This is a genomic window from Myceligenerans salitolerans (genome assembly GCF_017349295.1).
GTDB classification, from domain to species: domain Bacteria; phylum Actinomycetota; class Actinomycetes; order Actinomycetales; family Cellulomonadaceae; genus Myceligenerans; species Myceligenerans salitolerans.
Map to the genome: position 1 here is coordinate 1 of NZ_JAFMPK010000043.1, position 115,343 is coordinate 115,343.

Here is a 115,343-nt window from a genome sequence, read left to right on the forward strand (position 1 = left end):
TAGGACCTGTTTCGGAAGTGGCTAGCGGTGGCTGATCCAGTCCAGGACGTGTGTGGTGATGGTGGTGTGGTCGGCCTCGGTGGTGGTGGCCTGTTCGCCGGTGGCGGCGTCGCGGTGTTCGATCTCGTAGCCGCCGAATGCTCCGGGGCGGGTGTGGACCGAGATCGACCAGTCGACATCCTCGTCCTCGGGATAGATCACGAAGAACGTGTTGTCGCCTGTGTTCAGGTCGGCGAGCATGTGCAGGATCTCGACGTGTCCGGGGTCCTCGACGTAGCCGCCGTCCTCGGTGTCGGCGTAGCAGGCCGGCCGGTTGGATAGCCAGGACGGGAGTGAGTCGTTCACACAGGTCAGGATGCCAGTGGTTGGCCTGCCCGGACTACGGCGTCGATCCAGTCGTCGATCGCGGCGACCTTCACGGTTGCCTCGTAGCGGACCTGGAGCTTGTCGAACCTCGTGGCCACTGCCCGGTGGCGTTTGAGGCGGTTGAACATGCACTCCACTGCGTGGCGCTTCTTGTAGTCGGCGTAGTCGACCTTCGGCGGACGCCCGCCGGCCGAGCCCTTCTTCAGCCGGTTGGCCTGGTGGTCCTTCTTCTCCGGGATCGTCGCGCGGATCCCACGACGACGCAGCAGCCGGCGGTTGCCCGCCGAGGCATACGCCTTGTCCCCACGCACCCGGTCCGGACGAGTCCGCGGACGACCGATCCCGCCGGGCCGGGCGACCCTGATCGTGTCCAGCACTGGCCCAAACTGCGGGCTGTCGCCCCGCTGCCCGCCGGTCACGATCATCCCCATGAGCTTCTGCCCCTGCTCACAGGCGGCATGCAGCTTCGTGGTCCACCCGCCCCGCGATCGGCCCAGCCCGTGATCGGCAGGCTCGGCCCCAGGCGACTCCTTCTGCGCTGCAGGGTCCCGCCGGGCACCGGCGGCGTGTTGATGCGCCCGGGCGATCGTGGAGTCGATCGACACCTCCCAGCAGACCTGCCCGCAGGCGTCGGCCAGCGTCCGTAACGCGTCCAGCACCCGGTCCCACACGCCCTCGCGCTGGTAGCGGCGAAACACTCGGTACAGGCTCGACCACGGCCCATACCGTTCGGGCACGTCCCGCCACGGACACCCCGCCCGGACCCGGTGCCGGATCCCGTCGACCTGCCGACGCAGGTTCCGCGCCGGTCGCCCGCACGACGCCACAGGCAGCAGCGGCTCAACCACCGCCCACGCCTCATCGCTCAGATCATGCCGCCCCGCCGCATCCACCACGGACCCGCAGCATGCCGAACCCGCAGGTCACACACCACTTCCGAAACAGGGCCTAGCTGCGACGCACAGTGCTTTCGGTGCAAGATGTCGCGGCTCCTAATCAGTCGTGCTGCTCTTCCTGCCGCGGTTGTTCCTGGCGTGTGTGCTGGATCGTCTCGGCGATCCGCTTGATCCGCTGGAGTCGCGCGTTCCACGTCGAGCCGACCGAGGCGAGCTGCGACACGGCGTGAGCGAGCTGGGCTTCGTCGACGTGGTAACGCTTCTCACGGCCCGAGGTCACCGAGCTGACCAGCCCTACATGGTCCAGGACACCCAGGTGTTTGGCCACGGCTTGGCGTGTCACGGGCAGTTGCTCGCCTAGCGAGGTCGCGGTTCCGCCTCCTTCGACGAGCAGCAGGTCGAGCAGCCGACGACGAGTCGGGTCGCCGATCGCCGACCAGAGCGCGTCGTCGATCTGCGTGCTTGGCCCGCGGCCCTGAGAGCTCACAGGCGCTTCTCCAGCGTGGCGATGTAGGGAGCGAGCCGCGGCAGGAAGTAGTCCCACCCCTTCATGTGCTCCCGGTACTGCTCCTCGAGGACCGCGGCTTCCCAGCCCATCTCGCGGAACCCAGTTTCGGTCATCCGTAGGGATGTGCCACCTTCGCGCGGCATCAGCTCGAACGTGACCAGCAGCGAGTTCCCTTCTGCCGCGGTCTCACCCGCTGGATGCGTCCACCGGAAGGAGAACACCCTCGGAGGGATCGCCTCCACTACGGTGAATGACGCCGAGTCGCCCTCTCCCTCGGGGTTGATGAAGATGATCTCTCCCGCCGACCCTGGAGTGGGCTCGTACCTGGCGTCGTCCGGCCACCACTCCTTGAGATGTTCTGGCTTGCTCACCACGTCGAAGACCACTTCCGGCGCGGCCTCGATGAGAAGTTCGCGCTGGATCGTTCCCAGCTCCTTGCTGTGCATGACTACCTCCCGCAACTATCGGTTGCATGTCACGCTACACCCACCCTCAGCTCTACGCAACCATTGGTTGCATCATCTATCGGCCCATGCGTCGGTGCGCGCCCGGGCGTTGCGGACGGCAGCGGTGCTCAGTAGCTCAGATCTTCGACCAGACGGGTGCGTGCCTCGCGGATCTCTATCGGCGGAGACTGGGACGTGGTTATTGCTTGGCCAGGCACATCGCGCCAAGCAGCGTCGCTGGAAAGGCGGAATTGTCCACGCCAGGTGGTCCTCAGGGTAATTACGGCAGTTCCCGGGGCGGTGTACGCATGCGCGATCGTGTGGTTCGGGTACGGCGCGCCGGGGTCAGCCCCCGTGCTCGACGTGCCGTCGCCCCAACTCCACGTGTATGTCTCCGGAACGGCCCGGATGCTGACCGGGATGCCGAACAGATCGGTGTCCAGGACCTGAGATTGGTTCTCGGCGTACGCGATCGTGTCGAGGTTGACGAGCGTCCAGCCGTCGGGCGGTTGAACCGCGAGCGCGCTGGGTTCGATGGTCATGTTTTGGAACGCGCGTGCTGCGGCAGCTGGAATGTCGACCTGCTGGCGTCGTCGTTCCGTTTGAACCTCGTCGTGCGATTGGCGGACGTCGTCGACGCATGACTCCTCCTCGACTATTCTCGGGGCGGTCCAGGCGTCGCCACTGCGTCGCTGTTCGAAGAGTGCACCTTGCGCCTGCTGACCCCCATGGCATTCGACGCCGCTGTGGGCGAGTCGCTGCCCATCGTGCTCGCACTCCGCACGGAAGGCCGGCAGCACGCCCGGCAGTTCCGAAAGCTGGCAAAGCTGAGGAGTTGCGCGCCACTGGCGAGTGTTGGGGTCAGAGAGGAGTCGGCCTGCGTGGGAGGTTCGCCTACTGGTGGTCTGCCCGTCTGTGGGCAATTCGCTGCCTGCATCCCTTGCAGCGTGGTCTGAGGAACTCCTGTGGGATGCCTCGATGCTGACGGACTGGCCCTGCATCGAGCTACCGAAGGTGGGTTGATCATACTCATCGGCTCCGACGAAGAGCGCAATTGCGGCACTGAGTGCAACGCTAATTGCTGACCGAGCGATCATGACTCTGGCCTGGGGGCGATCTCAACGACAACCCAGCCGCTGCCGCCCTCGGCGACCTCGACGCGGCTCTCGTTGACCTCGTGCCGCGCCGACGCGATTTCCGCGCCTGTTCGGTCGAGAGTTGATGACGCTGCTTGTTCCACGCGGACGTCGATTGGAATCAGGCTGGTGAGTGAGTCTTGTTGGTAGATGTCAAGTACTTCAACGGAGAGCGCACCGCCGAGGTAGGTATAGCCAGCCACTTTGTTCGCACGAGCCGAGGCGAGCGCATCATCGCAGAACCCGCAAGCCTCATGACTCATGGCCTCGAACTCCGCCGTATCCCCGGTCGCCATGATGTACGGATACAGCTCGATGAAGTACTCCGCCGCCGCCGCGGCGCCCTTGGCGTCTTCTCGATCCATCGCTGCGGGGCGCTGCGGCTTCTCTACCGGGGTGCGCGCCGACGCGGAGGCGGAGGACGACGCCTGAGGCTCACCGGCGACCGTCGTCGTCGGTGAGGGGCCTGCGTCGGTGTTGGCTGTACAGCCGGCAAGCCCGCCCAGCGCTGCGGCGAACGCCACACAGCGCCAAAGGCACGGTGCGTGCGTTTCGCGTCCCCGTTCGGACGCTGTCCGTATCCGCCTGTGCTCTGTTGCAGGCCGCATGGAACCCCCTGACGACGTCGCTCACCTGGACGGTTGCGGAAGCGCAACGGACATTGACGCTAGCCGTACCAAGGCGGAATCGCACGGGCGCCCTGTGGATAACTTCTGCTGCCGGACTCGGCGAGAGTAGGACACGGCCTGCAGGGCAGGGAGCTAGCCGTGACCGATCTGCCCGACTTCCCTTGACCTCGCGAGGGATGTCGAGATTGGGTGTCTCATGACAGCTCTGCCGATGGGGTGGGCGATAGAGCAGATGAGGGGGCCGCGATCGTTGCTGCGCACTCGGCGCATGCCGAAGGACGCTCGATTTCGGCGACTACGGCGTTGGCCCACGCGTACCGCTGCACCCGCGGTGACTTCGAAGGTTCGGCCGGGTGCGCGGACGACGACGCCGGGCTGCCACATCGATCCCGCGTGCCAGGTTGCGCGGGCGCACTTCTCGGTGCGTCTCGCCGTGGCACGGTCGGGAAGTGGGTCCCGAACATCTACTGTCCCATGGTCGGTCAGTGCGGTTTCGAACAGATGGTCGAGCAGACAGGGGGTTCGTTCGATGGTTGGTGCGAACGACATGGAAGAGCGCGACGACGATGCCACGGCATCATCGCGGGCGCAGGAGAACCTCGACCGGATCGCCGCCCGATTGGAGGCGTTGGTCGAGCAGCGCGACCCGGGCGCGAAGGGTGCGATGTCAGATCCGGCCGACGGCGCCACGGACGGGTTTCGCGCCAAGGAGCACCGATGGAACGCGGCTGCCGACGAGGTGCGCAGCATCATCCGGCTGATGCACCAGGCCCTGGATGAGCCCGACGCGCCTCAGAAAGGTGCTTTGAACAAGGCCAAGCCGACTGCGGACGGTATCGGCTGAATGTGGGTCGGCGTTCCCGCCAGGGTCAGGCCGGGGCGCATCTCGTCTCCGCCCTGAAGCGTCAGGCCGTGCCACGGCATGGTGTGCGCGTCGACACATGACCGGTTGCCTTTCTCAGGCGACGGAGTCATGGGGCGGCGACCGGTAGAGCGCTTGAACGCTCCAGTGGCCGGGTGGCCGGGTGGCGTTCTGGTTGAACGTACATGTCTTCGGGCCAGTGCTTCATGGCGCAGCTCTGGCGGGTCGACCGGTACGGGCTGCTGGACGACCAGCAGCGGTAATCGGCTTGCTCCCGCCGGTTCGCCCCCGGTTGGGTGGCCTCATGGCGACCACTCCCGAACGCTGGGTCCAAGGATCCAACCCCTACAACTGGGCTGACGACGCCCAAGACCCGCGTCGGGCGCTCGCCCGTCCTGTCGGGGAGAAGGAGACCCTGGCGAACTACCTCAAGCACTACCGCATCACGCTCGAGTTGAAATGCGAAGGGCTCGACGCCGCGCAGATGGCGCGGCGTTCAGTGCCGCCGTCGACGATGTCGCTGCTGGGGCTCGTGCGCCACATGGCGCAGGTGGAGAACCACTGGTTCGAGCGCGTGCTCAAGCAGCAGCCCGACGTCCGGCAGATCTATGACACGCCCGAGGACAACGACGGTGACTTCAACGGCGCCGTTGCCGACCCGGCCGTCGTGGACGAGGCGTGGTCGACGTGGCGGGACCGCGTGGCGTCGGCGGACGCCTGGCTCGACGCGCTTCCGGAGGAAGACCTGGGTACCACGGTTCCCCGCCGCGGGGAGCAGGTCGCCGTGCGGGACGTTCTGGTCCACATGATCGAGGAGTACGCCCGACACCTCGGGCACGCGGACCTGCTGCGGGAGTCGATCGACGGCCGAGTGGGGCAGTAGGGGCGTCTGGTTGGGTGTGTACGACGGCGGTCGTGGCCGGGTCGGCCTCGGTGCTCCGACACCGGCGGTGACAGAAACCCTGAAGGCTCGTGCGCACGTCGCCTACGTGCCCGGGTCCTGCTCAGTCCCCCCGCGGCCCATACATGATCACCGCCATCCCGCCCAGACAGATCAGTGCCCCCGCCACGTCCCACCGATCCGGCCGGTACCCGTCCGCCACCATCCCCCAGGCGATCGATCCCGCGACGAACACCCCGCCGTACGCCGCCAGGATCCGCCCGAAGTTCGCGTCCGGCTGCAGTGTTGCCACGACGCCGTACAGCCCGAGCGCGATCACCCCGAGCCCCACCCACAGCCAGCCGCGTTGCTCGCGCAGGCCCTGCCAGACGAGCCAGGCGCCACCGATCTCGAAGAGCGCGGCTACTACGAAAAGCAGGACGGAACGAGGGATCAGAGTCGGGTCCACGGGTTCACGGTACGACGGCGGTCGTCGGCTCGAGTCAGGCGGCGATCTGCCGGGACCACGTGGTGCCGTCGGACGTGAAGCCGACCCGCTCCAGATAGTCCGACTCCGCACGGCCGGCTTCCTGGCCGACCAGTACGGAGGTGCCGAAACGAGCACTCCGACCGCCGTGGGCTCCGGTGCCGTCGTCCCCCGCGCCGTCGTCCCCCGCGCCGTCGCTCCCCGCGCCGTCGCTCCCCGCCCCGTCGTCCCCCGCGCCGCCGGCGGCCGCACCCACGTTCCGCGCCCCCAGCACCGGCCGCACCACCTCCCGCAGTCCGGTCCCGGCCAGCGCCCTCGACTCCTCCCACACGAACTCCCCCGGCGTGAAGTCGCGGAATCGCAGGCTCACCCAGTCCAGCAGGACGGCCCCGACGCCGTCGCCCAGGTCGAGCACCTCGACCACACCTACCGTCTCGTCACCGCGTTGCACGAGGAAGGCGTAGCGCCGCTCGTCGTCGGCCGGCTCGGCGCGGAAGAGCGGCGCATGCCGGGCGATGTCGTCGGCGTGGACGCGGAGCACGTGGAGAAGGTATGCGTCGTCGGGTGCAACCTCGACGACGGCGTATGCCGCGGCCGAATGGCGTTCGCGGTTCAGCCGGATCAGCCAGTAGATGTTGATGAGGACGATCACGCCGTTCATCGCGGCGAACGGCCAGATTCCGAGGATCGTGTTGTACGCCGTCGCCAGCGCCGATCCCGTGAGGTTCAGCCAGCGGAAACGCAGTACGCGGGCCTGCGTGAGCGACCAGACGACGAGCACGGTCCCCGCCCAGCCGCCGATCTCGAGGAGGAGGTTCACGTCCCGAGGTTAGATCGCCGAGGCCGGTGCCGTCGCAGCCGTGAGCATGAGGTTCCTTACAGGGTCTGGAGGCTCGGCGGCGCACACTCGCCGTCCAGGAGTCTCACGACGGCAACCCCGGCCGCACCCGCAGCGGAGACAGGCTCGGCCCCGACGGGCGTGGGCCGCCCACGGCCGGCGTCGGCCGCGAGCCGTAGGCCACGACTTGAACTTGACGCAACGTCAACCTCTACAGTCGCAGTCATGAGCTGGTCCATCCAGGAGATCGCCCGGATCGCGGGCACCACGAGCCGCACCCTGCGGCACTACGAGCAGGTCGGGCTGCTGGAGCCCGCAGGCCGGGCGCCGGGCGGCGCACGGCGGTACGACCAGGACGCCCTGGTCCGGCTGCAGCGCATCCTGCTGCTCCGGGACCTGGGCATGGGGCTCGCCGACATCGGCGACGCCTTGCGCTCCGAACCGGACGTCGCCCGTGCGCTGGCCGCACATCGCGAGCAGTTGCGGGCGGAACGGGACCTGGTCGAGCGGCGGCTCGCGAGTCTGGATCGGACCATCGACGCACTGGAGAAAGGAGAGAGCATCATGGCCGAGGACATGTTCGACGGGTTCGACCACACCCAGCACAAGGAGGAGGTCGAACGCCGCTGGGGCAAGGAGGCGTATGCGCAGAGCGACGCCTGGTGGCGTGGCCTGGGCCCGGAGGGGCAGAAGGCGTGGAAGGCCGAACTGACCGCCCTGACCCAGAAGTGGATCGACGGCGCGTCGGCAGGCCTCGACCCCGCGGGCGACGAGGCGCAGGCCATCGCCGCCCAGCACGCCGACTGGCTCGCCGGGATCCCCGGCACTCCGGGCCACGGTACGCAGGCGCCCACCAAGGAGTACCTGGTGGGTCTCGCGGAGATGTACGTCGCCGACGACCGCTTCGCGGCGAACTACGGCGGCGGCGAGGGCGCGACCTTCGTCCGTGACGCGCTGACGGTGTACGCGGACCGTAACCTCTAGGTTCGACGGCCGGCGGTCCGACGGTCGTCGGGCCGACGGCGTACCGCTGGTCGGTCGCGAACGCGGCCGACCGAGGCGGCGATCGGTCCGATCCCCGAGCGAGTCGTGCGAACCACGGCCGTTCGAGGACGGACCGATCGCCGTCCACCGCATCGCCGTCCACCACCGGCCCGGCTCAGACCCGCGTCTCCACCTCCCGCGCCTCCCGCGCTCCCCGGAGCGCCATGAGCAGCGCCGCCACGACATACATCCCCGCCAGTACCCCGAACAGCCCCGGGGACCATCCCGTGTCCGGCACCACGGCGGCGGCCAGCGCCGCGGCTCCGACGAAAGCCGCGTTGTACAGCACATCGAAGAAGGCGAAGGCCCGGCCGCGGAACTCGTCGCCGGAGTCGCGCTGCACGATCGTATCGACGGCGATCTTCGCCCCCTGCGCGGCCATGCCCAGGAGTCCGGCCGCCGTCAGCATCAGGACCAGGCCTGGTTCGACGGGCACCAGGAGCAGCTGCGACGCCGCGGCGACGATCAGCATCGTCGCGATCCAGCTCTGCGGAGCCATTCGCCGGCCGAGCCAGGCCGTCACCACGATCGCGACACCGCCGCCCACGCCGGTGGCACCGATCACCTGGGCGAACACCGCCAGTCCGGAGGCGGAGTCCGCAGGGTCGGACAGCAGGTTCCGCGCCATCAGGATCGACGCGATGAACACGACGCCGTAGCAGAACCGGTGCGTCGCCATGGCGAGCAGCGCCTGCCCGGGCGTACGACGCGCGGCAAGGTACCGCGCACCGTCGGCCAGGCCGCGCGCGACCACCACGATCTCGCGCCCCACCCCGCCCGACGCCGGTACCACGGGCCCGAGCTCGTCCCGGCCGAGCCGAAGCGCCAACAGCGAGGCGCATCCCATGACGACCGCCGCACACGTCAACGCGGTCGCGTCCTGCACCCGGCCAGGCGATGCCACCTGTGCCACGAGGAAGGCGCCCAGCCCACCGAGGAAGGCGGCTCCCGCGCCGAGGGTCGGCGTCAGAGCGTTGGCGGTGAGCAGCAGCTTCTTGTCCTCGACGACGAGCGGCAACCCCGCCGACAGGCCCGCGAGGAGGAACCGGTTCACGCTCAGCGCCGCGAGCCCCAGGACGTAGATCCACACGGAAACGCCGTCGGCCACCATGAGGGCGGCCATGGCCGCCGTGATGACGACACGGACGGCGTTGCCGGCCACGAGTACCTGCCGGCGTTGCCAGCGGTCGAGAAAGACTCCGGCGAACGGTCCGACGATCGTGAACGGCGCGAGCATCACCGCGAACGCCCCCGCGATCGCCGGGGCGCTTCCCTGGGACTCCGGGGAGAAGAACAGCAGGTTCGCGAGACCGACCTGGAACATGCCGTCGCCGGCCTGGGAGACCAGCCGCACCGCGAACAGTTTCCGGAACCCCGAGCGGGCGAGCAGCACATGCAACTCGCGGAAGACGGACATGTCCCGAGCCTAGACGGTGCGCCAGGAGGGCCGCGGGTCGTCGCTCGAGTTCTCGGAGGGTGCCCGGGGACGCCGGGCGCACCCGTCAAGGGATCGGCCGCTGTTCCCGACGGAGTCCGTCCTACCGGTCTTGGCGACTTACCGTGCTGTAATGCGACTTTAGACCCTCGTGGCGCCGTCGTCGGGGTGCTAGCATTCCGCCGGTCCAGCCAAAGGAGGCTTGCACATGTTTGCGCTCGACAGCACTGGTCTGATCGCAATTGGTGTGATCGCGATCGTCATCGTCGGTCTGGCCGTCGGCATCACCGCGTTGATCACCGTCGTCTCGAAGCGCGTCCGGAAGGACTGACGCGGGCCAGGGCGGGGCGGCCCGCCGAAGAGTCGCCTCGCCGGGCCACGTGGATGCGACCCGCACGTGTGCGCATCGACCGGGGGAGTGACAGCGTTGACACGGCGGAGTCACCCCGGCTGCCGGACGCCACCTGGGTCCCGGGTATTCCGGCCGGATGCCGTACCGGCCCGCCTCAGTGCCCGACGATCCCCGCCTCACCCAGCAGCTCGCGGACGGTCATCTGGGACGACGTCATCTCCGTGACACCCGCTCCGAGCGCGGCGGCGCCGTGGTTCCGCACGGTCTCCGGGCTCCCGTAGATGACGAACGGGATCGCGGGGTCGAGTTCACGCACCTTCCGGAGGAGTGTCAGACCCGCGGTGGGAGCTTCGCTCCCGTTCTCCCGGCGGCCCATGTCCGAGATGATCGCCCCGTAGTCGCCGTACTTCAGCCGCTCGATCGCCTCGCCGGTGGAGCGTGCGAGGGTCACCATGACCCCGTCTCGCTGCAGGCCGTCGATCATGATGGCGTTGTTCTCGGGGTGGTCGTCGACCCAGAGGATCTCGCGGCTGGTGGGCCGGGCGGGCGGTGCAGGGTCCGGGGTCCGGCCGTCGGCGTCGGTGTCCGACGACGTGCCGGGCGTGCCGTGCCCGTCGAAGCCCGGTGTATCCCCGAGTTCCCCGTGATCGCCGACGTCGGATCGCGGCCTTCCGGGCACCACGACACCAGGTACGTCTACGCGCGGGGAGGCCCAGCCGGGCCGCGAGGTGCCGGCTGACAACGCCTCGACCTGCTCACGGAGCGACAGCACCTGGTTCTGCAGGTCCACGATCATCCGGTTCTGCTGATCGTTGAGCTGGGTGATGCTGATCCGCTGCCCGCCGAGCTCGAGTTCGAGGTCGGATCTCCGCAGCAGTGCTGCGAGCGGGCGCCAGAGCAGCAACAGCGCCGCGAGCACGAGCAACGGCCACAGCAGGGCGGCGAAGGAGGTGATCAGATCTGCGGCCATGGCCCGGAGCCTAGCCGGATTTGACCGTCTCGTACGCCAGCAAACGAGCTGTCCGGGGTGGACCCGCCTGAGTACGCTCGCGTCATGACGACACTGGGATGTGCTCTTCTCCCGACCTTCTCGCCACAGCAGTACCTGTCGATCGCCCGTGCCGCCGACGCGGCCGGCCTCGAGGAGCTCTGCCTCTGGGAGGACTGCTTCAAGGAGACCGGCATCGCCGCAGCGGGGGCGATCCTCGCGAGCACCAGCGGGCTCCGCGTACAGCTCGGTGTTCTCCCCGTCCCGCTGCGCAACGTCGCGCTGACCGCGATGGAGATCGCGACACTGGAGGGGATGTTCCCCGGCAGGCTGGAACCCGGCATCGGGCACGGCGTGCAGAGCTGGATGGAGCAGGTCGGCGCACGTGCCGCGTCGCCCCTCACCCTTCTGCGCGAGTACGCGACCGCACTGCGCGCCCTGCTCGCCGGCGAGCGGGTCACCGTCTCGGGCCGGTACGTGTCGCTCGCCGACGTCGCCCTCGACTGGCCGCCCACCACCGCTCCCCCGGTGATCAGCGCTGCCACAGGACCCAAGACCCTCCGACTGGTCGGGGAGGTCGCCGACGGCGTCGCGCTCGACGGCGGCAACGGCCTGACGAAGCTACGAGCCGCGACCGACACGGTCCGGAAGGCGTACGACGACGCCGGGCGCACCGACCCGTTCAAGATCGTGATCTCCGTGCCGGTGGCCACGGGCCCCGGCGCCGCGGAGCGCGTCCAGGCCTGGCTGCCCAGCTGGGATCTGCCCACCGACACGCCGGAGGAGTACTGCGTCTGGGGCGACTCGGCCGACGAGATCGCGGATGGCCTGCGCGCGTTCGCCGATCTGGGTGCCGACACCATCAACGTCCAGCCGCTCGAATCGGAGCCGGACCCGGAGGCGCTCGTCACGTTCCTGGGCCAGGAAGTACGTCCGCTGCTCCTGTGAGCGGAGGCGTCCCCTGAGCGGACGCACGCCAACCCGTCGCCCGGCCCGCTCCCGCGGGAAGCGACCGGTGGTGAGCGGTGCACCGAGCGGTGCGCGAGAAGCCGTACGGCTCCGCCGGGGATGTCCGACAGACCGACTACGTTGGCCGGCATGAGCGAAGCGGAAGCCGGCGGGCACGTCATCGACGAGGACTGGTACGCGCGTGACCTGTCGGGCGCCGAATGGCGGGACACCACCTTCGTGGACGTCGATCTCACGGAGGCGACCGGCGTGGGCGCGACCTTCGAGGAGTGCACCTTCCGGGGCGTGAAGTTCAACGCGGCGTCGTTCACCGAGTGTGCGTTCACCGCGTGCGTCTTCGACCGCTGCAACTTCTTCGACGTGACGTTCGAGCGCTGCAAGCTGATGGGCTCCGTGTTCAGCAACTCCACGCTGGATCTGGTCAAGGCCGGACGCGGGAACTGGTCGTTCGTCGACCTGTCGCGTGCGGACGTCGGCTCCGCACGGTTCGACGGCGTCCGCTTCCGCGAGGCGAACCTCCGCGAGCTCAAGGCCCGCGGAGCCGTACTGACCGGCTGCGACCTGTCCGGTGCGGACCTGGAACTCGCCAACCTGTCCGGCGCGACGCTCCTGGGCAGCGACCTGTCCGCGATCGACCCGCGCACGGCCACGCTCGAGGGGGCGATCATCACCCCCGACCAGGCGACGACGCTCGTCGAAGCCCTCGGCCTGGTGGTGCGCCCCGCCTGACCTCCAGGCTCCACCGGCCCTCGAGCATCGTCTCGCTCACCAGTGGTACCCCGGGCCGGTACGCCAGGTGCAGGTACGACGGCGCGTCGAGCACGGCGAGGTCGGCGCGCGATCCCACCCCCAGCCACCCGATGTCGGTGCGCCGCAGCGCCGCCGCACCTCCCGCCGTCGCCGCCCGCAGCGCCTCGGCAGGCGACATCCGCATTTCCCGCACCGCCAGGGCCAGTGCGAACGGCATCGACGAGGAGAATCCCGACCCCGGGTTGCAGTCGGTCGCGATCGCGACGGTGACGCCCGCGTCGAAGAACCTGCGGGCGTCGGGGTAGGGCTGCCGCGTCGAGAACTCGATCGACGGCAGCAGCGTCGCCACGACGCCCGAGTCGGCCAGGTTCCGCAGGTCGTCGTCCGAGGCGAAGGTGCAGTGATCGGCGGACGCCGCCCCGACCTCGCACGCCACCTCGATCCCCGGCCCGTGCCGGAGCTGGTTCGCGTGGACCCGGGGGGTGAGCCCGGCGGCGGCCCCGGCACGCAGGATCGTCCGGGCGGCGTCGCCGTCGAAGGCGCCGCGCTCGCAGAACACGTCGATCCAGCGCGAGTGCGGAGCGCACGCCTCGAGCATGTCGCCCGTCACCAGGTCGACGTACTGCGCCGGATCGGCGCCCGGCGGGACGACGTGCGCCCCGAGAAACGTCGTCTCGGGCGTGAGCTCGCGCGCGATCCGCAGCGCCCGAGCCTCGTCGTCGACGTCGAGCCCGTAGCCGGACTTGATCTCGACGGTGGTCGTGCCCTGCCGCCGCATCTCGGCGACGAGCCGGCGGGCGTTGGCGCGCAACTCGTCGTCCGACGCCGCACGCGTGGCGGCGACGGTGGTCCGGATCCCGCCGGCGGTGTAGGGCCGCCCCGTCATCCGCGCCTCGAACTCGGCGGCCCGGTCCCCGGCGAAGACCAGGTGTGCGTGCGAGTCGACGAACCCCGGGATCACCGCGCGCCCGTCGAGGTCGCGGGTCTCGTCCGCCGCCGGGGCGGCCGCCGCGGGCCCGGTCCACGCGACGCGGCCGTCATCGCCGACGACGACGGCCGCGTCGCGCACGATCCCGAGCAGGTTCCCGGCGCCGCTTGCCGAGGCAGTACCTCTCGCGGCTCCCGCGCTGTTTCGCGACCGAGACTCCGCCGAAGACGTGTCCTCCCCGGCCGGGGCAAGATCCGGGGCGCCGTGAGCCGGGTCGTTCGTGACCAGCTCGCCGATGTTGGTCAGGAGGAGGCTCATCGCGCCGCCTCCCCGAGCTGTGGTGCCGCCGGCGGGTCGGTGATCAGCTCCGCGAGGACGTTCGCCAGGGCGTCCACTCCCGCGAGCGCGTCGGCCGTGGTGATCGACTCCTCGGGCGAGTGGGACACGCCCGTCTCGTTCCGCACGAAGAGCATCGCGGTCGGGATACCGGCCTGCTGGAGGATTCCGGCGTCGTGGCCGGCACCGGTCGGGATGATCGGAACGCCGGCGTTGCCGCCGGTAGCCAGGGCGCCGGCAGCCAGAGCACGTGACCGACGCCGGTCCGCCGCCTCTCGGCCGACGGCGTCCCGTTCGGCCACGCCCCGTTCCGCGATGTCGCGGTCCGACGTCGCCCCGAGCGCCGCTGCCAGCCTGCTCGTGAGGCCGCGGTCGAAGATCACCTCGCCGGAGACCGACTCCGCGGTCACGTCGAGGGTGGTCCCGTCGGCCGCCGACCGGTCGCGGGCCGCGCGCTCCACCTCGGAGAGCAGGTCCGCGAGCTCCTCGTCCGTCGATGCCCGGGCGTCCAGCCACGCGCTGACCAGCGAGGGGATCGCGTTCGTGCCGCCCGGCCGCACGTCCAGGCGGCCGAACGTCGCCCGGCGGATCGTGTCGCCGACGCCGTCGCGTGCGCGGGCCGCGGCGTCTGCCGCGAGCGAGGTGGCCGCGTACGTCAGCATGGGGTCGCGGCGGTCGGCCATGCGGGTCGCGCCGGCGTGGTCGGCGTGGCCATGGAAGTCGAACCGGTAGCGGCCGTGCGGCCAGATGGCGCTCGCGAGGCCGACCGGGGCGTCGTCGCGCAGCGCCAGGCCCCGTCCCTGCTCGCAGTGCAGCTCGACGAAACAGGAGACGCCGTCCAGCAGGCTGCCGGGGGTCGCGCCGCCGGCGCCCCGGTCGCCCGGCACGGCGGCATCGGCCCGCGCCCTGGGACCCGAGCCGGGCCGGTCCGTGTGGTCGTCACCGGCGATCACGTCACCCAGCGCGACTCCGTCGCGGTCGCGCAGCTCACGGGCGTCGGACCAGCTGAGCTGTCCGGTCGCGAGGCGCGAGCCGAGGCAGGCCAGCCCGAACCGCGATCCCTCCTCCTCGACGAACACGCCGACCCCGAGCGGGACGCGGGGCGTGACGCCCCGGTCACGCAGCACATCGATCGCGGCGAGGGACGACACGACGCCGAGTGGTCCGTCGAAGGCGCCTCCGTCGAGCACGGAGTCCAGATGCGATCCGGTGAGGACGGCGCCGGCTCGCCGATCGTCGCCCACGGGATCCCACCAGGCGATCGTGTTGCCGAAGCCGTCGGACTCGACCCTGAGCCCCCGGGCCCGTGCCGCCTGCCCGAACCAGGCCGCCGCCTCGCGTTCCGCGGTCAGGAACGGCTGCCGGAAGTATCCGCCGGTCCGGGCGGACAGTCCGAGGGGCTCCAGGTCACGCCACATCTGCTCGAAGCTCACGGCCCCATTGGAACATCCGCGGGTCTGAGGGCCGCGCCGGCGGGGGTCGTGATCACCCGCCGACGCGGCGTCCGGGGACGCACCGAGGGGCACGACACCACGAGTGGCGCGGTGCCCCTCGGGACGTGGCCGGGGAGGCGGGGGGCTCAACCCGGCCCGTCTGGGGTGCTGGCCTCACGATCCGGTACCGGGCGGTCTCGCGCTGCCAACACCGGAGACTCAATCAGCCCTCGCCACCTGCGCAAATGGGGAGATCTACCCATGCCCCGCACGGACCCGTCCGCGCGAGGCCGGCCGGCCCGCGACCGCATCACCACACGACTCGTTCCGGGACACGTAACCTCACCCCATGGACGGAGCACGCACAGTCCGCGCAACCCGCGGCACCGAACTCACCGCCCGCAGCTGGCAGACCGAGGCCCCGCTGCGGATGCTCATGAACAACCTGGACCCCGAGGTCGCGGAACGGCCCGACGACCTCGTGGTCTACGGCGGCACCGGCCGCGCCGCCCGTTCCTGGCCGGCCTACGACGCCATCGTCGGCACCCTCACCGACCTGCGCCAGGACGAGACCCTTCTGGTCCAGTCCGGCAAGCCGGTCGGCGTGCTCACCACGCACGAGTGGGCGCCGCGAGTACTCATCGCGAACTCGAACCTGGTGGGGGACTGGGCGACGTGGCCCGAGTTCCGCCGCCTCGAACGGCTCGGCCTCACGATGTACGGGCAGATGACGGCCGGATCATGGATCTACATCGGCACCCAGGGCATCGTGCAGGGCACCTACGAGACCTTCGCCGCCGTCGCCGAGAAGACGTTCGGCGGCACACTCGCCGGAACGCTTACCCTGACCGCCGGCTGCGGCGGCATGGGCGGCGCGCAGCCGCTCGCCGTCACGCTCAACGGGGGCGTGTGCCTGATCGTCGACGTCGACCCGGCGCGCCTCGCGCGGCGCGTCGAGCACCGCTACCTCGACGAGGTCGCCGACTCCGTGGACGACGGCGTCGCACGGGCGCTCGCGGCGAAGGCCGAGGGACGCGCGTACTCGGTGGGTGTGGTCGGCAATGCTGCCGACGTGTTCCCGGACCTGCTGGCCCGAGGGGCGGACATCGACATCGTCACCGACCAGACCTCGGCGCACGACCCGCTGTCGTACCTGCCCGCCGGGGTGCCCCTGGAGGACTGGGCCGCGGAGGCGGAGAAGGACCCGGCAGGTTTCACCGACCGCGCCCGCGAGTCGATGGCCCGGCACGTCGAGGCGATGGTGGGCTTCCAGGACGCCGGCGCCGAGGTGTTCGACTACGGCAACTCCATCCGCGACGAGGCCCGGCAGGGCGGCTACTCCCGTGCGTTCGACTTCCCCGGCTTCGTCCCCGCGTACATCCGGCCGCTGTTCTGCGAGGGCAAGGGCCCGTTCCGCTGGGCGGCGCTGTCCGGCGACCCGCAGGACATCGCCGTGACCGACCGCGCCATCCTCGACCTCTTTCCCGACCACGACCGCCTGCACCGCTGGATCCGCGGCGCGCAGGAGAAGATCGCGTTCCAGGGCCTGCCCGCGCGGATCTGCTGGCTCGGCTACGGCGAGCGCGACAAGGCAGGACTCGCGTTCAACGAGCTGGTCGCGTCCGGCGAGATCAGCGCTCCGCTCGCGATCGGGCGTGACCACCTCGACGCCGGGTCCGTCGCGTCGCCCTACCGTGAGACCGAGGGCATGGCCGACGGCTCCGACGCCATCGCCGACTGGCCGCTCCTCAACGCGCTGACCGCCGCGTCGTCGGGCGCCACCTGGGTGTCCCTGCACCACGGCGGGGGCGTCGGGATGGGCCGGTCCATCCACGCGGGCCAGGTCTCCGTGGCCGACGGCACGGCGCTCGCGGCCCGGAAGCTGGAGCGGGTCCTCACCAACGACCCCGCCATGGGCGTGTTGCGGCACGTCGACGCGGGCTACGACCGCGCCGTCGACGTCGCGAAGGACCGCGGCGTCCGAGTTCCGCGATAACCACAACCGAGGTAGCGGATCTCTACTTCGTTGCTTCGGCCTTGCGACCTGGCAGCACGTGAGGCCGGCCCGCCGGATGTGGTGGGTGGGCCGTCGAGACAGCAGCGTGTCGGGGAGGAGATGGATGAGCACCTGGTTCTGTGACTACGCATGGGTTGTCGGCGGTGCCGCCGAGAACGTCGTGATCCGCACCGAAGGCGGCCGGGTCACCGAGGTGGCGGCCGACGTCGTCGACCCACCCGACGGGGCGACACGACTGCGCGGCCTCACCCTGCCCGCGTTCGCCAACGGTCACTCGCATGCCTTCCACCGCGCCCTGCGCGGCAGGACGCATTCGGTGCCCGACGGCGGTCGCGGGGCCGGTTCCGGGTCCTTCTGGACATGGCGCGAGCAGATGTACCGCGTCGCCGAACGCCTCGACCCGGACTCGTACCACCGCCTCGCCCGCGCGCTGTACGCGGAGATGGTGCTCGCGGGACACGGCGTCGTCGGCGAGTTCCACTACCTGCACCACGGCCCGGGCGGCCGCCCGTACGGCGATCCGAACGCCATGGGTGAGGCGCTGATCGCGGCTGCCGACGACGCCGGGATCCGTCTGACGCTCCTCGACACGTGTTATCTCACCGCGGGAACCGCCGGCGAACCGCTCGTCGGTGTCCAGCAGCGGTTCGGTGACGCGGACGCCGACGCCTGGGCGTCCCGGGCCGAAGCCCTGGTCGCGTCCGGGACGCGTGACACCGTCCGGGTCGGCGCCGCCGTGCACTCCGTGCGGGCCGTGCCGCCGAGGGGAATCTCCGTCGTCGCCGCGTGGGCGGAGCGCCACGGCGCGCCACTGCACGTGCACCTGTCCGAACAGCCGCGGGAGAACGCCGACTGCCTCGCGGTCCATGGGCGCACCCCGACGACGCTGCTCGCCGACCACGGCGCGCTCGGTGCGCGCACCACGGCTGTCCACGCCACGCATCTGACATCCGGCGACGTGGGACATCTGGCCCGTTCGTCCACACGCGTCTGCGTCACCCGCACCACCGAGCGTGATCTGGCAGACGGGGCGCCGGCACTGGGCGAGCTGGTGGGAGCGGGGATCGGGCTGACGATCGGATCGGACAGCAACGCGATCGTCGATCCGTTCGAGGAGGTGCGTGGGCTGGAGCTCGACGAGCGGGTCCGAACCCTCGGCCGGGGACATGTCCCGACGCCCGCGCTCCTTGCCGCGGGCACCCGTGACGGTTACGCCTCGCTCGGCTGGTCGTCCGGCACCCGGACCGCAGGAGACAGCGGGATCGCTTCCGGGGACCTCGCCGACTTCACGGTGGTGTCACTGGACTCGATCCGAATGGCCGGGTGGACGCACGAGACCCTCCTCGACCACACCGTGTTCGCAGCGACCGCCGCCGACGTCACGGACGTGATCGTCAACGACCGGCAGGTGGTCCGCGGCGGCGTCCACACGTCGATGCCGGATGTCGCGTCCGACCTCCACCGGCAGCTCGCTACTATCGGGTCCCTGGGTCGATCATGACTCGTGGCCGGGCCGAAGATCGGAGTCGAGTGGACAAGGTCCTCGGTGGCGTCTCGTTCACTCGGGGGTCACCGTCCGGTCACCCGGTGGCGGCCGGGCGGCCACCCGGTCCCACCAGCCTGATTTCGTGTCTACCCAGAAACCTCACAGCCGTCGCACCTCGGCCTTCATCGCCTCCGGTGCCACGCTCGCGCTCGGCCTGACGGCGCTGGTCCCCGCGTCCGCCGCCGCTCACGGCCCGGACCGTCCCTCCGCGGTGCACTCCTTCTCCCGCCCGGCCGCCAGCTACGGCAAGGCGTTCCACCGCCTCGCCACGTACCCGGTCTTCCGGAACGCGCCGGCCGGCGTCGACCCGGCCGACGAGACCGTCGCCGAGATCTCCGACGTCAGCGAGGACGGCCGCACGGTGGTCTACACCGACGCCGCCGGCCGCCGTATCGGCTTCCTCGACATCACCGACCCCGCGCACCCGCGTGGCCTCGGCTCGCTCGGCCTCGCCGAGCTCGGCGACGCCGAGGACGAGCCGACGTCGGTCGCCGTCGTGGGCGATCATGTCCTGGTCGTCGTGAACACCTCGGAGAGCTACACCAACCCGAGCGGGCGGCTCGACGTCGTCGACCTCGCGACACGCACCAAGGTCCGCTCGATCGACCTGGGCGGTCAGCCCGACTCGATCGCCGTCACGCCCGACGGCGCGCACGCCGTCGTCGCCATCGAGAACGAGCGGGACGAGGACGTCTCCGCCGACAACGCCCCGGGCGGCGACGAGGGCGACCTCCCGCAGGCCCCGGGCGGGTTCGTGCAGATCATCGACCTCCCGGGCTCCGACCCGGCCGGCTGGTCCGCCCGTCCCGTCCCGCTCACCGCGGGCGACGGCTCCGCGCTCGCAGCTCTCGCGGGAGCCGGGCTGGACACGCCCGAGGACCCCGAGCCGGAGTACGTCGCGATCAACCCGGACGGCACCACGGCCGCAGTCTCCCTCCAGGAGAACAACGGGATCGTGCTGATCGACGTCGTCTCGGGCGAGGTGACGTCCGTGTTCTCCGCGGGGGAGCAGGCGCTCACCGGCGTCGACACGATCGAGGACGGCGCGATCGACCTCACCGGATCGCTCGGCGCGGTTCCGCGCGAGCCCGACGCGATCGCCTGGATCGACGACATCCACCTCGCCACCGCGAACGAGGGCGACTGGAAGGGCGGGACCCGCGGCTGGTCCGTCTTCGACGCCACGACCGGTGAGATCGCGTGGGACGCCGGGAACACGATGGAGCACCTCGCGGCGCGCGTCGGCCTGCACAACGACGACCGCGCCGAGAACAAGGGGGTCGAGATCGAAGGCATCGCGGTCAGCGAGCTCGGCGGGACGCGGTACGCGTTCGTCGGGTCGGAGCGGTCGAACTTCGTGGCCGTCTACGACGTGTCCGACGCCGAACGGCCGCGGTTCGTCCAGGTGCTCGCCACGACGAACGGACCGGAGGGCCTGCTGCCCGTGCCGCAGCGGAACCTGCTGGTCGTGTCGTCGGAGGAGGATTCCGCCGAGGACGGCGTCCGCTCCGCGGTCACCGTCTTCGGCCAGGGCTCGAGGTACGCCCGTGCCGCCGGGAAGGCTCGCCCCGGCACCGCGGACCTGCGGGGCTCGCTCGCCCACTCCTCGTCCGTGCAGTTCCCGTCGATCGTGTCCGACGGCGCCGCGGGGGCGGACGGTGCGTACACCTCAGGTCCCGAAGGGAACCGGCAGGTCACGTCAGGCGCTCCGATCGGCTGGACCGCGCTCGGAGCGCTCTCGGCCGACCCGGAGGACCGGCGCGGCCTGTGGACGGCGTCGGACTCGGCGAAGGTCCCGACGTCGCTCTACTCGGTGCGGACCCCGCGCCGGGGCGCTCCTGCGGTGATCGACGGGGAGATCGTCGTGACCGACGGCGGCGAGCCGGCCGAACTCGACGTCGAGGGCCTGTGGGCCCGGCCCGGCCGCGTCGGCGGCGGATTCTGGCTCGGCTCCGAGGGTGCGACCGGCGCGGAGAACGCGCTCGTGCGCGTGTCGGAGTCCGGCGAGATCGAGGAGCGTGTCGCCCTCCCCGAGGAGATCGCCGCGGGCCTCGGCGCGTGGGGGATCGAGGGAGTCGCGGGCACGGTCGACCGCCGCGGCGAGCACCTGTTCGTCGCCCTGCAGCGCGGCCTCACGTCCGACGACGGCCTGGGTGGCTACGCCCGTATCGGCCGCTACGACGTGGCGACCGCCGAGTGGACCTGGTTCGGGTACGAGCTCGAGCGGCCGACGGCCGACGGCGACTGGGTCGGTCTCTCCGAGGTGACGGTCGTCGACCGCGACACGCTCGCGGTGATCGAACGCGACAAGCTCAACGGTCCGGACGCCGCGCTCAAGGCGGTGTACACGGTCGACCTGCCGCACCGGGACCCGCGCCCCGGCAAGGTCGCGATGCTGGACAAGCAACTCGCGATCGACGTCCTGCCGCACCTGCGGGCGACCAACGGCTGGACCCAGGAGAAGCTCGAGGGCCTCACGATCGGCGGCGACGGCCACGTCTACGCCGTGACGGACAACGACGCGCTCGACGACGCCACGGGCGAGACGGTCTTCCTGGACCTGGGCAAGGCCTCGCGCATCTTCCGCTGACCGGGTGCCGGAGCCTGCGCGGTCGAGACGCGCGGGTTCCGGCATATCGGCCGCCATCCCGTCCGACGCGTCGAGGACCACCGGCGCTTCACGATCGTGGGTAGGGCCGGGATCAGGGAAGAACCGGGGGACCACCCGATACCGCCGGATCGCACGTGGCCGTAGCGTGGGGGCATGACCACGAAGACACTTTCCCGTCCCCGCCAGGGCCGCATGATCGCCGGGGTGTGCGCAGGCATCGCCCGGCGCTTCGGGTGGAACGTCACCCTGCTGCGCGTGCTGGTCGTCGCCTCGATCCTGCTGCCCGGACCGCAGGTCCTGGCCTACATCATCTTCTGGATCCTCATGCCCAACGACGACTGAGCCGTCACCACCCGGCCGGCGTGAGGACCTTCCGGATGCGCTTCTCGCTGATCGGCCCGTCCGTGCCGAGCTGCTGGGCGAACAGGCTCACCCGGAACTCCTCCAGCATCCAGCGCACCTCGGCCAGCTCCGCGGCCCGCGCCGCGTCCGGGGTCCCGGACGCGTACGCCGCGCGGGCCTTCTCCCACGCCTGCGTCACGTCGCCGACACGCCAGGCGAGATCGGCGTCGCGCCCGGGGTTCTCGCTCGCCTTCGCCAGCCGGTGTGACGCCGCGCGCACGTAGCGCACCAGGTGCGGCAGCCTGCGCGGCGGGGTCTGCGACACGAAACCGTCGTGGACCAGGCCGGCGGCGTGCTCACGCAGATCCTGGAGCACCTGGAGGAGCGCCAGGCTGGACTGGCCCCTGATCTCACCCTCCAGCGCCCGGTAGGCGGACAGCGCCGCGACCACGTGCCCGACCACCCGGTGCACCTCGTCCTCCAGATGGCGCCGCACGTGCTCCCGCGCCGCCGTGAACTCGGCTTCGCTCCGGATCGTCGCGGCGTCCGGCCCGCCCGGAGGGGTGTCGTACCGTCGCTCGGTGTCCGGAACGGTCAGGCCGACGACGGCGGCAAGTTGCAGGTCCGTGACCAGCGCGTCCGTGGTCGGATAGGGGCTGGATGCCATGGTGAGGGACTGTGTGGCCGACCAGCGCGACGTGACGCGCGCCGTCGGCAGCGCGGTAGCCCGCAGCAGCAGACGTCGGACCCCGGCGGCGTGCGCCGCGTCCCGCGCCGACTCGTCGGCGAGGATCCGCAGCGCGACGGTGGTGGCCCGCGGCTTTCCCTTCACCTTCGGCCCGCGCTCCTCGACGAGCGCGGGATACCCGTGCACGACGACGCCTGCGCCGACATCGGTGGAGACGACATCCGGCAGCACCCCACCGTCCAGCCCGTCGGGCCATCCCGCGAGGTCCTCCCGCTCGACCACCAGCGCCCCGCCCGCCGCCGGCCCCCCGGCTCCGCCGGCCCGCGCGCCAGCGTCCGGGCCGGAGCCGGCACGCCGTCCCGACCCGGCCGGTGCGTCCGTGCCGTCCCCAGACCGCTGGGGCGGAACCCCGGTACCGGAACGTTCTGTCCCGGCGGAACCACCCTGCCGGGATGAGGTGGCTGTCGGAGCGCCTGGGTCGGTGCTCGCCCGGGCCTCCGCGAGTGCCTGTCCCACAGCTCCCCGGACCGCCGAGCGAACCGCGGACTCCGCGCGCTTCGCCAGCTTCCGCTGGAGCAGGAGCAGATCCTTCGACTCGTCGAGGACGACGACGTTGGCGCCGTCCCGCCCGTCGTCCGCCGACCTGCGGCCGTGGTCGCCCGCCCCACGGCCCGCACCACGCCCGCCGCGCGAGTCCCGGCTGTCGGCGGAGCCCCGTCCACGACCCGGTTTTCCGCGCCGGCCGCCACCACCTCCGCCGTCGTCCCCGGAGCCGCGCGGCTCGAAGACGCGGAAGGTCATGCGCAGGTGGTCCGGCAGGCGTTCCACCCGGTCGGGCGTCCAGACGTCGTCCGGGACGGCGATCCCGCGGACCGCTCGCACGGCGCGCGAGAAGGCGGCGGTGAACGGCTCGGCCATGTCCCCGGCACGGGCCATGTCCTCCCAGGCGGGACACTCGGCGCGCAGCCATGCCGCGATCTCGCGTGCGCAGTCGGGTGCGGGCACGAGGTCACGTCGTACAGGTTTCGGCAGCGACTTGATCGTGGCGACGCAGAGTTCCTCGAGGAGCCCGGGAACCATCCAGTCGAACCCGTCGGGCACCACGCGCGGCAGCACCGATACCGGGATGTGCACGGTGACGCCGTCGGCCCCGGAACCGGGCGCGAACTGGTAGGTGAGCGGCAGCGACAGGTCGCCCTGGGGCCAGGCCTCGGGGAACGCGTCCGTGTCCACGGAGGCGTCCCCGACGAGCAGGTCCATCGTGAACGTCAGCAGGTCGGGCTGCTCACGACGTGCCGTGTTCCACCACTTGTCGAAGTGCGCCGCCGACACCACGTGCTCGGGCACGCGCTCGTCGTAGAACGCGAACAGGTCGTCCTCGGACGCGACGATCCCGCGCTGCCGGGTCCGTGCCTCCAGCTCGCCGGCCTCGTCGAGAAGTCTGCGGTTCTCCGCGAAGAACGTGTGGTGCGTGGTCCATTCGCCCTCGACGAGGGCGTGCCGCAGGAACATCTCCCGCGCGGCCTCGGGGTCGACGCGCGAGTACAGGACCTTGCGGTCCGCGACGATCGGCACGCCGTACAGCAGGACCTTCTCCGTGCACATCGCGGCCCCGCGCTTGGTGGACCAGTGCGGCTCGGACCAGGTGCGGCGAGCGAGCGGTCCGGCCAGTTCCTCGGCCCATTCGGGCTGGATCCGCGCGACGTCGCGGGCCCACAGGCGCGAGGTCTCGACCAGTTCGCCCGCCATGATCCACACCGGCGGTTTCTTGCTCAGCGGCGACCCGGGGAAGATCGCGAACCGTGCCCCCCGCGCTCCGATGTACTCGTTCCGCGCCTGCTTCTTCGCCCGGCGCAGCGCCCGCTCCCGCGCCTCCCCGCGCAGGTGCGCGACCGCGGAGGCCTTCACCTCGCCGGTCTCCTGCATCCCGATGTGCGACAACAGCCCGGCGAGCAAGGCACGATGAATGGTGTCACCGTCCCACTGGTGGACGATCTCGTCGTGGTCCTTGCGCGCGGGCTTGTAGGCCATGTCGATCCCGAGCGGCTTCGACATCTCCCGCAGCTGTGCGACGACGTCCTGCCACTCGCGGACGCGCAGGAAGTTCAGGTACTCCGCCTTGCACAGCCTCCGGAACGCGGAGCCCGACAGCTCGTGCTGCCGCTCGCGCACGTACTCCCACAGGTTGAGGTAGGTGAGGAAGTCCGACGACGGGTCCCGGAACCGCGCGTGCTGCTGATCCGCCTGCTCGCGCTCCTCGGCGGGCCGCTCGCGCGGGTCCTGGATGGACAGCGCCGCGGCGATGACGGCGACCTCCCGTGCGACGTCCAGCCTGTCGCCCTCGACCACCATGCGCGCCAGGCGCGGGTCCATCGGGAGCTGGGCCAGCATCCTCCCCACCCGGGTCAGCCGTGTCCGGGGCGTGGCCTGGCGCTCGCGGTCCTCGGTCCCCGGTGCGGCGTCGGCTCGGCCGTGCGCGCTCGTCCCGGCCGGACCGCCGGTCGTCTCGAGCGCTCCCAGCTCCGTGAGGAGCTGGACACCGTCGCGCACCGCGCGTGTGTCCGGTGGCTCGACGAAGGGGAAGCGTGCGACGTCGCCGGGTGATTCGGCGACCCCGACGGACACCATCTGCAGCAGCACGCTCGCCAGCGACGTGCGCAGGATCTCCGGCTCGGTGAACTCGGGGCGGCTCTCGAAGTCGTCCTCGGAGTAGAGCCGGATCGCGATGCCGTCGGCGACACGGCCGCAGCGTCCGGCGCGCTGGTTCGCGCTGGCCTGCGACACGGGCTCGATCGGTAGCCGTTGCACCTTCGTCTGCTTGGACCAGCGGCTGATGCGCGCGGTCCCGGGATCGACGACGTACCGGATCCCCGGCACGGTCAGGGACGTCTCGGCCACGTTGGTGGACAGCACGATCCGCCGGTGCGAATGGGACTGGAAAACCCGGTGCTGCTCGGCGCTGCTCAGCCGCGCGTACAGCGGCAGGATCTCCGTGTACTGCGGATGCCGTGGGTCCGTGGCGCGGTCGCGCAGGTGTCCGGTGAGGCCGTCGGCGGTGTCGTGGATCTCGCGCTCGCCGGAGAGGAACACGAGGATGTCGCCCGGACCCTCGCGCATCAGCTCGTCACAGGCCTCGATGATGCCGGTGACGAGGTCCTTCTCCTCCTTGCGGCCGGCGCCACGCCCGCCTGCGTCCCGGTCCCTGGCGCCGCCGCGGTCGACCGGGCGCATCCCTCGCCTTGTCCCGCCGCGCACGTTCCCCGTGCCCGACGGCGGTCTCCGGTCGCCTGGGGCAGATTCGGCGCCCTGGGCGCGTGGTCCGTCGTGGCCGTCGTCGGCCGAGGCGGTGCGCCGGTCCTCCGGGACGAGCGGCCTGTATCGCACCTCGACCGGATACGTCCGGCCCGACACCTCGACCACGGGCGCCTGGTCGGGCAGGACGTCGACGACTGCGGCGGGCGCGCCCCCGCGTTCCGCGAGCGCGGCGGGGGAGAAGTGGCGGGCGAACCGCTCGGAGTCGATCGTCGCGGACGTGATGATCAGCTTCAGGCCCGGACGCCGTGGAAGCAGCCGTGCGAGGTAGCCGAGCAGGAAGTCGATGTTGAGGGAGCGTTCGTGGGCCTCGTCGACGACGATCGTGTCGTACGCGAGCAGCTGCGGGTCACGCTGGATCTGGGCGAGGAGGATGCCGTCGGTCATGACCTTGACGAGCGTCTCGTCGGTCGACCGGTCGGTGAACCGCACCTGGTAGCCCACGGTGTCACCGAGATCGGTGCCGAGCTCCTCCGCGATGCGCTCGGCGACGCTGCGGGCGGCGATACGCCGGGGCTGCGTGTGCCCGATCTGGCCCGCCCGGCCGCGTCCGAGGTCGAGCAGGATCTTGGGCAGCTGCGTCGTCTTGCCCGAACCCGTCTCGCCGGCGACCACCACGACCTGGTTCTCCGCGATGGCACGGGCGATGTCGTCGCGCCGCGCGGAGACGGGAAGCTGTTCGGGGTAGGTGATCGGCGGTACGGCGACCGCTGCCCGCTTCGTGGCCGCTCGGTCCAGCTCTGCCTGCGTGATCCGCTGGGGCCGCCCCTGACGAGAGTCGGCCCGGGGACGCCCTCGCCGCTTCCCCTGCCGCCCGACGGACCTTCGCCCGGAACGATCCTGGGGGGCTTCGTCCCTGGTGGGAGCAGAGGAGGCGTCCTCGCCCGGATGCGCCGAACCGGCGTCGGACACGGTGGTGGGGGACGACTCACTGCTCACGACCCACCATTCTCTCAGCCCTCGCAAGCTCATTACGTGCGCGCGACCTGAGGGTGGTGGCCGGGCAGGCGTTCCCACCCGGCCACCGGTCAGTACGAGCAGTAGTTGAGGTAGGTCTGCGCGGCCGACTTCTCGGCGGGATCCATCGACAGGTCCCAGCGGTACTTGGTGTGGATCACCATCTTCGCGAAGGCGCACCGTTTGCTGGACAGCGGCGGTACCCACTCGGCGATGTCCTTGTCGCTCTTCGACGAGTTGACCTCGGTGGTGACGGCGATGAGCTGGGGACCGGAGAGGTCGTTCGCGAAGGCCTGGCGGCGGCTCGTGGACCACGAGCTCGCCCCGGAGTCCCAGGCCTCGGCGAGAGCCACGACGTGGTCGACGGAGATCTGTGACGGGACGGTGCGGGTCTGGCCGTCGAACTCGCTGTACCAGCTTCCGGACGTCGGGTAGCAGTCCGTGCCGACCGTGACGTTCCTGCCGTCGCGCCGCAGCACGGCCTCACGGGTGTTGCAGTTCCCGCCCTGGCTGGTCCAGTGCGGGAACAGGGAGCGGCTGTACCCGGTACGCGGGCCCTCCGCCCGGACCGTGATGGCGTTCAGCTCCGACTGGACCTGTGACTTGGAGGGCATGTCCGGCGGGTAGGCGTGGGCCGTGCCGGGCACCGTGAGTGCCGCGAGCACGAGCAGCGCGGCCGAGGCCGCGACCAGTGCGGTCCGGAGCCGGCGCGGACCGGGCTGGGTCGTAGTGTCCGAGGACGACGTCGTGGCGGGTTGGGCCTGCATCATTGAGGGTTCCCTTCCGAGAACTGTACTGGCGCTTTGCCGAGCCCTGATGCTTCCTGCAAGGTGTGTCCGCCACGTGGCGATCGGGTGAAAAACGCGAATATTCTGGATTGCCTCTGCAGGGCGCCACGGACCGGCCGGTCGTGGCGCCCTGGCAGGGGCTCACATGCCGGAGCGGCCCGCCTCCAGGCCGATCCAGAAGCCGAGGCCCACCAGGATCAGCGCGCCGACCGTCGACAGGATCGCGAGAACCAGGCCCCACTTGGCCAGGAAGAGGTCGAAACCCTCCTTGCCGGCCTTCACGACGGCGATGGCGTTCACGATCACGCCGACGAGCGGGATGTAGGCGAGGAAGAACCCCACGAGACTGAAGACGACGGTCTGCGGGTCCTCCTCCTCGACGGTGGTGGTCGCGACGTCGCTCGTCGTCGCCACCGTGACGGCGTCCGCGATCTTCTCGGCGACGGTGTCGTCCTTCGTCGTCTCGGTGGACTCGGAGGTGTTGGTCTCGGTGTCAGAGGAAGTCATGCGGAAGGTGCTCCTAGAACGGGGGACCTCGGGGGCCCTCGGGTTGGCGGCAGGACCGTTGTGTCCCATCGGTCGGCCATATTGTGATGTATCAGGTATAGGCAGCGCCAGGTTAGTACCGGCCGCGACGGAGGCGTCATCGCGAACGTCGTGGCCCCCGGCGAGCCGCGCCGTCGGGAGAGGCGACCGGACACGGCGCATGCGGCTCGGTGCAGCGGTCCGGGGCACACTGGCCTCATGACCACGTCACACGCATCGGCCCGCCCGGCGACCCCGGGTGCCGGGCCGGCGATCCCGTCGACCGTCGAACTGACCGGCGACCCGCTCACCGCCGAGCAGGTGGTGGCCGTGGCTCGCCACGGGGCTCGCCTCGTCGTCACCGACACCGCCCACGCGCGGATGGCCGCCACCCGGCAGACCATCGACGACCTCGCACACGATCCCCGGCCGCACTACGGAGTGTCCACGGGGTTCGGCGCGCTGGCCCGCACCCACATCCCGGCGGAACGACGTACCGATCTCCAGCGCAGCCTGGTGCGGTCGCACGCCGCGGGCACGGGCCCGGAGGTGGAGACCGAGGTGATCCGAGCCCTCCAGCTCCTACGGCTGAACACCCTGGTCACCGGTCGTACCGGGGTGCGTCCCGTGACGGCGCAGGCCTATGCCGACATGCTGAACGCCGGCATCACACCCGTCGTGCGGGAGTTCGGTTCGCTCGGCTGCTCCGGCGACCTGGCGCCCCTCAGTCATGTCGCCCTCGCCGCCATGGGAGAGGGAGAGGTCCGGGTCGTGCGTTCGTTCGCCGCCGGGCACGCGGGGACGGCGTCGAGGGCGTCGTCCGAGCCCGGAGCCGGGGGAGATGCCCGGGGGGACGCGGCCGGCAGCGCCATCACCGCCGTCGTCCCCGGGAAGATTCCGGCCGCGCCGCCCCGCCCTGCCGCCGAGGCCCTGGCCGAGGCGGGCATCACCCCCGTCACGCTCGCGGAGAAGGAGGGGCTGGCTCTCATCAACGGCACGGACGGCATGCTCGGCATGCTCGTGCTCGCGCTGCACGATCTGCGCAACCTCCTTGCGGTCGCCGACGTCGCGGCAGCGCTGAGCGTCGAGGCGCTGCTGGGCAGCGACGCACCGTTCGCACCGGACCTCATCGCGCTGCGACCGCACCCCGGCCAGGCAGCGTCGGCGGCGAACCTGCGCGCGCTGCTGGCGGACAGCGGCATCATGGCCAGCCACCGCGACACCTACGAGGACGGCACGCCCGTCTGCACGCGCGTGCAGGACGCCTACTCGCTGCGCTGCGCCCCCCAGGTCCACGGAGCCGCGAGGGACACGCTGGATCATGCGGCCGTGGTCGCCGACCGGGAGCTGGCCGCGGCCATCGACAACCCGGTGGTCACGCCGGACGGCCGGGTGGAGTCGTGCGGCAACTTCCACGGGGCCCCGGTCGGCTACGCGCTCGACTTCGTCGCCGTCGCGGTGGCCGACGTGGCCGGCATCTCGGAGCGCCGCACCGACCGGCACCTGGACAAGCACCGCAACGACGGGCTGCCGCCGTTCCTCGCCCACGAGGCGGGGGTCGACTCCGGGCTGATGATCGCCCAGTACACCGCGGCAGGGATCGTCAGCGAACTCAAGCGGCTGGCCGTACCCGCCAGCGTGGACTCCATCCCGAGCTCGGCGATGCAGGAGGACCACGTCTCCATGGGCTGGGCGGCGGCGCGCAAGCTGCGACGGTCCGTCGACCTGCTCGGCCGTGTGCTCGCGATCGAGATCCTGACCGCCTGCCGCGCACTCGACCTGCGGCTCGGCGAACGAGCCGCGGCCGAGGCGGACCGGCACACGGATTCCTCGCCGTCGGCGGCTCCGTCGCCGGCGTGGGGTCCTGAACGGATCGCCCCCGGCACGCGCGCGGTGTACGACGTCGTCCGGACGGTGGTGGCCGGTCCGGGCCCCGACCGTGCTCCCGCTCCTGAGATCGACGCCGTCGTCGCGCTGGTGGAGGACGGGCGGCTCGCGCGGGCCGCGGCGTCCGCCGTCGGCCCGTTGCGTTGACGTGCTCCGCCCGCAGCCGTCCTGCTCTGCTGCTCCGAGCCTTGATCGCCTCGGCAGACGATGACACGATCAGTGGCGGGGAGGGCGCCGTACGCGTCCGACCCGAACCGGACGCAGGTCCGGCCTGTGCGCGATCCGTCGGGCACCGGTCGGTGTCAGTCGTGTGTGCGAAGATGCGAGCGCGCAGTACGGAGGTCGAGGTGGCGACGGAGCCCAGCGAGCGACGCTGCCACACCGGCGATCCTTCGACCCAGGGGGTGTGTCCATGACCGGCCCGAGCGATTCCTCTCCCGAGGAGCGCACGGACGGCGCCGACGAGGCGCCTGACGACGCGCTGCCTGGAACCACGGACTCCGGGTCCGCAGAGCACGGGTCCACGGCGGCTCGGGGACGGCGTCGCGGGCTGCCGGGTGCCACGTTCGTGCGCGCACACCGCCACGGGTTGCGGCGGGTCTCGGCCGCGGTCGTGGGCGCGGCGGTCGCTGCGGCGGTGCTGTTCGGCTCCGCCGGCAGCCTGCCACCCGGTGGGGCGAACTACGCCGATGCCCCGTTGCGCTCGTATGCGCCACCCGGGGAGTCGTCCGCGATCGTGGTCTCCGGCTCGCACATCACCATGGACCAGGTCCTCGGTGTCCTGGAGCGCGCGCACCAGCTCGCCGTCGAGCAGGGCGCGTCGATGGATCCGCAGGTCGCCCAGGCGGCCGCCGAGCTCGGCATGCTCTACACGACGTACCGGGCACAGCAGGAGGCGATCCGCGCGGCGTCGGGCATCCTGGACCCGCGCGACGGATCGGTCGTGGGTCGCACGGACCGCCCGGACGAGGACGTCGCGTCCGGCGGTGAGGCCGATCCGGGGCGGAACGACGACGAGGCCGCTCGCACGGTGGACATCGGGCCGGTGACCCAGGCCTCGAGCGTCCGCGGTCCGGGTGGCGAACCGGACGACGACCTCGGGCTGGACGGCTCCGGAGAGCACGAGGCAGAGCCGCTCACGGACACGCACGACCACGCCGCGCTCGTGACGCGCGAGGATCTGGTGCTCGCGGCGCAGCGGTTGGCCCGGCTCATGGACCCGAGCACGGCGGACGCGCTCGTCGTCGCCCCGGTTCCGGCGGGTGGCGGCGGTGCGCAGAGTTCCGCGGACCCGGGCCTGCGGCAGAACCTGTTGTCGGTCGTGGACGCGTACGCCCTGTCCACGTCCGGTTTCGCGAACGGGCGTATTCCACTCACGGTGCTGTGCCCCCTCGAGTTCGCCCCGGGCCACCGCCTGCGTTGCGACGCGGCCGAGCGGCTCGCCGCGCTGAACGAGGAGTACGAGAAGCAGTTCGGCCGGAGTATTCCGATCACCGACTCCTACCGGACGTACGAGTCGCAGGTCACTCTGCGCGCGCTCAAGCCGACCCTGGCGGCGATTCCGGGCACCTCCAACCACGGATGGGGCATCGCCGTCGATCTCGGGGCTCCGATCAACTCGGGCCGCAGCGCCGAGTACGCCTGGCTCCGCGTGCACGGCCCGGACTACGGCTGGGACAACCCGGCCTGGGCACGGCTGGACGGCTCGAAGCCGGAGCCGTGGCACTTCGAGTTCTTCGCGGCCGGGATCATCCCCAACCGCGCGGTGGACGTGTCGGATATCGACACCGAGGACGATCCGCGGTACCGACCGCCGGCGAAGCCCAAGCCGGGTGACGACCTCCCCGCTGTCCCGGCGAAGGACACGAAGGACAGGGACTCGAAGGGAGGCAAGGGCGGAGCGTCGGACGACCCCGGCAAGGATCCCGGCGACGGCACGCCTCCCTCGTCCAAGCCTCCGAAGCCGACACCCAAGCCGAGCCCGACGCCCGAGCCGAGCCCGACGCCGAGCAAGCCCAAGCCGAGCCCGAGCCCCACGCCCACCCCGGAACCGACACCCACGCCGGAACCGACGCCGTCGCCGGAACCGACCCCGGAACCGACGCCGTCGCCCTCGCCCAGCGAACCGACCGATGAGCCGAGCGAGCCGGGTGATCCGAGCGACGGGCCGAGCGAACCCGCCGAGCCGGGTGGCGAGCCCGACGAGTCCTGTGAAGAGCCCGCCGACGTCTCCAGTGAGCCGGGCGGCGACACGGCCGGGCGGTCCGCCACCGGCTCGGGCGGCGAGGCGACCGCGAGCGACGACGCGGGAGCCGCGGACGAGAGCACGGGCGAGGAATCGGCCTGTGCCACCGGCGGCGAAGGCGAGCCGGAGGAACCGTCGTCATCCCGGTCCTCGGAAGGTTCGTCGGCACGGACGGACGCGATGGCAGGCGTCGTCGGCTCGACGACGACGATGGCCCTCGCTCGCCGGAGGAACGAGGACGGTCAGGACCTGGACGACGGCGACGCCGACGACGGGCATCCGGATGCCGAGGGTGTCGGGAGCGGCAGCGCATGACGGCTTCCACGTCCTGAAGCCCCGCCGGGCGGTGCGGTCGAGACGCCGTGCCGGCCAGGAGACCCCAGGGATCCACGCGCAGGCCCTACAGTGCAGACGATGAGTGCTGACCCTGACGCCGCCGGGAGGCCCGCCGCGGACGACCCCCGGCGCTTCCTGCGCGACGGCCGCCTCGAGATCCTTCCGCGCCGCCGGCGTGACAAGATCGCGGTCACGCGGTACATCGCGACGCAGGTCCTTCCGCTTCTCCTGGAGCCGGTCGGAGAGCGCGAGCTCACCGAGCGCCTGTCGGGCCTCGCGTACGATCCGGTCGGGATGCGCAGGGCGATGGTCGACCTCGGAGTCGTGACGCGGACGCGGGACGGCTCCGAGTACTGGCGGACGGAGCGCACGGAGTTCGACGACGATCAGGCGGCCGAGGCGCTCTCCCTGGCCACCGAGGTTCTCGAGCGAGAACTTGACCAAAATCCGCACGAGTCATGAGGAATGAGGAGAAGAGTGGACCGAGCGGGAACTGTCGTCCCGCGTGGCTCGTTGGCGGGGTGTCACGTGATCTTGACTTCGCGCAACGTGAACGTAACCGGTCAGGACTGGACTCTTCGGCTCGTTGGGTGAAGACTCGATCCCAGTCGGATTTCCTGCCCTGCGCTTCACGGTGAGGTGAACATGCGCCAAGGGCACGTCAAATATCGGTCGAAGCATTGACAACGGAGTGTACGAAGACATGGACCCTCTCCCGAGCTCTTCCGACCCCGCAGCAGAGCCAGGAACACCCGGCTCCGGGATCACCTGCCGACACGTGTACGAGGGCTCGATCCTCACCCTGTGGGGTGAGGTCGACGCTCAGCTCCGGGCGGCCGCGAGTCAGGCGATGGCCTCTCTCGCCTCCCGACCCGACCCCGCACCGGTCATCGTCGACGCGCGCGACGTGACCTTCATCGACTCCTCCGGAGTCGCGTTCATCCTTCAGGTCTTCGTGCTCGGTGAGGAGACAGGGTCGACGGTGACCCTGCGCGAACCGTCTGCGGAGGTCATGCGCGTGCTGGACATGGTCGGGATCTCGGAACGGCTCCTCGTGGAGGAGAAGGCGACCGCCTGACCGCTCTCGGACCGAGAGGTCGGGCAGTGCAGCCGCCGACCATCACGCCGACCATCGGGGCGACGGGGATGAGACCGATTCCGGCGCGTGGGTGGTGCGGTGGCACTCTGTGGTCGTGAGCAACGACGTCAGAGTGAACTGGGCAGGCAATCTCACCTATTCGGCAGGTGCGGTCGCTCGTCCGAGCACACCGCAGGAACTCTCGGAACTGGTCGCCGGCGCGGACCGGGTGAAGGCGCTCGGTTCCCGGCACTCGTTCTGCGATGTCGCGGACACCACCGGTACGCACGTCCTGCTCGACGCGTACGACGACGGCCGTCCCGCGGTCGCCGTCGACCCCGGGAGCGGCGTCGCGTCCCTGCGTGCCGGCCTGCTGTACGGCCAGGCGGGTGCGGCGCTCCTGGACCAGGGCCGTGCCCTGCGAACGATGGCGTCGCTCCCGCACATCTCGCTGGCCGGCGCCGTCGCCACGGCGACCCACGGCTCCGGTGACACGAACGGCTGCCTGGCGCGCGACGTCGTCGGGGTGGAGATCGTCACCGCCGACGGCGGGACGCGCACCTTCCGGCGTGGTGACGCCGACTTCCCGGGCGCGGTCGTCGCACTCGGGGCGCTCGGGGTGGTGACCCGCGTCGAGATGGCCACGGACCCCGCGTTCGAGGTCAGCCAGGACGTTGTCGTCGACCTGCCCTGGGAGGCACTGCTCGGCGACCTCGACGCGGTCACCGGCGCCGCGTACTCGGTCAGTGCCTTCACCCTCTGGGGCGAGGACACGGTCTCGCAGGTCTGGCTCAAGTCGCGGGCCGGCGACGCGGCGCACTCGTACGGAGCGGACGCCGCCGGCGTTTCCCGGTGGTCCGCGCGGGAGGTCCTGCTCGACCTGGGCGCGCGGGATGCACCGGGCCCGATGCATCCGCTGGCCGGGGAGGACCCGGCTGCGAGCACCGTGCAGGGGGGCGTGGCCGGTCCCGCGCACGAGCGGCTCCCGCACTTCCGCGCGGAGCACAAGCCGTCGACGGGCGCCGAACTCCAGTCCGAGTACCTGGTGCCCAGAGAGCGCGCGGCCGACGCCATCGAGGCGATGCGCGGTCTCGGCGCCGCGGTGCGTCCGCTGCTGTTCGCGAGCGAGATCCGGACCGTCGCGGGCGACGACCTCTGGCTCAGCCCGTTCGACGGCGACACCCTCGCCCTGCACTTCACGTGGAAGCCGCACGCCGACGCGGTCCGGGCCGTGCTGCACGATCTGGAGGACGCCCTGCTTCCACTGGGCGCGCGCCCCCACTGGGGCAAGATCTTCGTGGCGTCACCGCGAGACGTCGCCGCGATGTTCCCTCGCTTCGCGGACTTCGCCGCCCTGGCGGACCGTCTGGACCCGCACGGCAAGTTCCGCGGCGGCTACGTCACGGAGATCCTGTCCGCGTAGCACCCGGGGACGCGATACGGCGGCGGCGGGGTGACCCCAGGACGAGGCCCCGGGTCACCCCGCCGCCGTGCCGCACCGGGCGGCGAAGGACGGAAGCTCAGCCGTCCGCCTCGTCGTCGGTCCAGCCGTCCGGCCACTCGGACCGTTCGGGACGGGCCATGAGCATGGCGATGCTAACTCCCAGGCCACCCCAGACGAGCAGCAACGACAGCACCATCAGGACGATCGCACTCGGGTTCATGCCGCGCCTCCCTTCTCGCCACGCCGGGGGGCGTGGAGCTTGTCGTACCGTGGCCAGGGCTCGTAGGCGTCCACCGGGGCTCTCCAGGGCGCCAGGGTGAGCAGCACGGCGAACACCACGAAGGCGGCGATCGCGCCCCAGCCCACGACACCGAGGTACCACGTGGCGTACCCCTCGTATCCCTCGACGAGCAAGGTCCGGATCCGCGACACCAGCATCCAGCCCAGCACCACCGGCGCCAGCACTCCGACGCAGAACGTCCACCAGCCGCCGACCTGCACGGTCGACACGGAGTTCAGATGGAACCTGAGCTCCTGGCCCCGTCGAGCCACCCAGATCACCAGCACGCACATCACGACGGCCGCGGACACGATGCCCACGTTGTTCGCCCAGTTGTCCAGGGTGTCGAGGGCGATCAGGCCCGTCGTGGTCGAGAAGCCGAGCACGGAGACGACGCTCGCGAGGCCACCGATAGCCAGCGCGGCCTTGCGCCGGGAGATCGACAGCTTCTCCTGGAACGCGGCCGAGACCACCTGGAGGATCGACACGAGCGACGTGAACCCGGCCATCACCAGCGAGCCGAAGAACAACGCGCCGAAGAGTGGCCCGGCGGGCATCTGCGAGACCAGTGCGGGGAACGTGACGAACGAGAGGATCGGCCCCGTGATGCCCTCGAGCTCCCCGAAGGCCACACCCTGCTGCCCGGCGAGGAACCCGAGAGCGGCGAAGACCCCGATCCCGGCGAACAGTTCGAAGCCAGAGTTGGCGAAGGCGACGACGAGGCCCGGGGACGTCAGGTTGCCGCGGCGCCGGCGGTACGACGCGTACGTGATCATGATGCCGAAGGCGATCGACAGCGAGAAGAAGATCTGGCCGTACGCGGCGATCCAGACGTCGGCGCTCCTGAGTGCCTCCCAGTTCGGCGTGAACAGGGCGTTCAGGCCGTCCGTGGCCCCGGGCAGGGTCAGCGAGCGGACGACCAGCACGCCGAACGCGACGAGCAAGAGGGGCATGAACAGGATGTTGACCCGCTGCACGCCCCGTGCGACGCCCGCCGACAGCACGACGATCGTCATGACCCAGACCAGGACGAGCGGGATCAGTACCGCCGGGACGAAGTCGAGGGTGAACCACGGGTCGGCGCCCCCGACGTCGGCCACCTGGAGGTAGTCCACCAGGAAGAACGTCGTGGTGTCGTCGCCCCAGCGCAGGCCGAAGGAGTACCAGAAGAAGCTCAGGGCCCACGCGATCACCGCCGTGTAGTACACGGCGATCGCGAAGCAGATCGCGACCTGGTACCAGCCGAGGGTCTCGAACCACCGGCTGATCCGGCGCAGAGCCAGCGGCGCGGAACCACGGAACCGGTGGCCGATGGCGTAGTCGAGGTACAGGATCGGGATGCCCGCCGTGATCAGGGCGATCAGGTACGGCACGAGGAACGCCCCGCCACCGTTCTCGTAGGCCACACCGGGGAACCGCCAGATGTTCCCCAGCCCGACCGCCGAACCGATCGCCGACAGGATGAAGCCGACCTGTCCGGTCCACTCCTCCCGCGGCCGCGTTTCGGGTGAAATCTGTGTACTCATGCTCCCGATCATCTCCCGGCCGCAGGTGTGGCGCGCGCAATGTTCATGTTCCGGTTCGAGGCTCGCCTCCGGCGGGCAGACACAGCTCCGCGACACACCCCGCCCCGGCGTTCCGGATCGTGGCGGATCCGCCGTGGACGTCGGCGACCCCGCGGACGATCGCGAGTCCGAGACCCGCTCCGCCGCTCTCACGCGAACCGTCCTGTCCGCCGACGACGCCCCCTGCCGCCCGCTCCGGCGTCCTCGCTCGCGTCCCGCGCCATCCCGGGTCGAAGACCCGGGACAGGTCCGCCTCGGGAATTCCCCCGCATTCGTCCTGCACCGCGACGACGGCGAAACGCTGCCCCGCCTGCGCCGGATCGTCCGGGGCCGGATGGGCGGTCACCGTGACCGTCCCGCCACGGGGCGTGTGCCGGACCGCGTTGACGAGGAGGTTCGCCACCGCCCGTGCCACCTCCCGGGCATCGACCACGGCCAGCACGCCCGCGCCGTCGGCTTCGACCACCCGGACGTCTCCGGCGTCGGCGAGCGGACGGACCGCGGCGACGGCGTCGGAGACGAGATCCCGGAGGTCCACGAGCTGCGCACGCAGGACCAGCGCCGGTGACTGCAGGCGTGACAGCGCGAGGAGGTCGTCCACCATGCCGGACATCCGGCGGTTCTCGGCCTGGATGCGGCGCACCGTCTCGGCGTCGTCGCCGACGCCGTCCTCCAGTGCTTCGGCGAGCACCCGGACGGCGGCGAGCGGTGTGCGCAGGTCGTGGGACACCCACGCGACCATCTCGCGGCGGCCGGCCTCGATCTCGCGGTCCCGCTCCCGGGCCGCCGTGATCGCCGCGGCCTCCGCGGCGATCCGCCAGATCCGGACGGCCAGCACCATCCCGACGCCGAGCGCTACGGGGATCGCCGCCGCGAGCAGCAGCAGGACGGTCGTCGAGTCCTCGTCGGACAGGAACATGGCGCGCACGCTGGCGTACACCCCGGCGGCGACGGACACCACGACGACGAGCGGCGCGAGCACGGCGGCAACCGCGGCACGTCGCCGGGCGAGCGCGAAGACCGCGAACGCCCCCACCGCGCCGACCGCGGCCGCCACCCCGGCCGACAGCGCGACGCCCTCCAGCATCACGTCGCCCACGGAGGACTCCCGGGTGGTGCTGCCGACCGCGCGCCCGCCGGTGCGGGGTTCCAGCGGTACCCCACACCGAACACGGTCACGAGGCGTTCCGGCTTCGAGGGGTCCGTCTCGACCTTCTCGCGCAGCCGCCGGACGTGCACGGTCACGGTCGACTGGTCGCCGAACTCCCAGCCCCACACCTCACGCATGAGGCCGGGCCGGTCGTGCACCTGATCCGGGTGGCACAGGAACCAGCGCAGCAGGTCGAACTCTCGTGTCGTGAGCGACAGCTCCCGACCGGCCCGGATCACGCGGTGCGCGTCGGCGTCGAGCTCGAGGTCGCCGTCCCGCAGCACCGAGCCGCCGGGCGCGAGGGCCCCACGCCCTACCGGTCCGCCGGTGCCGCGGTCGAGGCCCGCGGTAGCGGCGGCTCCTGGGCCGGGGTGTGCCCTCCGGCCGGTGCGCCCCGTCGGCTCCCGGTCCGCCTGGCGAGAACCTGCCGTACGGCGCAGCAGGGCCTGGACGCGAAGGGTGAGCTCCCGGGCGCTGAACGGTTTGGTCACGTAGTCGTCGGCACCGGTCTCCAGGCCGAGCACCCGGTCCTCCTCCTCACCACGGGCGGTGAGCATGAGAACCGGTAGGTCGGGCCGGATTCGCCGCAGACGGCGGCACACCTCCAGCCCGTCGATCCCGGGCAGCATGAGATCGAGCACGACGGCGTCCGGCGGCGTCTCCGCGGCCGAGGCCAGCGCGGTGTGCCCGTCCGCGGCATGGTCCGCGTCGATCCCGGCGCGCTCCAGGTAGGCGACGACCACCTCGGCGACGGTGCGGTCGTCGTCGACGACCAGGACTCGGGGCATCTCATCAGCATAGGGAGCGGCCGCCGACCCCGTTGCCGTCCGCGGGCGCCGTCACGGAACCGTAAGACGTCGCGAGCGTGCTCGGCACCATCCGGTCGGCACCGCGGCAGTACGCGTCTCCGGCAAGGCAGAGCTGCCACCAGCCCCGGGAGCGGAGGTATATGACGGAATTTGCAGAACTGTCTGGAACCTTTCGGGAACCCGCCGCGTGTTCCGTTCGTGACGGTTGTTGTTCCGCCCCCGGCATACGTCGCCGTAGGCATCTCCAGGCACGACGCGTGCGACTGCACGCGTGCCGTCACTGTTCCCGCACATCGGACCGATGCGCGCGTCGTCGTGGACCTCTTCGAGGGCACGGGGACGTACGGCATGCCCTGGGACGGCATGCCAGAGGGAGTTGCCGCCGCGCAGGGGGCGGCGGCATCCTCCCGCGGTCCGGCCGGTGCGCCGGGAACCGGACTCGTCGACCCGGCACCGGCCGAGCCCGGCCCGGCCGGTGCCGACCTCGACGACGCCCCGGCGGGCCAGGAGCGCGAGCATGACCGAGGCAATGTCGTTCAACCGCCTGTCGACTATCGCGACAGGTCAGAGGATGCCGTAGCCTCGGGCCGCGTGGGTGCCCAGATCCGCCACGCGGCAGTGCGTGGCAGCGCGCGACGGCCGGATTCCGAACGCGCAACTGCCGGAGGTGCACAGGTCACGGACAAGAATGCGGAGTTCACGGAGTTCATGCGCTCCGCCCGCGACCCGCTGCACCGGATGGCCTTCCTCCTCTGCGGTGACCGGCACCGAGCCGAGGAACTGACGCAGCAGACCTTCGAGCGCTGCTACCGACATTGGCACAAGGCTCGCCAGGGCGAACCGCTCGTCTACGCCCGCCGGATCCTCGCGAACCTGCGTATCGACACGTGGCGCCGGACGCGCCGGGAGGTACTCGCGGGCCCGGAGGATCTCCTCAACGAACCGGCCGCCGGAAACGGGGCCCCGCGTGCGGGTGTCGTCGCCACGTCGGCCACTCGCACGGTCGAGGACCGCGACGCCGTCGTCCGCGCGCTGCTCCAGCTACCGCTGAAGCAGCGCCGGGTCGTCGTGATGCGGCACCTGCTCGACCTGTCCGAGACCGAGGTCGCCCGTGAGCTCGGCATGCCGCTCGGCACGGTCAAGTCGACCGCGTCACGCGGTCTCTCCCAGCTGCGCACGATCCTGGAAGCACGGGGAGGTGCCCGATGAGCGACCACCTGTCCGATCAGGAATTCGTCTCCCGCCTCCGCGACACCGCCTTCGAGGCGGCCGGGAGCTCGACCCTCGACGTGGACTCCGTGCTGCGATCCAGCCGTCGCAAGCACACCGCCCGGCGCGCGGGTTACGCCGCCGCCGCCGGCCTGGCGTTGAGCACCGCGGGCTTCGGTGCGGCCGGTGCGCTGCCCGGTGTGCCAGGGCTGTGGAGCGACGCCCCGGTACAGGTGTCGCCGTCGTCGTCGGTGAGTTCCGACGGAGGGCCGGTCGACGCCGAGCCCGCGCCCACGGCCGAGCCGACCACGCAGACGGCCGGCCCGTCCACCCTTCCGGCCGAATCGGCACAGGTCGCGAAGGCGGGCCCTGGTGTCTGGCAGGTCACGGAGCCGGTCACGGTCATGGCCGACGACGACACCGCGCTCGTCGATCTCGGGATCGGCGCGTGGAGCGAGGACTCGCGCTTCTTCGCCCAGGTCGATCTCGGGACCGAGGACGGCGAGACCATCTGGAAGGCACTGCGCGTCTTCGCCGGCACGGACCGTGACTTCGCGACGATGGCCCGTGGCGGCACCGCGGGCACGTTGCTCTGGGACGGTGTCACGAACGACGCGATGGTGCGACGGGCCGACGGCGGATCGTCGCTGGTCTTCGGCCTCACGTCCGGTCTCTCGTCGGGAACCCAGCACCTCGTGCTGGACCAGCCGGTGGTCGCGGACGACGCCTCGACGACCTCGGCCCGGATCACCCCGTTCGACGTCCTCGGCGACGGTCAGGTCTGGCTACGCGTCGCCGAGGTGCGCTCGCAGGTCGAACCGCGTGGCTTCGTCTACACGGACGGCGACAGGTGGGGCGCCTCGTGGTGCCGGGCGACATCGCCCCGGTGCACCGTCACCTACGACCCGGCCGGCGACACCGTCGGACGTCCTTCCGGCGCGGCTCTCTCCCCGCTGGTCACGGAACTCGGCCTGGCCATGGTGGACGGCTCCGCGAAGCCCGTCGTCGCGGCCATGGAGGTGTGCGTCTCGTCGCGCGAGGGCGAGCCGTGGACGGCACCCTCAGGGCTGACCGAGGACACACTGGGCAGCGTCCCCGACGGGATCGACGCCGGGAAGTGGCGCCAGTGCCTCATCGATCTGACCGAGGCGGCCGTCGCGGTCCAGGACGGGCGGATCGAACTTCCCGTGGCAGGTGAGAACGACGGTCCCGAGGACCCGTCGCCGACGGCCCCGGGCCCCACTCCGAGCGAGTCGGACCAGGACGACCCGACCGGTCCGATCGAGACCGTGACCGACGGCGTCGGCAAGCTCCTCGAAGGCGTGCTCGGCGGTGTGGGCGATGTCGTCGGCGGCGATGCCGACGACGACGGAGGCGTCCTCGGGGGCGACTCCGGAGGCTGACGCCACCCGGCCCGTGAGGGCCGCACAAGACTTCCCGCCGGAGTCTGGGTTCCTCCGGCGGGAACAAACGAACGGCCCGGGGCAGAAATCTGGGGTTCTGCCTCGGGCCGTTCACTCTCCCGCTGCTACTCGCCGTCCTCGCAGGCCAAGCCGTTGCCGTTCCTGTCAAGATCCCAGCGGTAGCTCGGATCGGACTCGTGGAGCGGTGCACGCCCGGCCGTGCGCACGTCGTCGCACGTGAAGAAGAACTGGAAGCCGCCGTTCCCGTTGCCGTTGTTCCCCTGGTCGTTCTCCTCCTGCTCCTGCTGTTCCTGCTGTTCCCGCTCCTGCTGCTCGCGCTGCTCGTTGAGCTCCCGCTCGTTCCTCGTGAGCTCCGTCTCGCGTTTGCTGAGCTCCTGTTCGCGCTGCGCCACCTCGTCGCGCTGCTCCTTGAGCTGCGCGGCGTCCTTGTCGAGCTGCTCGCGTTCGGCGGCCACCTCGGCCTTGATCCGCTCGGCGTTGGTGATCGCCTGGTTGGCGTCCGCCTGCAGGCCGGCGGTGACGATGACCCCGATGATCACGCCGAGGGCCGCGCCGGCGATTCCGACACCGACCAGCAGCGGCGTTCCGGGCGCCTTGGCCCCTCCCCGGGCGCCGGCAGGGCGGCCGGCGGGAGGATGGCTGCCCGGACCGGGTCTGCCCGGACCGGGTGGCATGGGGCCGCCGGGGCCGCCGGGCATCGGCGGACCCACCGGGTCGCTCGTGCGGGACCTGTTGCCGAGGTTCTTGAGAGAACCGAGGAGGCTCTGGCCCATCGCGGCCACGGAACTCCTCGGCGCCTGCCCGTCGGGCGGCAGCATGCCGGGGCCACCGGTGCCCGGGGCACCGGGGCCGGCCGGGCCGCCGTAGCCTCCGAAGCCGGGACCGGCCGGTACACCGGGGGGCGGGGGAGGGGCCTGTCCCGGCGGGACCTGGCTTCGCACATGAGGCGCCGGCGCCCCGCCACCGGGCACGGCTTCGAGCGCCATCGTGCTCGTGTCCTCGCGCGGTGCGGGACCATCGTGACCGGGGGCCGGGCGGATCATCGTCTCGTCCGCACTCGGCCGGCCCGCCTCGGAGACAGCCGGCGGCAAGGCGGCGGTCGGCTCGTCGAGTGCCCGCGTGACCTCGGCGTCATGGGGCGCACGGCGTACGGTCGTCTCGTCGGCAGCGGCGGTCCGCGGGACCTGGCCGGCGGCCGCTGCCGCTGTTCGGCCCCGCTCCTGCGCGGGCGTGTCCGCCCTCGCCGAGTGCGGCGGCGCCGAGGAGGACGGCAGCTCCGCGGGCGGGGCCGGCGGCATGGGCGGAGCAGGGCTCGGCTCGTTGATCCAGTACTCCCAGCCGGGTGGCGCCGGGGGCCACGACGGGTCGGGCACCCAGCTGGCGTCGGGTCGGAATCCCGGGGGCACTTGCCAACCCGGGGGCGGGTTGAAGCGCACGGCCATGGTTTCTCCTTCAACGTGGGGGCGGGGCCACTATGGAGCATCTGGCGTCGAAAAAGCCAGGAGAGCGGCCCACCGATCGGACATTTTGCCCTACCGCAGGAGCGAGGCGGTATTCTGCGGGGTCCTGCCGTGTCGTCGTCGGCCCGTCATGCGGAGGTGAGCCGGAGGAAGGCACCGAGGTCGAGAAGGTGCCGGAGTCCGTCGGCCTCGAGGTCGCCCGGAAGGTAGTCGGTCAGCCGTGGTGAGCGCACCACCACCGCCCGCCACTGGGCGCGGGACACGGCGACGTTCAGGCGGTTCCGGGACAGCAGGAACCCCATGCCGCGCGAGACGTCATGGGGCGACGACGCGGCGAGCGTCAGGATCGTCACCGGCGCCTCGCGCCCCTGGAAGAGGTCGACGGTGCCGACGGGTACGCGCTCCAGGCCGGCCTGGGCGAGTGCCCGCCGGGTGGCCTGCACCTGCGCGTTGTAGGCCGCCACCACGACGACGTCCTCCTGGTGCAGCGGGCCGGCCCGCCCGGTGCCGGGGTCGGACCACTCGCGGCCCATGAGCGACTCGACCTGGCGGACGACCTCGTCCGCCTCCTCGGGCGAGGAGACCCGGTTTCCCTCGTGCGGCACGAGAACGTGGCCCACGCCCGGCGCCACGCCGGCGAGTGACCGTTCCGCGGCCGCCGGATGGGCGCTCAGCCTCCCGGAGTAGGCGAGCTCCGACACCTTGCGGCACAGTGCGGGGTGCATGCGCCACGAGGCGTCGAGGAAGTACCCGAGCTCACTTGGTAGTACGGCCTCCGTCCCCGCGAGCCAGCCGAGCACGGACGAGTCCACGGGCTCCGGGTGCCTGCCCTGGGTCACCTGAGGTAGCTGCTGGGGATCGCCGAGCAGCAGGAGACGCCGGGCCGAGCGGGCGACGGCGATGGTGTCGGCCAACGAGAACTGCCCCGCCTCGTCGATCACGAGCAGATCGAGCCCTCCGGCGGGCCAGCGCTGGTGCGCGAAATCCCACGCCGTTCCGCCCACCACGCATCCGTGCGGCTGTCCGGCACAGAAGTTCGCGAGCTCGTCGGCGCCCAGCTCCCGCCACGGAGGTGCGAGCGGCTCGTCCGTCGCACCGGCGGCGGCCCGGGGCAGCCCACGCCCGCGTGGCATGCCGGTGTCGTGCCTCTTCTTGGCCACGACATCGGCGGGTACCCCGGCCCGGACCACGGCGGCGTGCAGCATGTTCTCGACGGCGGCGTGCGACTGCGCGACGACGCCGACCCGCCATCCGTCGGCGACCAGCCGAGCGACCACCTGCGAACCCAGGCGCGTCTTGCCGGTTCCGGGTGGTCCCTGCACGGCGAGGTAGGAATCCTCCACGGACCGCAGGACCCGTTCCAGCGTCTCCACCAGGTCGCCGTGATCCCGGAGCGCCGGCAGTCCGCCCTGGCCCACCAGCCGGGGCGGACGGCGTTCCAGGAGGTCCGCGGCGGGCCCGCCCGGTAGACGTCGGTCGGCACGCCAGGAGCGCAGTGCGGCCGACGCCGCTTCCTCGATCGCCTGCTCCTGCGGGCCGTGGCCCGGACCGGCTCCCGGCGCGAGGGCGACCGGGAACTGGTGGTGCTCGCCGGCGCCCCGCCGGAGCCGCTCCCGGAGGACGACGACGTCGTCGTCCGCGGCCCCGCTACCCGATCTGACCTCGACGATCTCGCCACCGGAATGAGCTCCGCGTACGGCACGCTCCGGCACGCTCCGCACGGCCGGCGGCACCGGCTGGTCGTAGAGGACCTCCACCGCCGCGCCTGCTGCCAGGTCGGAGTCCTCGATCCGCGAGGCGTCCAGCATCCGCCCCGTGAGTTCGACGTCCCGCGACGGAGTCCTCCTCCCCGGCTCGACGCCCCACTCCCGGACGACCCGCCCGCGCTCCACGCCGAACGCCGACCCCCGGCCGGCCCACTCGTCGACGGGCAGCTGCAGTCGCCCGAAGTGCTCCTGCCAGAACGGTTTGGCCTCGCGGACGTGGTACTCGACGGCGGCGCCGAGCAGAGCCAGCGCCTGCTCCTGGGTGCTTCGCAGCTCCGCGCGCTCGCCCGCGGCCTCCCGGACGTCCCTCGCCAGTGCTGCCCGCCGCTCCCGCGTCTCCCGCCGTGCCGCCTGCGGAGCCGTCTCGCCCGCGGCGTCCGGCGCGGGGCTCGCCGCGGGGCTCCGCGAGCTCCGCGGGCCCTCGCCGGACGGGGCGCCGGGCGCGGAAGGTCCCGGAGCCGCCCGACCGGCCACGCGGGACCGGGCCCACCGCAACCAGTCCAGCAGTCGCAACGTCGACCGGCAGTCGTACTCGTTGTACTCCAGGATGCGCCGCCGCAGCGCACCGGCATCGTCCAGCCGTCCCTCCACCACGGCCTGGCAGTACTCCGCGTACTCGATCACCGACGACGCGGCGTCCTTCACTCCCTCGCGTGCCGGATCGTCGCCCATGTAAAGCGGCTCCAGTTTCTTGATCGACAGCGACCGGCCGCTGGTCCGCACCGCCGACCGCACCACCGCGTAGAGGTCGACGAGCACCCCGTCCCGCAGCAGGTCGTCGACCTCGTCCTCGTAGACGCCGTGGCGTGCGGCGATCGACAACAGGTGGGTCTTCTCGTACGGCGCGTAGTGATACACGTGCATCCCCGGGTACACGCGCCGGCGCGCGTTCACGTGATCCACGAACCGTAGGAGCGCGTCACGCTCGCCGGTCAGGTCGTCCGCCCACAGGCCGGTGAACGGCGGCCTGCCGCCCGGCGACGCGGGCCGCTCGACCCAGCCGAACAGGTAGTCGAGTCCCGTCGCGGCACGCTCCCCGGCGAGCCGGGGCTCCTCCCAGAGGGGGTCGCCCTCGAAGTCGAAGAAGACATCACCCGGAGAGGGATCCGGCAGATCGTCGATCGGCTGCGGATCCACGATCTTCCAGCGCAGCCTCCCGGAACCCTCGGCCGTGCCGCCGTCCAGCGCGACCGAACCGTGCCCGGCATCCACGCCGAGCTGGAGGCGGGCCTGCTCCCTCAGGGTCTCGAACCGGACCGCCGCCATGCCCTCCGGTGCCGAGTCCGCCGTGGCGAGGGCGTCGATGGTGGTGAGCCCTGCCGCCGAGAGGCGGGTCCGCTGCCTCTCGTACACCCCTCGGACCAGGAGGACGTCACGGCGCGTGCCGGCCGCCTCGGCGCAGTCCTCGCACGTACCGAGGCGGCCGCACGTCAGCCACCTGTCGTCGGCCCAGTCCGCCGGGGCGTCGTCGTCGACGTGCTCGCCCAAAACCTGCAGCAGGCGTTCGCGGCGACGGCGGAACACCGGCAGGACGTCGCCGAGGTCGTGGTGGCTCTCGGAGCGGTCGCCGAGGATCAGGTGGATCTGGTCGGTGGGGTCGATCCGCGCCGCGATCAACTGGTCGGCGTACGCCGCGAGCTGGAGCAGGGCACGAACCTTCGCCCGGTGTGCCAGCTTGCTGTCGTAGACGGCGTAGCGCGGGCGGGACGCCCCGTCCGTGACCGGTCCCGCTTCCGCGGTGGGCCGCTCGGCCGGCCGAGCGGGCCCGGCGTCGAGCGCGCCGCGCACCGGGTGCCCGGCCCGGTCCTGAGCTGTCCCGTGCAGCGGGTCGCGGACCAGGAAGTCCGCCCGGCCGTGGAAGCGGCCGTCGAAGAAGGACGCCTGGAAGACGACGTCGGCCCCGTGTTCGACGGCCGCGAGCGTGCGCTCGTGCGCGGCCGTGAGCTCGTCGAACGACATCCGCCGTGCCACGGGCACGCTGAACACCCCGCCCACCGGCCCGCCGGCTGCCCGCTCCGGAAGGGTCGTCACGCCGAACCGTGCCTGGTAGGAGGCGAGGACACGGCCCTCGTGCACGTCGCCGAGGGCCGCGGTACGCGCGAGCATCTCGTCCTCATCGCGTTGCCGCCGCGGGACACGCCCCAGCAACTCGTCGAGCCGCCGCAGCAGCCGGAACTCGCACTCACCGGCCAGGACCAGGTCACTGGCGGAGTGCACGAGGGTCTCGGGGCGTCCCGGCTCCAGGAGGAACATGCCACCGGTCTACCAGGAGACACCGACAACGACGAGGGCCGGGACGCGCGCCGCACCTCGGAACCTGCCGCCGTGCGAAGTCGTTGACACGATGACCGCTCGACGAAAGGGATGAGATGGGCTTCCTCGACCGACTCCTCGGCCGTGAGCCGAAGGACCCCTACCAGCAGTACGGGCCGTACGGCTCGCAGGGAGGCCAGGCGCCGACCGCCGCACCGCAGTACGGGGCGCAGCCGGCGCCCCTTCCGGGACAGGGCGCACCGCAGGGCCGGAACGCCGGCGAACGTTCCCCGGACGACGTTGCCATCGACCGCTACAAGTACATGCTGCGCACCGCGCCGCCCGACGCCCTGGAAGAGGCGCACGCCGAGGCATTCGCCAAGCTCACGCCCGAGCAGCGGCAGAAGGTCCTCGCCGAGCTGAACTCGAACGTACCTCCGCACGAGCGGGCGGTGTCCGACGACCCGCGGGACCTCGCGCGCACGGCGACCCGCGCCGAGATGCGAGAGCCCGGCACGCTGCAGCGGAGCTTCGGCGGGCCCTCGTTCGGTGCCACGCTCGGGGCGAGCCTGCTCGGGACGATCGGTGGCGTCGTGATCGGGTCCGCGGTCGCGAACGCGCTCTTCGGGCCGACCTTCGGTGACCCGACACAGGAGCACGCGGCCGACGCCGAGGAGGCAGGAGCCGACGAGGCAGCCGCGGAGGACGCGGGCGCCGGCGAGGAGGGCGCCGGCGGTGAGGAGGCGGCCGGCGACGGCGGCGAACCGGATCTCGCCGGAGCGGACGCCGGCGCCGTGGAGGCGTCGGGCATGGACGCGGGTGCCGCCGAGGCGGCCGGTGGCGAGGGCGGCGGCTTCTTCGGCGACATGTTCGGCGGCGACGGCGGCGGGTTCGACTTCGGCGGCGGAGAGTTCTGACGCGCCGTCCTGGCACCGCACACCAAAGGGCCCGGCCCCCTCTGCGGGGGCCGGGCCCTTCGTGTGCGGGCAGTGCCCGGGTCAGATCACGCGGGGCGGATGTTCTCCGCCTGCAGGCCCTTGGGGCCCTGCTTCACGTCGAACTCCACGCGCTGGTTCTCTTCCAGCGTGCGGTAGCCGTTGGTCTGGATGGCGCTGTAGTGGGCGAAGACGTCGCTTCCGCCCTCCTCGGGGGCGATGAAGCCGAAGCCCTTCTCAGCGTTGAACCACTTGACGGTTCCGAATGCCATGCTTGCTCCTTGCAAGAGGTGACGACCCCGGCCTTCGGGATCGCGGTCAATCACGGTGTCGTCGTCATCTCTTGGAAGAACGATCGCACTGCAACGGCACCAAGCCTACACACGGATTCCGCGCTCGGCCTGTGATATGTGCGGGCGGTGTGGTGAACGTTCGGGAACGGGTCCGGTCACGCCGAGGTCACAGCACCGTAACGATCCGACCTGGAGAGGCGCTCGTCACACTGGCGTGACACAGCATGGCTACTTTCGACGGCACGACGCGGCAAGGTGCCGCGTCACGCAGAACTACTCCCGTTTGAAGGGAATGAGCATGAATCGACGTTCCACGGCCGCACGCGGGCTCGCGCTCGCCGCGGTCCTCAGTCTTGGCCTCACGGCCTGCTCGACAACCTCGGGCGGTGGATCCGATGAGCCCTTGAAGGTGGGCACCATCCTGCCCATCACCGGCACCCTCGCATTCCTCGGCCCGCCCGAGGTCGCCGGCGTCGGCCTGGCGGTCCAGGACATCAACGAGGCCGGCGGCGTGCTGGGCAACGATGTCGAGCTGATCCCCGGCGACTCGGGCGACACCACCGACTACTCGGTGTCGAACTCGACGGCTGCGGACCTCATCAGCCAGGACGTCTCGGTCGTGATCGGCGCGGCATCCTCGGCCGTGTCGGCGAACGTCGTCGACAAGTTCGCGGAGCAGGAGATCATGCAGATCTCTCCGGCGAACACCGCCACGACGCTGTCCGGCTACAGCGACTTCTACGCACGCACCGCCCCGCCGGACACGGTGCAGGGTTCGGCGCTCGGCAGCCTGGTCCTGGACGGGGGCCACCAGAAGGTGGGCTTCCTGGTCCAGAACGAGGACTACGGCACCGGCCTGCGCGACAACGTGCAGCAGACGCTCGAGGAGGGTGGCGCCGAGGTCGTCTACGGCGGCACCGGCGAGGGGCAGGAGTTCCAGCCCGGCGAGACGAACTTCGCCGCCCAGGTGACCGACCTGCTCGCGCAGGAGCCCGACGCGATCAGCATCATCGCCTTCGAGGAGACCAAGGCGATCGTCGCCGAGCTGCTGGCCCAGGGCTGGGAGTTCGACGGCACCACCTACTTCTGCGACGGCAACACCGCCTCCTACGAGGGTGACTTCGACGAGGGCACGCTCTCCGGCGTGGTCGGCACCATCCCGGGGGCGCAGGCCGAGGAGGACTTCCAGCAGCGCCTCTCGGACTACTACGAGGAGACCGAGGGCTCGCCGCTCGAGGACTACTCCTACGGTCCGGAGTCCTACGACGCCACGATCCTGGCCGCGCTCGCGGCCGTGCGTGGCGAGGGCACCGACGGCGCGACCATCGCGGAGAACATCAAGGCCGTCTCCGGCGCCGAGGAGGGCAGCGTCGAGGTGACCTCCTTCGAGGAGGGCGTCGAGGCGCTCGAGAACGGTGACGAGATCCGCTACGTCGGTGTCTCGGGCATCGGCCCGCTGAACGAGGACAACGACCCGTCGTCCGCGTTCATCGGCGTGTACGAGTACCAGGACGACAACACGATCGAGTGGACCAACGCGGTCGAGGGCTCGATCGAGTGATGTGAGCGAGCCGGCTCGGCGCCGGCTCGTCCGAGGGTCTCGCCGGGTACCGGCGAGACCCTCGGTGCGGCACGACGGCGGCCCGGGTCATCTCCGTACGAGACGGCCCGGGCCGCCGTCGTGCCCCGGCCGTGCTCCCGTCGCGACCCGGCGCGCCGGGTCGGCACCTCGTCACCACCAGGGACCGCCGTCGGACGGGCGACCGTGCGGACGGGACCCGTGCCGGGCGCGGACAATGGGTCCGTGCAACACTTCGCCTCCGACAACTACGCTCCCGTCCACCCCGAGGTGATGGCCGCCCTGACCGCCGCGAACGGCGGACCGGACGTCCCTTACGGGGACGACGCCACCACGGACCGCCTCCAGGCGCGGACCCGTGAGCTCTTCGGCCCGAAGGCCGCCGTGTTCCCCGTGCTGATCGGTACGGGTGCCAACGTGATCAGCCTGATGGCGGCAGCGCCGCGCTGGGGCGGGGTGGTGCTGAGCGATGTCGCGCACGCCAACACGGACGAGAACGGTGCCCCGGAACGGGTGGGCGGCCTCAAGCTGCTCGTGTGCCCCTCCACCCACGGTCGCATCACCACCGAGGCGGTGCGCAGCTGGTCGCGTGACCTCGGCAACCCCCACCGTGCCCAGCCCGCGGTCCTGTCGCTGACGCAGTCCACGGAGCTCGGTACCGTCTACTCGCTCCAGGAGCTCAGATCGCTCACGGAGGCCGCCCACGACCTCGGGATGCTCGTGCACGTCGACGGGTCGCGGCTCGCCAACGCCGCGGCATCTCTGGGGACCGGGCTGCGGGAGCTCACCACGGATGCCGGCGTGGACATCCTCTCGCTGGGCGCCGCGAAGAACGGCGGCATGATCGGTGAGGCCGTCGTGGTGCTCGACGGCGGCGCCGACGCCGGACTCGTCGAGACGATCCCGTACCTGCGGAAGCAGACGATGCAGCTGGCCTCGAAGGCTCGGTTCGTATCGGCCCAGCTCCTCGCGTTGCTGGGCGAACCCGACGGGGCCGGGAGCCAGCGAACGGCAGCCGGTGCCGCCGGCGTGCCGGGTCCCGGCGCGACACCGGGAGCGGCGTCGCCGTCGGGCCGCGAGCCCCTCTGGCTGCGCAACGCGCGGCATGCCAACGCCATGGCGGCTCGCCTGAGGGCAGCGGTCGAGCGCACGCTGCCGGGCGACGTCGTCCGTGTCACGCACCCCACCGAGGCCAACGTCGTCTTCGCGAGCCTGCCCCGCCGCGCCGCGGACGCCGTGCGTGCGCGGTTCCGCTTCTACGACTGGGCCGACGGCGAGACGCCGGACCGTGTCGAGGCTCGCTGGATGTGCTCGTGGGCCACGACCGAGCCGGAGGTGGACGCGTTCGTCGAGGCGATCGCGGCCGCGGTGGACTGAACCGATTTCGGTACGGCAGGGCACGGGGGAAGCTGTGGAAATCTTCGTCCCGCACGCGGTGGCGACATTAGGCTGATGCGGTGGATCAGACCGTCATGCCTCCCGTCGCGGCTCGCCGACCGACCACCCGTACCCATCACGGTGACACGTTCACCGACGAGTACGAGTGGCTGCGGCGCAAGGACGACCCGGAGGTCGTCGCGCACCTCGAGGCGGAGAACTCGTGGACCATGGCGCGTCTCGAGCACCTGGCTCCTCTGCGGCAGGCCATCTTCGACGAGATCAAGGCCCGCACGCAGGAGACGGATCTGTCGCTGCCGTCCCGCGACGGTGGCTGGTGGTACTACTCCCGCACCGAGGAGGGCAAGCAGTACCCGATCCACGCACGCTACGAGGTGAGCGACCCGGACGACTGGACGCCGCGCGTGCTCGAACCGGGCGAGCCCGTGCCGGGTGAGCAGGTCCTGCTCGACCAGAACGTCGAGGCGGACGGCCACGACTTCTTCTCGCTCGGTACGTTCGACGTGTCCGACGACGGCGGCCTGCTTCTCTATGCCGTCGACACGGCCGGGGACGAGCGGTACACGCTACGCATCCGCGATCTGAGCACGGGCACTGACCTCGACGACGAGGTGCCCGGCACGGCGCCGGGGGCGTTCTTCGCCCCCGACGGGGTGCACGTCTTCTACCAGACCGTGGACGAGGCGTGGCGCCCGCACCGCCTGTGGCGACACCGCATCGGCACGTCGCGGGACGACGACGTGATGGTGTTCGACGAGCCGGACGAGCGGTACTGGATGGGCGCGGGCGTGAGCCGCTCCAAGAAGTACCTCATGATCGAGCTCGCCTCGAAGGTGACGAGCGAGTGCTGGATCCTCGAGGCCGACGACCCCGCCGGCGAGTTCCGCTGCGTGCGGCCCCGGGCCGAGGGGGTCGAGTACTCGGTGGAGCACGCGGTCCTGCCGGAGTCGGTGTCGCCCGCCGGTGACGCGCCGCGCGGCGGCCGCGACGTGCTCCTGGTCCTGCACAACGAGAACGCGGAGAACTTCGAGCTCACGGTCGCCGACGTGCCCGGGACCGGGGGAGTGGCCGGGTGGGGCGACGTCGTCGTACCGCACGATCCGGACGTCCGGCTCGAGGGCATCTCCGCCTCCGAGCGCTACCTGGTGCTCTACTACCGGCGCGGCGCGATCGGCCGCAGCGGGATCCTGCGCCTCGACACTCCGGGCGGGCTCGTCGGCCGGTCCGGCACCTCTGCGGACCCGGGTGCCGCCCCGGCACCGCCGGCACCCGAGATCAGGCCGCAGCTCGTGGAGTCCGGCAGGCCGGCACCGGCCGCACCGGTCGCGGCCTCCTGGCGCTTCGAGGAGATCGCCTTCGGGCAGGAGCTGGAATCGGTCGGCGCGGGCGTCGGCGTCTGGGAGCAGCCCAACCTGCTCGTGGGATACACCTCGTTCGTGACGCCGTCCGCCGTCTACGACTACGACGTGGCGACGGGCGAGCGCACGCTCCTGAAGCAGACGCCGGTGCTCGGGGGCTTCGACCCGGACGAGTACGCGCAGCGCCGGGAATGGGCCGTCGCCGAGGACGGTACCCGCGTCCCGATCTCCCTCGTCTGGCGCAAGGACAGGGTCGTGCTCGGGGACGACGGCGTGCCGGCCGCGCCGGCCCCGGTGCTGCTCTACGGTTACGGCGCCTACGAGATGTCGCTCGACCCGTACTTCTCGATCCCGCGTCTCTCGCTGCTGGAGCGGGGCGTGGTGTTCGCGATCGCGCACGTGCGGGGCGGTGGAGAGATGGGGCGGCGCTGGTACGACGGCGGCAAGCTCGACCACAAGGCGAACACCTTCACGGACTACGTGGCCTGTGCACGGCACCTCGCGGCCGCGGGCTGGAGCACGCCGGAACGGACGGTGGCGGACGGTGGATCGGCCGGTGGCCTGCTCGTCGGAGCCGCACTGAACCTCGCACCCGACGCCTTCGGGGGTGTGCTCGCCGGGGTCCCGTTCGTGGACGCCCTGACATCCATGCTGGACCCCTCCCTCCCGCTCACCGTCACCGAGTGGGACGAGTGGGGCGACCCACTGCACGACGCCGCGGTCTACGCCTACATGAAGTCGTACAGCCCGTACGAGAACGTCCCCGACGACGCCTCGCACTACCCGCAGGTGCTCGCCACGACGTCGTTCAACGACACGCGCGTGATGTACGTCGAGCCGGCGAAATGGGTGGCGCGTCTGCGGGCCGCGGGTGCTCCGGCCCTGCTCAAGATCGAGATGCAGGCGGGCCACGGAGGCGTCTCCGGGCGCTACGCGACCTGGGAGCAGATCGCCTTCGAGCACGCGTGGATCCTGGAGGTGCTCGGCCTCGCCGAGTGAGGACCGTCAGCCGTTCAGCACCGACTTGGCGTCCAGGACCCGGGCGGCGGCCTCGTCGACCCGGCTCGCGAAGCCCGGGTCCTCCTCGGCGCGCTCGACGAGCGCCTGCGCCATCGGCGCCGCCGTGGTCGGGTCGGCCGAGGCGAGCACCAGGTCCACACCGGCCTCGACCGCGAGCACGGCACGGTCGCCGGGGCTCCAGGCCTGGACCTGGGCGGCCGCGGAGAGGTCGTCCGTCATGACGACGCCGTCGAACCCGAGGTCGTCGCGCAGCAGATCGATCGCCGCGGGGCTGAACACGGCCGGCCGTTCGGCGTCGATCTTGCTGTAGAAGGCCGACGACATCATCACGAACTCACTTCCCGACTCCACGTTCGCGGCGAACGCGGACACGGACTTCGCCCCCGGCCCCGTCACCGTGTCGGTCACGCCCGTGGCCGTGTCCGTGTTTCCGGACACCAGGCCGAGCCCGGGGAAGTGCTTGGGGGCGGTGGCGACCCCGGCCGCGCGCTGTCCCTGGCCGAAGGCCACCGATCCGGCCACGACGGAGTCCAGCGTGTAGCCGTAGTTGCGATGGTTGGCCCCGATCGGGGCGTTCGACGCCGCGGACTGCGCCAGCACCACGTCCGCCACGGGAGCGAGGTTGAGGTTCACGCCCACGTCCGCCAGTTCCGTGCCCCACGTCCGGGCCATGCCGCGCAGCTCGTCGGGAGGCAGGGCCGCCTGGTCCACGGCGCTCGGGATGTCGCTGAACCCGTCGCCGCGGAGCACCTGGACGGCGCCGCCCTCCTGGTCGGTGGCCACGAGCATGAGCGGATCGCGCGGGTTCGCGGTGGCGCCGATCGTGCGGAACTCGGCGACCAGGCGGCGCACCGGGCCCTGGCCTGCCTGGGTCCGGCCGTGCAGGAAGACGTTCGCCACGTGGTGCTCGCGGATCGCCTCGGCCGCCGTCTCGCGTCCACCGCCCACCGGCACTCCCACCATGAGGATCTCCCCGACCTTCTCCGCCAGCGTCATGCCCTCCAGCAGTTCGCGGCCCGACGGGGCCGCCGGCGCCGTGGACGGTGGCGACGTCGTCCGGTCGGGCGAGGCGTCCGGGGTGGACGACGGCGCGGCCGTCCCCGGCGCCGGCGTGGTGCTACCGGACGGTGTCGCCGACCCCGGTCCGGGGGACGACGACGATCGCGACGTTCCGGCCTGGCCGCCGCAGCCCGCGGCGGCCAGGAGGAGCAGGACGGCCACGAGTCGCGCGAGCCTGGAAGTCATACGTCCAGTATCGCGGTCGGCACGAGGGCGCGGGATGGGCCGACTGTCGTTCGGGGCACTCCCGGCCAGGAGACCCGGCTGTCAAGGGCCCAGGTGCCCGGATTTTGACGGTTGCGACGGCACTTGGCGGACGAGTGACCAAGGGGATGCCGAATCGTAACCGCCTCCGTGCCATGTGATCGTGGATGTGAAACACGTCGCGGCTACACTTCCCGCACTGTTGGGAATCCGCGACGGTTCAGGGCCTGTTCAGTGTTGCTGAACTCCCTTGGTCAGCCGGGTTCTCGAACTGTCCGAGCAACCCTCGGACATCTGGCACCGAAGACCACGGAGGACCCGGCACATGACAGCCGACCGACCGATGATCGCGACAGCCCCACGGCGCCTGCCGGCCGTGATCATGGCTGCGTTCGCGGCGCTGATCGCGGGAGCGGCGATGTTCGCCGTACCCGCGGGAGCGGCGACCGACGACATCGCGACAGACTGCACGCCCGACGCGAGTACCACCTGTGTCTCGCCGATCGTGCTCGACGAGGAGCGGGAACCCGTGCCCGGGGTGGAGGTCTCCATCGCCGGTGAGGGTTTCGAGGCAGTCGTCACCACGACCGGCGAGGGGCCCGTGTCGGTGGAGGTGCCCACGCGCGGCACCTACACGCTGACCGTGAACCCGGACACGCTCCCCGCCGACACCCACGCCGACCCCGCGGAGCGCGAGGTCAGTGCGCAGACGGGTGCGACCGCGCGCGGCGCCTTCACGATCGGCACCGGCCCGGCGCCGGATCCCGAGGCGACCGAGACCGAGACGGGGACGAGCTCGCCGGCCGACGATCCGGGTGCGGAAGGAGCGGAGGGTCTCGTCGAGGAGGACGTCACCGTCTCCGGCCTGCCGTCGTTCGGGCAGGTTTGGCAGCAGGTCGGCTCCGGTCTCCGGTTCGGCCTCCTGCTCGCCCTGGCCTCCGTGGGCCTCAGCCTCATCTTCGGCACCACCGGCATCTCGTCGTTCTCCCACGGTGAGCAGGTCGTCATCGGTGCGATGGGTGGCTTCATCCTGATCAACGAGCTCGGACTGCCGATCTGGATCGCCGCACTGCTGATCCTCGTCATCGGAGGGCTGACCGGCCTGCTGCAGGACGCGGCGATCTGGCGCCCGCTGCGCCGGCGAGGCACCCCCGCCGCACAGCTCATGCTCGTGACCATCGGCCTCTCGCTCGCCCTGCAGTACGTGCTGCAGTGGATCGAGAGCGGATCCATGCGGATCATCACCTCCAACCCGGTGCCGACCACGATCGCGGGGATCACCCTGAGCCGGGCCTCGTGGATCTCGATGGCGGTCGCGCTGGTCGTGATCCTCGCCATCGCGCTGCTCCTCACGAAGACCCGCATCGGCCGGGCCATCCGCGCCGTCGCCGACAACCGGGCGCTCGCCTCGGCCACCGGGATCGACCCGGACGCCGTCGTCCGTATCGTGTGGGTCTCGGCCACCGCGCTCGCGGCGCTCGCGGGCCTGCTCATCGGGATCTCCTTCGGATCCTTCACCTGGAACCTGGGCGTCCAGCTCCTGCTGCTGATGTTCGCCGCGGTGACCCTCGGCGGTCTCGGCACGGCGTACGGGGCACTCGTGGGATCCATCCTGATCGGCCTCGTCGTCGAACTCGCCGGACTGGTCATTCCCAGCGACGTGCGTTACGCGACCGCCCTGCTGATCCTCATCCTCGTCCTCCTGATCCGGCCGCAGGGCATCCTCGGCAGCCGCGAGCGGATCGGCTGAAGGGAGCCTCGTCATGGAAGAACTGCTTCGAGTACTCACTCTGGCCCTCGGGGAGCTGCTGGCGCCGGCTACCGCCGCGTACGCGCTCGCCGCGATCGGTCTGAACGTCCACTTCGGGTACACGGGTCTGCTGAACGTCGGCCAGGCCGGCTTCATGCTGCTCGGTGCCTACGGTTTCGGCATCGCGACGATCTCCGGTGCCCCCTTCTGGGTCGCCCTGCTCATCGCGATGGCCGCGGGAACCCTCTTCGCGGTGATCCTCGGTCTGCCCACGCTGAAACTGCGGGGCGACTACCTGGCGATCGTCACGATCTCGGCCGCGGAGATCATCCGCATGCTCGGACGGTCCACGCTGTTCGACGACTACACCGGTGGTTCCGCGGGTATCCGCGGTGGCGACTACAAGGGCTCGTTCCAGGAGCTGTCGTTCCTCCCGGACGGGCGCACCATGATCGGCCCGCTCGAATACCTCAACAACGGCTCCGACTCGTGGTGGACCCGCATCTTCGCGTGGACCCTCGTGATCCTGGCTCTGATCGTGGTCTGGCTGCTCACGCGTAGCCCGTGGGGGCGCGTGCTCAAGGGCGTGCGCGAGGACGAGGACGCCGTCCGCGCTCTCGGCAAGAACGTGTACTCCTACAAGATGCAGGCGCTGATCCTCGGTGGTGTCCTCGGGGCGCTCGCCGGGATCGTCTACGTGCTGCCCGGTGCCATCGCACCCGACTCGATGGGCCGCACGATGACGTTCTGGGTGTGGACGGTGATGCTCCTGGGTGGTGCCGCGACGCTGTTCGGCCCGGTCCTCGGGTCGATGCTGTTCTTCTTCGTGTACATGGTCGTGCGCACGGGGATGCGGACCGACCTCATGGAGTTCCTGCCTATCCCGACCCAGAACGTGGACCACGTGGCGGGCGTCCTCGTGGGTGTGACCCTCATGCTGATCGTGATCTTCCGACCACAGGGGATCCTGGGGAACAAGAAGGAGCTGGCCCTCGATGCCCGATGAGAAGACCGTGAACGAGAACGACGCGGGCGCGGCGGCCCAGGGCGCGACCGACCAGGACGCGCCGGCCGTGAGCGAGACCGCGAAGCGAGCAGGACGAGACCTGTCGCACGTCGCACCCGAGGTCGGCGTCGCCAAGCCCGACGCCATCCTGACGGCACGTGGCGTGCAGCGCCGCTTCGGCGGCATGACGGCGGTCGACGTCGACTACCTGGAGGTCGAGCGGGGCGCGATCACGGCGCTCATCGGTCCGAACGGTGCCGGCAAGACGACGTTCTTCAACCTGCTCACTGGCTTCGACAAGCCCAACCAGGGGATGTGGACGTTCCAGGGCGAACCGATCGCGCACAAGAGCGCGGCCCGGGTCGCGCGAGCGGGGATGGTACGGACCTTCCAGCTCACCAAGGCGCTGTCGCGTCTGACGGTGCTGGAGAACGTGCTGCTCGCGGCGACCAGGAACCCGGGCGAGCGCATGTTCGCGTCGATGTTCCAGCCGCTCTGGGCCGGCACGGAGGCGCGGAACAAGGAGAAGGCCCTCGAGATCCTCGAGCGGTTCAAGCTCGACAAGATGCGCGACGAGTACGCGGGGTCGCTGTCGGGCGGCCAGCGCAAGCTGCTCGAGATGGCGCGTGCGCTGATGACGGACCCGGCCATGATCATGCTCGACGAGCCGATGGCGGGCGTGAACCCGGCGTTGGTCCAGTCCCTGCTGGGCCACATCCAGGACCTGCGGGACGAGGGCATGTCCGTGCTCTTCGTGGAGCACGACATGCACGCCGTGCGCCACATCTCCGACTGGGTGGTCGTCATGGCGGAGGGCCGGATCGTGGCCGAGGGGCCGCCCGGCTCCGTGATGCAGAACCAGGCGGTGGTGGACGCCTACCTGGGCGCCCACCACGACACCGACCTCGGCGACGACGCGCTGCTCGATCCCGAGGTTCTGGCCCGGCTCGAGGCCGAGGAGGAGAAGCGATGACCGAGGCGACCACCACGCAGACGGCGGAGGGCGGTGCGACCGCGGGGCTGCCCGCCGACAAGGAGCTCCTGCTCCGGGCGGACAACCTGACCGCCGGGTACGTGCCCGGGGTGAACATCCTCAACGGGTGCTCGATCGAGGTCGGCAAGGGCGAGCTCGTCGGCATCATCGGGCCGAACGGCGCGGGCAAGTCCACACTGCTCAAGGCGCTGTTCGGGCTCGTGAACATCACCTCCGGCACCGTGACGCTGGAGGGCCGGGAGATCACGGGCATGAAGGCCAACGCCCTGGTGGCGCGTGGCGTGGGATTCGTGCCGCAGACGAACAACGTGTTCCCGTCGCTCACCGTCGAGGAGAACATGCGGATGGGCGTGTACCTGCGCCCGAAGACGTTCGACGAGCGGTTCGAGTTCATCGTCGACCTGTTCCCCACGCTGGGGGAACGGCGCAGCCAGCGGGCGGGGGCGATGTCGGGCGGTGAGCGGCAGATGGTCGCCATGGCCCGCGCGCTGATGATGAACCCGTCCGTGCTGCTGCTCGACGAGCCGTCGGCCGGTCTGTCGCCCGTGCGGCAGGACGAGGCGTTCCTGCGGACCCGGATGATCAACAAGGCCGGCGTGTCCGTGATCATGGTCGAGCAGAACGCCCGGCGGTGCCTGCAGATCTGCGACCGGGGCTACGTCCTGGACCAGGGCAAGGACGCGTACACGGGCACCGGGCGGGAGTTGCAGAGCGACCCGAAGGTGATCTCGCTGTACTTGGGCACCTTGGCCGAGGACGTCGAGCAGGGGTCCTGACCGACGGAGCTGGTCGGTCACGGGTGGCCGACCAGCTTCGTGGCTCAGGGCTTCAGATCCACCCAGACCAGGCGGTGGTCGCTGCTCGGGAACGGGTACGTGCCCGTGAGGCGGGACAGGGGATCGTCCTGGGTAGGCCAGAAGACGCCCGCGTCGCGGATCCGGAGGTTCCGGCTCGGCAGGGTGTAGTCGGCGCGCAGGTTGCCCGGTGCGGTGTCCGCGAAGTCGGCGGTGTCGAGGGCCGGGTCGCCCGTGTGCGACTCGTTGGCGCCACCCTGCAGCTCCGCCGCCTCGACCGCACCCTCCGACCTCGGCGCGGGGTCCTGGATCCGCCGGTTGTCGAGCAGCTGGTGGATCGCGCCGTCGTACGAGTCGCCGTCGGCCGGATCCGCGTTGTAGTCGCCCAGGATCACGAAGGACGCGCCCCGGTGCAGACCGCCCCGGCGCCCGTCGTCGTCGTAGATGTAGCGAGCGTGCCGACCGCCGGTCACGTAGTCGGCCCAGAACCGGATCTCGTCGTGGTTGCGGCGGCCGTTGCGGTCCTCCGCCCCGTCGAACGTCGGCGGCGTCGGGTGGGCTGCCAGCACGTGCACCGTCCTGTGACCCACCCGCACGGGGACGTCCCAGTGCGACTTGCTGGACAGCGGCAGCGCGTCGAGCTCCTCGTCCGTGTACCAGGCCTCGCCGGTCGCGGGGTCGGTGGGAAGCGCCGCGCCCGGCATGTCCTGCCACCGGAAGTGCTGGAACGTCCGCGCGCGGTCGGCGTCGATCGGATACCGCGACAGCACGACCATGCCGTACTGGCCGGGGAACAGCCCGAAGCCGAGGGCGTCGTCGCCACCGCCGACGGTGCCGTCGTTGTTCAGGTCGAAGCCGCTGGGCACCCCGGTGTTCGACGGCGCCACGAACGCGTACCGGTACTCGATGGGTTCGGCGTCGCCCTGCGGGACCTCGAGGTAGTTCTCGCGGAACAAGCGGGCGGCCTCGCCGGCGTCGTCGTGGTCGAACTCGTTGAGCAGCACGACGTCGGGCCGCACGTGCTGGATGACCTCGGCGACGGTCCGGGCCTGCTCGTTGCCGCCGTCGGACAGATCGGCGACGAGCTGACCTTGCGTGGCCCGGTTCAGCGACAGGTTGTAGGTGGCGACACGCAGGCTCTTCTTCGCGGCGGACCGAGTCATGGCCGACGACGCCGGCCGGTCGGCCCGGGCGTCGGCGCCGCGGTCGGGAACGGGACCGGTAGCCGCGACGGCCGCGCCGCCTCCGCCCACGAGGGCGGCGGCGAGGACAAGGCCCGTTGCGCGCAGAGCAGGGCGGCGCATGAGTGCTCCTCGGGGTGAAGGGACGTGCACGCCCACGGTAGTGCGTGACGCGTGAACGCCGGGTGACGCGCGGCGGAACGCCGGCGTCGGCGAGCGGCACCGGTGGAGGACTCCGCGCCCCGCACACCGCGACGGCCCGCACCCTCTGGTGGAGGGTGCGGGCCGTCGCCGTCGTGCCGCGATCAGGCCGTGCCGGTCAGGGCCGGTCGACCTTGATGGTCATGTGGCCGTTGCGGCTGTTCTGCCGCAGCACCTTGATGCTGGTGCCGGTGCCGCCGACGATCACGGAATGGCCCGGGTTGGACTCGTCGTAGTAGGCGTACGGGTCGCTGTCGTCGAACGTCCTGGACTGCCGCGCCCACCAGGAGGTGCGCAGCGTCGCCGGAGCCTCGCCGGCCTCGCTGTGCAGGAAGAGCCGGTCCTCCCGCTGCACGCCGAACGTCGCGTCGTACGTCTGGATCCGGTTGCGGGCGATCGTGCCGTCCGAAAACTTCAGCGGGGTGGCGTCGGCGTCGACGGGCAGCGCCTGGCCGTGGCCCGGGTGCTGTGCGGTGTTGTTGTCACCGTACAGACCGTTCACGTACCAGATCAGCAGCCCGTCCTGGTAGGGGAAGTGCTCCACGCGGTCCGGGTCGGACTCGGTCCAGCCGAAGTTGTACGGGCCCTCCTTGAGCGTGACGTCGTAGCCGCCGTACACCCTGTGCTCGGCGAGGTAGTAGTGCGAGAACGACGCGTCGTAGGCACCGTCGGTGGCGATCTTGAAGTCACCGGTCCAGTCGGAGGCGTCCTCGAAGTCCTCGGTGAGCACGTCGTCCACGGAGACCGTGTCGACCACGAGCCCGCGCTCGTTGACGCCGCCGTCCGAGGTGTAGCGGAACCGCACCTGCGCCGTCTCGCCCGCGTACGCCGACAGGTCGGCGGTCAGTTCGGTCCAGCCGCCGGACGAGCCGTCGATCCCGCCGCCCGGGTTGGTGCCGTTCGGGTCCTCGTCGGACGACTCGCTCGTCGACAGGGAGGTCCAGGTGCCGCCGCCGTCCGTGGTGATGTCGACGAAGGCGTAGTCGTAACCTTCCTCGATCTCGTAGTTGACCTGGGCGGACAGCTGGCCGCCCGCGGGCACCACGAACTCGGGCGACGCGAACGTGGTGTTCAGGTTGTTGCCCGTGTCCGAGTAGGCGTACCGGCCGTCGATCGGGTCGACACCGACCTCGATGCTCTCCGTGCCGTCCGGGAGCTTCACGAGTGCGGCCTGCGGCCGGGTCGTGGCGTGGAACGCCGGGCCGAGATTCACGATGCCCGACTCGTCCGCCTCGACGGTCTCGTAGTCCAGCCAGCCGAGGAACAGCTTCTCGGTGGCGCCCATGTGGTTCGGGGTCCCACCGATGTGACCGTCACCGTGGCCGAGCCAGGAGCCGGAGCTCATGAGGTTCCAGAAGCCGGTGCCGTTCTCGCCGCCCGAGGTGTCGTAGTAGTCGGGCAGGCCGAGGTCGTGGCCGAACTCGTGCGCGAACACGCCGAGGCCGCCGTTCTCCGGCTCGGTGGTGTAGTCGCGGATCCAGATGTCCGTGCCGCCGATCTTGACGCCGCCCAGCTTGGGGAAGTCCGCCGGACCGTCCTCCCAGAGCCCGCCCTGGTTGACCGCCCAGCGGTGCGACCAGATGGTCCACGGCGGTGCACCGGCCTCCTCGCCCTCGCCGGCGTGGATCGCCTGGAAGTGGTCGATGTAGCCGTCGGGCTCGTTGATGATGCCGTCACCGTCGGCGTCGTACCGGTCCCAGACGTCGAACGACTGGAGGTACTCGACGACCTCGTCGTGGGTCTTGCCGGAGGCGATCTGCTGCTCGTACCAGGCGTCCGCGGCGTCCTGGACGAACGCGGTCATGGTCTCACCGGTCTCGTCGCCGGCTGCGCTGCCACCGCCGTAGTAGGAGGCACGGTTCGGCACCGTGACCCAGTCGGACACGTCGCCCTGGAGGTCGAAGCGGCCCGACGACATCTCGTCGTAGACGTCGTGGAACGACTCGCCGTTCGCGTCGCCGTTGAAGAACATGTCCATGTAGTGGTCGCGCGAGAAGTCGCTCTCCCAGTACGTGGAGTTGTCGTTCGCGGAGGGTTCCGGGATCTCGTTGTGCAGCGGCCCGGCCGGAGCGTCGGGGAAGTAGGGCGAGCCCTCGCCGTCGCCGAACTCGACCAGGATCGAGAAGAGCTGCGAGGTCTCCTGGGCGCCGTACTCGACGTACTCGCCCGGGGCGATCTTGACGACACGGGACTTCTTGTTGCCCTTGCCGCGCGTGGTCACCTTCGCCTCGCCGGTGGCGACCATCTCGACCGCCTGCTGCTTCCGCTCGCGCTGCTTCTGAGCGAGCGCGTCAGGACGGTCGTCCTCCCGCTGCTGGGCGAACGTCGCCGGGTCCGGCTCCGCCGCGCTCGGCGCGGCGGCGGCGCTGACGGGCACGAGCGCACCCGTGACCAGCAGAGCCGCACCAGCGCCCGCTGCGCTGATTCGTGGATTCATGGATTCCTCCGGGGTGTGAGTGCCTCCGGCCCTGAGGAGGCCGGGCACAGCGGTACCTGAGGGTCGCGAGCCCTGCCGTGGCCGGTTGCCACGATCAGGTCCGGACCCTGCACGTACCGGGGTGTCCGACCGAGCCGGAGGTGTCGGCGCCGAGTCAGCTGTCCGGACCGCGACGTCCGACGGATGACTCAATCACCGTTCCATTTCAGGAATGTTGCGTGCGGCACACTACTTGAACTGATGTCAGGAATAAACCGGCGGGATTCCGCCACGGGAATGGCGGAATCCCGCCATCGTTATGTTTTGTCCTGGTGGCATCGTTCCCACGGTCGCCGAACGCCCAAGAAAACGCTTGCGGCGATGTGCCACACTATCGAATCGATGCGATCGAACCTGGTGCCCCCGGCCGTTCCGGCGCCCTCCCCCGAGCAAGTGGCCCTTCAGCGCCGGGCCGTCGTGGCGCTGATCGCCCTCTCCACGTCGGCCTTCATGTTCGTGACGGCGGAGAACCTTCCCGGGGGCCTGCTCACGATCATGGCCAGGGACCTGGAGCGCACCACATCACAGGTGGGGCTGCTGGTGACCGCGTACGCGGCCGTCGTCGTGGTCGCGACCGTGCCGCTGGCCCAGCTCACGCGGCGGCTCGGCCGGCGCGCCGTCCTCGCGGGAACGACGGCGGTCTGCGCCGTGGGCCTGACCTGGTCCGCGTTCGCGGTCGGCTACCCCGACCTGCTCGCGTCGCGCGTGGTGACGGCACTGGGACAGGCGCTGTTCTGGGCGATCGTCATGCCCGCCGCGGCGAGCATGTTCCCCCGCGAGGTGCGTGGCAAAATGATTGCCCGCCTCACGATCGGGAACTCTCTCGGTCCCATGCTCGGCGTGCCCTTCGGGACCTGGCTCGGGCAGCTGACCACCTGGCGCACGCCGTTCCTCGTCATGGCCGTGATCAGCGCGGTGGCGTGCGCGGCGATCCTGCTGACGATGCCGGACGCCTCCCAGGCCCGCGACGACACCTCCCGGGGTACGCATCCGGACCGGCGCCGTTTCGCGGTGCTGCTGGTGGTCACGCTTCTGCTGGTCACCGGGGCGTTCGCGTGGATCACGTTCATCACCCAGTTCCTGCTGGACGTGTCCGGGTTCGACGAACGGTGGCTGTCGTTGCTGCTGCTCGCCAGCGGGGCCGCCGGGCTCGTCGGGACGCTGCTGGCGGGCCTTGTCCTGGACCGGTGGCCCTGGTGGACGCTCGCCGGCGGCGCGGCGGGAGTCACGGTGTTCCTCCTGGTGCTCCAGGTGTTCGGCGGGGCGCCCGGGACGGCCGTGCTGGGCATGCTGTTGTTCGGCACGACCTTCAGCTTCGTCCCGCCGGTCGCGGCGCACCTGGCCATGCAGGTCGCCCCGGGGGCGACCGAGATGGCGACAGCCCTGTCCAGCGCGGTGTTCAACATCGGGATCGCCTCAGGCGCCGCGCTGGGGGCGTTCGTCGTCGCCACCTGGGGGCCGCGGTTCGTCCCGCTGGCCGGGGCTCTCTTCGTCCTCGCCGCGCTGGTCCTGACCCTGTGGGACATGCGCTACGTCCGCGGAGCGGCCCGTGGCCAGCGGGTGGAAGCGCATCCCTGACCGCTCCTGGCACCGTTACGCTCGCCTCCATGACACACCTGCGCTGGGGCATTCTCGCCACGGGCGGTATCGCCCACGCCTTCACCAGTGACCTCCTGGCCAACGGCTTCACCGTGCAGGCCGTGGGCTCGCGCTCCGCGAGCCGGGCACAAGCGTTCGCCGACGAGTTCGGCATCCCGCACGCGCACGGCTCGTACGAGGAACTCGTGGCGGACCCGGAGGTCGACATCGTCTATGTCGCCACCCCCCACCCCATGCACGCGGTCGATGCCGCGCTCGTGCTCGACGCCGGCAAGCACGTGCTCGTGGAGAAGCCGTTCACCCTGAACCGCCGCGAGGCCGAGGCCATCGCGGACCTCGCGGAGTCGAAGGGCCTTCTCGCGATGGAGGCGATGTGGACCCGCTACCTGCCGCACATGGTCCGCATCCGCGAGATCCTCGCCGCCGGCACGCTGGGGGAGGCACGTACCGTCATCGCGGAGCACTGCCAGGACCTCCCCGACGACCCGGCGCACCGCATCAACGCCCTGGAGCTCGGCGGTGGATCGCTGCTCGACCTGGGTATCTACCCGATCTCCTTCGCGTGGGACGTCTTCGGCGAACCGCTGACCATCCAGTCGCACGCCACGTTCAAGGAGACCGGCGCGGACGCCACCATCGCGACCATCTTCGGGTACGACGGCGGCCGCCTCGCCACCACCATCTCGGCGTCGGACACCCGTGGGCCGGTCACGGCGTCGATCCTCGGTACCGACGGGCGGATCGACATCGACCCCTGGTGGTTCACACCGACGTCGTTCCGGGTGTACGACGTCGACGGCACCGTCACGGAGGAGTTCTCCAGCGAGGGCACGGTCGCCGGACGCGGGATGCACTTCCAGGCGCTGGAGGCCGAGCGCCTGGTCGCCGAGGGCCGGACGGACGGGGACATCCTGCCGATCGGGGAGACGGTCGCGATCATGGGGACGCTCGACGAGATCCGGGCCCAGATCGGTCTCACCTACCCGGGCGAAACCACGAGCTAGAGCTTCGCCGGCCCCCCGGCAGCTGCCGGCTGCCCGCCGGGCGACGACCACGCCATCTCGCGGGTGTGGGAACGCAACCACCCCTCCGGGATGGCGTGGTCGTCGCGGCCGGCGTGGTCGTGGTCGTGGGTTAGAGCGCGCGGTGCGTCCACTCCCCGTCGAGGAGCGTGCCCGCCACCGGCATCGTGCGGAGCGCCTCCGAGATGTCGGACGGGTCGGCGGGCTGCACCAGGTAGTCCTGCTGCGCCCCGAGTCCGGGCATGTCACCGTCCAGGACGGCGAGGTCGGCCGGACCTCCTTCGCGGGGCGTGGTGCCGCGTCCGGCGGTCGACGCCTCGAGCGCCTGCTCCACGGTGAGCACCTGCTCGGGGTGCCAGGGCTCGCGGCCGCCGCGGGACCGGGTCACCGCCGAGGAGATGGCGAACCACGGGTCGAGACGGGCGACGGGCGCGTCCGAGCCGAGGGCGAGCGGCACGCCGGCCGCGGCGAGCGTGGCAAGCGGAAAGGCCCGGTCCGTACGGTCGGGCCAGAGCCCTTCCGCGACGTCGCGGTCGTCCATCGCGTGCTCGGGCTGGACGCTGGCCGTCACGCGACCCGCCGCGAACCGTTCGACGTCGGACCAGCGCACCAGCTGCGCGTGCTCGATGGAACCGCGGGCCCCCGTGATCTCGAAGGCGTCGAGCGCGAGAGCGTTGGCACGGTCGCCGATGGCATGGATGGCGCACGTGAGGCCGCCGTCGGTGGCGCGCTTCATGAGCAGCTGGAGCTCCTCGGGCGGCACGTTGAGCATGCCGTGCGCCTCCGGCCCTGCGGATCCCTCGTACGGGTCGAAGCAGCAGGCGGTGCGGGAGTTCAGCGAGCCGTCGCTGATCACCTTGAGCGACCCCATCTCGACGAGGCGCCTGCGCCGCGGCCCTGATCCCCGCGACCCGTCCGTCGTGCCGCGTGCCTCCCCTGTCCCGTGCAGCGGGTCCCCGGTACGCAGCCCCTCGGCCAGCGCCGCGTCGAGATCCCAGTACCAGACGCCCGCCCGGACACGCAGTCCTTCCCACCGCGGCACCCGACGGCGCCATGCGCCGATGTTGTCGTCCATGCCGAAGTCCACCACGCCCACCACGCCCCGTGCCGCGGCAGCCTGCGCAGCGCTCTGCACGAGGCGGTCCAGGGTGTCGCCCGACGGATGGTCCAGCTGCTCCGCGGGCAGCATCTCGTCCTCGAGGAGCAGCCCGGTCGGGTGCTCCAGTCCCAGCCGCCGCAGTCCCGCGGTGTTCACCCAGGCGGAGTGGAGGTCGAACGACAGCAGGACCACCGGCACGTCCCCGACGGCGTCGAGCATCTCCGCCGTCGGCGGCTCCGGCCAGGTCACCCAGTGCAGGCCGAAGCCGACGAGCGGTTCGTCGGCGTCGGCGGCGCCCTCGGCAGCACGCGTGTCGAGGGCATCCCTGACCAGACGGACCGCATGCTCGGCGGAGGTCGCGGGAGCGACGTCGAGCCGCCGGCGGACCAGTGCCCACTGCTCCATGTGCGTGTGCGCGTCCCACAGGCCCGGTAGCACCCATCGCCCGTCGAGGTCCACGATCTCGGGGGCGGCCGGGCGCGGCCCGGCAGCCGACTCCGAGCGCCCACCGTGCCCGGTGCCGGCGGAGGACGAGGGCACGATCCGTGCGATCGTGCCGGCCGATATCTGGATGTCGACGAGATGCTCCGCGCCCGGGACGCGGGCGCGGGAGAGGATCAGACTGGTCACGAGCCCAAGGTAAGCCCCGGCCGGTGAGGGGGCGTGATCCTGGCGCGTGACGGCTCTCACGGCGGCGCGCGGGAGGAACGCTCCCGACGATCGTTACTGTGGATGGCAACCATCCGTGGACCTGATGCGAGGCTGCGGAGAGCGCGCGGTAACATCCGCGCACCGACGATCCGAAAGGTCCGACATGACCCGCTCCCGTGCATTCGCCACCGTCGCTGCCGCCTCGGTGGCCCTTCTGGCGCTCGGCGCGTGCTCGTCCGGCGGCTCCGGGGACGACGACGGCGGCCTCGGGCTGGTCACCGATGGCACGCTCACCGTCGCGACCGAGGGTACGTACCGGCCGTTCAGCTACCACGACGACTCGGGTGAGCTCGTCGGGTACGACGTGGAGGTGGCGGAGGCGGTCGCCGGGAAGCTGGGCCTCGAGGTCGAGTTCGCCGAGACGCAGTGGGACGCGATCTTCGCCGGGCTCGACGCGGGCCGGTTCGACACCATCGCCAACCAGGTGACGATCACTCCGGAGCGCGAGGAGCAGTACGCGTTCAGCGCGCCCTACACGGTGTCGCGCGGGGCGGTCGTCGTGACGGAGGACAACGACGACATCAGCTCGTTCGACGACCTCGCGGGCAGGACGACGGCGCAGTCCCTGACGAGCAACTGGCGTGACCTCGCCGAGGAGTCCGGCGCCGAGATCGAGAACGTCGAGGGCTGGGCCCAGTCGATCTCGCTGCTGCGGGACGGCCGCGTGGACGCCACGATCAACGACACGCTCACCTACCTCGACTACGTGAACGAGAACGGTGAGTCCGGGCTGAAGATCGCGGCCGAGACGGACGAGACCTCCGAGTCGGCGTTCGTGGTGACCCCGGAGCGCGAGGCGCTCGCCGAGGAGATCACCGGAGCCCTGGAGGAGCTGCGTGCGGAGGGCACGCTCGCCGAGCTCAGCGAGAAGTACTTCGGCGACGACGTCTCCGAGTAAGTGGACTGGGAACTCGCCCGGGACGCGTTCTGGCCCATCCTGTCCGGGGGGCTGACCGGAACGATCCCGCTGACGTTCGTCTCGTTCGCGATCGGCCTGGTGATCGCCGTCATCGTGGCCCTGCTGCGGTTGTCGCCGAACGTGGTCCTGGCCGGGATCGGTACCGCCTACGTCTCGGTGATCCGCGGCACGCCGCTGCTGGTGCAGCTCTTCATCGTGTTCTACGGCCTGCCGAACCTGGGCGTCGTCGTCGACCCGTGGCCGAGCGCGATCATCGCGTTCTCGCTGAACGTCGGCGGCTACGCCGCCGAGATCGTGCGGGCCGCGATCCTCTCCGTGCCCCGCGGGCAGTGGGAGGCCGGGTACACGATCGGCATGGGGACCGCGCGCACCCTGCGCCGGATCGTGCTGCCCCAGGCGGCGCGGGTGTCGGTGCCGCCGTTGTCGAACACGTTCATCTCACTGGTCAAGGACACGTCGCTGGCCTCGACGATCCTGGTCACCGAGCAGTTCCGCAAGGCACAGGAGATCGCCGCGAGCAACACCGACCAGTTCATGCTGCTCTACCTCGAGGCGGCGCTGATCTACTGGATCTTCTGCACCGTGCTCGCTGCCGGGCAGAGCGCGATCGAGAAGAGGCTGGACCGCTATGTCGCCCACTGACGGAACCGTCGCCGGGCCGGGAGAACCCGGCGACGTGCTGGAACCCGGCTACGAGTCCCGGCCCGGCACGCCCTTGCTCACCGTGCGGGGCCTGCACAAGTCGTTCGGGGACAACCACGTGCTGCGGGGTATCGACCTCGACGTCCGCCGGGGCAGCGTCACCGCCCTGATCGGCCCGTCGGGCTCCGGCAAGACGACACTGCTGCGGTCGTTGAACGGCCTGGCCATGCCCGACGCCGGAACGATCACCGCCGCGCCGTCCCCGGCGCCCGACGGCGACGCACACGGCGACGTCGCCCGGCCGGGGCGGCGGGACCCGTTGGTGCTCGACTTCTCCCGGAAGGTCACCAAGCAGCAGCGGTTCGCACTCCGCGACCGGTCGGCGATGGTGTTCCAGCTGCACAACCTGTTCCCCCACCGGACCGTGCTCCAGAACGTCATCGAGGGACCGGTCCAGGTGCGGCGGGTGCCGCGCGCGGAGGCCGTCTCGCGCGCGACCGCGTTGCTGGAGCGGGTAGGCCTGGCCGAGAAATGCGACGCCTACCCGCACGAGCTGTCCGGCGGCCAGCAGCAGCGGGTCGGGATCGTGCGCGCCCTCGCGCTGCGGCCGGAGCTGCTGCTGTTCGACGAGCCGACCTCGGCGCTGGACCCGGAGCTCGTCGGCGAGGTGCTGGCCGTGATGAAGGAGCTCGCGGACGAGGGATGGACCATGGTGGTGGTCACCCATGAACTGCAGTTCGCCCGGGCGGTGGCGGACGAGGTCCTGTTCCTCGACGGCGGCGTGGTCGTGGAGCGTGGCGTCCCGGAACGGCTGTTCCGGGACCCGCGCGAGGAACGCACGCGACGGTTCCTGCACCGGCTCCTGCACCCGATCGAGTGAGCGGGTGACGAACGGCCTCCTGGTGTCACGCCCGAGGTCCGGCGGACATTGCGAACTTCACCCACTCCGAGTGGGTGAAGTTCGACGATTTTCGTGTCGCACCGCCGGATAACCTGGTGAGGTTGGGGATGCTAGAACCAGACCCCACGACGCGAGATGGCATCCAGGAACCTGAATGACTGAAGCAGCAGCGCCCGAGACGCCGCCCACTCTGCTGTGGACGGACGCGTTCCCCTGGCTCGTCGGCGTCGCCGGCCTCGACGCGAACGAGCCCGATCCCCGCTGGTCGGAACCGATCGCCGCCACTCCGGAGCCCGAGGTGCCCGCGGTCGCACTGGAGGTGGCCAAGCTGGCCATCCAGCACCGGCCCACCAGCCACATCGGATCGGTGTTCCCCCGCCTGCCCGCCGAGCTGAGCCTCAACAACCTCGACCTTCCGTCGCGGCAGCGGAACGTCCTGCGGCGCCACGGTCTCGAGACGGCGAGCGATCTGCGTACCGTCACCGTCACCGAACTGCTCACGTCCTGGTCGGTGGGACCACGGGTGCTGGAGGGAATCTTCACGGCCCTCGTGGAGGAGTCCCTCGCCGCGACCATGAGCGGCGCCGCGGCGGACTGACTCCTGGCGTCACGGGCCCACGCTCGCCGTCAGGCACTCCGGCGTTCGCGCCGCCAGCGGTCCGGGGTCGTCCCGTAGCGGCGACGGAAGCGCCGGCCGAGGTATGCCCCGTCGGTCAGTCCCGTGCGAGCGGCGACGACGCCGAGCGGCAGGTCGGTCTCGAGAAGCAGACGCCGTACCTCGGTGAGGCGGCGTTCACTGAGCCATTCGCCCACGGTACGGCCGGACCGCTCACGGACGACGGTGGTCAGGTGGCCGGGCGTGTAACCCAGCGCGCGGGCCACGTCGCCGGCGGACACCGAGTCGCGGAACATCTTCTCCACCTGGTCGAACACCCGCATCAGCAAGGGGTCCGGCGGTGTCGCGGGGAGTCCGGGCGCCAGTCGGGCCGCGGCGACCAGGATGCGGGTCAGGCCGGCCACCATGGCCTCCGGGGCGCCGGTCCGCCCGGGGTGCGCGCTCTCCTCGGTCAGGTCCTCGAACCAGCCGCGCCAGCGGTCCCGTTCCGACTCGGGCACCGAGGCGACGTCGCGCCGTGACCGGTCGAGGCGGTGTCGCGCGTCCGCCGTACCGTCGCGGCCCTGCGGCGCCTGGCCGGTCGAGACGGGGTCACCCTCCGCCCGTGAGAAGACGCGCAGAAGCGGGTGCACGTCCCAGACCAGTGGCGAGATGGAGGCGAGGGCAGGTACGACGTCGGGCAGGAAGTGCACCGACCACGCGAGGTCGTGCTCGGCGGCCGGCGCGTCGCCGGGCTCGATCGCCCGGCCGGGTGCGACACCGAGCACATCGCCGTCCCGCAGGGTGTGGCCGGCCCCGTCGATCCGGACCTCGGCCCGGCCGCGGTGGACGTGGACAAGCACGTGGAAGTCGTGAATGTGGCGGCGGGCGGGCGGTGCGGCGTCCGGACGTCCGTCGGTCCGGTGCCCGCCGGGTCCCATACGGACCACGCCGACGGACGGCACGCCCGGCCGCTGGGCGTAGCCGTACACGGGTGTGCCGTCGGAGCGCACCCGGAGCAGGCGGGTGTCACGCGCGGGCGGTGTTCCGTCCCGCGTCCCGGACTCCGGGGCGACGCCCGAGGAATCTCCCATACCCCCGAAGTTCCGTCCTGCCGGGCCGCCGGAGGGCGGCGGATGCTGTTCAGGAAGCACCCCAGGACTATCACGCCCCGGCCACGGAGGACAGCATCATGAGCACGCCACCCGACGTCCGCATCGTCGACGGCACCGACCCGGAGACCGCCGGCCGCGCCTTCCTGCCCGGCCTGGGGAAGCACTGGCTGACACCGCTCTTCGACGTCACCGCCCGTCTGTTCCGCATGCGCCGCCGGTATGCCCGCACGGTCGAACTGGCGGGCATCCGGAACGGTGAGTCCGTGCTCGACGTCGGCTGTGGCACCGGTGGCCTCCTGCTCGCCGTTCTCGACGCCGTCCCGGGCGCTCGCGTCACGGGACTGGACCCGGACTCGCGGGCGCTGGAACTCGCCGCTCGCAAGCTCCGGCGGGCCGGTCGCGGGGCGACCCTGGTGCGGGGCTTCGCTGACCGGCTGCCGGCTGACGACGGCACCGTGGACCACGTGATCTCGTCCATGGCACTGCACCACGTGCCGGACACCGAGCGCCCGGCGTTCGCCCGTGAGGTGGTGCGGGTGCTACGGCCGGGTGGACGAGTCACCATCTTGGACGTGGTCGGCGGTGGAGAGCCCGGGGCCGGGGACCATGGCGACGCCCACCACGGCGGCGGGCCGGGCCATCTGTGGAAGCACCTGACCGCCCCGCTCCGCCCGCGGAGCGAGACCGGTCAGGTCGCTGCCGGACCCCTCGGCGCCGGCATCCCGGGCCTCCTGGCCGACGCGGGCCTCGAGAACGCCCGCGAACTCGCCCACGAGGAGGGGCCCATGGGCCGCCTCAGCTACGTCCGGGCCACCGCCGGGTAGCGCGCACCCGCCCGCGAGGCTCGTGCCGCGGCCCGGAGGCCCCCCGGCCCGCAGCTCGGTCCTCGGCTCATTCCTCGTTCAGGCACAGGCAGAACGGGTGACCGGCAGGGTCGGCGAACACACGGAACGTCTCGCCGTTGTCCGGCAGCCGGGTCGCGCCGAGCGCGAGCGTGGCTTCCTCCGCGGCGTCGAGATCGTCGACGAACACGTCCAGATGGCCCTGCTGCGGCCGTGCCGGATCCGGCCAGGCGGGCGGCGTGTAGTTCTCGACCTGCTGGAACAGGAGCGGTCGGTCGCCGCCGGTCATCGCCATCCCGTCCTGGTCGTAGACCACCGGCTCGCCGATCAGGGCGGACCAGAACCGCGCGGCGGCGTGCGAGTCCGGGACGTCGAAAGTCAGGCCCATGACCGTGGTGCCGGGGTTGTCCTCGGCGACGCAGAGGTCGAACGGGTGACCCGCGGGGTCCGCGAGCGTCGTCCACTCCGCGCTCTCCCGCAGCACCGTCGCTCCACGCGCCACGGCGGCCTGCGTCGCGGCGGCCACGTCCGGCGTGCGGAGGTCCAGGTGAACCTGCTGCGGACGGTCCTGTCCCGGCCAGTTCGGCGGGACGAGGTCGGGCGCGAACTGGAAGTCCAGCGCCCAGCCGTCTGATGTCCGGGTCGATACCCAGTCGTCGTCCTCCCGCACGACCTTCCCGCTGGTCATCGCCGTCCAGAAGCGCGCCGATGCGGACAGGTCCGGTACGTCGAGGACCACCGAACCCATGCGGGCGATCCCGGGCCGTCGTGTCTCGGTCATGATGACTCCCTCCGTCGGCACCAGCATGCCCCGGCTGTCTGACACTCGCCGTGTGCGCGTACCGGGGCCACGGCACGCGTCCACACCGCCCGAGGCAGGGGCCGTGCGTGACCGTCGGCCGTGCCGCCGGCCTCAGGGCACCGTCGACTCCGTCAGGAGCGCGCCCAGGCGATCGAGGGCACCCGGGACCACCGCGTAGTACGCCCACCTGCCTCGCTTCTCCCGGGTGAGCAGGCCGGCGTCGACCAGGATCTTCAGGTGGTGGCTCACCGTCGGCTGGGCCAGTCCCACCGGTTCGGTGAGGTCGCAGACGCACGCCTCGGCACCCTCGTGGGCCGCGACGAGCGAGAGCAGCTGGACACGCGCCGGGTCCCCGAGCGCCTTGAAGGTGCGGGCGAGGTCGGCGGCGGCAGCAGGCCGGATTCCCTCGCGGACGAGAGGGGCGCAGCATGCCGCGTCTTTTCCGGGCCGCTCCGTGAGAGTGAGTTCCGCGGTGCTCATGGCACCATCTTGTCACGCATCGAAGTTTATGGATATGTTGGCCGTGCATCCATCGACCACCTTCGATCAAAGGGAGTGGACATGACCGAGACGCCCCGCCAGGAACTTCCCGTCGTCGTCATCGGGGCCGGACCGACGGGACTGGCCGCCGCCGCGCACCTCCTGGAGCGCGGACTGGAGCCGCTCGTCCTGGAAGCCGGACGCGGTCCCGGTGCCGCCGTCGCGGACTGGGGCCATGTCCGTCTCTTCTCACCGTGGCGGTACGACATCGATCGCGCGGCACGCCGTCTGCTCACGTCCTCCGGCACCGGACCCGGTGGCTGGAAGGAGCCGGACCCCGACGCCCTTCCCACCGGTGCCGATCTGGTCGAGCACTACCTCGCACCCCTCGCCCGGGCCCTCGGCGACCGCGTCCGGTTCGGCACCCGGGTCCGCGCCGTGACGCGCCAGGGCGCCGACCGCACCCGGACGCCGGGCCGTGAGCGCCGGCCCTGGCTCGTCCGGACGGACGCCGGTGACCTGCTCGCGAATGCCGTGATCGACGCCTCCGGGACGTACGGCAACCCGAACCCCCTCGGCGCCTCCGGCCTGCCCGCGGCCGGTGAGAGGGAGGCCGGCGAGTTCCTTGCCGGCGCGCTTCCCGACGTCCTCGGGCGGGACAGGCAGCGCTTCGCCGGACGTCACACCCTCGTGGTCGGCATGGGGCACTCGGCGGCGAACACGCTGCTCGGCCTGGTGGAACTCGCCGAGCAGGAGCCGGGAACCCGGATCACCTGGCTGATCCGGGCCGGCTCGCCCCGCCGGCTCTACGGCGGCGGCTCCGACGACCAGCTCCCGGCACGTGGCCTGCTCGGAACACGCCTGCGCGACGCGGTCGAGAGCGGTCGCGTCACCCTCGTCACGCGCGCGGCCGTCGACGCCCTCTCGCCCCTGCCCGCCGGGGAGGCCGTCCGGGTCGTGGGATCCGGCCGGCGCGACGGCGTCGACGGTCCGCTGGAGCTGGTGGTCGACACCATCGCGGCCGCCACCGGCTTCCGTCCGGACCTCGACATGCTGCGCGAGGTGCGACTCGAGCTCGACCCCGTGGTCGAGGCACCGCGCCGGATCGCGCCGCTCATCGACCCCAACCACCACTCCTGCGGTACCGTCCCACCGCACGGCGAGAGCGAGCTCGCCCATCCCGACGACGGGTTCTACCTCGTCGGCACGAAGTCCTACGGCCGCGCCCCGACGTTCCTCCTCGCGACGGGCTACGAGCAGGTCCGGTCCATCGCGGCGGCGCTCGCCGGCGACCGTGCCGCCGCCGACGACGTCCGGCTCGAGCTCCCGCAGACGGGTGTGTGCTCCTCCGACCTCGCCCTGCGGGCAGGAGACGACGGCACGGTCACGCCGGAGGCGCTGGAGGCCGCCCGGACGGAGGTCGACTCCTGCTGTGCCGTCCCGGTGTCACCGCAGCCGATCACGATCGGCGCGCCGCCGGAACGGGATGAGCTCGGCTTCGCCACGGGAGTCGTCCACGGCCGGTCCGCCGACTGACGGGGCGGCCTGTGGCGAGCGGTCGGCCGGACGACGCGCGAGGTCCGCGCGAACGCCCGGCCGACCGCTCGACGGCCTCCGGCCGCCCGGGGTCACCCCTCGCGACGGACCGGGAACAACACCGCCGCCAGTCCGACGGCGAGCGCGCCGCCCACGAGCTGGGCGGCGATGAAGGGCAGCACCGACCCCGGCGCGATGCCGGCGAAGGTGTCGCTGAACATCCGGCCGACGGTCACGGCGGGGTTCGCGAACGACGTCGACGACGTGAACCAGTACGCCGCCCCGATGTAGGAGCCGACGGCGGCGGGTACCCATGCCTCCCGCCCGGAACGGACCAGCCCGAGGATCACGAGGACGAGCCCGGTGGTGGCCACGACCTCGGCCAGCAGCTGCGGGGCCGTGGCCCGGCCGGTCACCGCGAGCCCGCCTGGCACGCCGAACATGGCGTTCGCCAGGACGGCACCGGCGATCCCTCCTGCGACCTGCGCCACGAGATAGGCCGCGACGCGGACGAGCCGGGCCGGAGCGGCCGTTCCGCCGTCCCCGGGCGCGCCCGTGTCACGCGCCGTGAACCAGTCGACCAGGGTCACCACGGGATTGAGGTGCGCGCCGCTCACCGGGCCGAGCACCGCGATCAGGACGGCGAGCCCGAGAGTCGTCGCCAGGCTGTTCTCGAGGAGCCGCAAGCCGGGGTCGTCGGACAGCGCAGCCGCCGTGATACCGGAGCCCACGACGATCGCGACGAGCAGGCCGGTACCGAGCGCCTCGGCGACGGCACGCCGCCAGAGCGCGAGCGGGGCCGGGCCGGTGCGCGGCGGGGGAGATGCCGCCACCCGCTCGACCGGGCCGTCGGCCGACCCGCCCGAGTGGTCGGCCGCGAGGATATCCGGCGGTGTCACGCCACGGCCTCCACGCCCAGCTCCGCGATCAGCGTCCGGACGCGCTTCTCGATCTCGTCGCGGATGGGCCGCACGGCGTCGATGCCCTGGCCGGCCGGGTCCTCGAGCGCCCAGTCCTCGTACCGCTTGCCCGGGAAGATCGGGCAGGCGTCGCCGCAGCCCATGGTGATCACCACGTCGGAGGCCTGCACGGCGTCCGTCGTCAGGATCTTGGGCCGCTCGGCGCGGATGTCGATGCCCTTCTCGAGCATGGCGTCCACGGCCACGGGGTTGATCTGCTCGGCGGGCTCCGACCCCGCCGAGCGGACCTCGACGGCGCCACCGGACAGCTCGCGCAGGAATCCCGCGGCCATCTGGGAACGGCCCGCGTTGTGAACGCAGACGAACAGGGCGGAGGGGGTGGTGCTCATGGGTGCTCCAGGTGATCTCGTAGGTCTCAGGCGGCCGGGCGGAGCCGTGCGCGCCCGTGGTGGGTGCGTTCTGGCAGGTGGTACGGGGAAGGGAACGTCTCAGGGGCGGGCGGGAGAGGGATCGGGGATCCGCACGGGCGCTCCTGGCACGATCTCCGCCAGCAGAGCCCGTACCCGACGGTCGAGCTCGTCCCGGATCGCCACCACGCCCGCCGGGGAGGCGAGGGCGGGATCGCCCACGACCCAGTCCTCGTACCGCTTCCCAGGCAGCACGGGGCAGGCGTCGCCGCAGCCCATGGTGATGACGACGTCGGCGGCCCGGACGGCGTCGTCGGTCAGCGGCTTGGGGAAGACGAGGTCGTCAGCACCGGACGCGTCGATCTCGGCGAGCAGTTCGCGGACGGTGTCGTGCACGTCGGGCGCGGGCGCCGATCCTGCGGACCGCACGACCACGCGGTCGCCCGCGTGGTGCGCCATGAGGGCGGCGGCGAGCTGCGAACGCCCCGCGTTCGCGACGCAGACGAACAGGACCTGGGGCGGGTGAGCGGCGCCGGGGTGCCGGACCGCTGTGGTGCCGTCGCCCCGTTCGCGCGCCTTGACCAGGTCGTCGAGGCGCTGGCGCGCGAAGTGCTCGGTCAGTGCCACCAGATGGGTCGGGATGCCGCCCCGGCGGGCCAGTGCCGCGTACGACTCGCGGACCACGTGCAGCGACTCCTCGGAGGTCGCCCCGGGGACGCGGGCGGCGAGGGACTCGGCAAGGCTGCTCAGTTCGTGGTCGACGTCGGTGAGGCCGGTGAGGTGGGGAGGCCTCCTGATGCCGACGGCGGACGGCGCGAACGTGTCCAGCAGGGTGGTGATCGCCCCCCGGTAGCCGGGCTCGATCCGGTAGAGCACGAAGGTGCCCCGGCGCTCCGAGGCGAGCAGCCCGACGTCGCGCAGGACCTTGAGGTGGTGCGACACGGTCGGCTGGGCGACGTCCGTCAACGTGGCGAGTTCGCCGGCCGACGTCTCGCCGTCGGGATCGGTGGCGATCGCGGACAGCATGCGCAACCGGAGCGGGTCCGCCAGCGCCTTGAGGGTGTGCGCGACGGCGTTCGCGGCGTCGGGGCCGATGGCGTGGCGCGCCGCGGCACCGCCGACGCCCGCCCGATCCTGTATCGACATGCTTCTATATTGGCATATGCCGATGCAGCCGTCGAGTCGGTCGGGCATCCTTCGGCCGGGCGCATTCCGCCCGGATTCTGATTCATGGCACTATGCCGCTCATGGGTCTTCGAGAAGAGCATCTCGCCGAGGGTGAGTCCGTCGTCCTGCGGCTGCGGACGCACCGCAAGGTGCTCCTGAAGCCGGTCGCCTGGATCGTGGTGCTCGTGGCCCTGGCCGTCGCGGCCTGGATCGCGGCACCGATGTTCGGCCTGCCGTCATGGGCCTCGTTGTTCGTGGCCGCCGTCGCCGCCCTGCTCGCGGTCGCGGCGACGGTGCCGCCGTACCTCAAGTGGCTCACCACCACCTACGTCATCACCAACCAGCGTGTGTCGCTGCGGACGGGAATCCTGACGCACACCGGGCGCGACATCCCGTTGTACCGGATCAACGACGTGACGTTCGAGAAGCAGCTCAACGACCGGCTGTTCGGCTGTGGAACGCTGGTGATCTCGGACGGTTCGGACCGGGACGGCATGGTGCTCGACGACGTGCCCGACGTCGAGCACGTGCAGCGCACTCTCCAGGACCTCGTGCGGAAGTCGGATCCGCGCGACAACTGACTCCGGCGCGCCGGGCCTCACACCGTTCCGGTGGCCTCGGGCCGATTGCGGCGGTCTGCCCCTGGACTGCCAGGATGTCCGCCATGGGTTCCATCCTTGCCGTCTGCCGCGTCCACCAGTTGCTGCCCGACCCCGGTTCCGTGGGCACCACCGCCATCGACAAGCGCCCCGTGGTCGGGCGGGTGAAGGCTCGCATGCTCGGGTTGTACGCGGACGTGCAGGCCGACCGTGTCCATCATGGCGGACCTGACCAGGCCGTGTACGCGTACGCCCAGGAGGACGCGGAGCACTGGGCGCACGAACTGGGCCGGGAGATCTCACCCGGCCTGTTCGGTGAGAACCTGCGGACCGCCGGTGTCGACGTGAGCACGGCGGTGGTGGGCGAACGGTGGCGCGTGGGCTCCGCGGTGCTCGAGGTCACCCAGCCGCGTACGCCCTGTTCGACGTTCCAGCGCCGCATGGGGGAGGAGCGCTGGGTGCGCCGTTTCACGGCGGCGAACCGGACCGGCGCGTACCTGCGTGTGGCCGAGGCGGGGGATATCGGGGCCGGGGACACGGTCGACGTCGTCCACGTGCCCGAGCACGGGGTGCGGATCGCGGACTGGTTCGCGGCCACGTACTCCGCGGCGCGGGGTGCCGTGCCACAGGACGGCGAGCTGGGCGATCCCGACCGCACGGGTCTCGCCGGGCTCGCCCGGCGCCTGCTCGCGGCCGAGGCCGCCGGGGAGTGCCGGCTCGGTGAGGAGATGCGGGGCCGGTGCCGGACGGCGGTCGCGTCCCTGGCCCCGGCCGGCTGACGCGACCGGGGCCGTCGTCACGCGCCGTGTCGTGCGGCTCCTGAGGCGGTTCGCATTAATCGCTTAATGCGCTGGGCTCTCGATGATCGGGCCGCGACAGTGGGTCCGCGGGGTGCGCGGGTTCGTCGTCGGGCAGCATCAGCCCGCGCCGTGTGCCCGGGAACGAGGGAGTTCATGCGACCCAGACGAAAGGCCTTGCTCGCCGCGGCGGGCGGCGCGGCTCTGCTCGCAGCGCCTCTGGCGGTGGCGTTGCCCGGTGCCGCGGAGCCGGCCGACACGCTGGAGGTCGGCATCCACGTCGAAGGCGACCGCATCGTCGAGGCCGACGGTTCGGAACTGCTGCTGCGGGGCGTCAGCCACGCGCACACCTGGTACCTGAACGAGACCGGTTCGTTCGCCGACATCGACGACGCCGGCGCGAACGCCGTCCGGGTCGTGCTCAGCGACGGCACGCGGTGGAACCGGAACGGGCCCGCCGACGTGGCGAACGTCGTGGACCTGTGCTGGCAGAACGAGCTCGTCTGCGTGCTCGAGGACCACGACACCACCGGCTACGGCGAGGAGGCGGCGGCGGCGACGCTCGACCAGGCGGTGGACTACTGGATCTCGCTGCTCCCCGTGCTGGAGGGCACGGAGGACTACGTACTCGTCAACATCGGCAACGAGCCGTACGGGAACGACGCTGCCACGAACGAGGGCTGGGCCGCCGACACCTCGTCCGCGATCCAGCGCCTGCGCGCCGCCGGGTTCGACCACACGATCGTGGTCGACGCCCCCTCGTGGGGCCAGGACTGGCAGGGCATCATGCGGGAGCGCGCGCCCGAGGTCGCGGCCGCCGACCCGGACGGGAACACCGTGTTCTCTGTCCACATGTACGGCGTCTACTCGTCCGCGCAGGCGGTCCGCGACTACATCGACGCGTTCGACGCCATGGGTCTGCCGCTGATCGTCGGGGAGTTCGGTCACGACCACTCCGACGGCGATCCGGACGAGGACACGATCATGTCCTACACCCGGTCCCAGGGCGTCGGGTGGTTCGCCTGGTCCTGGAGCGGCAACGGTGGCGGCGTCGAGTACCTGGACATGGTGCGGCAGTTCGACCCCGCCCAGCGCACCGACTGGGGGAACCGGGTCGTCACCGGTCCCGACGGGCTCGCCCAGACGTCGGTCAAGGCCGGCGTGTTCGGCGGCGGAGGTCCGGAGCCCACGGACGACCCGACGGATGACCCGACCGACGATCCGACCGATGACCCCACCGACGACCCGACCGATGACCCGGGCACCGGTGCCTGCGTGGCCACGCTCGAGGTGGTGAACGACTGGGGCAGCGGCTTCCAGGGCCAGATCACCGTCACCGGCGGCTCGGGCGGCACCAGCGGCTGGACCACCCAGTTCACACTGCCCACGGGCACGACGATCGGCAGCCTGTGGAACGCGGACTACTCCGTCAACGGCTCCACCGTCACCGCGAGCGACGTCGGCTGGAACGGCACGCTGAACGCCGGCCAGTCGACCTCCTTCGGCTTCACCGCCAACGGCACCGCACCTGACGCAGTCCCCGTGACCTGCGTGGACTGAGCCGGTCGGCCTGGCGGAGCGCCGTGCGCGGCGCTCCGCCAGGCGCGGCGTCCCACCTGGTGACGGGGTTCCGGCCGGTTAACATCCAGGAAACATTCGGCTAGGCTGTGGTGGCCCGCTTCACTGTCGACAACCCCCTGGGGGCTGCGAAGATGTCCGACGAATCGATTCGACGCTATACCGACGGCCGCGTGCCGGAGCCCGGCATCAAGCACCTCTTCAGCGCCGAGAACCGATTCCAGCGCCGGCTCGACGTCGAGGCGGCACTCGCTCAGGCAGAGGCGGACGTCGGGCTGATCCCCGAGGACGCCGCCGGAGCCATCGAGGCCGCGGCCCGGATCGAGAAGCTCGACATGTCCCGGATCGCCGAGGCCACCGCGACGGCGAGCCACCCGCTCATGCCACTGGTGGACGAACTCGCGCGCGTCGTCGGGCCCGAGCACGGCGAGTGGATCCACTGGGGCGCCACCACGCAGAACATCACACAGACCGCGGACATCCTCGTACTGCGCGACGTGCACCGGGCGCTCAAGAGGCACCTCGCCACGACCCTGCGAGCCCTGTCCGAGCTCGCCGACTCGTCCGCCGCGGTGCCCATGCCCGGACGCACCCATTCCCAGCACGCCGTTCCGGTCACGTTCGGTTTCAAGGCCGCGGTCTGGATCGACGAGCTCACCGCCACCGTCGACCGGCTGGAGCGCCTCGAGGACCGGCTGTTCCGGGTTCTCATGGGTGGCGCCGTGGGTACGTTCGCCTCGTTCGGACCGCAGGGCCGTGCGGTGGAACGCGGTGTCGCCGAGCGGCTGGGCCTGGGCACGATGCCGGTCCCCTCGCGAGCCGTGAACGACGGGATGGTGGAGTTCGTCGTCGTCCTCGGCCTGCTGGCCGGTACCGCCGGCAAGATCGGCAAGGACGTCTACACCCTGATGCAGCCCGAGTTCGGTGAGGCGTTCGAGCCGATTCCCGCCGGGACGGTCGGCAGTTCGACGATGCCGCACAAGCGGAACCCCCAGCTCGCGCTCGACGTGCAGTCGATGAGCGCGCAGGTGCGCGCCCTGACGGGGCCGGCCCTGGAGTCCATGCTGCACGACCACGAGGCGAACGGTGGCATGACGGCGCTGCTCGAGGACGTCATCGGTCAGGCTGCGGTGCTGTCCGGTGACCTGCTGGTCCGGCTGTCGGTCATCATGTCGGGCCTCGAGGTCGACGAACAGCGGATGCGTGCCAACCTCGCGCTGTCCGAGGGCCTGATGGGTTCGGAGTCGCTCATGCTGGAGCTGGGCGAGCGCATCGGCCGGCAGAGCGCGCACGAGATCGTGTTCGAGCTCGCGCAGGCGGCCGCCGTCGGCGACGCGTCGTTCCTCGACCTCCTGCTGCGGGACGCCACGGTCCGTGAGCACCTCGACCCGGAGCGGATTCGCCGGCTCATCGACCCGTCGAGCTATCTGGGCGAGAGCGTCGCCATCGCGCGGGACCTGGCGCGGCACGCGCGAGCCGTCGCCGACCGCCTGGAGTTCCGTGCGGAGGCCGACACGATCGCGGCGATGGACGCCGCAGCGGTGGACGTGCCGCGGGACGGCCTGGACCTCACGACCGTCTAGGACCTGGCGCGCCGGCCGCGCCACAAGCCTGCGGTGTGGGAACGAGCCCGCCGTGTCGAGCCCGCCGTGTCAGAACAGGGTCGCCGACTCCCAGGGAGCCGGCGAGTCCTCCCCCTGCCGCGCGTCCGGTGCGCCGGGCCCGGCGGCGCGGTGGTCACGGGCCGCCACGCGGGCCGGGCCGTCGGGCGCCGGCCCGGCCGTGACGGGCGGCGTACCGGCGTTCACACCGTCGGCAGACGCACGCGCCAGTTCGGCGGCCTGCGCGGCGGGCGGCATGTTCCCGATCAGGAAACCGTCCAGGTCGCCTCGTCCGGCGGACCAGTCCGCGGCCGAAAGCTCCGCGAGGTGCCGGGCGCGTTCGTGGAACGGGCTGTCGATGTGTCCCCGGACGTGCCGGAAGCGGACCGGTCCCGTGCGCGTCGTGACGGCGTCGTCGAGCGCACGCACGATGTCGGCGTCCGGGACGGCTTCGTCGGCCGCGGTGCGCCAGCCGTTGGCCTTCCAGACCGGCAGCCACTCCGAGGCGACACGGATGGCCTGCTGCGATCCGGACTCCACGAGAAGCGGCTCGTCCCCGGGGTGGGCCTCGATGGCGCGGAGGACGGCGGTCAGCCCGGCGGACTGATCCGTGCCGCTGGCGGCACCACCCGAATCGAAGTTCCCGTCCGTGTGGTCGATCCACGCCCAGCCGATCGCACCCGGGTCACCGAGGGCGTCCCCGTGGGTGCTGAGGATGATCACGGCGACCATTGTGCCTTGCCGAGCGGGATGGTGGGTAGGGCGACATGCTTGACAGGATGAGTTCCGGGTGCAGGAAATCTCCGCGCGTGCCCTCCCGGAACCCATGACGGGCTCGCCGTTGCGATCATGGCAGCATGCCCGGACCCACTCCTGCCGAGCGTGCCGCGAACCAGCATCCTTCTCGCCGTCGCACGCGCGCCGACATCCGTCGCTGGCGCCGCTATCTGGCGGCGGAACGCGCCGAAGCCGCTTCCTATCGGGACCTCGCGCGGCGGCGTACGGGCGAGGAACGCGAGATCCTCCTCGCACTGGCCGAGGCGGAGAAGCGGCATGAGGCGCACTGGCTCGACCTGCTCGGCGACGACGTGGGCGAGCCGCTGCGCACCGAATGGCGCTCTCGGGCGCTCGGCCTGCTGGCCCGGCGGTTCGGCGGGGTGTTCGTGCTGGCTCTCGCGCAGCGTGCCGAGGCCCGCTCGGTGTACTCGCGGGACCTGGACGCGACCGCGGCCATGGCCGCCGACGAGCAGATCCACGAAGAGGTGGTCCGGAGCCTGGCGACCCGCGGGCGGAACCGGCTGTCGGGCACCTTCCGGGCCGCCGTGTTCGGCGCGAACGACGGACTGGTGTCCAACCTCGCGCTGGTGCTCGGTGTCGGCGCGTCGGGGGTCTCCCAGCAGACGGTCCTGCTGAGCGGTCTGGCGGGACTGCTGGCGGGATCCTTGTCGATGGCGGCAGGCGAGTTCGTGTCCGTGCGGTCACAGCGGGAACTCCTGGAGGCATCGTCGCCGTCACCCGACACCGCCGCGGCACTGCCCCACCTGGATCTCGACGCGAACGAGCTCGCCCTGGTCTACCGTGCCCGGGGCATGTCCCCCGACGAGGCGCAGGAGCGTGCGGACGAGATCCTCGCCCCCTTCTCGGTGCCGGCCGACGAGCCTCGTGGTGTCCTGACGGGGGGCGACGCCGCCGCCGGTGGCGATGCCGAGGAAGGTGGCCCCGGGGCAGGAGCCGCCGTCGCGGACGGAGTGACCGACGAGCACGAGACCCATGGGACCGCGTGGGGCGCGGCGTCGTCGTCGTTCTGCTTCTTCGCGTCCGGTGCGCTGATTCCCGTCACGCCCTACCTGTTCGGTATCGGGGGAATGACGGCGGTGACCGTCGCCTCGGTGCTGGTCGGCCTCGCCCTCCTCGCCACGGGCGCGATCGTGGGCCTGCTCTCCGGAGCCTCGCCGTTGACCCGCGCGCTGCGGCAACTGCTCATCGGCTTCGGCGCCGCTGCCGTGACCTACCTTCTCGGACTGGTCTTCGGTACGGTGGTGGGGTAGCCGCCCCGACGCGCCGGTGCCCCGTTGCGCGCAGGGCGAAAAAGGTTCACAGTTGTGCACGGACCTGCATATCGGCGACGAATGGTTTGTGTACATGGCTTCGGCGCACCACCGCATCCCCCGGGCAGCGAGAACGCCTGGCTGGATCGTGCGCGTCGCCCTGTCGCTCGGCATCGCGGCCGGTGGCCTGTTGCTCGGGGCTCCGCCGGCCGCCTCCGTGGCCGACGGCCCGTTCGATGCCGTCGCCGACGCGGCGCCACCGAAGGCGGATACCGTGCGGCCTGCTCCGGGCACCGCTCAGGAGAACCGCGGAAGCACGGTCCTTCCCGTGGCGGAGCCGGCGTCCCACTCGGCGGTCCCGCAGCCGAGGGGCGAGATCGGGGCCGCGCAGGGGAGCGACGCGGAGCACCGGTCGGGCGACACGCTGGCGTCCGCGGTGGAAGGCAGCGTCTCGCTGCTGCGGGCGAGCGGCGGGGAGGCGACGGTCCTTCTCGCCTCGTTGCTCGTCATCGGCCTGGCCGTGTTCCGGGGGCGTACCCAGGAGCGTCCGAAGCCGCATTCGCTCGCGTGCTTCGAGGTGCCCGTCTCTCCGGCCTGAGACCCAAGGACTCGGGGCTCGTCCGGCCTCGCCTCGCCGTTCCGGGAGGCGGTCGCCGCGGGTCCTGATCGTCGACGGCGCTCCCGCGGGCGCGTCGTCGACCGACGGCTGACATCTGGTTCGCGGTCCGTACGCGGGGTATCGCTGGGGGGTGTGCCCGCGGGTCCGGAGTCGCGATCCATCGGATGTCAGGGGCCGACGTCGGAGGTGCCGCTGGGGGGTGCCTCGGACGGACGCCCGTACCGTGCGGACGGATACCGGCTCGCCGTCGAACGGACGGCGTGCCGGGGCCGGTCCGCTGCAGGAAGCCCTGGGGCCGGTCCGCTCGCCGGACCGGCCCCAGGGTGCGGTGGGCTGTGTCGTCGGCTACTTCGTGCCGGACGACGGGTCCGAGGTGGACGACCCGTCCGACGACGGCCCCCGGCCGATGGTCGTACCCGCCACGCCGCTGATGAGATCGTTGAGATCCACACCCGTCAACTGCTTGATGACGCCTTGGCCCTCGCCCAGGACGCTCGCCACGTTCTTGGTGAGCGCGGAGGCCCCGTCGGTGGAGACCACGGTCATGCCCGCGATGTTGCCGATCGGCTCGGCGGCGGCGCGCACGATCTCGGGCAGACGCTCGATGAGTTCCTGTGCCAGTGCGGCCTCGCCGTACTTGCGCAGCGCCTCGGCCTTCGCGTCCGTGGCGGCGGCCTCTGCCCGGCCCTCGGCCTCGACGGCGGCCGCACGTGCCTCGCCCTCGGCGCGGATACCCGCGGCGAGCGCGACCTGCTTGTCCCGCTCCGCCTCACCGGCACGGCGCACGGACTCGGCCGCGGCCTCGGCGTCCTGGATGGCGGCCGTCTTGTTCGCCTCCGCGATCGTCGTGCGCTTGAACGCGTCCGCCTGGGTCGAGGCGTTCTCGGCGTCGCGCCGTGCGTTGGCCTCCTGGACCTGCGCGTAGGCGCGTGCCTCGGCGGGCTTGCGGATCTCGATGTCGAGTCGCTCCTGCTCCACCCGAGCCTTCTCCGCCATCGCCTCACGTTCCTCGATGGCGACGTTCCGGTCCTGCTCCGCGCGGGCGAGCTGGCCCGCGGCCTCCGCCTCGGCCTGGGCCTTGTCGGTCTCGGCCTTGATCGCGGCCTTCTTCAGGTCGAGTTCCTTCTGCCGCTGTGCGATCTGCTCGGCGGCCTCGATGACCGCGAACTCCGAGACGCGCTTCGCCTCGGCCTCGGAGACCTCGGCGAGCTGTCGGGCCCGTGCGGACTCGGCGCGGCCCAGGTTCTCCAGGTAGTCGGAGCCGGGCGTAGAGATGTCCGAGATGTTGAGGATGTCGATCTGCAGGCCCTGCTCGGCGAGGTCCATCTTGGTGGACTGGACCACGCGGTCGGACAGGCCCTTGCGGTCCGAGATGATCTCCTCGAGCGTCATGTCTCCGACGATCGAGCGCAGGGAGCCCTCCAGCGCCTCCTTGATGATCTCGGTCAGCATGTCCTGCTGGGACAGGAAGCGCTGCGCGGCGCGGCGTACGCCCTCTTCGTCACCACGCACCTTGAAGTTCACGGACGCCTTGATCGCGACCTTGATGCGGTTGGCGTCGACCCCTTCGACGACGATGCCGATCTGACGCTGCTCCAGCGAGATGGAGAAGCCCTGCTGCAGCACCGGCCAGACGAAGGTGCGGCCGCCGACGACGACCCGCTGGTTGGCCAGATCGGCCTCGCGCTTCCCGGCGCCGCGCCCGACGACGATGAGGGCCTCGTTCGGCGGCACCCGCCGGATCCTGCTGGAGACGAACGCCATCAGGATGACGACGGCGACGATCACGGCGACGACAGCGATCACGCTGACGAGGCCAGGGTTGTCCGGGGACATGTGTGCTCCTTGGGGGGTGTCCTGGTGGGTGGTTGCTTCGACGTCACCGCCGGGGACGCTCACGGCGAGCGAACGCCCGGCGGTCGGGTGCCGGTCACTCGGCGGGTTCCACCTTCACGCGACTTCCGTGCTGCTCGACGACCGTGATGCGCGAACCCTGCGGGATCGGCCGGTCCGCGAAGGCCATGCGGGTCTCCAGCTCATGATCGAGGGAGACCTCGCCGTGCGCGGCCGACACCTCGGACGTCACGGCGCCCTGCAGCCCGACGACCGATCTGGGGGCCGAGTCGTCGGACTGTCGCAGCCGCTTCAACAGCAGGTTCACCAGCAGGACGACGGCGAGTCCGACGACCGCCGCGATCGGGTACGTGGCGACGACCGGCAGACCGGACGAGGTCACCACGGCACCGGTGGCGCCGAACAGCAGCAGCCCCGCACCGAGCGACGTGCCGGACAAGGCGCCGTCGCCCAGCTCGAAGAGGTCACCGAGGGTGACCGAGAGCAGCCCGAGGAGGAGTCCGAGGATGCCGAGGACGATGAAGACGAGCATGGGTCTCCTTGTGGACCGCGACAGACGGCCCCGACGTGAAGATCAAGTGAAAGCGCCTGCAACGTATCAAGGCGATATCGGCCCGCGCACGCAAAGTAGCGGGAAATGTGACCGACGTCGGGTGGCACGCACGGAACGGGCCCGTGACGATGGGGTGCCATGAGCGACAACCTCACGGTCACCGTCACGGACAACCCCGCGGAGAGCCGTTTCGAAGCGCGACTGCCTGACGGCACGCTCACGGGACAGGCCGTCTACGAGCGGGACGGGAGGACGGTCGTCTTCACGCACACGGAGGTGCTGCCCGAGTACGAGGGCAAGGGCATCGCCTCCCGGCTCGCCCAGGAGGCGCTCGGCCTCGTACGCGGCGGCGACGACCGGATCGTCCCGCTGTGCCCGTTCATCCGCCGCTACGTGAAGAAGCACTCGCCCGAGTACGACGACCTGCTTCTCGACGTTCCGCCCGCGTCGTAGGAGCGGGACGACGCCGGCAGCGTCTCCGGTCCGGTCAAGGTCAAGGTCATCCCACGGCCAGCGCCGCGCTCACGACCTCTCTCGCGGCAGCCTGAACCTCGGTCAGGTGGTCGGCCGAGAGGAACGACTCCGCGTAGATCTTGTACACGTCCTCCGTGCCCGAGGGCCGTGCCGCGAACCACGCGTCCTTCGTCGTGACCTTGAGCCCGCCGATCTTCGCGCCGTTCCCCGGCGCCTCGGTCAGGGCTGACGTCACCGGCCCGCCCGCGACCTCGGACGCGGTGACGTCCGACGGCGAGAGTCGGCCGAGCGCCTCCTTCTCCGCGCGGGTCGCCGGAGCGTCGACCCGCGCGTACCAGGACTCACCGTGCTGCCGGACGAGGTCGGCGTGGTGCTGCGAGGGCGTCGTCCCGGTGGTCGCCAGGATCTCGGACGCCAGCAGCGCCAGCAGGAGGCCGTCCTTGTCGGTGCTCCACACCCGCCCGTCACGGCGCAGGAACGACGCACCGGCCGACTCCTCGCCGCCGAACGCGACGTTCCCCGACAGCAGGCCCGGCACGAACCACTTGAACCCGACCGGCACCTCGACGACCTCTCGCCCGAGGTCGTCGGACACCCGGTCGATCAGTGAGGACGAGACGAGCGTCTTCCCGATCGCCGCGGCCGACGGCCATTCCGGCCGAGCCCCCGAGAAGAGGTACCGGATCGCCACGGCCAGGTAGTGGTTGGGATCCATCAGCCCGCCGTCCGGGGTGACGATGCCGTGCCGGTCCGAGTCCGCGTCGTTGCCGGTGGCGATGTCGTACGGTGCGGCCGTGCCGTCGGTGGGGTTCATCCGGCGCACCAGCGACGCCATCGCGGAGGGTGAGGAGCAGTCCATCCGGATCTTGCCGTCGTGGTCGAGCGTCATGAATGTCCAGCGGGGGTCCACCTGCGGGTTCACGACCGTGAGGTCGAGCCCGTAGCGCTCGCCGATCTCGCCCCAGTACTCCACGGAGGCGCCGCCCAGCGGATCCGCGCCGATGCGCACGCCGGCGGATCGGATCGCCTCCAGGTCGAGGACGGTGGCCAGGTCGTCGACATAGGTGGTCAGGAAGTCGTGCCGGTGCGTCGTGTCCGCGTCGAGCGCGGCCTCGAGCGAGACCCGGGGGATCGAGGCCGTTCCCGAGGAGAGGATCTCGTTCGCTCGTCCGGCGATCCAGCCGGTCGCGTCGGACCCGGCGGGACCGCCGTGCGGCGGGTTGTACTTGAACCCACCGTCACGTGGAGGGTTGTGGCTAGGCGTCACCACGATGCCGTCGGCGAGGCCCGGGCCTGTCGTCCGCGCCCCGGTCTCGGAGAGGGCCTCGTTGTGCAGGAGGATCGACTGCGAGACGGCGGGGGTGGGCGTGTACGAGTCGCGGGCGTCGACCATGACGGTGACACCCGCCGCCGCGAGCACCTCGAGCGCGGTCTGCCAGGCGGGCAGGGACAGCGCGTGCGTGTCGCGCCCGATGAACAGCGGTCCGTCGGTGCCCTGCGAGCGGCGGTACTCGATGATCGCCGCGGTGGTCGCGATGATGTGCGCTTCGTTGAACGCGGCGTCGAGGCTCGAGCCCCTGTGCCCGGACGTGCCGAACACGACGCGCTGCGCCGGGTCCCCGGGATCGGGCGTCAGGTCGTAGTAGGCGCCGACCACGCGGTCGACGTCGATCAGGTCGTCAGCGGTCGCAACTGTTCCGGCGCGCGGGTGCATAGGACGATAGTGCCAGGTCCGCGCCGGTCACGGGGGTGGGTTCACGGCCGCTGACAGCCGCGCGGGTGAGGGAGCGCCTCGGGAGGCGCAGGGCGGTGCCCGCTCGTGGGCGGCTGGAAGGCCTACGAGGGGAAGTCGGCGCCTCGGGAAAGCTGCTCGCTGGCGCGAAGGTCCGACAAGGTCTCTTCCAGGGCGGCGGTGGCCGTGTCGAAGCCAAGGCTGCCGAGCACCAGACGCCGTGGCGGCTGGTCCTGATCCATCGCCCGGAGGATCGCCTCGACACCGCGAGCAGGGTCACCAGGTTGCTTGCCGTCCTGGTCGATCATCTGCTGACGGACCACGTCGAGTTGTGAGAGATATGCGTCGACGGTCTCCCGGACGGGCTCGTCCTCGAAGCTGGAGTACGCGCGTGTGCGGAAGGCTCCCGGCTCGACGGCGAGCACCTTGATGCCGAACTCGGCCACCTCGTGGCGCAGTACCTCGGTCATGCCCTCGAGCGCGAACTTGGCTGCCGTATAGAAGCCGAAGCCGGGGATGCCGGTCAGCCCGGCCACCGAGGACATGTTCACGATCCACCCGCTGCCCCTGGCCCTCATGCCAGGAAGGACCGCTCGGGTCACAGTGAGCACCGCGTAGAAGTTCAGGTCGATCACCCGGCGTGCGTCCTCGATCGGCATGCCCTCGACCGATCCGTACCAGCCTCGACCCGCGTTGTTCACCAGCACGTCGATCCCGCCGAAGTGTGCCTCGGCCTCGGCGACCCCGTCGCGCACCTGCCTCTCGTCCGTCACGTCGAGCTTGAGGACCAGGACCTGGTCCTCGTGGGAGGCGGCCCAATCGGACAGTTCCTCGGGTCGTCGCGAACTGACCACCACGCGATCCCCACGCCGGAGCGCACCTTCGGCGAACGTGAGACCGAAGCCTCCAGGTGTTCCGCCTGTGACAAACCAAGTCTTCATTGCCGTCCTCACGCACATAGGGTCAGATGCTGTCTACAAGGACAGCATAACCTGTCTTTCAGGACAACAAATTTGCCGGATCGGAGTGTGCGCTCCGGGTGGCTCGGCGTGCGGGGTCGGCGCCGCACGCTCCGGCGCCGTGACCCCGTAGCGGGTGCCGCCGCGAACGCCCTCGAAGGCGACAGGTTCCGGACCTCGACCGCGCTCGACCGCGTGTGTCGAAGGACGGCGTACCGACCCGGACGATGAGTTTCACCGGTGGGTCGGCCCGTGCGGGTGCACCGGAAGGCCTGGAGCCCGCGCACTGTGGGCGCGGTCTCCAGGCCTCACTCAGAGGACAGGTGGTCACATCACGGGGCCGAGAAGGTCTCCTCCGTCTGCGACGAACTCGGATCCGGTGGAGAAGCTCGCCTCGGAGGAGGCGACGAAAAGTACACTGGGTCGAATATCTCCTCGGCGGCAGCGACCGTGTGAGCCCATTGGGTCTGGTCGCTGACGTCGAGGTGCTGGAAGACGGCTCGGTCGCCGAGTTCGCCCGCCAGGGCCTGGCCGTCGTTGTCGGAGACGTCGGCGATGACGACGGACGCTCCTTCGGCGATGAGGCCGCGGACGTGGCTGGCCCCCATGCCGCGAGCACCGCCGGTGACGATGACGGTCTGGCCGGTGAATCGGTTGGCGGTCATCGTGTGCTGCCTGCCTTGAGCGCGGAGGTGATCTTGACGACGCGCTCGGCCTGGTGCCGGGCGGCGTCGAGGGTTCCGTCGCCGATCGGGTTGGCTCCCTGGGCGTCGATGTGGGAGGTGCCGTAGGGATTCCCATCGACGAACTTGACCGGATCCGTGTAGCCGGGGGCGACGAGGATGCCGCCGAAGTGGTGGATGGAGTGATACAGGGCCAGGAGGGTCGACTCCTGACCGCCGTGGTTGGTCGAGGTCGTCACAAAGCCGCTGTAGACCTTGTCGGCGAGCTTGCCCTGGGCCCACATGCCGCCGAGAGTGTCGAGGAACTGCTTGAGCTGCGAGGCGACGTTGCCGAACCGGGTCGGGGTGCCGAAGATGACGGCGTCGGCCCAGTCCAGATCGGCGGGTGTGGCGGTGAGGATGTGCCCGGTCTCGGCGGCGTGCGCGGCCCATGCGGGGTTCGACGCGATGGCAGCCTCGGGGGCGAGCTCGGCGACCTTGCGCAGACGGACGGCGGCACCGACCTTCTCGGCGGTATCGCTGATCTCTTGGGCGATGCGCCCGGAGAAGCCGGTCGAGGAGTAGTAGACAATGGCGAGGTTGATGGGCATGCGTTCTGTTTCCTTGCTGTATCGAGCCATGTGCGCTGGTTGGTTGGTGAGATGCCGATCCGCGAGCGGCCTCGCGGACTGGGCGAGTCAGTCGGGCAGGCCGGAGTAGTCGGCCTGTCCGGCGAGTTGGCCGCCGTCGACGACGAGGTCGCTGCCGGTGATGAACCTCGACTGGTCGGAGGCGAAGAACAGCACCGCCTGGGCGATGTCCTCGGGCTCGCCGACACGGCCGAGCGCCACGGCGCTGGTGTCGAAGACGACGCCGTGGGTCATCGGCGTGCGGGTCTGCCCGGGATGCACCGCGTTGACCCGGATGTGGTGGGCTCCCAGTTCCAGCGCGGCGGCCTTGGTCAGGCCGCGCACGCCCCACTTGGCGGCGACGTAGCCGGACATGCGTGGAACGCCCTGGAACGCGCCGACCGAACCGATGTTCACGATCGATCCGCCGGCGGCATTCTTCTTCATCGCCGGAACCACGGCCTGGATCCCGTTGAAGACACCGACAAGGTTGATGTCGACCGTGCGCTGCAGCCGGGTGCCGTCCAAGTTCTCGAGGAGGGCGGGGTCGGCGATACCGGCGTTGTTCACCAACACGTCGATACCGCCGAACCGCTGCTCAGCCTCGTGCGCGACCTCTGCCCACCGCGCCTGGTTCGTCACGTCGATCTCACGGGCAAGGACGCCGGGCCCGAGATCGTGGGCGACGCTCCGGGCGGCGGCGCCGTCGATGTCGAGAGCGACGACGTGCGCGCCCTCGGCCGCCAGGAGGCGGACGGTGGCCGCACCCATGCCCTTCCCACCGCCGGTGACCAGGGCAGTGCGTCCGGCGAGCCGCCCCGTCGGCGCAGTCTTGTCACTCGAAGTCGGTGCCACGGGACACCTCCTCCCATGCCGCACGGTCCTTCGCAGTCTGCTCGGCGGCCTCGTTGAGCCGGTCGAGGGCGTCGTTGCCGAACGCCAGGCGCAGTGGCGGGCGCTCGGAGTCGATGGCCTGCAGCAGGGCGGCCGCGATCTTCTTCGGGTCGCCGGGCTGCCGGCCGGTGACCTCCTCGACGTGCTTGCGCAACTCCCCGACCGTCGGCTCGTAGTCGGCGATCTGCTCGGACTCGGTGATCGCGGGGCCGGCGAAGTTGGTTCGCATCGCGCCGGGCTGTGCGATGAGTACCTTGATGCCTAGATTGGCTACCTCGCGTGCGAGCGCGATCGAGAACCCCTCCAGAGCGAACTTGCCTGCCGAGTAGGCGGACATGCCCGGGGTGGAGATCTGGCCGCCCAAGCTGCTGATCTGGATGATCGCACCACGACGGCGAGCCCGCATGTACGGGAGCACCGCCCGGGTCAGGGCCGCGGGACCGAAGAAGTGCAGTTCCATCAGCCGCCGCAGCTCCGCCGGGTCGGTCAGCTCCACCGCGCCAATGTGTCCCCGGCCGGCGGCGTTGACCAGGACATCGATCCCGTCGTGGCGCGCGGCGGCATCGGCGACGACCTCCTCGATCCGACCGGCGTCGGTGACGTCGACCTGGACCACTTCCACGGCATCGCCGTGCTCCTGCTTCAGGATCGCCGCGCCGTCGGTGTCCCTGTCGGCGGCGATGACCGTGTCTCCCGCACTCAACGCGGCCTGGGCGATCTCCCGGCCGAGACCCGAAGCGGCCCCGGTCACGATCCACGTGCGTTCCATGGTTCGGAACTCCTTACGATTGGTGACGTGTCACCCGCCTTAACGGGTGACGTGTCACCAATATTCCCGCGGGCGCAGGAGTGGTTCTGGCGACTGTGGCAAACGTAAACTCCAGGAAAGGGTGATGAGTCAACGCACTGCCCTGAAATCGCCCGACGTGCACGAGGGGGTGACGTGTCCCCCTTGGTCGCTAGACTGGGCAGGGTGAACGAAGCTGAGCTCCTGACCGATCGCGAGCGTCGTGCGTGGTACGGGCTCCTGACGATGCAGGAGGACCTGCACCGGCACCTCAGCCGCGAGCTGATTCGCGACTGCTCCATCACGCTCTCCGACTTCGCCGTGCTCAGCACGCTGCAGATGTCGGGCCGGGCCGCCATGAGGGTCCACGAGGTGCGAGCGGCCGTTCGGTGGGAGAAGACGCGGCTGACCCACCAGATCTCCCGTATGACGTCGCGAGGGCTCCTCGCCCGGATCAGATGCGACGAGGACAGGCGCGGAGTCTGGATCGCCCTGACCGACGAAGGCCGGGCCGCGATCGAGGCGGCGCTGCCCGGCCACGTGGCCCGCGTGCGGGCGATGTTTCTCGACGTCGTCCCGCCCAAACATCTGGAGATCCTCGCGAGCATCTCCGAGTCGGTCCTCGAAGGGCTGGAAGAGGATGCCGATGACACGGGCTCCTGACGGAGAAGGTCACCGCTCGCGGCGCCCAGGTCTGTCTCGGAAGTGGTGTCGTGACCTGGGGGACTCCACGATCAACCGGACGCATTGGCACGCGGCCGGCGCCCCGGTGTGCGGCCGTCACAGGATTCCGTTGGTCACCTGCCGGTGATCCCGGCAACCCCCGCTCGTAGCGACCGGCAGCAGCGGCTCGACCCGCGCCCGTGCCACATCCGTCAGCTCACCGCGTCCAACGCCCACGAGTCGCACCGCGGCCTACCTGTTCGCTGGACAGGCCCTAGCCGACGAGGTCTGCGTACTCGGGGTGCTTCTCGATGTACTCGGCCACGTACCAGCAGCGCGGATCCACCTTCTTGCCGGCGACCCGGGCATCGTCCAGGGCCGTCCGGGCGAGGCGTGCGGCGACGCCGTGTCCCCGGTGCCGGGGATCGACGACGGTGGAAGGCATGACGATGGTGTCGCCCTCGGTGCGGTACTCCAGGAATCCCGCGACGACCCCGCCGTTCAGACGCGCCTCGTAGCGTGAGGCGTCGGTGTGGTCGACGACGTCGTACTCGAGCTGCTCGGTCATCGCCTCAGCGTAGTGAGCGGCGTTCTCAGCTGCCATGATCGATGTCACCCCCCGGTCGCGGGAATTCCTCATTGGTGGTAAAACAGGCCCGGACGCCGTTGTCCGGGCCGGTCTTCTGGAGCACCGGGGCCGGGAGGCCCGCTGCCGGCCGGATCGCCGACGCGCGGAGGTCTCGGTCGCTCCCGCGTAACGGTCACGGGGCCGGGTTCAGCGGTGGCCGCTCACCACGGTGACCCGAAGAAGAGTGCCGGGTCGAGGGCCGCGATGGTGATGCAGATCGCGGTGGCGGCCGAACCGATGCCGGCCATGGTGAGGAACTCGCGCCGGCCGAAGCCGCCGACCCGCAGTTCCAGCAGCCTGGCGGGGCTCGAACCCCGGGAGCGGGCGAGTGCCCATCCGGTGCTCTGCGTCGCGGTCGAGCGATCCGTGTGCGTCACGTTGCTACCTCCGGTGGCTGATGTGCTCGGGGGCTGCCTGCGTGGTGCTGGTGCAGTGCTGCTTGGTGAAGTTGGCCGGCGCCCCGTGCGGGGCGCCGTGGGAAAACTGTTACACAGATTCGTGACAATGTGAAGTTGTACGACACGTCGAGCTGGTGGCGGGTTTTTTCATGGGGCTGTCGAGGGGTCCTGGCGGCATCCCGCGCAGGTCACCCATCTAAACGCTTCGGTAGCTGCCGGTGGGGTCAGAGGTCTCCGTACGGTCTGGGCCTGGAATGGCACCGATCGAAGGAGATCTCCCATGCGTACCTCGAGTTCCCGACGACGAGCGAGGTGGGCCTCCGCGGCCGCCGTCGTCTCGCTGGGTGTCGGAGGCGCTCTCACCGCGGCGACCGTCGCCGCCACCAGCGCCTCCGCGGCCGCGGGTTGTGACGTCGACTACCGCATCACCAACTCGTGGAACGGTGGCTTCCAGGCCGACGTCACCCTGACCAACCTCGGCGATCCGGTCTCCGGCTGGGACCTGGCCTGGCAGTTCGCCGGTGGCGAGGCGGTCACGCAGGCGTGGAACGCCGCCGTCACGCAGTCGGGCAGCGGTGTGAGCGCTTCCGACGTCGGCTGGAACGGCAACCTCGGCACGGGAAGTTCCGCGTCGTTCGGCTTCATCGGCAGCGGCTCCGCGGCGACGCCGTCGTCCTTCACGATGAACGGCACGACGTGTACGGGTGACGTCGGCGGGGACCCGACCGAGGAGCCCACCGACGACCCGACCGAGGACCCGACCGACGACCCGACACAGCCGGCCGATGGTGAGCTCTACGTCGACCCGGGCACACAGGCGTACGAGGCCTGGCAGGCCGCCTCCGGGTCGGACAAGGACCTCCTGGCGAAGATCGCCCTGACCCCGCAGTCCTACTGGGTGGGGAACTGGGTGGACCCGCAGCACGCCCGCGACGAGGTCGTCGACTACACGTCGCGCGCCGTCGCGGCCGGCAAGATCCCCGTGCTCACGGTCTACGCGATCCCCGGGCGGGACTGCGGCAACCACTCCGGTGGCGGTGTCGAGGAGAGCGAGTACGCGGCGTGGATCGACACGGTCGCCTCGGGCATCCAGGGCGAGCCGTGGGTGATCCTGGAGCCCGACGCACTCGCCCAGCTCGGCGACTGCGACGGGCAGGGGGACCGCATCGGCTTCCTCCGGTACGCGGCGAACTCGCTCGCGGACGCGGGCGCCCGTGTCTACATCGACGCGGGCCACTCCGCATGGCTGAGCGCCGGTGAGGCGGCCGGCCGGCTCCAGCAGGTCGGTTTCGCCGACGCCGTGGGCTTCGCCCTGAACACCTCGAACTACCGCACGACGACAGAGGCGCGAGCGTACGGTGAGCAGGTGTCCGCTCAGGTGGGCGGTCGTCCGTACGTCATCGACACCTCGCGCAACGGGAACGGCCCGGGGAGCGACTGGTGCAACCCGAGCGGCCGTGCGCTCGGCGAGCGGCCGACGCTCGTCGACGACGGGACGAACCTCGACGCGTTGCTCTGGGTGAAGCTGCCGGGCGAGTCCGACGGTGAGTGCAACGGCGGTCCCGCGGCAGGGGCGTGGTGGCAGGAGATGGCTCTCGAACTGGCGCGCAACGCCGCTTGGTGAGGTAGACAGCTCCACCGGGGCAGAGGGTTCTCCGTCGAGAGCCCTCTGCCCCGGCTCGTTCCTGCCTGCGCGGGCCACGGGGCCACGTGACCCACTCGGTCGCCGGCGGTTCCCGACGGCCCTGACCGGTCACGAGGCGGCCACGGCCCGGGGCTCGAAGTGCCGGTCCCGCACACGGCGTGCTATGCGCGAGGACCGATGAGGAGGTCGACCAGGTGGCCGAGGAGGGCCTGGTCCGGGCCGTGCGGTGCGCTCGTGCCCTTCGACTCGGTGAGCGGGTGCTCGACGGCGTGGCGGCGGTCGATCGCCTCGTGGACCGCGAGCAACGTGTCGATGGCCGTGTCGGTGTCGACGACGAACCGGAGGCCCAGGGTCTCGAGGATGCGGGTGATGGCGTCGGTCAGCTCCTCCCGGAGCGTGGTCACGTGGGTGGAGTACAGGGCCGCGACGCGGGCGTCGCGCATGGCGAGCAGCTCGAGCTCGGAGCGCAGCAGCGTCCACTGGCGGCTGTGGTCCGGGTCGGTCGCCACGGCGTTGAGGATCTGTGCGATCGCGTCGTGGTCCACGGCGCCGGACCGGAACTCGCAGGGGTCCAGCGAACGGGTGGCCGCCTCGAGCGCGTCGAGCTGCTGCCGCTTGAGGCGGTCTGCGAGTGCGAGGAACAGCTCTTCCTTGCTGTCGAAGTTCGAGTAGAACGCGCCGCGCGTGAAACCGGCGGTCTCGCAGATGACCTCGATCGAGGCGCCATGGATGCCGTCCCGTGCGAAGACGGTGTAGGCGGCGTCCATCAGACGCGCCCGTGTGCGCTCGCGGCGTGGGGTCAGCGCGGTGGCCAGGGCGCTCTCGGCCGGAGACGCGCCCGGATCGGCGGCGCCCTGTCCGACGGCGTCGTCGCGCAGCGGCTCGGCGGTCACGATCTCTCCTCGGGTGGTGGTGCGACTTAGGAGTGTAGTCCGATCGGCCGAGTGTCGATACACGAACGTATCCGATACAGTGATGCATCGAACCACTGGAACCCCTTGGGAGCGTTCGTGTCTTCTGCTCTGTACTCGCTGGGTCGCTGGGCTGTGCGTGCGCGCCGGCTCGTCCTGGTCGGCTGGATCCTGGTCCTCGGGCTCGCCGGCGGTGCCGCTGGACTGCTGCAACAGGGACTCGACAACCAGGTGTCGATCCCCGGCACCGAGTCCCAGCTCGCCCTGGATCGGCTGTCCGCCACGTTCCCGCAGGTGAGTGGTGCGTCGGCGCAGGTCATCGTTGTTGCGCCGGAAGGTTCGGACGTCTACGACGACGCGATGCGCGACGCCGTCGAGGGCGGTGTCACCGCTTTGGGCGACGTCTCGCAGGTCGCCGCGGTCACGTCGCCCTACGACGACCAGATGCCGGCGTCCGTGTCCGACGACGACACGGCGACCCTCCTGACCATCCAGCTCGACGGCAACGAGAGCTCGGTCACCGACGAGACGAAGGAGGCTCTGTCGGATGCGGCGGCGGCGCTCGACGCCGACCTGCCGGACGGGGCCGAGGCGCACCTCGGCGGACAACTCTTCGCCACCGAGTTCCCGGAGATCTCCCTGGTGGAAGGGGTCGGGCTGCTCGTGGCCATGGTGGTCCTGGTCATGACGCTCGGATCGCTGATCGCGGCCGGGTTGCCGCTGTTCAACGCGCTTCTCGGGGTCGGGGTGTCGATGGCCCTCCTGTTCGCCGCGACCTCGCTCGGTCCCATCAGTTCGACCACCCCGATGCTGGCCGTGATGCTCGGGCTGGCGGTGGGCATCGACTACGCGCTCTTCATCGTGTCGCGGCACCGGGAGCAGCTGCGGGACGGGCTCCCGGTCGAGGAGTCGGTGGCCCGTGCGACGGCGACAGCGGGCTCCGCGGTCGTCTTCGCCGGGCTCACCGTCATGATCGCTCTGGTCGGTCTGAGCGTCGCCGGTATCCCGTTCCTGTCGGTCATGGGCATCGCCGCCGCGGTGACCGTGGGTGTCACCGTGATCGTCTCCCTGACCCTCCTCCCCGCCCTGCTCGCCATGGCGGGGGAGCGCCTGCGGCCGAGGAAGCGCCCGAGCGCGGCCTCCGACGAGGACGACGAGGGAGAGAACCGGACGCACGGCGCCGCCGACCGGTTCTTCTCGGGATGGGTCCGCGGGGTGACGCGCTACCCGGCGGTGACGGTGGCGCTCGTCGTGGTGGCCCTGGGCTCGCTCGCGCTACCCGCGACGAACCTGCGGCTCGCGTTGCCGGATGCCGGCGTGCTGTCCGAGGACAACTCCGCGCGGGTCACCTACGACCTGGTGTCCGAGAAGTTCGGCGACGGCTTCAACGGGCCGCTCGTCATCACCGGATCCATCGTGACGAGCAACGACCCGGTCGCCCTGATGGAGCAGATCGGCGACGAGCTGGCGGACCTGCCGGGCGTCGCGGACGTGCCCCTCGCCACGCCGAACGAGTCCGCCGACACCGGGATCGTGCAAGTGGTTCCCACGGGTGGCCCGACGTCGGCCGAGACCGAAGCGCTCGTGCACGAGATCCGGAGTCTGCACGGTCACTTCCTGGACACCTACGGCGTCGACCTCGCGGTGACGGGCTCGACGGCGGTCGGGATCGACGTGTCGGCCAAGCTCGGCGCCGCACTGCTTCCCTTCGCACTGCTCGTCGTCGGTTTGTCGCTCGTCCTGCTGACCATGGTCTTCCGTTCGATCGCGGTGCCGATCAAGGCGACCGTGGGATACCTGCTCTCGGTCGGTGCGGCCTTCGGCGTGATCACGCTCGTGTTCGAGAACGGCTACCTGGCCGAGCTGCTGGGTGTGACCCGGACCGGCCCCGTGATCAGCTTCATGCCCATCGTTCTCATGGGCGTGCTGTTCGGACTGGCCATGGACTACGAGGTCTTCCTGGTGTCACGCATCCGCGAGGACTACGTGCACGGGAGAGGACGGGACCGGGCGCGGAGGGCGATCACGACCGGCTTCCGCGGCGCGGCGGGAGTCGTCACCGCTGCCGCCGTGATCATGACCGCGGTGTTCGTTGCGTTCGTCCCGCACGGGGACATGAACCTCAAGCCGATCGCGCTCGGGCTGGCGGTGGGTGTCTTCGTGGACGCCTTCGTCGTCCGGATGGTTCTCGTGCCCGCGGTCCTGGCACTGCTGGGAGAGAAGGCCTGGTGGATCCCCCGGAGGCTCGACGCGGCGCTGCCGTCGTTCGACGTCGAAGGGGAGGGCCTGGCACGCGAGATCGCCCTGGCCGACTGGCCCGAGCCCGGAGCGACGGATGCCGTCGCCGCCGAGGGGATGGTGGTTCGTAGCGACGCGGGCGTCATGGCCGGCCCGGTGACCGCTCGAGTACCGCAAGGAGGAGTGCTTCTCGTGCGCGGCGACTCCGCCACCCAGGTCAGCAGCGTTCTCCTCGCCATGGCGGGTCGGCTCGTACGTGCGGGCGGGATCGAGCTGGACGGCAAGCTGAAGACCACCGGGCTGGTGCTGCCCGAACGGGCCGCGACGGTACGTGGAAGAGTCGCGGTCGTCGATGCGAGTGAGGCCGCGAGCGGTATCGCGGCCGACGAGGCCGTCCGGCGGACGGTGGCCGACCGCGCGCGCCTGGTCGTCGTGGAGGGCACCGAGACCGTCGGGGACCTGACCGGGCGGTTGGAACTGGCGCGAGCGCTCGCGCACGTGCAGCGTGCCGGGGTCGCCGTGGTGGTGGGCGCGGTCGGCGCCCCGGCAACAGATCTGGTGCCGGCCGGCACGCCCGTGCTCGATGTCGGTGCTGCCGGGGACCCCGCTCTGGCGAACGGGCGCGGGAACGAGATTTCGATGCAGGAGGTTCGGCGATGAACGCGAAGAGGTGGCTGCGGCCGGAACCCGTACGTGATCAGCGGAAGGCGGCGGCTGTCGCGCTTCTGCCGCTCATGATCCTGGGACTTCTCCTGTCGGCCTTGTGGAACCCGCAGGACCGGCTCGACACCGTACCGGCCGCGATCGTCAATCTCGACGAACCGGTGGAGGTCGACGGGCAGCTGGTACCGCTCGGTCGGCAGCTTGCGGCAGGCCTGGTAAGCGGGGGAGAGGTGCCTGACGAAGGTGAGTCCGCCGCCGTGCCGGCGTCCGACGACAGCTACGACTGGCGTGTGACCGACGCGGAGGATGCGGCCTCAGGGCTCGCCGACGGCGAGTACGCCGCCGTCGTGACGATTCCCGAGGGATTCTCGTCGGCGGCGACGTCCTACGGCGGCGACGACCCGTCGGAGGCGCGCAAGGCGACGATCGATGTGGCGACGGCACCCGACGGCCGGATCCTCGACGACGCGCTGGCGCAGATCGTGGCGCAGACGGCGACGAGCGTTCTCGGTGACACCCTGACCGAGACCTACGTCGACAACGTGCTGGTGGGCTTCTCGACCCTGTCCGGAGAGCTCGGCACGGCCGCGGACGGCGCCGGCGACCTCGCCGACGGCGCCTCGGAGGCAGGCGACGGTGCGGAGCAGCTGGCCGACGGCGCCCGCCAGGCGTCGGACGGCGCGGCGGAACTGGGCGACGGAGCCGGCCGGATCGCGGGTGGCGCCGGCGAACTGGCCGGCGGTGCCGGTCAGTGGGCCGGGGGAGCAAGCGAATGGGCAGCCGGTGCGTCTCAGTGGGCCGCGGGTGCCGACGCGCTTTCTGCCGGCATGTACGACCTGGCCGGCGGTGTAGGGCGCAGCGCGATGGGCGCGAACCAGCTGGCAGATGGAGCGCAGGACCTCTCAAAGGGCGCACAGCAACTCGCCGGCGGAAGCCAGGAGTTCGCTTCGAAGATCGCCATGGTGGACCAGCAGGTCAGCGATCTCTCCGGTGAGGCACAAGACATGATCGCGAGTCTGGAGTCGCTGGGTGGCGATCTCGAGCAGCTTGCCGCTGGCATCGCGATACTGTGCGGCGGTTCGATCGTTGAGGAAGGTTCTGAGCTGACCGAGGAGGCTCAGGCCCAGCTGACCGCACTCTGCGACAAGCTGGCGGAGATGGACGGCGATGCGGAGCCAGGGATCGACAAGATCATGGAGAAGCTGGACTCGTTCGCCACCGGAGCCGACGATCTCGCGGACGGCTCGGAACGGCTTGCCAAGAGCTCGCAGACCGTGGCCGACGGCGTGACCGAGCTGGCATCCGGTGTCGGTGAACTCTCCGGTGGCCTCACCGCGTTGCAGCGGGGCGCCAACGACGTCGCCGCGGGGACTGAGGGGCTCGCCAACGGCGCCCAGGAACTGGCTGCGGGTGCCACGGGACTCGCCGGCGGAGCCTCCGAACTCTCCTCCGGCGCCGGAGGCCTGGCAAACGGCGTCTCCGGTCTGGCCGCAGGCGCCGGAGACCTCTCCGGGGGCATCGACACGGTGGCGGCCGGTACGGACGACCTCGCCACCGGCATCCACGAGATGGCCGGCGGAGCAGGCGACCTGTCCGACGGCCTCGACCAGGCCACCGAAGAGCTTCCGGCCTACAGCGACGCGGAGCGCCGGTCGCTCGCCTCCGTCGTGGCGGACCCGGTCGAGGTGACCGGTGCGTCCGAGCTCGGCACCGGTGCCACCGGACCGATGTTCGCGGTCCTGGCTCTCTGGCTCGGCGCACTCGGCGTCATGCTCGTGTTCCCGCCGGTGCCCTTCGGTGCTCGCGGCTCGACACGCGGCCCGCTGCGCCTGGCCCTCGGTGCTCTTGCCCTGCCGGCCGCCATAGGAGTCGTGACCGGTGCGGTGACCGGAGCGATCCTCGCCGCGGTGGAGGGGCTCGACGCAGGCGGCTGGGCCGCCGCGATCACGGTCGGCACCCTCGTATCGGTCGCGTTCGTCGTCGTGAACCAGGCGCTGGCCGCGGGGCTCGGACACGTGGGACGAGGGATCAGCCTCGTCATCGCGGTGCTGGTGATCGCCGCCGGGGTGGTCTCCACAGCGCCGGCAGGGCTGCGTGGGCTGGCGGCGTTCCTCCCGGTCGGCGCCGCTCAGGAGGCGCTGGCCGCGATCACGGAGGGTTCCGGTGGCCTGTCCGCGGCCTGTGCGGCGCTGGTCGTCTGGGCGCTGGCAGCTCTGGCGGCGACGACCTTGGCGGTCTCTCGCTCGCGCACGGTCCGCGCGGCCGGGCTCCGGCAGGCCTGAGGCCCGGCCTCGGTGGTCGAGCCGGCCGAGCCGGCTCGACCACCGAGCCTCCGCCGTGCGATTGCGCCGGCAGCCGACGAGCCCGCGTCAGTCCAGGTAGTCGTCCACCAGCTGCTCGGCCAGGCCCGTGTATGCCGCAGGGCTGAGCGCCGTCAGCCGTGCCGCGACGTCGTCGGGCAGTCCGAGCCCGGCCACGAACTCGCGCATCCGCTTCTCATCCACTCGCTGCCCGCGAGTGAGGTCCTTGAGCCGCTCGTACGGGTTGTCCATGCCGGGAATCCCCGCCACCGCGGCCGCCCGCATCGCGGACTGCACCGGCTCACCGAGGACCTCCCAGTTCTCGTCGAGGTCCTCGGCCATCAGCGGTGCGTTCACCGCGAGTGCCCTCAGTCCGCGTGAGACGTTGTCGATCGCGAGCAGGCTGTGCCCGAACGCCGGACCGATGTTGCGCTGCGTGGTCGAGTCGGTGAGGTCACGCTGCAGGCGGGACGTGACGAGCGTGGCCGACAGCGTGTCCAACAGGGCGCACGAGATCTCGAGGTTCGCCTCGGCGTTCTCGAACCGGATCGGGTTCACCTTGTGCGGCATCGTGGAGGACCCGGTCGCGCCCGCGACCGGGATCTGCGTGAAGAACCCCAGCGAGATGTACGTCCACACGTCGGTCGCCAGGTTGTGCAGGATCCGGTTGAACCGCGCGACGTCGGCGTACACCTCGGCCTGCCAGTCGTGCGACTCGATCTGGGTGGTCAACGGATTCCACGTCAGCCCCAGCCCTTCGACGAACGCCCGCGACAACGCCGGCCAGTCCGTACCCGGGACCGCGACGGAATGGGCCCCGAAGGTCCCTGTCGCACCGTTGATCTTGCCGAGGAACTCCGCGCCTTCGATCCGGCGAAGCTGACGCCGCAGCCGGTGCGCCAGGACCGCGAGTTCCTTGCCCATCGTGGTCGGCGTCGCGGGCTGGCCGTGCGTGCGGCTCAGCATCGGCACCGCCTTGTGCTCGCGTGCCATCTCGGCCACCTGGTCCACGAGCCGGGAGGCTGCAGGGAGCCACACGTCCCGTACCGCCCCGGCCACCATCAGCGCGTAGGACAGGTTGTTGATGTCCTCGCTCGTGCACGCGAAGTGGACGAGCTCGGAAGCAGCGGGCAGATTCGTCGCGCTGAGGCGCTCGGGAGCTGCCGCGAGGCGGCGTTTGACGAAGTACTCGACTGCCTTCACGTCGTGCACCGTCGTCTGCTCGATCTCCTTGAGCTCGGCGATCTCCTCCGCGCCGAACGTGGCCGGGACGGCCCGCAGGTAGGACACCTCCTCGTCCGTCAGCCGCGGCGCCCCCGGCACGACCGGCCCGCCGATCTCGCCGGCACCGTTGCACAGCGCGATCAGCCACTCCACCTCGACCACCAGGCGCTCACGGTTCAGGGCCGCCTCGCTCAGGTGGTCCACGAGCGGCGCGACCGTGGACCGGTACCGTCCGTCGAGCGGGCCCAGGGCGATCGGCGGCATCACCTCGGCGAGGCTGACGCGGGCCGGGACGGACGTGTTCACGATGGTCTCTGGCACGAGCACCAGTTTCCCATGGGACGTCCGCCCGTGACCGCGAGTCCCGCCACGATGCGCCTCGGCCGGAACGACGCCGACCACAACGCCGCGTCTCGCGCAGTTCTCGACAGGCGGCGACTTCGACCCCGCGGCGACGAGCAGCGAGTGCCTACCGTCGTTCCAGCGCGGGGACCGAGGGGGATCGAAGGAGGACACATGGACGGAGGCGAGCCACTCATGGCGCTGACGGCCGCACGCCGGCTCGTCGAAGTCGCCGTGGACCAGGCGGCCGCGGCCCAGCGAGTGGAATGGGAGTCGCCGGCGGCGACACGGTTCCGCGTGGAGGCCGCACAGCAGACCCACGCGCTCGTGGGCCAGCTGGATCTCCTCGACGAGGCAGTACGACTCCTCCGAGGGTTGTCGTGAGCCGCGCCTTCGCACCGCTGAGGGCAGATACGGAAGTTCCGCGCGATCCGGCCGACACCCTTGTCGTCATCGGTGGCACGGGCCTCGCGTCGATCGATGCGGCAGGGGTTCGGATCGCGGCCGCGCGGCTCGCCGACGCACGTGACGGCTTGCGGCAGGCAGCCGGGCTCGCAGGTGCCGCCTGGGGGGAGGTGGCGGCGGGAGCGACGATCCTCGCGCCGGACGGATTCGGGCCGGCAGGGACTGCCGACGGCGGGCGTGCCGCTTCGGGGCCGACGGTATGGACCGGCGTGTCCTGGCACGCGGCGCCGGGGCGCGGGGCCGGGACCGCGCCGGGGCCCGTGCCAGGTGTGGAACCCTTCGCGACAGCGGCGCGGAGGACTGCCTGCGAGGCGATCGAGGCCGTGACCTCCGGGCTGGGGGTCCGTGCCGATGCCCTCGATCGGCTGGCCCGGCGGCTGCTACGTGCCGCCGGCCTCTACGAGGAGGCGGAAGGACTGGTCGAACGTCTCATCGGCGGGCTGGTCACGGCCGAGGGGTTCGTCATCGGTGCGGCTATCGGCGTCGCACCGGTGCTGGACGTCCTCGGCGGGGCGTACCGCGCGGCGGGTGTCCTGGGCGCGGCGGGCGTCCCGGGTGGGGTGGGCGTCGGCACGGGCGGTGGGCCGGCGGGCACCGGCCGGTCCTCACCGGGCGAGTCGGTGGACGGGCGGAGAGCACGGGCGGGCGAGCGCGAGGACGCCGGCCACGGCCGGACCGCAGGGGGGTTCGGCGGTGATGTGGTGCGCGGTGTCGCGCGCTGGACGGACGAACTGGCGTACGGCTTCGCGCACGGCCTCGCACGGTCTGCTGGGGAGCGGCCGGGAGTTCCGGGAGCCGCGGCGGCCCTGGCCGGTGCCACGCGCACCGCACCGGGCCCCGCCGTGGGCGACGGGGTGCGGCTCGAGCGCGTGGGCGCGGCAGGCTTCGCCGTCGCCCCACCTGCCTGGCGCGACGCCGGAGCCGGGACGATCGACGAGGCACTGGGACGGGTTGACGACCTGTATCCGCGCAGCGGCGCCCCGGAGGGCACGGTGGCGGTGCAGCGGGTCAGCGGCCCGGGCGGTGTCACGACGTGGACGGTACTGGTGCCGGGCACCCAGTCGGTTCTCCCGGCCGCACACCCGTGGGACGGGCTCACCGACCTGGAACTCGTGGCGGAGCACCCGGACCAGGTGACTCAGGCAGTGGAGGAAGCGATGTCCGAAGCCGGTATCGGTCCGGACGAGCCGGTGGTCCTGGTGGGACACAGCCTGGGCGGGATCGCCGTCACGGCCTTGGCCGGCCGGCCCGCCTTCGTGGATCGGTACCGGATCGGCGGGGTGGTCACGGCCGGAGCGCCCGTCGCGACGTTCCGGACCGCTCCCGGTGTGCCGGTGCTGCACCTGGAAACCGCCGAGGAGGTCGTCTCGAACGTGGACGGACGGTCGAGCACGGAGAACCCGCGCACGCCGGATCGTGTCACCGTCGGCCGTACCCTTTCCGACTCCCCGGCGGCGGAGGACCGGACGGCCTCGGGTGACACCTCGGGGGCGCACTCGATCCGGACGCACGCCCGCACGCTGGCACTCGCACGTGAGTCCGGTGACGTGCGGGTGGCCGGTGTCGTCGACCGGATCGAGCCGTTCCTGCGCGGCGACGTCGCCGAGACGGCCTTCTACCGCGCCGAGAGGACCACTCCGACGGGTCCGGAACCCGCTCCGTCACCAGGTCCGCCGGCCCAGCCGTCGTCCTGTCCGACGGGTTCGTCGCCGGCCTCGTGATCGTGGCGTCCGGCGGGCTGACCGCCCGCCACGATCGCCGGGCCGGCGATCCGGCGGAAGAGGTCAGTCGCGGCGCCTCGCCGGGTCGGGCAGGATCGCCATGACGATCATCTGAGCCAGAGCGATCACGAGTGCCGCGATCACGTACCACCAGAACCCGCCGGTGACCTCCAGCCCGTAGCTGTCGAACAATCCCGTGACCAGGGTGGTGATCCACAGCATCAGGGCGTTGATCAGCAGCGAGATCAGGCCGAGGGTGAGCAGGTACAGCGGCAGGGCCAGCAGGTTGACGAGCGGTTTGATGATCGCGTGCACCAGGCCGTAGACCACGGCGATCACGATGAGCGAGAGGAGGTACGGCCCCGTCCCCTCGGGAGAGACGACCTCGACGTGGTCGCCGAACAGCACCGTCGTCAGCCATATCGCGAACGCGGTGACCAGGATGCGTAGCAGGAGCCTCATGAGGTCGAACCTACTCGTGGTGACCGGCCGTTCGCAGGAAATCCGCTCCGGGGCGGCGCTCTCGTGCACGCCGCACGTGGCATCCTGATTCGCGTGAACACCACCCCCGAGAACACCACGGTTCCCCTGCGCGCCGCCGTCGCCGCGCTGCCGGCCTACGTCCCGGGTGCCCGTGTGGCGCCGGGATCCGGTGCGTGGAAGTTGTCGTCCAACGAGAACCCGTACCCGCCGCTGGAGTCGGTGCGCGAGGTGATCGCCGGCGCGGCCGCCGAGGTCAACCGCTACCCGGACATGTACGCCACGGACCTCGTCGGAGCGATCGCGGAGCACGTCGGCCTCGCGCCCGCGAACGTCGTCGTCGGGACGGGCTCGGTCTCCGTGCTCGGCCACGTGCTGCAGTCGGTCGTCGAGCCGGGTGACGAGGTCGTGTACGCGTGGCGGTCCTTCGAGGCGTACCCGATCTACGCGGCGATCGCCGGCGCGACCTCGGTCACGGTGCCGGTCACGGCCGACGGTCGGCACGATCTGACCGCCATGGCCGCTGCCGTCACCCCCCGCACCAAGGTCGTCCTGGTGTGTACCCCCAACAATCCGACCGGCCCGGCCGTCCGCTCGGGTGAACTGGCCGCACTCCTCGCCGCGGTCCCGCGCGAGGTGCTGGTCGTGATCGACGAGGCCTACCTCGAGTTCGTGCGCGACCCGGAGGTGCCGGACGCCGTGACCCTGCTGCGCGAGCACCCGAACGTCGTCGTGCTCCGCACGTTCTCGAAGGCGTACGGACTGGCGGGCCTGCGTGTCGGCTACGCGCTGGCGCCGACCGCCCTCGCGACCGGTATCCGCTCGGCGTCCACGCCGTTCGGCGTCTCCGGGATCGCGCAGCAGGCGGCGCTCGCGTCCCTGGCCCCGACCGCGCAGGCGGAGCTCATGGAGCGGGTCGACAGGCTCGTCGCCGAGCGCACCCGTGTCGTGGACGCCCTGCGTGAGCAGGGCTGGGACCTGCCCGAGACCCAGGCGAACTTCGTCTGGTTCGGCCTGGGGGACGCCACGACGGACCGAGCCAGGCAGGCGACGGAGGCCGGCATCCTCGTGCGGCCGTTCGCCGGCGACGGTATCCGTGTCTCGATCGGGGAGTCCGAGGCCAATGACGCCTTCCTGAAGCTCGCCGCCACCTGGCGCTGACCGGCGCCGGCGAGGAACACCGACCTCGGGCGACAGCCCGAAGATCTTTCGGCGGGAGGCCGCTTCACTTTCCTTTGGGGGCGGAGGGTGACAGGCTGAACGGGAAAGATGCCATCTCCCGGCGACACCGTCGTCGCCAGCAGGGCCGAGTCGTTTGGGGGAACCCTCCAAACCGGCGACTCAAGCCTTGGCTGACACGGCGGCTGCCGGACACGGTGGGCCCTAACCTACGCTTGCGTAGGCTACGTGAACGTAGGTTACGGCCCGCAGCGAAGGAGAGATCGTGAACAGCGACATTGGCGAGGACAAGGTCCCGCTCTTGCAGCTCCTCACACCCGAGGGCGCACGAGTCACCGGCCGCGGCAACTCCGCGTACCGGAAGCGGATCGCAGGCCTCAAGCCCGAGCAGCTGCGTGGGATGTATCGCGACATGGTGCTGACGCGCCGGTTCGACGACGAAGCGACATCCCTGCAACGGCAGGGAGAGCTGGGCCTCTACGCCCCGTCACGCGGCCAGGAGGCCGCCCAGGTGGGGAACGCGTACGCACTGGCCCCGCAGGACTTCGTCTTCCCGTCCTACCGGGAACACGGAGTTCTGCAGGTCCGAGGTGTGGATCCGGTGGACCGGCTCGAGTTCTACCGGGGCACCGACCACGGAGGCTGGAACCCGCTCGAGTACAACGCGCAGGTGTACACCGTCGTCATCGGCTCACAGGCCCTGCACGCCGTGGGCTACGCGATGGGCGTCCAGCGTGACGGCCTGGTCGGGACCGGCGACCCGGCCAAGGACACCGCCGTCGTCACCTACTTCGGCGACGGCGCCACCTCCCAGGGAGACGTCAACGAGGGCCTGGTCTTCGCGGCCGTGAACCAGGCGCCCGTGGTGTTCTACTGCCAGAACAACCAGTGGGCCATCTCGGAACCGACCACCAAGCAGACCCGCACGCCGCTCTACAAGCGCGGCGAAGGCTTCGGCATCCCGAGTCTCCGTGTCGACGGCAACGACGTGCTCGCCTGCTACGCGGCCACCCAGGAGGCGCTCGACCGCGCCCGTTCCGGCGGCGGCCCCACCTTCATCGAGGCGTTCACCTACCGCATGGGCGCGCACACCACGTCGGACGACCCCACCCGCTACCGCACCACCGAGCAGGAGGAGGTCTGGCGCAGACGCGACCCGATCGACCGTCTCCGCATCCTCCTGGAGAACGAGGACGCGATCGACGCGCGGTTCGAGGCCGAGCTCCAGGCGGAGGCCGACGCCCTCGGCGAGCGGCTTCGCGACCGCACCCGCAAGCTGGAACCCGCCACCAAGACCGAGATGTTCGAGACCGTGTACGCCACCGAGCACTCGGTCGTCTCCGAGGACCGCGCGTGGTTCGAGGCCTACGAGGCCGGAGAACCGGCCGACGCCACCTACGCGACGGCACCGCAGACCGCCGTCGTCCCGCAGACCGCCGCCGTGCAGCAGGGAGGGACCCGATGACCGCCACGATGGAGCGCCCCATGACCGACCCTGCCACGGCACGGGCCACCGAGACCCTGACCCTCGCCAAGGCCATCAACGAGGGCTTGCGAGCCGCCATGCGCGACGACGACAAGGTCGTGCTCATGGGCGAGGACATCGGGCCTCTCGGCGGCGTCTTCCGGGTCACCGACGGCCTGCAGGCGGAGTTCGGCGAGCGGCGCGTGGTGGACACCCCGCTCGCCGAGTCCGGCATCCTCGGCACCGCGGTCGGCATGGCCATGCGCGGCTACCGCCCCGTCTGCGAGATCCAGTTCGACGGGTTCGTCTTCCCCGCCTACGACCAGATCACCACCCAGCTCGCCAAGATGTACAACCGCACCCGTGGCAAGGTGCAGGTGCCCGTCGTCGTGCGGATCCCCTACGGCGGCGGCATCGGCGCGGTCGAGCACCACAGCGAGAGCCCCGAGGTCCTGTTCACGCACACCGCCGGCCTCCGCGTCGCCACGCCGGCCACCCCGCAGGACGCCTACACGATGATCCAGGAGGCCGTCGCCTGCCCGGACCCGGTCGTGTTCTTCGAGCCCAAGGGACGTTACTGGTCGAAGGGCGACGTCGACCTCGGAGCCCCTGTCGGATCCGACACGCTCAACACGGCACGCGTCGCGCGGCCCGGCACCGACGTCACCCTCGTCGCCTACGGCCCGACGGTGGCCACGGCGATGAAGTCGGCCGAGGCGCTCGCGTCGGAAGGCCGTTCCGCGGAGGTGATCGACCTGCGGACCCTGTCACCGGTCGACACGGGGACCCTCGTGGAGAGCGTGCGCAAGACGGGGCGCTGCGTCGTGATCCACGAGGCGCCCGTCTTCTACGGGGTGGGTGCGGAGATCGCCGCCCGGGTCACGGAGGAGTGCTTCTACGCTCTGGAGGCACCGGTGCTGCGCGTGGGCGGCTTCCACATGCAGTACCCGATCGCCAAGCTGGAGCACGACTACCTGCCGAGCGTCGATCGCATCCTCGACGCCGTCGACCGCGCCTTCGCGCACTGAACCGGAGGGACCGTGGCAAACCAGAGTTTCCCCCTGCCCGACGTCGGGGAGGGGCTGACCGAGGCCGAGATCGTCGAGTGGCGGGTCAAACCCGGCGACCCGGTGCAGGTGAATCAGACGATCGTCGAGATCGAGACGGCGAAGTCGCTCGTCGAACTGCCCTCCCCGTGGAGCGGCACGGTCGCGGGGCTGCTCGTGGAGCCGGGTACGACGGTGGAGGTCGGCACGCCGATCATCGAGATCGCGGTGGGCGGGGCCGCGCCGGGCGACACGGCGGACGGTTCCGGTCGGCCGGAGTCCTCGGATGGCGCGACGACGGCGGGCTCCGTCCCCGCCGAGCCGACGTCGTCCGGTCCGGCCGACTCGGAGGCATCCGGGTCCGTGCTCGTCGGGTACGGGACCCAGGAGGCGAAGGCGAGCGGTCGCCGCCGCCGGTATCACGGCGGCGCCGCTCCGGCGTCACCGGCCGCTCCGGCGTCACCGGCCGCTCCGGCGTCACCGGCCGCTCCGGCGTCACGGGCTGCCGCGCCCGCTCCCGCACCTGTCGCCGCCGCACCCGCACCGGCCAAGCCGGCACCCGCACCGGCGAAGCCGGTTCCAGCACCGGCCGTGACCTCACCCGCACCGGCCACGGGCGTGGTCAGCGTCCCGACGTCGGACACGAGAACGCGCGTCCTGGCCAAGCCTCCGGTGCGAAAGCTCGCCAAGGACCTGGGTATCGACCTGGCGGGCGTCCAGGCCTCGGGACCGGGGGGGATCGTCACGCGAGAGGACGTCCTCGCACACCAGGCGGCGGCGCAGCCACGGTCGCTCGCGACGTACGCGGGCGACACGGAGCCGTGGCTCGAGTCCGGCGCGGTGAGCGGTGACGGACGGGAGACGCGCGTCCCCGTGAAGTCGGTACGGAAGCGCACCGCCGAGGCCATGGTGGCCAGCGCGTTCACCGCGCCGCACGTGACCGTGTTCCACACGGTGGACGTGACGCGCACGATGGAGCTCGTCGAGACCCTGAAGAAGGACCGCGACTTCTCGGACGTCAAGGTGACACCACTGCTCATCGCCGCGAAGGCGGTGCTGCTGGCGATCCGGCGGCATCCGCAGATCAACGCGAGCTGGGACGAGTCGGCGCAGGAGATCGTCTACAAGCACTACGCGAACCTGGGGATCGCCGCGGCGACCCCCCGCGGCCTCGTGGTGCCGAACATCAAGGACGCGCACCGGCTCGACCTGCTGGGACTCGCCAACGCGATCGCCGACCTGACGGGTACTGCCCGGGAGGGCCGGACACCGCCGTCGGACATGACGGGCGGGACGTTCACGATCACGAACGTGGGCGTGTTCGGCATCGACTCCGGGACCCCGATCCTGAACCCGGGTGAGGCGGGGATCCTGGCGTTCGGGGCGATCCGGCAGCAGCCATGGGTGCACGACGGCGAGCTCGCCGTGCGCTGGGTGACGCAGCTCGCGCTGAGCATCGACCACCGCCTGGTGGACGGCGAGCTGGGGGCCCGGTTCCTGGCGGACGTCGCCGCCGTCCTGCAGGACCCGTCCCGTGGACTGGTCTGGGGCCGGTAGCACCATGCCGTGACGCACCGGCCGGGGTGGTGGGCAACAGTCGCCCACCGTCCCGGCCGGTACGCGTCTCCGGACGCCCGGTGGCGTCCTTCGCCCGGGCACGCCGTCCATGGCGGCCGAACGGACCGCCGGGCGCCGGGACGAGCGGCTGGGGTGTGTCGTCCCGGCGTCGGCGGACGGGGGTCAGGCCGCGAATTCCTTCAGGCGCGGGCGTCCGCGGCGGTTCTTGCGCCGGCGGATGATGCCGTCGACGACGATCTGTCCGCCCCACACGCCCCACGGCTCCCGGCGGGAGATGGCTCCCTCGAGACACTTCTGGGCGAGCGGGCATGTCAGGCACTGCCGCTTGGCGGACTCGAGCTCGGTGGGGTGCTCGGAGAACCACAGGTCGGGCTCATCCGCGCAAGGCACGTCGGTGCTGGCGAACTCCAGAACATCAGCGGCGCTGGGGGTGGTCGCGATCATGTTCACACTAGGTAGAACGTGCCCGGCTGAGAAAAGGATGGGGGGCCGCCGAGAAAATCTGAAAGAAGTCGCCCTCGGCGGAGAACCTCCTGGTGGAAGGCGCTCAGCTCGACCGCTTCGACCGCTCGGCCCGGCGCGCCAGCATCGCGTTGTACGCCTCGAGCTCCGCGTCGCCGTCGCGTTCCGCGGCACGGTCGCTGCGGCGCGCCTCCCGCGCGTCGGAGCGCGACCACTGCACGGCCACGCCCACGGCGAGCAGGAGGGTGGGCAGCTCGCCGATCCCCCAGGCGATCGCCCCGCCGAGCTGCTGGTCCTCGATGGCGGAGGGACCCCACTCCCGTCCCATGAGACCGAACCACTCCGGCACGAGAAGCGACGTGCCGCTCGTCAGAGCCACGCCGAAGAACGCGTGGAAGGCCATCGTGGCGAACAACAGCACCAGGCGCATCGGATACGTGGGCCGGCTCGGTCCGGGGTCGATGCCGATCAGCGCGTTCGCGAAGAGATACCCGACGAGGGTGAAGTGGACGAACATCCACACGTGGCCCAGGTAGGTGGTGAGGGCCCACTCGAAGAGCGGGGTGAAGTAGAACAGGATCATCCCGCCGGCGAACAGGACCGCCGCCACGATCGGATGCGCGAGGAAGGTGCCGTACCGGGAGTGCACCAGGAACAGCACCCACTCCCGCGGTCCGCGTGACCCGTCCCTGCGTGCGGGCACGGCCCGCAGCAGCAGGGTGACCGGCGCCGACAGCACCAGGAACAGCGGCACGACCATCGCCAGCACCATGTGCTGCACCATGTGCCCGCTGAACAGCACGTGACCGTAGGCGGCGGCTCCGCCGCTGGTGACCCAGAACAGCGCGAGCATGCCGCAGCACCACGACACGGCGCGCAGCACGGGCCAGCGGTCACCGCGCCTGCGCAGGCGCCGGTACCAGCTCAGGTAGACCACGACGCCCGCCGCGCAGCCGTAGGCGAACAGCGCGTCCCACTGGAACTCGGTGAGCCAGCGCACGAACGTGGGCTCCGGCGGCAGCGGATGGCCGGTGACCAGCTCTGCCGGCGTGGGGTCGGCGATGGGTTCGTCGGGGACAGGTGGCGCGGTCGAGCCGAGAGCCACGGCGACGCCGGACACCGCCCCCATCGCGAGGAGCTCGACCGCGGCGAGACGCCAGAAGAGGCCGGCGGCACGCCGCGATCCGCCGTCGAGCCGTTGCACTCCTTCCAGATGCCGCACCACGTTGCGCCGGTGCAGCCAACCTGCTCCGCCGAGGGCTGCCAGCAGGAGGACCTTCGTGATGAGCAGTGCGCCGTAGTCGGTCTCGAGCGCGCTCAGGGAGCCGAGCCGGATCCACGAGCTGACCAGACCGCTCACGGCGACGGCGACGAAGCACCAGCCCGCGATCGCGGAGTACCGCCGCACGGTCGCGGCTCGCGTGGTGGCCCGGTGCCCGAGCAGGGCGATCCCGGCGAGACCGCCGAGCCAGATCGCCGCCCCGACCAGGTGGAGGAACATGGCGGACACCGCGAGGTCGTGACTCGCGGCCCCGGAGGCGTGACCGGTCGAGGCCTGCAGCCCCAGGGCCCCCAGTACCAGGACGATGGCGACCGCGGCGCCGGTCGGCCCCCGCACGAGCAGCGCCGTCGTCGATGTCACGGCCGCGAGCAGCGCTGCCCCGAGCAGGGCCCGGCCCACCTCACCGTCGGTCAGGTAGGACCACAGCGCCGTGCCGAACGCCGGATCGTCCATGGGAAGGAACGTGGCCCACGACGTACCGAGCACCAGCGCGGTCAGGGCGGCGACGGTCCACACCCCGGCGGACAGGCCCGCGACGGAGAGCGCACGCCGCCCGTCCCTCCCGGCCGGCAGCACGAAGGCCGCGAGCACGAGGGAGCCCAGCGTGACGGCGGCGGCCAGGTTCGACGCGGTGCGAGCCACGGGAGTACCCCAGCGCGCCAGGAGACCAGGATCGGCGAACTGCTGGAAGGCGGCGAACGCGCCGGAGAACGACCCGGCGGCGATCAGGGCGACGAGCGCCACGACCACGCCGGCCGCCACGGCGGCGGGCAGCCACCGCGGGCGCGCGAGGAGCGATGCGGTCTGGCTCGTTGTCCGTGCGTCCTGCCGGTTGGTCACCGGCCAAGGCTACGACGCCCGGGAAGGGCTCCGTCCAGGCCCGTGGT

98 protein-coding genes are annotated in these 115,343 nt (G+C 71.2%); 50 read left to right on the top strand and 48 right to left on the bottom strand.

The window, feature by feature from the left end:
• Positions 1–21: 21 nt before the first annotated feature.
• The 6 genes from J0911_RS10460 to J0911_RS20770 form a co-directional block, all read right to left on the bottom strand.
• A complete protein-coding gene (locus tag J0911_RS10460; protein ID WP_207274113.1) occupies positions 22–345 on the bottom strand; it encodes a hypothetical protein in 324 nt (107 codons plus the stop codon).
• 5 nt (positions 346–350) lie between these two features.
• Complete coding sequence (locus J0911_RS10465; RefSeq protein WP_307864893.1) at positions 351–1,259, bottom strand: IS5 family transposase; 909 nt, start codon at positions 1,257–1,259, stop codon at positions 351–353.
• Between the two features lie 103 nt (positions 1,260–1,362).
• The gene (locus tag J0911_RS20765; RefSeq protein WP_207275414.1) at positions 1,363–1,749 is read right to left on the bottom strand and encodes an ArsR/SmtB family transcription factor; all 387 of its coding nucleotides are present in this window, start codon (positions 1,747–1,749) and stop codon (positions 1,363–1,365) included.
• Positions 1,746–2,216, bottom strand: coding sequence for an SRPBCC family protein (locus J0911_RS10475; protein WP_207275415.1), 471 nt, complete (start codon positions 2,214–2,216; stop codon positions 1,746–1,748). Before J0911_RS10475 ends, J0911_RS20765 begins: the two co-directional genes overlap by 4 nt.
• Before the next feature lie 128 nt (positions 2,217–2,344).
• Positions 2,345–3,016 (bottom strand): PKD domain-containing protein, encoded by a 672-nt coding sequence (locus J0911_RS10480; protein WP_207275416.1) that lies wholly within the window; start codon positions 3,014–3,016, stop codon positions 2,345–2,347.
• Between the two features lie 293 nt (positions 3,017–3,309).
• Complete coding sequence (locus tag J0911_RS20770) at positions 3,310–3,876, bottom strand: DUF6318 family protein (RefSeq protein WP_207275417.1); 567 nt, start codon at positions 3,874–3,876, stop codon at positions 3,310–3,312.
• A gap of 652 nt (positions 3,877–4,528) precedes the next feature.
• Between J0911_RS20770 and J0911_RS10490 the strand changes: the two genes are divergently transcribed.
• Both J0911_RS10490 and J0911_RS10495 read left to right on the top strand, forming a co-directional pair.
• Complete coding sequence (locus J0911_RS10490) at positions 4,529–4,825, top strand: hypothetical protein (RefSeq protein WP_207275418.1); 297 nt, start codon at positions 4,529–4,531, stop codon at positions 4,823–4,825.
• Positions 4,826–5,147: 322 nt separating this feature from the next.
• Entirely contained in the window at positions 5,148–5,726 is a 579-nt protein-coding gene (locus J0911_RS10495) for a DinB family protein (protein ID WP_207275419.1), read from the top strand.
• A gap of 121 nt (positions 5,727–5,847) precedes the next feature.
• Here the strand turns inward: J0911_RS10495 and J0911_RS10500 are convergent, their stop codons facing one another.
• Positions 5,848–6,192, bottom strand: coding sequence for a YnfA family protein (locus tag J0911_RS10500; RefSeq protein ID WP_307865019.1), 345 nt, complete (start codon positions 6,190–6,192; stop codon positions 5,848–5,850).
• 34 nt (positions 6,193–6,226) lie between these two features.
• Complete coding sequence (locus J0911_RS21100; RefSeq protein WP_307865020.1) at positions 6,227–7,030, bottom strand: hypothetical protein; 804 nt, start codon at positions 7,028–7,030, stop codon at positions 6,227–6,229.
• A 243-nt stretch (positions 7,031–7,273) separates the two neighbouring features.
• On the opposite strand from J0911_RS21100, the gene J0911_RS10510 reads away from it, so the two are divergent.
• A complete protein-coding gene (locus J0911_RS10510; protein WP_207275420.1) occupies positions 7,274–8,032 on the top strand; it encodes a MerR family transcriptional regulator in 759 nt (252 codons plus the stop codon).
• Between the two features lie 175 nt (positions 8,033–8,207).
• On the opposite strand, the gene J0911_RS10515 is transcribed toward J0911_RS10510, so the two are convergent.
• Positions 8,208–9,509 carry an MFS transporter gene (locus J0911_RS10515; RefSeq protein ID WP_207275421.1) on the bottom strand — a complete coding sequence of 434 codons (1,302 nt, stop codon included), beginning with the start codon at positions 9,507–9,509 and terminating at the stop codon, positions 8,208–8,210.
• A gap of 226 nt (positions 9,510–9,735) precedes the next feature.
• Between J0911_RS10515 and J0911_RS20775 the strand changes: the two genes are divergently transcribed.
• Entirely contained in the window at positions 9,736–9,858 is a 123-nt protein-coding gene (locus J0911_RS20775) for a hypothetical protein (protein ID WP_278186788.1), read from the top strand.
• A gap of 175 nt (positions 9,859–10,033) precedes the next feature.
• Here the strand turns inward: J0911_RS20775 and J0911_RS10520 are convergent, their stop codons facing one another.
• A complete protein-coding gene (locus J0911_RS10520) occupies positions 10,034–10,849 on the bottom strand; it encodes a response regulator (RefSeq protein ID WP_207275422.1) in 816 nt (271 codons plus the stop codon).
• Between the two features lie 84 nt (positions 10,850–10,933).
• Here J0911_RS10520 and J0911_RS10525 point away from each other — a divergent pair, with 84 nt between their 5' ends.
• Positions 10,934–11,815, top strand: a complete 882-nt coding sequence (locus tag J0911_RS10525) for an LLM class flavin-dependent oxidoreductase (RefSeq protein ID WP_207275423.1) — start codon at positions 10,934–10,936, stop codon at positions 11,813–11,815.
• A 150-nt stretch (positions 11,816–11,965) separates the two neighbouring features.
• A complete protein-coding gene (locus J0911_RS10530) occupies positions 11,966–12,565 on the top strand; it encodes a pentapeptide repeat-containing protein (protein ID WP_207275424.1) in 600 nt (199 codons plus the stop codon).
• Here the strand turns inward: J0911_RS10530 and hutI are convergent.
• On the bottom strand, positions 12,504–13,832 hold the full coding sequence (gene hutI / locus J0911_RS10535) for an imidazolonepropionase (protein ID WP_207275425.1): 1,329 nt from the start codon (positions 13,830–13,832) through the stop codon (positions 12,504–12,506). The two genes, J0911_RS10530 and hutI, sit on opposite strands and share 62 nt — an antisense overlap.
• Positions 13,829–15,283: an allantoate amidohydrolase gene (locus J0911_RS10540; RefSeq protein ID WP_307865021.1), complete on the bottom strand. Its 1,455-nt coding sequence runs from the start codon at positions 15,281–15,283 to the stop codon at positions 13,829–13,831. The genes hutI and J0911_RS10540 overlap by 4 nt, the downstream gene beginning before the upstream one ends.
• 349 nt (positions 15,284–15,632) lie before the next feature.
• Between J0911_RS10540 and hutU the strand changes: the two genes are divergently transcribed.
• The 4 genes from hutU (at position 15,633) to J0911_RS10560 (ending at position 21,799) form a co-directional block, all read left to right on the top strand.
• Positions 15,633–17,279, top strand: a complete 1,647-nt coding sequence (gene hutU / locus J0911_RS10545) for a urocanate hydratase (RefSeq protein WP_207275426.1) — start codon at positions 15,633–15,635, stop codon at positions 17,277–17,279.
• A 124-nt stretch (positions 17,280–17,403) separates the two neighbouring features.
• A complete protein-coding gene (locus J0911_RS10550) occupies positions 17,404–18,801 on the top strand; it encodes a formimidoylglutamate deiminase (protein ID WP_207275427.1) in 1,398 nt (465 codons plus the stop codon).
• 127 nt (positions 18,802–18,928) lie between these two features.
• The gene (locus tag J0911_RS10555; protein WP_307865022.1) at positions 18,929–21,436 is read left to right on the top strand and encodes an esterase-like activity of phytase family protein; all 2,508 of its coding nucleotides are present in this window, start codon (positions 18,929–18,931) and stop codon (positions 21,434–21,436) included.
• Positions 21,437–21,610: 174 nt separating this feature from the next.
• Entirely contained in the window at positions 21,611–21,799 is a 189-nt protein-coding gene (locus tag J0911_RS10560; RefSeq protein ID WP_192863623.1) for a PspC domain-containing protein, read from the top strand.
• Between the two features lie 4 nt (positions 21,800–21,803).
• Here J0911_RS10560 and J0911_RS10565 read toward each other — a convergent pair whose 3' ends face one another.
• The 3 genes from J0911_RS10565 to J0911_RS10575 all read right to left on the bottom strand — a co-directional run bounded on the left by J0911_RS10565 (position 21,804) and on the right by J0911_RS10575 (position 28,051).
• Positions 21,804–26,738, bottom strand: coding sequence for a DUF3418 domain-containing protein (locus J0911_RS10565; protein WP_372434867.1), 4,935 nt, complete (start codon positions 26,736–26,738; stop codon positions 21,804–21,806).
• Between the two features lie 89 nt (positions 26,739–26,827).
• Positions 26,828–27,526: a GmrSD restriction endonuclease domain-containing protein gene (locus tag J0911_RS10570; RefSeq protein WP_242636580.1), complete on the bottom strand. Its 699-nt coding sequence runs from the start codon at positions 27,524–27,526 to the stop codon at positions 26,828–26,830.
• Between the two features lie 159 nt (positions 27,527–27,685).
• Entirely contained in the window at positions 27,686–28,051 is a 366-nt protein-coding gene (locus J0911_RS10575; protein WP_207275430.1) for a hypothetical protein, read from the bottom strand.
• 237 nt (positions 28,052–28,288) lie between these two features.
• On the opposite strand from J0911_RS10575, the gene hutH reads away from it, so the two are divergent.
• From hutH to J0911_RS10600, 5 genes are all read left to right on the top strand, one after another.
• Positions 28,289–30,103: a histidine ammonia-lyase gene (gene hutH / locus J0911_RS10580; RefSeq protein ID WP_207275431.1), complete on the top strand. Its 1,815-nt coding sequence runs from the start codon at positions 28,289–28,291 to the stop codon at positions 30,101–30,103.
• 265 nt (positions 30,104–30,368) lie between these two features.
• Positions 30,369–32,516 carry a M15 family metallopeptidase gene (locus J0911_RS10585; RefSeq protein WP_207275432.1) on the top strand — a complete coding sequence of 716 codons (2,148 nt, stop codon included), beginning with the start codon at positions 30,369–30,371 and terminating at the stop codon, positions 32,514–32,516.
• Positions 32,517–32,615: 99 nt separating this feature from the next.
• Complete coding sequence (locus tag J0911_RS10590) at positions 32,616–32,999, top strand: DUF2087 domain-containing protein (protein ID WP_207275433.1); 384 nt, start codon at positions 32,616–32,618, stop codon at positions 32,997–32,999.
• A gap of 241 nt (positions 33,000–33,240) precedes the next feature.
• The gene (locus J0911_RS10595) at positions 33,241–33,615 is read left to right on the top strand and encodes an STAS domain-containing protein (protein ID WP_207275434.1); all 375 of its coding nucleotides are present in this window, start codon (positions 33,241–33,243) and stop codon (positions 33,613–33,615) included.
• A gap of 115 nt (positions 33,616–33,730) precedes the next feature.
• Positions 33,731–35,038, top strand: a complete 1,308-nt coding sequence (locus tag J0911_RS10600) for a D-arabinono-1,4-lactone oxidase (protein WP_207275435.1) — start codon at positions 33,731–33,733, stop codon at positions 35,036–35,038.
• Between the two features lie 97 nt (positions 35,039–35,135).
• Here the strand turns inward: J0911_RS10600 and J0911_RS10605 are convergent, their stop codons facing one another.
• From J0911_RS10605 to J0911_RS10620, 4 genes are read right to left on the bottom strand one after another with little or no spacing between them, the layout of a single operon-like run.
• Positions 35,136–35,279 (bottom strand): methionine/alanine import family NSS transporter small subunit, encoded by a 144-nt coding sequence (locus J0911_RS10605; protein ID WP_207275436.1) that lies wholly within the window; start codon positions 35,277–35,279, stop codon positions 35,136–35,138.
• The gene (locus J0911_RS10610) at positions 35,276–36,865 is read right to left on the bottom strand and encodes a sodium-dependent transporter (RefSeq protein ID WP_207275437.1); all 1,590 of its coding nucleotides are present in this window, start codon (positions 36,863–36,865) and stop codon (positions 35,276–35,278) included. The genes J0911_RS10605 and J0911_RS10610 overlap by 4 nt, the downstream gene beginning before the upstream one ends.
• Positions 36,866–36,908: 43 nt before the next feature.
• Positions 36,909–38,003: a sensor histidine kinase gene (locus tag J0911_RS10615; RefSeq protein WP_207275438.1), complete on the bottom strand. Its 1,095-nt coding sequence runs from the start codon at positions 38,001–38,003 to the stop codon at positions 36,909–36,911.
• On the bottom strand, positions 37,991–38,842 hold the full coding sequence (locus J0911_RS10620) for a response regulator transcription factor (RefSeq protein WP_207275439.1): 852 nt from the start codon (positions 38,840–38,842) through the stop codon (positions 37,991–37,993). Before J0911_RS10620 ends, J0911_RS10615 begins: the two co-directional genes overlap by 13 nt.
• A 612-nt stretch (positions 38,843–39,454) precedes the next feature.
• On the opposite strand from J0911_RS10620, the gene J0911_RS10625 reads away from it, so the two are divergent.
• Together J0911_RS10625 and J0911_RS10630 are read left to right on the top strand one after the other, a co-directional pair.
• Positions 39,455–40,072 carry a SigE family RNA polymerase sigma factor gene (locus J0911_RS10625; RefSeq protein ID WP_307865023.1) on the top strand — a complete coding sequence of 206 codons (618 nt, stop codon included), beginning with the start codon at positions 39,455–39,457 and terminating at the stop codon, positions 40,070–40,072.
• A complete protein-coding gene (locus J0911_RS10630; RefSeq protein WP_207275440.1) occupies positions 40,069–41,475 on the top strand; it encodes a hypothetical protein in 1,407 nt (468 codons plus the stop codon). The genes J0911_RS10625 and J0911_RS10630 overlap by 4 nt, the downstream gene beginning before the upstream one ends.
• Before the next feature lie 125 nt (positions 41,476–41,600).
• Here J0911_RS10630 and J0911_RS10635 read toward each other — a convergent pair whose 3' ends face one another.
• Positions 41,601–42,938 (bottom strand): excalibur calcium-binding domain-containing protein, encoded by a 1,338-nt coding sequence (locus J0911_RS10635; RefSeq protein WP_207275441.1) that lies wholly within the window; start codon positions 42,936–42,938, stop codon positions 41,601–41,603.
• A 146-nt stretch (positions 42,939–43,084) separates the two neighbouring features.
• On the bottom strand, positions 43,085–46,975 hold the full coding sequence (locus J0911_RS10640) for a TM0106 family RecB-like putative nuclease (RefSeq protein ID WP_207275442.1): 3,891 nt from the start codon (positions 46,973–46,975) through the stop codon (positions 43,085–43,087).
• A gap of 116 nt (positions 46,976–47,091) precedes the next feature.
• Between J0911_RS10640 and J0911_RS10645 the strand changes: the two genes are divergently transcribed.
• On the top strand, positions 47,092–47,892 hold the full coding sequence (locus tag J0911_RS10645) for a hypothetical protein (protein WP_207275443.1): 801 nt from the start codon (positions 47,092–47,094) through the stop codon (positions 47,890–47,892).
• Positions 47,893–47,978: 86 nt separating this feature from the next.
• Here the strand turns inward: J0911_RS10645 and J0911_RS10650 are convergent, their stop codons facing one another.
• Positions 47,979–48,182, bottom strand: coding sequence for a cold-shock protein (locus tag J0911_RS10650; RefSeq protein WP_123812835.1), 204 nt, complete (start codon positions 48,180–48,182; stop codon positions 47,979–47,981).
• A 319-nt stretch (positions 48,183–48,501) separates the two neighbouring features.
• Here J0911_RS10650 and J0911_RS10655 point away from each other — a divergent pair, with 319 nt between their 5' ends.
• From J0911_RS10655 to J0911_RS10665, 3 genes are all read left to right on the top strand, one after another.
• Positions 48,502–49,764 (top strand): ABC transporter substrate-binding protein, encoded by a 1,263-nt coding sequence (locus J0911_RS10655; protein ID WP_207275444.1) that lies wholly within the window; start codon positions 48,502–48,504, stop codon positions 49,762–49,764.
• A 243-nt stretch (positions 49,765–50,007) separates the two neighbouring features.
• Positions 50,008–51,159, top strand: coding sequence for a threonine aldolase family protein (locus tag J0911_RS10660; RefSeq protein ID WP_207275445.1), 1,152 nt, complete (start codon positions 50,008–50,010; stop codon positions 51,157–51,159).
• A 95-nt stretch (positions 51,160–51,254) separates the two neighbouring features.
• On the top strand, positions 51,255–53,537 hold the full coding sequence (locus tag J0911_RS10665; protein WP_207275520.1) for a S9 family peptidase: 2,283 nt from the start codon (positions 51,255–51,257) through the stop codon (positions 53,535–53,537).
• Between the two features lie 6 nt (positions 53,538–53,543).
• Here the strand turns inward: J0911_RS10665 and J0911_RS10670 are convergent, their stop codons facing one another.
• Complete coding sequence (locus tag J0911_RS10670) at positions 53,544–54,803, bottom strand: glycoside hydrolase family 3 N-terminal domain-containing protein (protein WP_207275446.1); 1,260 nt, start codon at positions 54,801–54,803, stop codon at positions 53,544–53,546.
• A gap of 343 nt (positions 54,804–55,146) precedes the next feature.
• Between J0911_RS10670 and J0911_RS10675 the strand changes: the two genes are divergently transcribed.
• Genes J0911_RS10675 through J0911_RS10690 form a run of 4 tightly spaced genes read left to right on the top strand, consistent with a single transcriptional unit; the run spans position 55,147 to position 59,347 of the window.
• Positions 55,147–56,571 (top strand): branched-chain amino acid ABC transporter permease, encoded by a 1,425-nt coding sequence (locus J0911_RS10675; protein ID WP_207275447.1) that lies wholly within the window; start codon positions 55,147–55,149, stop codon positions 56,569–56,571.
• 13 nt (positions 56,572–56,584) lie between these two features.
• Positions 56,585–57,577: a branched-chain amino acid ABC transporter permease gene (locus J0911_RS10680; RefSeq protein ID WP_207275448.1), complete on the top strand. Its 993-nt coding sequence runs from the start codon at positions 56,585–56,587 to the stop codon at positions 57,575–57,577.
• Positions 57,567–58,550 (top strand): ABC transporter ATP-binding protein, encoded by a 984-nt coding sequence (locus J0911_RS10685; RefSeq protein ID WP_207275449.1) that lies wholly within the window; start codon positions 57,567–57,569, stop codon positions 58,548–58,550. Before J0911_RS10680 ends, J0911_RS10685 begins: the two co-directional genes overlap by 11 nt.
• A complete protein-coding gene (locus J0911_RS10690) occupies positions 58,547–59,347 on the top strand; it encodes an ABC transporter ATP-binding protein (RefSeq protein ID WP_207275450.1) in 801 nt (266 codons plus the stop codon). The genes J0911_RS10685 and J0911_RS10690 overlap by 4 nt, the downstream gene beginning before the upstream one ends.
• A gap of 44 nt (positions 59,348–59,391) precedes the next feature.
• Here J0911_RS10690 and J0911_RS10695 read toward each other — a convergent pair whose 3' ends face one another.
• A complete protein-coding gene (locus J0911_RS10695) occupies positions 59,392–60,669 on the bottom strand; it encodes an endonuclease/exonuclease/phosphatase family protein (protein WP_207275451.1) in 1,278 nt (425 codons plus the stop codon).
• Between the two features lie 196 nt (positions 60,670–60,865).
• On the bottom strand, positions 60,866–63,184 hold the full coding sequence (locus J0911_RS10700) for an immune inhibitor A domain-containing protein (protein WP_207275452.1): 2,319 nt from the start codon (positions 63,182–63,184) through the stop codon (positions 60,866–60,868).
• A 381-nt stretch (positions 63,185–63,565) separates the two neighbouring features.
• On the opposite strand from J0911_RS10700, the gene J0911_RS10705 reads away from it, so the two are divergent.
• Positions 63,566–64,801, top strand: a complete 1,236-nt coding sequence (locus tag J0911_RS10705) for an MFS transporter (RefSeq protein ID WP_207275453.1) — start codon at positions 63,566–63,568, stop codon at positions 64,799–64,801.
• Between the two features lie 29 nt (positions 64,802–64,830).
• On the top strand, positions 64,831–65,826 hold the full coding sequence (locus J0911_RS10710) for a Gfo/Idh/MocA family protein (RefSeq protein ID WP_207275454.1): 996 nt from the start codon (positions 64,831–64,833) through the stop codon (positions 65,824–65,826).
• Positions 65,827–65,956: 130 nt separating this feature from the next.
• Here J0911_RS10710 and J0911_RS10715 read toward each other — a convergent pair whose 3' ends face one another.
• Positions 65,957–67,573 (bottom strand): amidohydrolase, encoded by a 1,617-nt coding sequence (locus tag J0911_RS10715; protein WP_207275455.1) that lies wholly within the window; start codon positions 67,571–67,573, stop codon positions 65,957–65,959.
• A 184-nt stretch (positions 67,574–67,757) separates the two neighbouring features.
• Between J0911_RS10715 and J0911_RS10720 the strand changes: the two genes are divergently transcribed.
• The 4 genes from J0911_RS10720 (at position 67,758) to J0911_RS10735 (ending at position 70,714) form a co-directional block, all read left to right on the top strand.
• Complete coding sequence (locus J0911_RS10720; protein WP_207275456.1) at positions 67,758–68,552, top strand: amino acid ABC transporter substrate-binding protein; 795 nt, start codon at positions 67,758–67,760, stop codon at positions 68,550–68,552.
• Entirely contained in the window at positions 68,553–69,215 is a 663-nt protein-coding gene (locus J0911_RS10725; RefSeq protein WP_207275457.1) for an amino acid ABC transporter permease, read from the top strand. It abuts the gene before it with no gap.
• The gene (locus tag J0911_RS10730; protein ID WP_278186789.1) at positions 69,202–70,095 is read left to right on the top strand and encodes an amino acid ABC transporter ATP-binding protein; all 894 of its coding nucleotides are present in this window, start codon (positions 69,202–69,204) and stop codon (positions 70,093–70,095) included. The genes J0911_RS10725 and J0911_RS10730 overlap by 14 nt, the downstream gene beginning before the upstream one ends.
• 175 nt (positions 70,096–70,270) lie before the next feature.
• The gene (locus J0911_RS10735; RefSeq protein WP_207275458.1) at positions 70,271–70,714 is read left to right on the top strand and encodes a DNA-directed RNA polymerase subunit alpha C-terminal domain-containing protein; all 444 of its coding nucleotides are present in this window, start codon (positions 70,271–70,273) and stop codon (positions 70,712–70,714) included.
• A 29-nt stretch (positions 70,715–70,743) separates the two neighbouring features.
• Here the strand turns inward: J0911_RS10735 and J0911_RS10740 are convergent, their stop codons facing one another.
• Positions 70,744–71,805 (bottom strand): helix-turn-helix domain-containing protein, encoded by a 1,062-nt coding sequence (locus tag J0911_RS10740; RefSeq protein WP_207275459.1) that lies wholly within the window; start codon positions 71,803–71,805, stop codon positions 70,744–70,746.
• 98 nt (positions 71,806–71,903) lie between these two features.
• Between J0911_RS10740 and J0911_RS10745 the strand changes: the two genes are divergently transcribed.
• Positions 71,904–72,650, top strand: a complete 747-nt coding sequence (locus J0911_RS10745; RefSeq protein WP_207275460.1) for a class I SAM-dependent methyltransferase — start codon at positions 71,904–71,906, stop codon at positions 72,648–72,650.
• Positions 72,651–72,717: 67 nt separating this feature from the next.
• On the opposite strand, the gene J0911_RS10750 is transcribed toward J0911_RS10745, so the two are convergent.
• Both J0911_RS10750 and J0911_RS10755 read right to left on the bottom strand, forming a co-directional pair.
• Positions 72,718–73,449, bottom strand: coding sequence for a VOC family protein (locus J0911_RS10750; protein WP_207275461.1), 732 nt, complete (start codon positions 73,447–73,449; stop codon positions 72,718–72,720).
• Between the two features lie 132 nt (positions 73,450–73,581).
• Positions 73,582–73,950, bottom strand: coding sequence for an ArsR/SmtB family transcription factor (locus tag J0911_RS10755; protein ID WP_207275462.1), 369 nt, complete (start codon positions 73,948–73,950; stop codon positions 73,582–73,584).
• 81 nt (positions 73,951–74,031) lie between these two features.
• Between J0911_RS10755 and J0911_RS10760 the strand changes: the two genes are divergently transcribed.
• The gene (locus J0911_RS10760; RefSeq protein ID WP_207275463.1) at positions 74,032–75,486 is read left to right on the top strand and encodes an FAD-dependent oxidoreductase; all 1,455 of its coding nucleotides are present in this window, start codon (positions 74,032–74,034) and stop codon (positions 75,484–75,486) included.
• 92 nt (positions 75,487–75,578) lie between these two features.
• Here the strand turns inward: J0911_RS10760 and J0911_RS10765 are convergent, their stop codons facing one another.
• The 3 genes from J0911_RS10765 to J0911_RS10775 all read right to left on the bottom strand — a co-directional run bounded on the left by J0911_RS10765 (position 75,579) and on the right by J0911_RS10775 (position 77,959).
• Positions 75,579–76,319 carry an aquaporin gene (locus tag J0911_RS10765; protein WP_207275522.1) on the bottom strand — a complete coding sequence of 247 codons (741 nt, stop codon included), beginning with the start codon at positions 76,317–76,319 and terminating at the stop codon, positions 75,579–75,581.
• 62 nt (positions 76,320–76,381) lie between these two features.
• Positions 76,382–76,795, bottom strand: coding sequence for an arsenate reductase ArsC (locus J0911_RS10770; RefSeq protein WP_207275464.1), 414 nt, complete (start codon positions 76,793–76,795; stop codon positions 76,382–76,384).
• A gap of 99 nt (positions 76,796–76,894) precedes the next feature.
• On the bottom strand, positions 76,895–77,959 hold the full coding sequence (locus J0911_RS10775; RefSeq protein WP_207275465.1) for a metalloregulator ArsR/SmtB family transcription factor: 1,065 nt from the start codon (positions 77,957–77,959) through the stop codon (positions 76,895–76,897).
• A gap of 101 nt (positions 77,960–78,060) precedes the next feature.
• Between J0911_RS10775 and J0911_RS10780 the strand changes: the two genes are divergently transcribed.
• The 4 genes from J0911_RS10780 to J0911_RS10795 all read left to right on the top strand — a co-directional run bounded on the left by J0911_RS10780 (position 78,061) and on the right by J0911_RS10795 (position 82,537).
• On the top strand, positions 78,061–78,561 hold the full coding sequence (locus J0911_RS10780) for a PH domain-containing protein (protein ID WP_207275466.1): 501 nt from the start codon (positions 78,061–78,063) through the stop codon (positions 78,559–78,561).
• Positions 78,562–78,644: 83 nt separating this feature from the next.
• A complete protein-coding gene (locus tag J0911_RS10785) occupies positions 78,645–79,358 on the top strand; it encodes an MOSC domain-containing protein (RefSeq protein ID WP_207275467.1) in 714 nt (237 codons plus the stop codon).
• A 174-nt stretch (positions 79,359–79,532) separates the two neighbouring features.
• The gene (locus J0911_RS10790; RefSeq protein WP_207275468.1) at positions 79,533–80,936 is read left to right on the top strand and encodes a cellulase family glycosylhydrolase; all 1,404 of its coding nucleotides are present in this window, start codon (positions 79,533–79,535) and stop codon (positions 80,934–80,936) included.
• 152 nt (positions 80,937–81,088) lie between these two features.
• Positions 81,089–82,537 carry a class-II fumarase/aspartase family protein gene (locus J0911_RS10795; RefSeq protein WP_207275469.1) on the top strand — a complete coding sequence of 483 codons (1,449 nt, stop codon included), beginning with the start codon at positions 81,089–81,091 and terminating at the stop codon, positions 82,535–82,537.
• A 69-nt stretch (positions 82,538–82,606) separates the two neighbouring features.
• Here J0911_RS10795 and J0911_RS10800 read toward each other — a convergent pair whose 3' ends face one another.
• A complete protein-coding gene (locus tag J0911_RS10800) occupies positions 82,607–83,287 on the bottom strand; it encodes an RNase H family protein (protein WP_242636581.1) in 681 nt (226 codons plus the stop codon).
• A gap of 125 nt (positions 83,288–83,412) precedes the next feature.
• Here J0911_RS10800 and J0911_RS10805 point away from each other — a divergent pair, with 125 nt between their 5' ends.
• Both J0911_RS10805 and J0911_RS10810 read left to right on the top strand, forming a co-directional pair.
• Positions 83,413–84,603, top strand: a complete 1,191-nt coding sequence (locus tag J0911_RS10805; RefSeq protein ID WP_207275471.1) for a VIT1/CCC1 transporter family protein — start codon at positions 83,413–83,415, stop codon at positions 84,601–84,603.
• 94 nt (positions 84,604–84,697) lie between these two features.
• Positions 84,698–85,201 (top strand): hypothetical protein, encoded by a 504-nt coding sequence (locus J0911_RS10810; RefSeq protein ID WP_207275472.1) that lies wholly within the window; start codon positions 84,698–84,700, stop codon positions 85,199–85,201.
• A gap of 366 nt (positions 85,202–85,567) precedes the next feature.
• On the opposite strand, the gene J0911_RS10815 is transcribed toward J0911_RS10810, so the two are convergent.
• Complete coding sequence (locus J0911_RS10815; protein WP_207275473.1) at positions 85,568–87,058, bottom strand: flotillin family protein; 1,491 nt, start codon at positions 87,056–87,058, stop codon at positions 85,568–85,570.
• Positions 87,059–87,152: 94 nt separating this feature from the next.
• A complete protein-coding gene (locus J0911_RS10820) occupies positions 87,153–87,608 on the bottom strand; it encodes an NfeD family protein (RefSeq protein ID WP_207275474.1) in 456 nt (151 codons plus the stop codon).
• A gap of 159 nt (positions 87,609–87,767) precedes the next feature.
• On the opposite strand from J0911_RS10820, the gene J0911_RS10825 reads away from it, so the two are divergent.
• Complete coding sequence (locus tag J0911_RS10825) at positions 87,768–88,082, top strand: GNAT family N-acetyltransferase (protein ID WP_207275475.1); 315 nt, start codon at positions 87,768–87,770, stop codon at positions 88,080–88,082.
• A gap of 46 nt (positions 88,083–88,128) precedes the next feature.
• Here the strand turns inward: J0911_RS10825 and pgm are convergent, their stop codons facing one another.
• From pgm to J0911_RS10855, 6 genes are all read right to left on the bottom strand, one after another.
• Positions 88,129–89,817, bottom strand: coding sequence for a phosphoglucomutase (alpha-D-glucose-1,6-bisphosphate-dependent) (gene pgm, locus J0911_RS10830; RefSeq protein ID WP_207275476.1), 1,689 nt, complete (start codon positions 89,815–89,817; stop codon positions 88,129–88,131).
• Between the two features lie 122 nt (positions 89,818–89,939).
• On the bottom strand, positions 89,940–90,794 hold the full coding sequence (locus J0911_RS10835; RefSeq protein ID WP_307865024.1) for an SDR family NAD(P)-dependent oxidoreductase: 855 nt from the start codon (positions 90,792–90,794) through the stop codon (positions 89,940–89,942).
• A gap of 332 nt (positions 90,795–91,126) precedes the next feature.
• Positions 91,127–91,459, bottom strand: coding sequence for an SDR family NAD(P)-dependent oxidoreductase (locus tag J0911_RS10840; RefSeq protein ID WP_207275478.1), 333 nt, complete (start codon positions 91,457–91,459; stop codon positions 91,127–91,129).
• Positions 91,456–92,067 (bottom strand): NAD(P)H:quinone oxidoreductase, encoded by a 612-nt coding sequence (gene wrbA, locus J0911_RS10845; RefSeq protein WP_207275479.1) that lies wholly within the window; start codon positions 92,065–92,067, stop codon positions 91,456–91,458. The genes J0911_RS10840 and wrbA overlap by 4 nt, the downstream gene beginning before the upstream one ends.
• 87 nt (positions 92,068–92,154) lie before the next feature.
• Complete coding sequence (locus J0911_RS10850) at positions 92,155–92,940, bottom strand: SDR family NAD(P)-dependent oxidoreductase (protein WP_207275480.1); 786 nt, start codon at positions 92,938–92,940, stop codon at positions 92,155–92,157.
• Positions 92,921–93,748 carry an oxidoreductase gene (locus J0911_RS10855; protein WP_207275481.1) on the bottom strand — a complete coding sequence of 276 codons (828 nt, stop codon included), beginning with the start codon at positions 93,746–93,748 and terminating at the stop codon, positions 92,921–92,923. The genes J0911_RS10850 and J0911_RS10855 overlap by 20 nt, the downstream gene beginning before the upstream one ends.
• A gap of 204 nt (positions 93,749–93,952) precedes the next feature.
• Here J0911_RS10855 and J0911_RS20320 point away from each other — a divergent pair, with 204 nt between their 5' ends.
• Positions 93,953–94,429, top strand: a complete 477-nt coding sequence (locus J0911_RS20320) for a MarR family winged helix-turn-helix transcriptional regulator (RefSeq protein ID WP_207275482.1) — start codon at positions 93,953–93,955, stop codon at positions 94,427–94,429.
• Positions 94,430–94,703: 274 nt separating this feature from the next.
• Here the strand turns inward: J0911_RS20320 and J0911_RS10865 are convergent, their stop codons facing one another.
• Together J0911_RS10865 and J0911_RS10870 are read right to left on the bottom strand one after the other, a co-directional pair.
• On the bottom strand, positions 94,704–94,997 hold the full coding sequence (locus J0911_RS10865; RefSeq protein WP_207275483.1) for a GNAT family N-acetyltransferase: 294 nt from the start codon (positions 94,995–94,997) through the stop codon (positions 94,704–94,706).
• 221 nt (positions 94,998–95,218) lie between these two features.
• Complete coding sequence (locus J0911_RS10870) at positions 95,219–95,434, bottom strand: hypothetical protein (protein WP_207275484.1); 216 nt, start codon at positions 95,432–95,434, stop codon at positions 95,219–95,221.
• A gap of 301 nt (positions 95,435–95,735) precedes the next feature.
• Between J0911_RS10870 and J0911_RS10875 the strand changes: the two genes are divergently transcribed.
• The gene (locus J0911_RS10875) at positions 95,736–97,079 is read left to right on the top strand and encodes a glycoside hydrolase family 6 protein (RefSeq protein ID WP_207275485.1); all 1,344 of its coding nucleotides are present in this window, start codon (positions 95,736–95,738) and stop codon (positions 97,077–97,079) included.
• 182 nt (positions 97,080–97,261) lie between these two features.
• On the opposite strand, the gene J0911_RS10880 is transcribed toward J0911_RS10875, so the two are convergent.
• Entirely contained in the window at positions 97,262–97,993 is a 732-nt protein-coding gene (locus tag J0911_RS10880) for a TetR/AcrR family transcriptional regulator (RefSeq protein WP_207275486.1), read from the bottom strand.
• Between the two features lie 117 nt (positions 97,994–98,110).
• Here J0911_RS10880 and J0911_RS10885 point away from each other — a divergent pair, with 117 nt between their 5' ends.
• Both J0911_RS10885 and J0911_RS20780 read left to right on the top strand, forming a co-directional pair.
• Positions 98,111–100,909 (top strand): MMPL family transporter, encoded by a 2,799-nt coding sequence (locus tag J0911_RS10885; protein WP_207275487.1) that lies wholly within the window; start codon positions 98,111–98,113, stop codon positions 100,907–100,909.
• Positions 100,906–103,194 (top strand): YhgE/Pip domain-containing protein, encoded by a 2,289-nt coding sequence (locus tag J0911_RS20780; protein ID WP_207275488.1) that lies wholly within the window; start codon positions 100,906–100,908, stop codon positions 103,192–103,194. The genes J0911_RS10885 and J0911_RS20780 overlap by 4 nt, the downstream gene beginning before the upstream one ends.
• An 87-nt stretch (positions 103,195–103,281) precedes the next feature.
• Here J0911_RS20780 and purB read toward each other — a convergent pair whose 3' ends face one another.
• Complete coding sequence (gene purB / locus J0911_RS10895) at positions 103,282–104,700, bottom strand: adenylosuccinate lyase (RefSeq protein ID WP_207275523.1); 1,419 nt, start codon at positions 104,698–104,700, stop codon at positions 103,282–103,284.
• 252 nt (positions 104,701–104,952) lie between these two features.
• Here purB and J0911_RS10900 point away from each other — a divergent pair, with 252 nt between their 5' ends.
• On the top strand, positions 104,953–105,162 hold the full coding sequence (locus J0911_RS10900) for a hypothetical protein (RefSeq protein ID WP_207275489.1): 210 nt from the start codon (positions 104,953–104,955) through the stop codon (positions 105,160–105,162).
• Complete coding sequence (locus J0911_RS10905) at positions 105,159–106,964, top strand: alpha/beta fold hydrolase (protein ID WP_207275490.1); 1,806 nt, start codon at positions 105,159–105,161, stop codon at positions 106,962–106,964. The genes J0911_RS10900 and J0911_RS10905 overlap by 4 nt, the downstream gene beginning before the upstream one ends.
• A gap of 63 nt (positions 106,965–107,027) precedes the next feature.
• On the opposite strand, the gene J0911_RS10910 is transcribed toward J0911_RS10905, so the two are convergent.
• Positions 107,028–107,426: a phage holin family protein gene (locus J0911_RS10910; protein ID WP_207275491.1), complete on the bottom strand. Its 399-nt coding sequence runs from the start codon at positions 107,424–107,426 to the stop codon at positions 107,028–107,030.
• A 93-nt stretch (positions 107,427–107,519) separates the two neighbouring features.
• On the opposite strand from J0911_RS10910, the gene hisC reads away from it, so the two are divergent.
• From hisC to J0911_RS10930, 4 genes are all read left to right on the top strand, one after another.
• Positions 107,520–108,605: a histidinol-phosphate transaminase gene (hisC, locus tag J0911_RS10915; protein WP_207275492.1), complete on the top strand. Its 1,086-nt coding sequence runs from the start codon at positions 107,520–107,522 to the stop codon at positions 108,603–108,605.
• A gap of 283 nt (positions 108,606–108,888) precedes the next feature.
• A complete protein-coding gene (gene pdhA / locus J0911_RS10920; protein WP_307865025.1) occupies positions 108,889–110,088 on the top strand; it encodes a pyruvate dehydrogenase (acetyl-transferring) E1 component subunit alpha in 1,200 nt (399 codons plus the stop codon).
• Complete coding sequence (locus tag J0911_RS10925) at positions 110,085–111,116, top strand: alpha-ketoacid dehydrogenase subunit beta (RefSeq protein WP_207275493.1); 1,032 nt, start codon at positions 110,085–110,087, stop codon at positions 111,114–111,116. The genes pdhA and J0911_RS10925 overlap by 4 nt, the downstream gene beginning before the upstream one ends.
• Positions 111,117–111,128: 12 nt before the next feature.
• On the top strand, positions 111,129–112,691 hold the full coding sequence (locus J0911_RS10930) for a dihydrolipoamide acetyltransferase family protein (RefSeq protein ID WP_207275494.1): 1,563 nt from the start codon (positions 111,129–111,131) through the stop codon (positions 112,689–112,691).
• A 183-nt stretch (positions 112,692–112,874) separates the two neighbouring features.
• Here J0911_RS10930 and J0911_RS10935 read toward each other — a convergent pair whose 3' ends face one another.
• Positions 112,875–113,156 carry a WhiB family transcriptional regulator gene (locus tag J0911_RS10935; RefSeq protein WP_207275495.1) on the bottom strand — a complete coding sequence of 94 codons (282 nt, stop codon included), beginning with the start codon at positions 113,154–113,156 and terminating at the stop codon, positions 112,875–112,877.
• A gap of 103 nt (positions 113,157–113,259) precedes the next feature.
• Entirely contained in the window at positions 113,260–115,296 is a 2,037-nt protein-coding gene (locus J0911_RS10940) for a bifunctional copper resistance protein CopD/cytochrome c oxidase assembly protein (protein WP_307865026.1), read from the bottom strand.
• Between the last annotated feature and the right edge of the window lie 47 nt (positions 115,297–115,343).

Bases quoted from the DNA above. Each gene is read 5' to 3' on its own strand.
- J0911_RS10475 (WP_207275415.1), bottom strand. From the start codon at position 2,216: ATGCACAGCAAGGAGCTGGGAACGATCCAGCGCGAACTTCTCATCGAG.
- J0911_RS10490 (WP_207275418.1), top strand. From the start codon at position 4,529: ATGGAAGAGCGCGACGACGATGCCACGGCATCATCGCGGGCGCAGGAG.
- J0911_RS10495 (WP_207275419.1), top strand. From the start codon at position 5,148: ATGGCGACCACTCCCGAACGCTGGGTCCAAGGATCCAACCCCTACAAC.
- J0911_RS10510 (WP_207275420.1), top strand. From the start codon at position 7,274: ATGAGCTGGTCCATCCAGGAGATCGCCCGGATCGCGGGCACCACGAGC.
- J0911_RS10515 (WP_207275421.1), bottom strand. From the start codon at position 9,509: ATGTCCGTCTTCCGCGAGTTGCATGTGCTGCTCGCCCGCTCGGGGTTC.
- J0911_RS20775 (WP_278186788.1), top strand. From the start codon at position 9,736: ATGTTTGCGCTCGACAGCACTGGTCTGATCGCAATTGGTGTGATCGCG.
- J0911_RS10520 (WP_207275422.1), bottom strand. From the start codon at position 10,849: ATGGCCGCAGATCTGATCACCTCCTTCGCCGCCCTGCTGTGGCCGTTG.
- J0911_RS10525 (WP_207275423.1), top strand. From the start codon at position 10,934: ATGACGACACTGGGATGTGCTCTTCTCCCGACCTTCTCGCCACAGCAG.
- J0911_RS10530 (WP_207275424.1), top strand. From the start codon at position 11,966: ATGAGCGAAGCGGAAGCCGGCGGGCACGTCATCGACGAGGACTGGTAC.
- hutI (WP_207275425.1), bottom strand. From the start codon at position 13,832: ATGAGCCTCCTCCTGACCAACATCGGCGAGCTGGTCACGAACGACCCG.
- hutU (WP_207275426.1), top strand. From the start codon at position 15,633: ATGGACGGAGCACGCACAGTCCGCGCAACCCGCGGCACCGAACTCACC.
- J0911_RS10550 (WP_207275427.1), top strand. From the start codon at position 17,404: ATGAGCACCTGGTTCTGTGACTACGCATGGGTTGTCGGCGGTGCCGCC.
- J0911_RS10560 (WP_192863623.1), top strand. From the start codon at position 21,611: ATGACCACGAAGACACTTTCCCGTCCCCGCCAGGGCCGCATGATCGCC.
- J0911_RS10570 (WP_242636580.1), bottom strand. From the start codon at position 27,526: ATGATGCAGGCCCAACCCGCCACGACGTCGTCCTCGGACACTACGACC.
- J0911_RS10575 (WP_207275430.1), bottom strand. From the start codon at position 28,051: ATGACTTCCTCTGACACCGAGACCAACACCTCCGAGTCCACCGAGACG.
- hutH (WP_207275431.1), top strand. From the start codon at position 28,289: ATGACCACGTCACACGCATCGGCCCGCCCGGCGACCCCGGGTGCCGGG.
- J0911_RS10585 (WP_207275432.1), top strand. From the start codon at position 30,369: ATGACCGGCCCGAGCGATTCCTCTCCCGAGGAGCGCACGGACGGCGCC.
- J0911_RS10590 (WP_207275433.1), top strand. From the start codon at position 32,616: ATGAGTGCTGACCCTGACGCCGCCGGGAGGCCCGCCGCGGACGACCCC.
- J0911_RS10595 (WP_207275434.1), top strand. From the start codon at position 33,241: ATGGACCCTCTCCCGAGCTCTTCCGACCCCGCAGCAGAGCCAGGAACA.
- J0911_RS10605 (WP_207275436.1), bottom strand. From the start codon at position 35,279: ATGAACCCGAGTGCGATCGTCCTGATGGTGCTGTCGTTGCTGCTCGTC.
- J0911_RS10610 (WP_207275437.1), bottom strand. From the start codon at position 36,865: ATGAGTACACAGATTTCACCCGAAACGCGGCCGCGGGAGGAGTGGACC.
- J0911_RS10620 (WP_207275439.1), bottom strand. From the start codon at position 38,842: ATGCCCCGAGTCCTGGTCGTCGACGACGACCGCACCGTCGCCGAGGTG.
- J0911_RS10630 (WP_207275440.1), top strand. From the start codon at position 40,069: ATGAGCGACCACCTGTCCGATCAGGAATTCGTCTCCCGCCTCCGCGAC.
- J0911_RS10635 (WP_207275441.1), bottom strand. From the start codon at position 42,938: ATGGCCGTGCGCTTCAACCCGCCCCCGGGTTGGCAAGTGCCCCCGGGA.
- J0911_RS10640 (WP_207275442.1), bottom strand. From the start codon at position 46,975: ATGTTCCTCCTGGAGCCGGGACGCCCCGAGACCCTCGTGCACTCCGCC.
- J0911_RS10645 (WP_207275443.1), top strand. From the start codon at position 47,092: ATGGGCTTCCTCGACCGACTCCTCGGCCGTGAGCCGAAGGACCCCTAC.
- J0911_RS10650 (WP_123812835.1), bottom strand. From the start codon at position 48,182: ATGGCATTCGGAACCGTCAAGTGGTTCAACGCTGAGAAGGGCTTCGGC.
- J0911_RS10655 (WP_207275444.1), top strand. From the start codon at position 48,502: ATGAATCGACGTTCCACGGCCGCACGCGGGCTCGCGCTCGCCGCGGTC.
- J0911_RS10665 (WP_207275520.1), top strand. From the start codon at position 51,255: ATGCCTCCCGTCGCGGCTCGCCGACCGACCACCCGTACCCATCACGGT.
- J0911_RS10670 (WP_207275446.1), bottom strand. From the start codon at position 54,803: ATGACTTCCAGGCTCGCGCGACTCGTGGCCGTCCTGCTCCTCCTGGCC.
- J0911_RS10675 (WP_207275447.1), top strand. From the start codon at position 55,147: ATGACAGCCGACCGACCGATGATCGCGACAGCCCCACGGCGCCTGCCG.
- J0911_RS10680 (WP_207275448.1), top strand. From the start codon at position 56,585: ATGGAAGAACTGCTTCGAGTACTCACTCTGGCCCTCGGGGAGCTGCTG.
- J0911_RS10685 (WP_207275449.1), top strand. From the start codon at position 57,567: ATGCCCGATGAGAAGACCGTGAACGAGAACGACGCGGGCGCGGCGGCC.
- J0911_RS10690 (WP_207275450.1), top strand. From the start codon at position 58,547: ATGACCGAGGCGACCACCACGCAGACGGCGGAGGGCGGTGCGACCGCG.
- J0911_RS10695 (WP_207275451.1), bottom strand. From the start codon at position 60,669: ATGCGCCGCCCTGCTCTGCGCGCAACGGGCCTTGTCCTCGCCGCCGCC.
- J0911_RS10700 (WP_207275452.1), bottom strand. From the start codon at position 63,184: ATGAATCCACGAATCAGCGCAGCGGGCGCTGGTGCGGCTCTGCTGGTC.
- J0911_RS10705 (WP_207275453.1), top strand. From the start codon at position 63,566: ATGCGATCGAACCTGGTGCCCCCGGCCGTTCCGGCGCCCTCCCCCGAG.
- J0911_RS10710 (WP_207275454.1), top strand. From the start codon at position 64,831: ATGACACACCTGCGCTGGGGCATTCTCGCCACGGGCGGTATCGCCCAC.
- J0911_RS10720 (WP_207275456.1), top strand. From the start codon at position 67,758: ATGACCCGCTCCCGTGCATTCGCCACCGTCGCTGCCGCCTCGGTGGCC.
- J0911_RS10730 (WP_278186789.1), top strand. From the start codon at position 69,202: ATGTCGCCCACTGACGGAACCGTCGCCGGGCCGGGAGAACCCGGCGAC.
- J0911_RS10735 (WP_207275458.1), top strand. From the start codon at position 70,271: ATGACTGAAGCAGCAGCGCCCGAGACGCCGCCCACTCTGCTGTGGACG.
- J0911_RS10740 (WP_207275459.1), bottom strand. From the start codon at position 71,805: ATGGGAGATTCCTCGGGCGTCGCCCCGGAGTCCGGGACGCGGGACGGA.
- J0911_RS10745 (WP_207275460.1), top strand. From the start codon at position 71,904: ATGAGCACGCCACCCGACGTCCGCATCGTCGACGGCACCGACCCGGAG.
- J0911_RS10750 (WP_207275461.1), bottom strand. From the start codon at position 73,449: ATGACCGAGACACGACGGCCCGGGATCGCCCGCATGGGTTCGGTGGTC.
- J0911_RS10755 (WP_207275462.1), bottom strand. From the start codon at position 73,950: ATGAGCACCGCGGAACTCACTCTCACGGAGCGGCCCGGAAAAGACGCG.
- J0911_RS10760 (WP_207275463.1), top strand. From the start codon at position 74,032: ATGACCGAGACGCCCCGCCAGGAACTTCCCGTCGTCGTCATCGGGGCC.
- J0911_RS10770 (WP_207275464.1), bottom strand. From the start codon at position 76,795: ATGAGCACCACCCCCTCCGCCCTGTTCGTCTGCGTTCACAACGCGGGC.
- J0911_RS10775 (WP_207275465.1), bottom strand. From the start codon at position 77,959: ATGTCGATACAGGATCGGGCGGGCGTCGGCGGTGCCGCGGCGCGCCAC.
- J0911_RS10780 (WP_207275466.1), top strand. From the start codon at position 78,061: ATGGGTCTTCGAGAAGAGCATCTCGCCGAGGGTGAGTCCGTCGTCCTG.
- J0911_RS10785 (WP_207275467.1), top strand. From the start codon at position 78,645: ATGGGTTCCATCCTTGCCGTCTGCCGCGTCCACCAGTTGCTGCCCGAC.
- J0911_RS10790 (WP_207275468.1), top strand. From the start codon at position 79,533: ATGCGACCCAGACGAAAGGCCTTGCTCGCCGCGGCGGGCGGCGCGGCT.
- J0911_RS10795 (WP_207275469.1), top strand. From the start codon at position 81,089: ATGTCCGACGAATCGATTCGACGCTATACCGACGGCCGCGTGCCGGAG.
- J0911_RS10800 (WP_242636581.1), bottom strand. From the start codon at position 83,287: ATGGTCGCCGTGATCATCCTCAGCACCCACGGGGACGCCCTCGGTGAC.
- J0911_RS10805 (WP_207275471.1), top strand. From the start codon at position 83,413: ATGCCCGGACCCACTCCTGCCGAGCGTGCCGCGAACCAGCATCCTTCT.
- J0911_RS10810 (WP_207275472.1), top strand. From the start codon at position 84,698: ATGGCTTCGGCGCACCACCGCATCCCCCGGGCAGCGAGAACGCCTGGC.
- J0911_RS10815 (WP_207275473.1), bottom strand. From the start codon at position 87,058: ATGTCCCCGGACAACCCTGGCCTCGTCAGCGTGATCGCTGTCGTCGCC.
- J0911_RS10820 (WP_207275474.1), bottom strand. From the start codon at position 87,608: ATGCTCGTCTTCATCGTCCTCGGCATCCTCGGACTCCTCCTCGGGCTG.
- J0911_RS10825 (WP_207275475.1), top strand. From the start codon at position 87,768: ATGAGCGACAACCTCACGGTCACCGTCACGGACAACCCCGCGGAGAGC.
- pgm (WP_207275476.1), bottom strand. From the start codon at position 89,817: ATGCACCCGCGCGCCGGAACAGTTGCGACCGCTGACGACCTGATCGAC.
- J0911_RS10835 (WP_307865024.1), bottom strand. From the start codon at position 90,794: ATGTGCGTGAGGACGGCAATGAAGACTTGGTTTGTCACAGGCGGAACA.
- J0911_RS10840 (WP_207275478.1), bottom strand. From the start codon at position 91,459: ATGACCGCCAACCGATTCACCGGCCAGACCGTCATCGTCACCGGCGGT.
- wrbA (WP_207275479.1), bottom strand. From the start codon at position 92,067: ATGCCCATCAACCTCGCCATTGTCTACTACTCCTCGACCGGCTTCTCC.
- J0911_RS10855 (WP_207275481.1), bottom strand. From the start codon at position 93,748: ATGGAACGCACGTGGATCGTGACCGGGGCCGCTTCGGGTCTCGGCCGG.
- J0911_RS10865 (WP_207275483.1), bottom strand. From the start codon at position 94,997: ATGACCGAGCAGCTCGAGTACGACGTCGTCGACCACACCGACGCCTCA.
- J0911_RS10875 (WP_207275485.1), top strand. From the start codon at position 95,736: ATGCGTACCTCGAGTTCCCGACGACGAGCGAGGTGGGCCTCCGCGGCC.
- J0911_RS20780 (WP_207275488.1), top strand. From the start codon at position 100,906: ATGAACGCGAAGAGGTGGCTGCGGCCGGAACCCGTACGTGATCAGCGG.
- purB (WP_207275523.1), bottom strand. From the start codon at position 104,700: ATGCCGCCGATCGCCCTGGGCCCGCTCGACGGACGGTACCGGTCCACG.
- J0911_RS10900 (WP_207275489.1), top strand. From the start codon at position 104,953: ATGGACGGAGGCGAGCCACTCATGGCGCTGACGGCCGCACGCCGGCTC.
- J0911_RS10910 (WP_207275491.1), bottom strand. From the start codon at position 107,426: ATGAGGCTCCTGCTACGCATCCTGGTCACCGCGTTCGCGATATGGCTG.
- J0911_RS10925 (WP_207275493.1), top strand. From the start codon at position 110,085: ATGACCGCCACGATGGAGCGCCCCATGACCGACCCTGCCACGGCACGG.
- J0911_RS10935 (WP_207275495.1), bottom strand. From the start codon at position 113,156: ATGATCGCGACCACCCCCAGCGCCGCTGATGTTCTGGAGTTCGCCAGC.